This is a genomic window from Streptomyces sp. NEAU-W12, from assembly GCF_026242095.1.
Classification (GTDB): Bacteria; Actinomycetota; Actinomycetes; order Streptomycetales; family Streptomycetaceae; genus Streptomyces.
Genome location: NZ_JAPJDM010000013.1, coordinates 101,410 through 215,415, shown reverse-complemented (window position 1 = coordinate 215,415; position 114,006 = coordinate 101,410). Strand labels below are relative to the sequence as shown.

Here is a 114,006-nt window from a genome sequence, read left to right as displayed (position 1 = left end):
GGACCGAACCGTTCGCTTGGTTCCCACTTCACTGTCGAAGCAGGCGGCACTGGAGGAAAGTCAATCGAAGCCCGCCGGCCTCTTGAGGGGGAGCTTAGCCGTAGCCTCTTTCGGCACATTTTCGCGAGGATTCCCCAGCAGAAATCGCGGAAAAATGTAGTTAAAAATTGGGTGAGGTACGGTTTGACCAGAACGAACGAAGCAGCTTACGAGGGGGATCTCAAGAATGCGTAAGAACAGAGCTTTCTTCGCGGCGGCCATCGGTGCGGCCTGCCTGAACGTCGTGCTCTTCGCCGGTACGGCGAACGCAGGTACGGACGACGACCTGCCCTGGACCAAGGCGGGCTCGACGCTCACCACGACTGTCGGCACGGACGACGACCTGCCCTGGACCGGCCCCACCCCGTCCCCGCTCCCCGCCGCGGCCACCATCACCGCGGACGCACCGTCCGGCGACACCGACCCGGACACGGGCGGGGCGAACCCGGACCTGCCCTGGACGCGCTGACAAAGCAGGCAACACAAAGCGTGCAGCACAGCACCACCACACAAGGCGCAGGCCGAGAAGGCATCCAGGGGGGTTCCTCGTGACGACCCGGGTCAGGCAGTGGTGCACCGTCAAATGCGCCCAAACCTCTTACCGGACAAGGGCGGGTCGCCAGAACGCAGGACTGCGGCCGGTCCGCGCCGGAACGTCTTGATCTGCCGAAACGCTGACTCCGCCTCCCACCTTTCCCGGTACAGAGCAGCCAGCTCCACCGCCGGAAACGTCAACGGGTCCAGCAGGTCGGTCAGCAACCTGACCGCCTCACCGCCGTCGATTCGGTACTCGATCACCCGGACCAGCACACCGCCCGGGTGCGCGCCCTTCTGCCCCGCCAGGTTCATCCTCGCCAAGTAGGTGCCGTCAGCGAGATGCTCGACCGGACGGTGAGCCACCGGTGAACGGGCCCGGAGCAGGAGATGCGACCCGGCTTCCAGATACGCCTTCCACAAAGCAAACCCGGGAAAGTTGCGGTCCATGACCACGAGCATCCCGCGGCACTGAACATACCGGAGATAGGAGTGAGCACCCCCCTCCCCTCCGGCCCACCCGGGCTCACAGCACGGATCAGGGACGCGACCGCCACCGGCGTCTCCAGTGCGACCAGCACCTCGGCTACAGGGCGACATCACCAGGGACCGCAGCCGCATCGGCAAAGGCTCAGTTGGCCAGGCACTTGAGCCACAGTCCTCCCCGACCCAGCCGGGGCCACTTACTCGTCCGCTCCACAACCGCCCAACCGTCAACCGGTCATGATTGACCGTCATCCAGCGCGAGGCTGCCGCTCCTGGCATGCTTTGACCAGAAGCCTGGCGCGCAGAGGAAGTCGCCATCGGTGCTGGTCCATACACATCTGAAGGGAGCCGCATCTCCGATGGCCTTGAGGAACCTCCAGTATCAAGAGGACTATCGCTCTGGCTACAACAACCTCGTGGAGGAGTTCTTTCGCCCGTCCCTGCGCGAGGCGAGCACGTATTGGCGGGCAGCCGGCTACTTCTCGAGCACTGCGCTGGAGTCCTTCGGGTCCCCCCTAGGTGAGCTCGTACTCAACAGCGGAAGGATCCGCCTGGTAACGAGCGTTGAACTCACTGAGGCCGATCTCAATGCAATAGCCAACGGTAGCTCCAAGGAGACGATCTGCGCCGAACGACTGGAACAGATTGTCTCTGATGAGTTCGCAGACGGTGTAGGCGATGGTGTAGCAAGGCTCAGCCGCCTACTGGAGTTGGACCGCCTGGAGATTCGGATCGCGGTTCCTAAGACCTGTCCCGTAACTGCTGGTCAGGGGTGAGATGATCTTGCTGTGTCTGGTGTGATCACGGCGTCGCAGCCCTCCTGGATAGGTCCGTTCAGCGGGTTGAGCCCGCGTCAGTTCGGCAAGTTGATCACTGCGCTTCGGCGGGAAGGTGCGGATCCGGTGCGCAAGGGCCGGCCGTGGAGCCTGCCGCTGGAGGACCGCGTCCTGTTGGTCGCCGCCTACTGGCGGACGAACCTGACCCTGCGGCAGCTGGCGCCGCTCTTTGGGGTGTCGAAGTCCGCGGCCGATCGCATCATCGACCATCTCGGGCCGTCGCTCGCGCTCCAGCAACGCAAGAGGTTCCGCAAGGACACCGTGCTGATCGTGGACGGCACCCTGGTCCCCACCCGCGACCACAGCATCGCCGAGCAGTCCAAGAACTACCGGTACTCCACCAACCACCAGGTCGTCATCGACGCGGACACCCGGCTGGTCGTCGCGGTCGGCCGCCCGTTGCCCGGCAACCGCAACGACTACAAGGCGTGGGAGCTGTCCGGCGCGAAGGCCGCCGTCGGCAGGACCACGGTCATCGCGGACGGCGGCTACCGGGGCACCGGCCTGGTCATCCCGCACCGCCGCGAACCCGGCCAGAGCGAACTGGAGCCATGGAAAGAAGAGCACAACGCATCGCACCGCAAGGTCCGCGCCCGCGTCGAGCACGCCTTCGCCCGGATGAAGACCTGGAAGATCCTCCGCGACTGCCGCCTCAAAGGTGACGGCGTCCACCACGCGATGCTCGGCATCGCCCGCCTGCACAACCTCACCCTCGCCGGGTGACGAAGGAACAAGCAGGTCAGCGAGCACGCCGTAGATCATTTACGGGACAACGCTTAAGCACGGATCCGGCATCTACCACGAGAAGATCGGCGTCTTCGAGGACACGGGCGGCTCTTCGGCGCATACGCCCGGCGCTTCGTGCTGGCAGGGTGGAGGGGGCCAGGCCTCCCGTGCTGAAGGTCGAGAATCCACAGACTGATGTGATCTCGGGTGAGCCTGCTCCCCCGGTCCGAGACTGACAGCTCGCCGAACCACGGGATCATGTGGTTATCGATGAACCTGGTGTAGTTAGTTCTGGTGTGCTCGGATATGTCCGTTAGCAGCCCCACATAGGCATGCGCGTAGACAGAGAACTTCTCCGAGTCGGGCATCTCAGGCTCGCCCGGCTTGACGAAACCCTCGCCCTTGACCCACTCCGGCGGCCATTGCTGTCCGTGACCATTCACCAGGTCGCGGAAGCGTTTCGCCGCCCCTTCGTCGTCGAAGGTCTCGCGCTGGGTCTGCCCCGTTCGGGAGCCACCAGTCCGCCACATCACGGTGTAGGAGGGGTCGCCGCTCAGGCGTTCATTGGTCCTGACGTAAGCCATAAGAAGGAGCCTACGGTGGGTCGGTGCAGCGTTCGTGCAGCGAACGGCAGGGCCCGACTAAGGTCGAGACGGCGTTTCCGCAGGTCACGACGTTTCTGCTGTGGTGGGGCGGGTGGGACTCGAACCCACGGCCGACGGATTATGAGTCCGCTGCTCTAACCGGCTGAGCTACCGCCCCAAGCGGCGTGTCGCGCACAGGTGTGCGTGCCGTCTGCCGCAGCATAGCCGCTCATACGATCTCCTGCCTCGATGATCGACCAGGCACAGGCCCCCCTCGCGACCCCGAGGGCTGCCTCAGGGCCCGCACGGCCGCTCCGGGCGGTGGACCAGGACGCGAACCGGGCATGAAAAAGGACCCCCACGGGGTCCTCGTTCAGCATGCTCCCCCGACTGGACTCGAACCAGTAACCTGCCGGTTAACAGCCGGCTGCTCTGCCAATTGAGCTACGGAGGACCGAGCTCCCCCGACTGGACTCGAACCAGTAACCTGCCGGTTAACAGCCGGCTGCTCTGCCAATTGAGCTACGGAGGAATGCCTCGTCTGCATCGAACGCACCTACCTGGGTATTCGCCAGAGGGCGCGCGCTCGCTGCGACACATACATTAGCGCAAGCAGGGGGGTGCTTCGCCAATCGGTGCTCCCCGGCGCCGTCGCCGCACCGCAGAACCGTGCAGACCTGCACGCAGTCCTACACAAGGAAAGGGTGGCCGCCATGCGTTACCGGCTCACGTTCGTCACCGGAGTCGTCCTGGGTTACGTGCTGGGCACGAGGGCCGGACGCGAGCGCTACGAGCAACTGAAGAAGTCAGCGCAGCGGTTCGCGCAGAACCCCGCCGTGCGCAACACCGCGGAGACCGCGGCCCAGCAGGGCCGGGACATCGCGGGCCGGGCGTACCACGTGGTGAGTGACAGGATGGGCGACCGGATGCCCGAGTCGGTCTCGCAGCGGGTGCGCGCCCTGCGCGAGCGCAGCGCGCAGGGCGCCGGCGAGGACGACTGGGGCACGAGCAACACCTGACCGGGCCCCGGTGACACCCGGCGGGGAGCCCGCGGCGGACCGGCCCGGCGTCGCGACGCCGCCGGGTACGGCAGAATTTTGGCCATGGGGATAGTCGCCGGGTTGGACAGTGCGCCCGATTTCACTCGCATCGTCGTCTGTGACGCGGACAGCGGGACCGTGCTCAAACAGGGGTATGCACCACATCCGGTGGACAACCCCCAGGGCACGGGCCGCCCGTCCGACGTCGACCCGCAGAGCTGGCTGTACTCGCTGGGCGAGGCGGCGGGCGGCGGTCTGCTCGAGGGCGTCCAGGCCATCGGGGTGTCCGCGCAGGCGAACGCGCTGGTGCCACTGGACTCCCAGGGCAACACCGTGCGGCCCGCCGTGGTCGGTGCCGACAAGCGGGCCCAGGTCGCCGCGGCCGATCTGATCGACGCGCTCGGCGGCCGTGCGGCGTGGGCGCAGGCGGTGGGCAGCGTGCCGCAGGCCGCGCACCCGGTGACGAAGCTGCGCTGGCTGGCCCGTACGGAGCCCGAGAACGCGGCGCGCACCGCCGTGCTGCTGCAGGCGCACGACTGGCTGGTGTGGCAGCTCCTGGGCCGTCCGGTGCGCCGGACCACCGACCGGGGCGGCGCGTCCGGCACCGGCTACTGGGCGGCGGCGACCGGGAACTACCGGGCCGATCTGGTGGAGCTGGCGCTCGGGCACCAGACCATGCTGCCGGAGGTGATCGGCCCCGCCGAGGCCGCCGGGGCCACCCCGGAGGGGCTGCTGATCTCGGCGGGCACCGGGGAGACGATGGCGGCGGCGTTCGGGCTCGGGATCGGTCTGGGCGACGCGGTGGTGTCGCTGGGCGCGTCCGGCTCGGTCATGGCCGTCCACCCCGAGGCGCTCTACGACCCGAACGGCATGATCACCGCGCTGGCGGACGCCACCGGGATGCACCTGCCCGTCGTCACCACGCTGAACGCGGTACGGACCCTGCGCGGGACCGCGGAGCTGCTCGGGCTGCCCGATCTGGAGAGCCTGTCCGAGCTGGCGATGAAGTCGACGCCGGGCTCGCACGGGCTGGTGCTGCTCCCCTATCTGGAGGGTGAGCGGACGCCGAACCTGCCGCACACCGCCGGGACCCTGTCGGGGCTGCGGCGCGAGTCCATGAAGCCGGAGCACCTGGCCCGGGCCGCGTTCGAGGGGATGCTGTGCGGGCTCGCGGACGCGCTGGACGTGATGCGCGGCCGGGGCGTGGAGGTCCGGCGGGTGTTCCTGCTGGGACAGGCCGCGGAGCTGCCCGCCGTGCAGGCGGCGGCGCCCTCGCTGTTCGGGGCGCAGGTGATGGTGCCGCAGCCCGCGGACTACGCGGCGATCGGCGCGGCCCGGCAGGCCGCGTGGGCGCTCGGAACGTCCCAGGGCACCCTCGACCCGCGGACACCGCCCGTCTGGCAGGGCGCGGCGGCGCAGGTGCTGGAGCCGGGCGAGGACCTGGCGGTGGGACAGGCGGTGCGCCAGCAGTTCGTGTCGGTGCGCGAGCAGACCCACCCGGGGGCGTTCCGGATGTGACCGGACAGGCTGCAGAGGGGGCACCGACGGCGCGCGGAACCGGATTCAATCGGTTGGGGTAACGCGGGTGGAGTGCCCGACGATAGGGGCCAGGGGCAACCACTGGCCCCCGCCGACCACCCGAGAGATCCAGCGTGCTGATACGACTACTGCGGACTTACCTGCGGCCGTACAAAAGACCCATCGTCCTTCTGGTGCTGCTGCAGTTCCTGCAGACCTGCGCCACGCTCTACCTGCCCACCCTCAACGCCGGCATCATCGACGACGGTGTCGTCAAGGGGGACACCGGCTACATCCTGTCCTACGGCGCCCTGATGATCGGCATCTCGCTGGCACAGGTCGTGTGCAACGTCGCGGCCGTGTACTACGGCGCCCGGACCGCTGCGGCGCTCGGGCGGGACGTGCGCGGGGCCGTCTTCGACCGGGTGCAGTCGTTCTCCGCGCGGGAGGTCGGCCACTTCGGCGCGCCCTCGCTGATCACCCGTACGACGAACGACGTCCAGCAGATCCAGATGCTGGCCCTGATGACGTTCACCCTGATGGTGTCGGCACCGATCATGTGTCTGGGCGGCATCGTGATGGCGCTCGGTCTGGACGTCCCGCTGTCCGGGGTGCTGGTCGCGGTGGTGCCGGTGCTGGGCGTCTCGGTGACGCTGATCGTGCGGCGGCTGCGTCCGCTGTTCCGGACCATGCAGGAGCGGCTCGACACGGTGAACCGGGTGCTGCGCGAGCAGATCACCGGCAACCGGGTGATCCGGGCGTTCGTCCGGGACGCGTACGAGCAGCGGCGGTTCGGGAGGGCCAACGCCGAGCTGACCGAGGTGTCGCTCGGCACCGGCAATCTGCTGGCGCTGATGCACCCCGTGGTGATGACGGTGGTGAACCTGTCGTCGGTCGCGGTGGTGTGGTTCGGTGCGCACCGGATCGACAGCGGGGGCATGCAGATCGGTGACCTGACCGCGTTCCTCGCCTACCTGATGCAGATCGTCATGGCCGTGATGATGGCCACCTTCATGTTCATGATGGTGCCGCGGGCCGAGGTGTGCGCCGAGCGTGTCCGGGAGGTGCTGGACACCTCCTCCAGCGTCGTACCGCCCTCGTCGCCCGTCACCGAGCTGCCCCGGCACGGTCATCTGGAGATCCGGGGCGGTGGCTTCCGCTTCCCGGGTGCCGAGGAGCCGGTGCTGAAGTCGGTGGACCTGGTGGCCCGGCCGGGCGAGGTGACCGCCGTCATCGGCTCGACCGGCAGCGGCAAGTCGACGCTGCTCGGGCTGGTCCCCCGGCTGTTCGACGCGACCGACGGCGAGGTCCTGGTGGACGGCGTGCCCGTCGCGGACCTCGATCCGGCGCTGCTCGCGAGGACGGTCGGGATGGTGCCGCAGAAGCCGTACCTGTTCGCGGGGACGGTGGCGACGAATCTGCGGTACGGCCGTCCGGACGCCACGGACGCCGAGTTGTGGCACGCGCTGGAGGTGGCGCAGGCCAGGGAGTTCGTGGAGCGGCTGGAGGGCGGGCTCGACGCGCCGGTCGCGCAGGGCGGGACGAACGTCTCCGGCGGCCAGCGCCAGCGGCTCGCGATCGCGCGGACGCTGGTGCAGCGTCCCGAGATCTATCTGTTCGACGACTCCTTCTCCGCGCTCGACTACGCGACCGACGCGGCGCTGCGGGCGGCGCTGGCCGAGGAGACCGCCGAGGCGACGGTGGTGATCGTGGCCCAGCGGGTGGCGACCATCCGGGACGCCGACCGGATCGTGGTCCTGGACGAGGGCCGGGTCGCCGGCACCGGCCGGCACCACGACCTGATGGCGGACAACGAGACCTACCGGGAGATCGTGCTCTCCCAGCTGACGGAAGCGGAGGCCGCCTGATGGCCGGGGTCATGGCGCGGGCCGGGGCCGGGACGGGCCCCGACCACCAGTCGCTGCGTTTCAAGGAGTCGGGCACACGGCTCGTCAGGCGGTTCGGGCCGGAGCGCCTGGCCCTCTACGGGCTGCTGGCCTGCGTGGTGCTGAGCGTGGGGCTCAGCGTGATCGGGCCGAAGATCCTCGGCCGGGCGACCGACCTGGTCTTCGCGGGCATCGTCGGACGGGACATGCCGGCCGGGGCCACCAAGGAACAGGTACTGGAGTCGATGCGGGAGCGCGGCGAGGGCGGTGTCGCGGACATGCTCCGCAGCACCGACTTCACGCCGGGCGAGGGCATCGACTTCACGGCCGTGGGCAACGTGCTGCTGTTCGCGCTGGCGGTGTTCGTGGTCGCCGGCCTGCTGATGGCGGTGGCGACGCGGCTGGTCAACGGCGCCGTGAACCGCACCATGTACCGGATGCGCGAGGACGTGCAGACGAAGCTGTCGCGGCTGCCGCTGTCGTACTTCGACAAGCGGCAGCGCGGTGAGGTGCTGAGCCGGGCGACCAACGACATCGACAACCTGGGGCAGACGCTCCAGCAGACGATGGGCCAGCTGATCAACTCGCTGCTGACCGTCATCGGGGTGCTGGCGATGATGTTCTACGTGTCGTGGATCCTCGCGCTGGTCGCGCTGGTGACCGTGCCGCTGTCGTTCGTGGTCGCCACCCGCGTGGGCAAGCGGTCGCAGCCGCACTTCGTGGGGCAGTGGCGCACGACGGGCAAGCTCAACGCGCACATCGAGGAGATGTACACCGGGCACACCCTGGTGAAGGTGTTCGGGCGCCAGGAGGAGTCGGCGAAGCGGTTCGCCGAGGAGAACGAGGCGCTGTACGAGGCCGGTTTCAAGGCGCAGTTCAACAGCGGCATCATGCAGCCGCTGATGTTCTTCGTGTCGAACCTCAACTACGTGCTGGTGGCGGTCGTCGGCGGGCTGCGGGTCGCGTCGGGCGCGCTGTCCATCGGCGACGTGCAGGCGTTCATCCAGTACTCGCGGCAGTTCTCGATGCCGCTGACGCAGATCGCCTCGATGGCGAACCTGGTGCAGTCGGGTGTGGCGTCGGCGGAGCGGGTCTTCGAACTGCTCGACGCCGAGGAGCAGCGGGCCGACCTCTCGCCGGCCGAGAAGCCGGCCGAGCTGCGCGGGCGGGTGGCGCTGGAGCACGTCTCGTTCCGGTACGAGCCGGAGAAACCGCTGATCGAGGACCTGTCGCTCACGGTGGAGCCGGGGCAGACGGTCGCGATCGTCGGCCCGACCGGTGCGGGCAAGACGACGCTGGTGAACCTGCTGATGCGGTTCTACGAGGTGTCCGGCGGGCGCATCACGCTCGACGGCGTCGACATGGCGCGCATGTCCCGGGCCGAGCTGCGGGCCGGGATCGGCATGGTGCTCCAGGACACCTGGCTGTTCGGCGGCACCATCGCGGAGAACATCGCGTACGGCGCCTCGCGGAAGGTGACCCGCGAGGAGATCGAGGAGGCGGCGCGGGCGGCCCACGCCGACCGGTTCGTCCGCACGCTGCCGGACGGGTACGACACGGTGGTCGACGACGAGGGCAGCGGGGTCAGCGCCGGTGAGAAGCAGCTCATCACCATCGCGCGGGCGTTCCTGTCCGATCCGGTGATCCTGGTGCTGGACGAGGCGACGAGTTCCGTGGACACCCGGACCGAGCTGCTGATCCAGAAGGGGATGGCCGAACTGGCCCACGGGCGGACGTCGTTCGTCATCGCCCACCGGCTCTCCACGATCCGGGACGCGGACACGATCCTCGTCATGGAGAACGGCTCGATCGTCGAACAGGGCGCCCACGAGAAGCTGCTGGCGGCCGGCGGAGCCTACGCCCGGTTGTACCGGGCGCAGTTCGCGCAGGCGGTGGCCGAGGTGGACTGAGGGGCTCGTGCCCGGCCGGCGGTACGGCGTCACGGCGCCGTACCGCCGCCGCCGGGCTCAGCCCGTCCCGGCCGCCTCCGTCAGCTTCTTCAGCTGGACGCCGATCACCTCGTCCGGTACGGCGCCCGCGTTCTTGTGCGCGGCCAGGCCCTGCCAGCCGAAGACCGCGACGCGGGAGCCGCTGCGCACCACCCGGTACCAGAACGCGGTGCCCGACGACTCCCGCTTGAAGGCGACCGCCTCGTCGCCCGGACCGGGGTCGGGATCGGGGAGGGCGGTGACGGTCGGGTGCAGGCCCAGGTCGTCCTCGTATCCGGTACAGGATCGCGTCGCCTCGCGGACGCCGGTGAGGAGTTCCTCGGCGCCGGCGGCGTCGGCGTAGGCGTACAGCTCGATCGTGGTGGCCTTCGTGTCCGTCTTCGGGCGGACGGAGCGGGCCGCCGCGGCGGCCGGCTCCGGTTCGGGGGAGCGCAGCCGGATGTCCTCCATGGGCTGGCAGACCGCCGGGTCGGCCGGTTCGCCCTTGCTGCCGAGGACGGTGCCCTGCTTGAAGACGGTGAAGGTGTAGTCGGGCAGGTCCGCTTCCGCGACCGCCGCGCTCTCCAGACCGGCCGCGTCCAGCGGGCCGCCCGCCGTCCCCCGGGTCCCCTTCGCCGAGCCCTCGGCCGCGGCACCGGCCCCGCCGTCCCCGGCCCCCTCGTCGCCGCCACCGCAGCCGGCCAGCAGTGCCGCCGTCGCCAGCACCGCCACGACCGCCGGAACCCGCCGCAGTCCGTCCACTCGCATCCCCACTCCTCAGAGACCTGTCCCCGGCACATCGGTACCGAGGTCACACGGGGAAAGACGGTGGCAGAGCGCGGCCGGTTCGGCGTCAGTGGAAATACGTATTCCCCCTACGCCCGTGGTGCGTGGTTCCCGTGGACCCGGGCCACGGGCCGGCGATCACCGCCAGGGCCGCGGCCTCAGTCCAGATAGCCCCGCAGCTGGTCGGCGAAGGCGTGGTCGCGGAGTTTGCTGAGGGTCTTGGACTCGATCTGGCGTATGCGTTCGCGGGTGACGCCGAAGAGGCGGCCTATCTCCTCCAGGGTGCGGGGCCGGCCGTCGACCAGGCCGTAGCGGAGCTGGACGACCTTGCGCTCGCGCTCCCCCAGCGTCGACAGGACCGCCTCCAGGTGTTCCCTCAGCAGCAGGAACGCGGCCGACTCGACGGGGCTCGCGGCGTCGCCGTCCTCGATGAGGTCGCCGAGGGCGACCTCGTCCTCCTCCCCCACGGGGGCGTGCAGGGAGACGGGTTCCTGGGCCAGCCGCAGCACCTCGCCGACCCGCTCGGGAGTCAGGCCGAGGTCGGCGGCGACCTCGTCCGCGGTCGGTTCGCAGCCGCGCTCCTGGAGCATGCGGCGCTGGACGCGGACGACGCGGTTGATGAGTTCGACGACGTGCACGGGGACGCGGATGGTGCGGGCCTGGTCGGCGAGCGCGCGGGACATGGCCTGACGGATCCACCAGGTGGCGTAGGTGGAGAACTTGTAGCCGCGTGCGTAGTCGAACTTCTCCACGGCCCGGATCAGGCCGAGGTTGCCCTCCTGCACCAGGTCCAGCATGGTCAGCCCGCGGCCCACGTACCGCTTGGCGACGGAGACGACGAGCCGCAGGTTGGCCTCGATCAGCCGCCGTTTGGCCATCCGGCCCATGACGACGAGCCGGTCCAGGTCGTGGGCGAGTCTGCTGTCCAGGTCGGAGGCGAGCCGCAGCTTCTCCTCGGCGAACAGTCCGGCCTCGACACGGCAGGCGAGTTCGACCTCCTCGGCCGCGGTGAGCAGCGGGATGCGGCCGATCTCCCGCAGGTACTGGCGGAACAGGTCCGAGGAGGGGCTGCCGGACTCGGTACGCACCGGCGGCGGGACCACCTCCACCGGTTCCACCACGTCCACCGGTTCCACCACGTCCGCGGGGTCCGCGGGATCCGCGGGGTTCCCCGGTTCGGGGGCCCCGGACGGGGGTTCGCTCTCCGTCTCGGGGTGGTGTGCGGCCCGCCTCCGCGCGGGCACCGCCACCAGGACGTCCGCGTCGGGCCGCGCACCGGCCGTACGCGCGGCGGACTGGGCGAGGGTCTGGATCTGGGTCTGCACCGGGGCGACCTCCAGGAGGATCGCTGCCGAGGGGGGCGGCAGCGGTACTTCGGGGACGGATCCGGCGGCCTCGCCGCTGTCCGTCCCGTACGCGATGAGCGGGGCCACGGGGGTCCGGGACCCGCCGGGGGGACGGGTCGGCCACGCTCCGAGGACTCAGGCACCGCACCCAGTGTGGGGTACGACACATCGTCCCCACGAGGGGCGTGCGTGGACTTTCTGCTTCCGTGCGGTGACCCGGCGGTCACGGACTGCCTACAGTGCCGCCGCTCCGTGTTCGCGCAGGGCCTGGTCGTACTGCTGGAGGACCCACAGTTCGTTCTGCACGGAGGCCAGTTCGGCCGGGTCGCCCTGGGAGGCCACGCGGGTCAGCCGGCCGGTGATCTCGCGGATGCGCCGCTCGACGGCGCGGCGGCGGACGGTGACCAGCTGGGCGCCCGCGTACGTCTCGTCGACCTCCTTGACGCCCCGGTGCAGCATGATCGCCTCGACGGCGAGTTCGGTGACCATGGCGCGGACGGTGTCGTCGGGGGCGGCCTCGCGGACGCGGACCAGATAGTCCTGGGAATCGGGGACGCCGGACTCGGCGCCGCCCGCCTCCAGGACGGCCTGGCGCACCGCCGCGTACACCGGGGCGGTGAACTCGTCGAGGCCGTACGCGTCGAAGGCCGGGGAGACCAGCTCGGGGCGCTGGAGGGCGAGCTTGAGCAGTTCGCGTTCGGTGGCGAAGACGGGGTTGCGCAGGTTGAGCGCGGGGCCGCGCGGGAAGGCCGGCGCCGGGGCGGAGCCGTACTGCTGCGGGCCACCGCCGCCGCCCCCTCCGCGCTGCTGCCGGTCGGGGGCGGGGCCCTTGCCGCCGCGGTCGCGGGCCCAGCGGGCGAGCTGCGCCACCCGCTTGACCACGAACTGGGTGTCGAGGATGCCGAGCATGCCGGCGAGCTGGACGGCGACCTCGTGCTGGGCGCCGCTGTTCTTGATGCGGGCGACGACGGGGGCGGCCTCGTCGAGGGCGGCGGCGCGGCCGGCCGGGGTGTCCAGGTCGTAGCGGCCCACGATGTGGCGCAGCGCGAACTCGAAGAGCGGGGTGCGCGGTTCGGCGAGGTCGGCGACCGCGTCGTCGCCCTTGGCGAGGCGCAGGTCGCAGGGGTCCATACCGTCGGGCGCGACGGCGATGTAGGTCTCGGCGGCGAACTTCTGGTCGTCCTCGAAGGCACGCAGGGCCGCCTTCTGGCCGGCCGAGTCACCGTCGAAGGTGAAGATCACCCGGGCCGAGCCGTTGTCCATCAGCAGCCGGCGCAGGATCTTGATGTGGTCGGTGCCGAACGCGGTGCCGCAGGTCGCGATGGCGATGGTGACGCCGGCGAGGTGGCAGGCCATGACGTCGGTGTAGCCCTCGACGACGACCGCGCGGGACGACTTCGCGATGTCCTTCTTCGCCAGGTCGATGCCGTAGAGGACGTGGGACTTCTTGTAGATCGCCGTCTCGGGGGTGTTGAGGTACTTCGGCCCGTTGTCCGACTCGTACAGCTTGCGGGCGCCGAAGCCGACGACGTCGCCGCCGATGTCGCGGATGGGCCACATCAGGCGGCCGCGGAAGCGGTCGATGGGACCGCGGCGGCCGTCCTGGGAGAGGCCGGAGAGGACCAGCTCCTTGTCGGTGAAGCCCTTGCCGCGCAGGAAGCGGGTGAGGTGGTCCCAGCCCTGGGGGCTGTAGCCGACGGAGAAGTGCTGGGCGGCGCCCTGGTCGAAGCCGCGCTCGGCGAGGAAGGTGCGGCCGGTGTCCGCCTCGGCGGAGGTCGCGAGCTGCTCCATGTACCACTCGGCGGCGATCTGGTGGGCCTCGACCAGGCGGATGCGTTCGCCGCGCTGGTGGGCGGGGTTGTACCCGCCCTCCTCGTAGCGCAGGGTGATGCCGGCCTGGGCGGCGAGGCGCTCGACCGCCTCGGAGAAGGAGAGGTGGTCGATCTTCATCACGAACGTGATGGTGTCGCCGCCCTCCTGGCAGCCGAAGCAGTGGAAGAACCCCTTGCTCGGGCTCACCTGGAAGGAGGGCGACTTCTCGTCGTGGAACGGGCACAGGCCCTTGAGGTTGCCGCCGCCCGCGTTCTTGAGCTGGAGGTACTCGGACACCACGGCGTCGATCGGGACCGCGTCCCGTACCGCCTTCACGTCCTCGTCGTTGATCCGTCCAGCCACGCGTGAAGTCTACGGCGGTCCGCCGACAGCCGGATCCAGGGCGCCCGCCCCGCCGGTGTGCGGTTCCCCGCCGACGGGAGTGCCGGCGCCTCGGGCGGCGGACGGGGAACGGGCGCCTCGACTGCCGGTGCAGGTGCCGGCGGCCCGCCGGCTGCCGACCCGGCCGCGGGTGCCTCGGACGGCCGGCGGAAGCAGCGATGTCCCCGCCCGACCGCAGGAGCGCGGGCGTTCCGGCCGGCCGACGGGGCGCGGGCGTTCCGGCCGGCCGACGGGGCGCGGGTGTCCGCCGGGGGCACGGCACACGGTCCGGCCGGACGTCGGCCACGCGGCCGGGGCCGAGCGCCTGAGCGCCGGTGTCCCGGTCCTCCGGGGCGCGGCCTCCGCCGGCCGTCAGGCGGCGAGGCTCTCCAGTGGGACGCGTGGGTTCGCCAGGGAGTCCGTGTCGACCAGGGTCCGGGAGGTGATCAGCCGCTGGATCGGGGCGGTGACGTCCCACACGTTGACGTTCATCCCGGCCAGCACCCTGCCCTCCTTCACCCAGAAGGCGACGAACTCCCGCTTGCCCGCGTCGCCCCGGATCACCACCTGGTCGTAGGAGCCCGGCGGGGCCCAGCCGGAGTACTCCATGCCCAGGTCGTACTGGTCGCTGAAGAAGTACGGGACCCGGTCGTAGGTGACCTCCCGGCCGAGCATCGCGCGGGCCGCGGCCGGACCGCCGTTGAGGGCGTTGGCCCAGTGCTCGACGCGCAGCCGGGTGCCGAAGAGGGCGTGCGGGAAGGAGGCGACGTCACCGGCGGCGTGGATGTCGGGGTCGGAGGTGCGCAGCCGCTCGTCGACCCGGATGCCGCCGCCGTCCGCGGGGTCGGCGAGGTCCAGGCCCGCCGCCCGGGCGAGGCCGGTGCGCGGGGCGGCGCCGATCGCCGCGAGGACCGCGTGCGCCGGGTGCTCCTCGCCGTCGTCGGTGCGGGCGGCGAGGACGACGCCGTCCTGGCCGGTGATCCCGGTGAGGGTGGCACCGAAGTGGAAGCGGACGCCGTGCTCGCTGTGCAGGTCGGCGAAGAGCTGGCCGAGCTCGGGGCCCAGGACGGAGTGCAGCGGGGTGGGCCCTCGGTGCACGACGGTGACCTCCGCGCCGTACTCGCGGGCCGCCGCGGCGACCTCCAGGCCGATCCAGCCGGCGCCGGCGATCACCAGGTGGCCGTTGTCCCGGCCGAGGGAGGCCAGGACGCCCTTGAGGCGCTCGGCGTGTGCGAGGCGGCGCAGGTGGTGGACGCCGGCGAGGTCCGTGCCCGGGATGTCCAGGCGGCGGGGCTCTGAGCCGTTGGCCAGCAGCAGTTTGTCGTAGTGGACGGTGGTGCCGTCCTCGCCGAAGCGGACGGTCTTCGCGGCGCGGTCGACGGCGTCGACGGTCTGCCCGAGGTGCAGTTCGACGGCGTGGCGCGCGTACCAGGCGGGCTCGTGCACGAAGACGCCGTCGCGCTCCTCCTTGCCGAGCAGGAAGCCCTTGGACAGCGGCGGCCGTTCGTACGGGTGGTCCCGTTCGTCGCAGATCAGCAGGACCCGGCCGGTGAATCCCTCCGTCCGCAGCGTCTCGGCCGCCTTCGCGCCGGCCAGGCCGCCTCCGACGATGACGAATGTCTGATCCGCGTCGACCACGTGATGCCTCCTCTTGAGTGCCGCCATGTGCGAGCGTCCCGCACACAGGGTGATGCCGGAAGGGGGAGTGACCCGATCAGGCCACGGAGGGTCACCTTCGGGTGGGCACCCGTCTCCGGTGCCCCACCGGTCCCCTCCGCTCCGTGCTCCCTCGTTCCTCTCTCATGCCCGCCGTGCCTGTCTCATGCCCGCCTCACGCCCGGCCGGTGAGGCGGGCGTGGAGCGAGCGGGCCGAGGCGTCGGTGAGGGACGCGATCTGGTCGACGATCACCCGCTTGCGGGCGCGGTCGTCCGGGGCCTGCGCGAACAGGGTGCGGAACTGCGGGTCCAGGCCTTCGGGGGCGCGGGCGGTGAGCGCCTCGGCCAGTTCGAGGACGACGATCCGCTGGTCGGCGCGGAGCTGCTCCTGCTCGGCGCGCTGCATGACGTACCGGTCGGCGACCGCCTTGAGGACGGCGCACTCCATACGGGCGCCCCTGGGGACGACCAGCTCGGCCGCGTAGCGGGTGAGACGGCCACTGCCGAACTCCTCCCGGGTGGCGCCTTCGGCGGCCAGGCAGAAGCGGCCGATGAGCTGGCTGGTGGCGTCCTTCAGGCGGGCCTGGGCGAGTGCCGTGCCGTCGTAGCCGTGCGGCCACCACTCCTGGGCGAGGAGGCGGTCGAGTGCCTCGGCGAGTTCCGCCGGGTCGGTGTCCGCGCCGACGTACCGGCCGACGGCGACGGCGAAGATCTCCCGCCGCTCGGGCTCGGCGTGCAGGCAGTTGGGGTCGATGTGGCCGGCGTGCAGGCCGTCCTCCACGTCGTGCACCGAGTAGGCGACGTCGTCGGCCCAGTCCATGACCTGGGCCTCGAAGCAGATACGGCCGTCGGGGGCGCCCTCGCGGACCCAGTCGAAGACGGGGCGGTCGTCCTCGTAGACACCGAACTTCGGGGAGGCCGGGTCGGTGGGGTGGGCGCCTCGCGCCCAGGGGTACTTGGTGGCGGCGTCGAGGGCGGCGCGGGTGAGGTTGAGGCCGACGCTGGTGACGTCGCCGCTCTCCGGGTCGGTGAGGAACCGCTTGGGTTCGATGCGGGTGAGCAGGCGCAGCGACTGGGCGTTGCCCTCGAAGCCGCCGCAGTCCCCGGCGAACTGGTTCAGCGCCTGTTCGCCGTTGTGGCCGAAGGCCGGGTGGCCCAGGTCGTGGGAGAGACAGGCGGCCTCCACGAGGTCCGGGTCGCAGCCGAGGGCGGCACCGAGCTCCCGGCCCACCTGGGCGCATTCGAGGGAGTGGGTGAGGCGGGTGCGGGGGCTGGCGTCCCAGACCGGGCTGGCCGCTCCGGGGGTGACGACCTGCGTCTTGCCGGCCAGGCGGCGCAGGGCCGAGGAGTGCAGCACGCGCGCGCGGTCGCGCTGGAAGGCGGTACGCCCGGGACGCTTGTCGGGCTCGGCGGCCCAGCGGGCGGCCGACGCCGGGTCGTAGCCGGGGAGCGGGGCGGGGTGCTGCCGGGGGTGTGCCTGCGCCTGAACCGGGGGGCCGGTGGGGGCGGGGGTGCTGGTGCCTGCCATGCCTCGACACTACGGGTACGCGGTGACAGTGGCGGGGGCGCCGAGGGGTGCCCCCGCTGCGGTGGCCTGCCGGGTGGTCCGGCGGATCGTCCAAAGACGCGGGCTACCGCACGCCCGCCCCGTCCCCGGCAGCGTCCGCCCGTCTCGTTCCCGCGGCGCCCGGGTGCGGCCCGGGTGCGGGGCGGGTGTCCGAGGGGCCGTCGGCGGGTGTCCGAGGGGCCGGCACCGCCGGCGCGGACGCCCCGCCGCCGTCCCCGCCGCCGTCCGCGCCGGTGCCGGTGCCCCCTCAGGCGGACGTCAGGTGGTGCGCGGACGCCGGAGCGAGGGCCGTGCGGGCCCGGGTGTAGCGGTGGAGGAGGAGGTGGGCCAGGGCGGGGTGGGTGCCGAGGGGGGCCGCGGTGATCCAGGGGGAGGCCGCCGCGCACTCCGTGGCGAAGCGGCCGGGGGCGGTGAAGCAGGAGGCGACGGCCACCCGGTGGCGGCCCTCGGCCGCGAGGGCGCGCAGGGCCCCGGAGACGGTGGGGGCGGCCGTGGAGGCGTAGGCGGGGACGACGGGGACGCCCAGGCGCTGGGCGAGCCGGCCGGCGGTGCGGGCGGTGTCGGCCCGCGACTCGGGGTCGCGCGAGCCGGCGGCGGCCAGCACGACCGCGCTCGCCCGGCGGGTCGCCTCGTCGGCCGGGGTCCGCCAGCCGGCCTCCGTCAGGCGGGCGTGCAGCGCGTCGACGAGCAGCGGGTGCGAGCCGAGCGGGGCGGCCACGCGCGTGGGCAGCGGTGAGGCGGCGGCCATCTCGGGGATGTCCTGCTTGACGTGGTAGCCGCGGCCGAACAGCAGCGGCACCAGTACCGCGGAGCCGGTCCCCCGCGCGTGCAGATCGGCGAGGGTGTCGGTCAGGAGCGGCTCGTTCAGCTCGATGTGCCCGAGGTGCACCGGCAGACCGGGGCGGAGCGCGCGGACACGGTCCAGGAGCGCCCGTACGGTGCTCGACGCGCGCGGATCACGGCTGCCGTGGGCCACCACCACGAGGGCCGGGGGCGGGAGCGGGTGGCGCCGGCCGTCCCCGCCGGGCGCCCCGTGCCCGGGCGGCCGGCTGCTGAGGGGGGTCGGGGGCGGGGTCGTGAGGTGCACCGTCATGTCTCCGATCGTCGCCGGGGGACGTTGCCTGCCCGTTGCACGGGCGTGACGGGTGTTTTCCGGCGGTTCACGGCACGGCCCCCGCCCGGTGTGAGCCCGTTCGAGCTGCGGCTTCGCTCCCCGGGTACCCCCGTACCGTGCCGCTGCTCACAGGAAACGGCTGAACCGCGGGACGCGCGGGGGCGTCTTCGACGGCGAGGACCGACCGGGGAGGGTGCCCGTCCCATGCTTGACCTGTTGCGCCGTGTGAGGGCGGGCGTGGCCCGTCGGCTCCGCCGACCGCGTCCGCCCCGCCTGCCGCGTACCCGGGCCGGCCGGCGGCGGCTGGTGCAGGCGGGGGCGGCGGCCTGCGTACTGGCACTGCTGCCGGCGACGTGGCTGCGTCTGGCGGCGGAGGGCCGGCTGCACACCACCGCCGACGTGCCCCGCACCGACGTCGCCGTGGTCTTCGGCGCGGGCCTGTGGGACGGGGAGCCGTCGCCGTACCTCGCACACCGGCTGGACGCGGCGGCCGAGCTGTACCGGGCGGGCCGGATCGAGGTGGTCCTGGTCACCGGCGACAACAGCCGCGAGGAGTACGACGAGCCGGACGCGATGCGCGCCTATCTGACCCGGCACGGCGTGCCCGACGCGCGGATCGTCAGCGACTACGCGGGCTTCGACACCTGGGACTCGTGCGTGCGCGCGAAGGAGATCTTCGGTGTGGAGCGGGCCGTACTGATCAGCCAGGGCTTCCACATCCGGCGCGCGGTCACCCTGTGCCGGGCGGCCGGCGTCTCCTCGTACGGCGTGGGCGTCGACGACCGGCACGACGCCACCTGGTACTACGGCGGCGTCCGCGAGATCCTCGCGGCGGGCAAGGCGGCCCTGGACGCGGCCTTCCGCCCGGACCCGCACTTCCTCGGGCCGAGGGAGACGGGGGTGCAGCGGGCGCTCGAGGGCATCGGTGCCCGGTCGGCCACACGGTGACCGCAGCGCGCATACCGCGGTGTGCTCCCACCGTGGCGGACACCACACGCGTCACGGTCGCCCTCCCGGCCGAGCAGGTCGCCGAGCTGAGAAAGCTCACCGACAACGTCTCCGGCTACGTCGCCGAAGCAGTGGGCCCGTCGGCTGCGGCACCGGTTGCCCGGCGCCGGCCTGATGCGTTACCAGGAAGAAGAGGGAGCCTTCACCGAGGAAGAGCCGGCCGAGGCACGGTCCCGGATCTCCGAGACCCCGGGCGACGCCGACGGGTCGGCGACAGCGGCGTGAAAGGTCGGCTCAGGGCTGTCGTGCCGGACTCCCGGGGGCCCTCCGCCCGGATTGCGCAGGATCGCAGGATCCTCGCGCTGCTCCACGAGTTCCGTGCCCTGGGGACCGATGCCGTCGTCGGGGCCGACACCGTCGTGGAGGCCGGTCACGCGCGAGTGACCCTGCCTCGGGTTCGGTGGGTACTGTCCCCGCGTGAGGGTGGAGCCGGTGACCGGGGCGGCAGCGCGAAGGGCTGCAGAACGGATCGAGGCGGCAGCACGAAGGGCTACAGAACGGATCGAGGCGGCAGCACGAAGGGCTGCAGAACGGATCGGGGCGGCAGGCCTGCACGGCCACAAGTACGCGACCGACGCGACCGTCGCGGAGATGGCGCTGCGCCGACCCGGGCCGGTGGCCATACCGACCGTCCGACCTCGACGAGATGTCCCGCCCGTGCGGCGACCGTGTCCTCCTCGTGGGCGTCTGAGCGGAGGAGGCCCCCGTACGCCCGCGCCCTCACCGCGCTCCCCCGCCCCCGGGGAGGTGGCCGTACCGGGCGTGTAACAGGGGCCGGTGCGGTGTGTAACACGTGCCGCGCACGCTGGGCGGCATGCAGAACACCGTGACGCCCACGCACTGCCCGTACTGCGCCCTGCAGTGCGGGATGAATCTGACGCCCGCGCCGGACGGGACCGTCCGGGTGGGCGAGCGCGCGGACTTCCCGGTGAACCGGGGTGCGCTGTGCGGCAAGGGGCGGACGGCGCCGGCGGTGCTGTCCTCCGCCGTGCGGCTGACCTCGCCGTTGGTGCGGTCGCCGGAGAGCGGCGAGCTGGTGCCCGCCGGCTGGGACGAGGCGCTGGACCGGATCGCCGAAGGGCTGGGCCGTACCCGCGGCGAGCACGGGCCGGACGCGGTCGGGGTGTTCGGCGGCGGCGGGCTGACGAACGAGAAGGCGTACGCGCTGGGCAAGTTCGCGCGGGTGGTGCTGGGCACCTCCCAGATCGACTACAACGGCCGCTTCTGCATGTCGTCCGCGGCGGCCGCCGGCATCAAGGCGTTCGGGCTGGACCGGGGGCTGCCGTTCCCGCTGGAGGACATCCCGAGGACCGGCTGCGTGATCCTCGTCGGCTCGAACCCGGCGGAGACCATGCCGCCCGCGCTGCGCTACTTCGCCGAGCTGAAGGAGAACGGCGGCACGCTGATCGTCGTCGACCCGCGCCGTACGAAGACCGCCGAGCTGGCCGATCTGCACCTGGCGCCCCGCCCCGGCACCGACCTCGCGCTGGCGCTGGGTCTGCTGCACCTGGTCGTCGCCGAGGGCCGCAGCGACGAGGCGTACATCCGGGAACGCACCGCCGGCTGGGAGGAGACCCGGGCCGTGGCGATGGCGCACTGGCCGGAGTACGTGGAGCGGATCACCGGCGTGCCGGTGCCCCGGCTGCGGGAAGCCGTACGGCTGTTCTGCGAGCCACAGGCGGCGATGGTGCTCACCGCCCGCGGGCCCGAGCAGCAGGCCAAGGGCACCGACACGGTGGGCGCCTGGATCAACCTGTGCCTGGCGACCGGCCGGGCGGGCCGCCCGCTGTCCGGGTACGGCTGCCTGACCGGGCAGGGCAACGGGCAGGGCGGGCGCGAGCACGGTCAGAAAGCCGACCAGTTGCCCGGTTACCGCAAGCTGACCGACCCGGCGGCGCGCGCGCACGTCGCCGGTGTCTGGGGCGTGGACCCCGACTCGCTGCCCGGCCCGGGCCGCAGCGCGTACGAGCTGCTGGACGCGCTGGGCGGGGACATCCGCTCGCTGCTGCTGATGGGCTCCAACCCGGTGGTGTCGGCGCCCCGCGCCGCGCACGTCGAGGAGCGCATCCGGTCGCTGGACTTCCTGGCGGTGTGCGACGTCGTGCTGTCGGAGACGGCCGCGCTCGCCGACGTCGTCCTGCCGGTGACGCAGTGGGCGGAGGAGACGGGCACGACGACCAACCTGGAGGGCAGGGTGTTGCTGCGGCGGCGCGCGCTGCCCGCGCCGGACGGCGTGCGCAGCGACCTCGAGGTGCTGCACGAGCTGGCCGCCCGGCTCGGCGCCGGGCCGGGTCCGCAGAAGAGGTTCCCGACCGATCCCGAGGAGGTCTTCGAGGAGCTGCGCCGCGCGAGCGCGGGCGGGCCCGCGGACTACTCCGGGATCAGTTACCGGCGGCTCGCGGAGGAGAACGGCGTGTTCTGGCCGTGTCCGGCCCCCGGACCCGCGCCTGCGGAGGCACCTGCGCCGGCGGACGGTGCGGTGCACCCCGGTACCCCCCGGCTGTTCCTCGACCGGTTCGCCACCGGGGACGGGCGGGCCCGGTTCGTGCCCGTCACGCACCGCGCGAACGCCGAGGAGCCCGACGACGAGTACCCCGTCCTGCTGACCACCGGCCGGGTCGTGGCGCAGTACCAGTCCGGCGCGCAGACCCGGCGCGTCGACGAGCTGAACGCGGCCGCGCCCGGCCCGTTCGTGCAGCTGCACCCGCGGCTCGCGGAGCGGCTCGGCGCGGCCGAGGGCGATCCGCTGGCCGTGGTGTCCCGGCGGGGCCGGGCGGTGGCACCGGCCCGGATCACCACCGCGATCCGCCCCGACACCGTGTTCATGCCGTTCCACTGGGCGGGCGAGGGCCGCGCGAACACCCTCACCAACCCCGCCCTGGACCCGACGTCGCGAATGCCGGAGTTCAAGGTGTGCGCGGTACGGGTGGAAGTGGACACGGCGCGGTCCTGAGCTCCGGCCGCTGCGCTCGTGGGCCGCTGCCTCACCCGTTCACCGGCGCGCGGCGCACCCTTCGGGTCGTTTCCCCCGGCCGGGCCCGCGGCACTGCGGTGACCTGCCGGAACGGGGGCGGTCGGGGCGCCGGCGGGGGCGGTCCGCCACCCGTTCACCTCGTTTCTGACGCTCTCTCAGGAAGCGGGCCGCGCCCGCCGGCCTTTACCTCGGACTAGCGGGACGCGACCGACGGCGGCACATGGGGGTGCCGCGGGGGCGGCCCCTCCGTGAGCCCGAGGGAGCATCGATGCGAGGTACCGCCCGGCGGCTGACCCACTTGACCGGACCCGCGCTCGCCGTGGCCGCCGCGGGACTGCTCGCGGCGCCCGCCGCACCCGCCGCGTACGCCGAGGAGTCCGCCGTCTCCACGGGCCCCCCCTACGGCAACGGCAGGACCGCCGGGAAACCGGCCGGGAGTCTGGAGCTGCACCCGTCCGTGGTCGTGGCGGGTGCGCAGGTGACGGTGGACACCGCGGCGTGCGGCGACGGCGACACGGTCGCGGGCGACGCCACCGCCGTGGGCGCCGGCCGTTTCACGCTGGCACCGCGCGACGACGGTCCCGGCGCGGCCGGACGGGACTCGACCGGACGGTTCCGGGTGCCGCCGGGCGCGCAGCCGGGGACGTACGAGATCGCCGCGACGTGCGAGGCGGGCGGGCAGCGGGTGACCGGCGACCTGGTGGTCAGGCTGACGCCCGCGGCGCAGCAGGTGTACCCCCGGGGCAGTATGAGGACGGGGGTCGGTGGCGCTCTGGGCCCCGATCCCGCGCAGACCGCGGCCGGCGTGACGGCTCTCGCCGTGGCCGCCGCGGGCGGTACCTGGCTCCTGCACCGCCGGGCGAGAGGCGACGGGATCTGACGGGCGTCCTCCGCCGCCCGTCCGCAGGTACCGCATGTCCCCTCCCCTCCGGGTCCGACGCCCCTGGCGGCCCGGAGGGGGCACGGGGCCGACGCTGGAGAGGTCGGTGAGCGATGCGCCGTGTACGCCGTGTACGCCGTGTACGCCACGGGTCCGGCCGGGGGGCCGGGCGGCCGGGCGACACGGTCATAGCGTCGGTGAGCACGCTCGCCCTGTGCTGCGGCCTGTGGCTGCTGCACGCCGGAACCGGCACGAGCGCCCCGCCGCAGCCGTCGGCCGCCCAGGCCCACTCCGCGGGCCCGGGGCACGGCGGCGGGCAGGTACCGGCGTCCGCCGAGCTGCCGCCCTCCCCGCCCGACCGGATCCGCATCCCCTCGATCGGTGTGGACGCGCCCCTGACGGGCCTCGGTCTGACGGACACCGGCAGCCTCGACGTACCGCCGCCCGAGCGGCCGGACCTGGCCGGCTGGTACGAGGCCGGCACCACGCCCGGCGAGAGCGGCACCGCGGTCGTCGCGGGCCATGTCGACAACGCCGAGGGCCCCGCCGTCTTCTACTCCCTGGGCGCCCTGCGCAAGGGCGGCACCGTCGAGGTGGACCGGCGCGACGGCGGCACCGCCGTGTTCACCGTGCACGCCGTCGAGGTGTACGACGCCCGGGACTTCCCCGACGAGAAGGTGTACGGCGCGGCGGTCCGCCCGGAGCTGCGGATCATCACCTGTGGCGGAGGCTACTCACGCACCACCGGCTACCAGGGCAACGTCGTCGTCTACGCCCACCTCACCGGCAGCCGCTGAACCCCGGAGCGGCTCCAGCACGTGCGTCCTGCCCCACGCGCCCGGCGGTTTCGGCGCCCCGTTGAGCGCCGTGCCCCTCGGTGTCGGGAAGTACTCGACGCGCGGCGGAGTCCCGTCGTACTCCTCGCGGTGCACGGCGCCGGTCGGACTCCGGCTCCCGCGGGTGTGCGGCGAGCACCTTCCCGGCGGTCCCGGGCAGCTCCCGGCGCAGGGCACCGAAGCGGTACGGCCGCTCGTGCGGCGCCCGGAGGATCAGCACCTTCCGCTTGCCTCCGACCACGTCCGTCGCCGCGTCGATCCCGCACGGACACACCCCCGGCCGCCGTGCCGTCCCCCTGCCCGTCACCCCCGTCCGCTTCCGCCGCCTGCGCCGCCTGTGCCGCTGATCACCGGATGGGCCGCTCGCACCGGAGGGGGCGCTCAGGCCAGCCACTGCTCGTACGCCATGTTCGTCACCAGGGCGAAGACGACCACCAGCAGGACGATGCGGACGAAGCCGCTGCCCTTCTTCAGGGCCGTGTGGGCGCCGAGGGTGCCGCCCGCCAGGTTGAACACGGCCATCAGGCCCGCCAGCTGCCACAGCACCGCGCCCTGCCAGGCGAACATCGCCAGCGCGCCGGCGTTGGTGCAGCAGTTGACGATCTTCGCGGTGGCCGACGCGGTGACGAGGTCGAGGTGGAGCAGGGCGGTGAGGGCCAGGACGAGGAACGTACCGGTGCCGGGGCCGATGAGTCCGTCGTAGAAGCCGATGCCCAGGCCGCCGAAGCCGATCGCGGCGAGGACGCGGCGGCGGGAGACCGGGCCGGGCCGCGGCGCGGCGCCGAAGCCCGGCCGGAGGATGACGAAGGCGGCCACGGCGAGCAGCACCACCATGATCACCGGCTTGAGGACCTCGGTGCTCATCCCCGCGGCGAGGAAGGCCCCGCCCGACGATCCGGCGAGGGCGGCGAGACCGATGCGTACGGCGGTCCGCACGTCGACGGGTGCCTTGCGGGCGAAGGTCACCGCCGCGCCGGTGGTGCCGACGATGGCGACCGCCTTGTTGGTGCCGAGCGCGTGCGCGGCGGGCGTGCCGGCGGGCAGCCCGAGCAGCAGCGCGGGCAGGAGCAGGAGCCCGCCGCCGCCGACCACGGCGTCGATCCAGCCGGCGGCGAGCGCCGCGAGACAGAGGAGAACGACCGCGGTCAGCGAGATGTCGGGCATGAGCGTGACCCTAGGGAGCGGGTAGTTGTGCCGTCCATCAAGATGAGCTTTTCCTGAGGTTGAGCGTCGTCACAGTGCCGCCCCCGCACACCTCCGCGTCACCCCCCGCCTCCCCGTCGGCGTCTCCTCACCGCCGCCCCGGCCCGGCGCTCCGAACCCTCACACCCACCCCCCGCCCCCGCTGAGGGCAGCGTTCCGCGCGGGAAACAGACGTGATGCCGCCGGGTAACACCCGCACCGCACGCTCAGGGACATGACCTCGAACGAGCGTGTGGTGGTGATCGGCACCGGCCTGGCGGGCGTGACACTCGCCCGGCGGCTCGGCGGGCTCGGCACACCGGTGACGCTGGTCGGCGAGGAGGAGCACCGCCCGTACAACAGGGTGCTGCTCGCCGAGGTGCTGGCCGGACGCTACAGCCCCGAGCTGATCGCCCTCCCCGCCCCGGCGGCGCCGACGGTACTGACCCGCGGCCGGGTCACCGGCATCGACCGCGCGGCACGCACCGTCGTCTGCGCGGACGGCACCGGGATCGGTTACGACCGGCTCGTCCTGGCCACCGGCTCCAACCCGGTGCTGCCGCCGCTGCGCGGGCTGTTCACCGAGGACCACGCGCTGCCCGAGGGCGTGCACGCGTTCCGCACCATGGACGACTGCCTGGGCCTGGCCAAGGCGGTACGTCCGGGGGCGCGGGCCGTCGTCATCGGCGGCGGACTGCTCGGCGTGTCCGCGGCCCGCGCGCTCGCCGTGCGCGGCGCGCAGGTCGTCCTCGCCCAGCAGTCCGAGCGGCTCATGGAACGCCAGCTCGACCCGGCGGCCTCCCGGCTCGTCCGGCGGCACCTGACGGACCTCGGCGTGGAGGTGCACACCGAGTGCCGGGTGCGGGACGTGCGCTGCGTCGCCGGCGCGGTCCGCTCGGTCGAGATGGCCGACGGGTACGCGCTCGACGCCGACCTGGTCGTCCTGGCCTGCGGGGTGCACCCGCGGGTGGGGCTCGCCCAGGCGGCCGGCCTGGAGGTCCGCAAGGGCATCGTCGTCGACGACGAGCTGCGCACCAGTGACCCCCGCATCCACGCCGTCGGCGACTGCGTCCAGCACGCCGGCACGGTGTACGGACTGGCCGCCCCGGCGCTGGAGCAGGCCGAGGCACTGGCCGCCCTGCTCGCCGGGGACGCGGGCGCCCGCTACACCGGCACCCGTTCCCTGACCCGGCTCACCCTCACGGGGCCCGACAGCCCGTTCGACCTCGCCGCGTTCGGCGAGACCGAGGCGCTGCCCGGCGACGACGTCGTCCAGCTCACCGACGCCACCCGGGGCACCTACCGCAAGGTCGTCGTCCGTGACGACCGGCTGATCGGCGGGGTCCTGGTCGGCGAACTCGGCACGGTCGGCGCGCTCGCCCGCGCGTGGGAGGGAGCAGAGCCGCTCCCCTCCGACGGCGGCCCCCTGCTCCACCTGCTCACCAACGACGGAGGCTCCTGATGACCGCCACCCCGGGGCCCACCCCCACGATCGTGCTCGTCGGCCACGGCATGGTCGGCCAGCGTTTCCTGGAGGCGCTCGCCGAGCGCGGCCTGACCGCCACGCACCGCGTGGTCGTGCTGTGCGAGGAACCGCGTCCGGCGTACGACCGCGTCCAGCTCACCTCGTACTTCTCGGGGCGTACCGCCGAGGACCTGTCCGTGACGGACCTGGCGTTCATCGAGGAACACGGCATCGAGCTGCACATCGGCGACCCGGCCGAGACGGTCGACCGCGAGGCCCGCAGGGTCACCGCCCGCTCGGGGCTGGCCGTCGACTACGACGTCCTGGTGCTGGCCACCGGCTCCTACCCGTTCGTGCCGCCGGTGCCGAACAAGGACGCGGCCGGCTGCTTCGTCTACCGCACCATCGAGGACCTGCTCGCGATCGAGGAGTACGCGAAGAGCAGGGCCACCGTGGGCGCGGTGGTCGGCGGCGGGCTGCTCGGCCTGGAAGCGGCGGGCGCCCTCAAGGGACTCGGGCTGACCACGCACATCGTGGAGTTCGCGCCGCGCCTGATGCCGGTGCAGGTCGACGACGGCGGCGGCAGCGCGCTGCTGCGCACCATCGAGAACATGGGCCTGGCCGTGCACACCGGCACCGGCACGCAGGAGATCGTGGTCGGCCGGGACGGCGCGGTCACCGGCATGAAGCTGTCCGACGGCTCCGAACTCGCCACCGACATGGTGGTGTTCTCCGCCGGTGTCCGCCCCCGCGACCAGCTCGCCCGCGCATCGGGGCTGGAGGTCGGCGAGCGCGGCGGCATCGCCGTGGACGAGCAGTGCCGCACGCTCACCGACCCGCACGTCTTCGCGATCGGCGAGTGCGCGCTGGCCGCCGACGGCCGGGTGTACGGCCTGGTCGCCCCCGGCTACGAGCAGGCGCAGACCGCCGCCGCGACGATCGCCGCCGACGAGGCGTCGTTCACCGGCGCCGACCTGTCCACCAAGCTGAAGCTGCTCGGCGTGGACGTGGCGTCCTTCGGCGACGCGCACGGCGCCACCGCCGACTGCCTGGACGTCGTCTACTCCGACTCCCGCGCCGGCCTGTACAAGAAGCTGGTCATCGGCAGCGACGGCACGCTGCTCGGCGGCATCCTGGTCGGCGACGCGGAGGCGTACGGCACGCTGAAGGCCTTCACCGGCTCGGTTCCGCCCGTCTCCCCCGAGTCCCTGGTCCTGCCCGCCGGGGCCGGCGCCCCCGCCCAGCTCGGCCCGTCCGCGCTGCCGGACGAGGCGGTCATCTGCTCCTGCCACAACGTCACCAAGGGCACCATCCGCAACGCGGTCACCGAGCACAGCTGCACCACCGTGCCCGAGGTGAAGAAGTGCACCAAGGCCGGTACCGGCTGCGGCAGTTGCGTGAAGGTGCTGGGCCAGCTGGTCAACGCCGAGCTGGAGGCGGGCGGCATCGAGGTCGACAAGGGCCTGTGCGGCTGCTTCTCGCAGACCCGCGAGGAGCTGTACGAGATCGTCCACGCCCTGCGCGTCACCTCCCACCGGGACCTGCTGGACCGGCACGGCCGCGAGGAGGTCCGGGGCGGCGACGGCTGCGAGATCTGCAAGCCGACGGTCGGCTCGATCATCGCCTCGCTGGCCCCGACGATCGGCGCGAGCGGCTACGTGCTGGACGGCGAACAGGCCGCCCTCCAGGACACCAACGACCACTTCCTCGCCAACCTGCAGAAGAACGGATCGTATTCGGTCGTCCCCCGCATCCCCGGCGGCGAGATCGCCCCGGAGAAGCTGATCGTGATCGGCGAGATCGCCCGCGACTTCGGCCTCTACACGAAGATCACCGGCGGTCAGCGCATCGACATGTTCGGTGCCCGCGTCGAGCAGCTCCCGGTCATCTGGGCCCGCCTGGTGGACGCCGGCTTCGAGTCCGGCCACGCGTACGGCAAGTCGCTGCGCACGGTGAAGTCCTGCGTCGGGCAGACCTGGTGCCGCTACGGCGTGCAGGACTCGGTGCGCATGGCGATCGACCTGGAGCTGCGCTACCGGGGCCTGCGCTCCCCCCACAAGCTGAAGTCGGCGGTCTCCGGCTGCCAGCGCGAGTGCGCCGAGGCCCAGTCGAAGGACTTCGGCGTCATCGCCACCGTGGGCGGCTGGAACCTGTACGTCGGCGGCAACGGCGGCGCCACCCCGCGCCACGCCGACCTGCTCGCCCAGGACCTCTCGGACGCCGAACTGGTGCGCCTGATCGACCGGTTCCTGATGTTCTACATCCGCACCGCCGACCGCCTGGAGCGCACCTCGACCTGGCTGGACCGGATCCCGGGCGGCCTGGACCACGTGCGGGACGTCGTCGTGCACGACTCGCTCGGCATCTGCGACGAGCTGGAGTCCCTGATGTCCGCCCACGTCGCGTACTACCGCGACGAGTGGGCCGAGACCATCAACGACCCCGAGAAGCTCTCCCGGTTCGTGTCCTTCGTCAACGCCCCCGACACCCCGGACCCGGTGGTCGGCTTCGTCCCCGAACGCGACCAGATGAAGCCCGACCTGCCCCTGCTGAACATCGGCATGCGACCCGCACAGTCCAAGGAAGCCGCCCTGGAAGGGAGCGCCCAGCGATGACCCTGGCCCTCGAGACCACCGACCTGAAGGTCCGACTCCAGCTGACCGACGCCTGGTTCACGGTCTGCGACCTGAGCGCACTGGTCCCGGGCCGCGGCGTGGCGGCCCTGCTGCCGGACGGCCGGCAGGTCGCCGTCTTCACCGACCGCAACGGCGGCCTGTACGCCGTCGACAACCGCGACCCCTTCACCGGCGCGGCGGTCCTCTCCCGCGGCCTGACCGGCACCCACCGGGGCCGCCCGTTCGTCGCCTCCCCGCTGCTCAAGCAGCGCTTCGACCTGGAGACGGGCCAGTGCCTGGACGACGACACGGTCCGCCTGACGACGTACGAGGTCGAGGCGGCGTGAGCCGGTAAGGGGCGGGCGGACGGGCGGGCGGCCACCCGCCCGTCCTTCCTTCCACCCTGTCCGCCCTTCCGGCCGTCCGCCTGTCCACATCCTGTCGGATCCGCGTGTTTCCGTTCGGTGGGCGGGGTTCCCGGAGTTTCATCGACTCCGGGAACCCCGCCCCTTCGTCTCGCCCACTCCCCACCCGCCGCGGAGGGTCGTCACCGTGTTCCACCTCGACGCCGGCGCGACGACGGCGGCCCTGCGCCGTTCGATCACCGACCCGCGCTTCGACGTCCCGGCCACCGCGGCCCGCCACCCCTACCGCCTGTACCTGGTCAACGCCCGCTTCACCAGCCCGCAGACACCCGGGACGACGTTCACGGCGGTGGGCGTACCGCTGCAGGGCGCCTGCCGGGACGGCGCCCGGGATGGTCACCGTCCGGTCCGCCCATAGTCATGATGTGTCCATGCCTCCCCCGTAGGTTCCGTGACCGCACGCCCCCGTCACCGGCCGGTGGCGGGACGGTTCACGGCACCTCTAGGAGCGGCAGTGGAACGTCGTACCTTCCTTCGCGCGAGCGCCATGGGCGGCACCGGCGCGGTCCTCGGCGGCGCGCTCTGGCACAGCGCCGCGTACGCGGCGCCCGCCCGGCCCGGCACGGGCCCCTACGGCGCGCTCGGCGCGGCGGACGCCAACGGGATCAGGCTGCCGGCCGGGTTCACCAGCAGGGTGATCGCCCGTTCCGGCCGGCAGGTCCCGGGCACGTCGTACACCTGGCACAACGCCCCCGACGGCGGCGCCTGTTACGCGGACGGCAGCGGCTGGATCTACGTCTCCAACTCGGAGATCAACCCGTCCGGCGGCGCGGGTGCGGTGCGCTTCTCGGCCACCGGCGCCGTCACGGGCGCGTACCGCATCCTGTCCGGCACCCGGCAGAACTGCGCGGGCGGCAGCACACCGTGGAACACCTGGCTGTCCTGCGAGGAGGTGGACCGCGGCTACGTCTACGAGACCGACCCGTGGGGGACGAAGGCGGCGGTACGCCGGGACGCGATGGGCCGCTTCAAGCACGAGGCGGCGGCCGCCGACCCGGTCCGCAGGGTGATCTACCTGACCGAGGACGTCTCGGACAGCTGCTTCTACCGCTTCCGGCCGACGACGTGGGGCGACCTGTCCTCCGGCACGCTGGAGGTACTGGTGGCGGGCAGCGGCACGAGCGGCCCGGTGAGCTGGGCGAGGGTCCCGGACCCGTCCGGGGCCACCGCGACCCGCAACCAGGTCTCCGGCGCCAAGCGCTTCAACGGCGGCGAGGGCTGCCACTACGCGAACGACACCTGCTGGTTCACGACCAAGGGCGACAACCGCGTCTGGCAGTACAACGCCGCCGCCCAGACCATCGAACTCGCCTACGACGACTCCCTGGTGACGGGCGGCTCCGCTCCCCTGACCGGCGTGGACAACGTCACCGGCTCCTCCTCGGGCGACCTCTTCGTGGCCGAGGACGGCGGAAACATGGAGATCTGCGTCATCACACCCGACGACGTCGTGGCCCCCTTCCTCCGGGTGGGCGGCCAGTCCGGCTCCGAGATCACCGGCCCGGCCTTCTCCCCGGACGGCACCCGCCTGTACTTCTCCAGCCAGCGCGGCACGAGCGGGAGTTCGTCGGGTGGCATCACGTACGAGGTGAAGGGCCCGTTCCGCAGGTAACCGCTCCTGGCCGCCGACTCATGCCGGTGCACGGAACGCACCGGCATGAGCGGAGAGCTACCGTCCGGTCACGTCACGTTCGCATCACAGGTCGACGAAACCTCCACACCCTTCCCCGGTCCCTCCCCTACCGTCGGCAGCTCACACCCGGCAGAGCACCCCGGACAGGGGCACGCTGCCGGATATCCGCATATACCTGGGGGACACCCTGTGAACCTGTCCTGCAAGTCCGCCGCCGTGACCGTCGCCGCGCTCGCACTGGCCACGCTGCCCGTCACCACCGCCACCGCCACCGCCCACGAGGGCGTGTTCAAGAACTGCCCCGAGGCGTACGCCGCCGGGTACGCCAACATCCCGGCGAGCAGCGAGCACTACGGCAAGCACCTGGACCGCGACGGCGACGGCATCGGCTGCGACAACCCGCCGGCGGGCTTCGTCCCCGCCGACGACGAGGACGAGAACGAGGACACCGGCTCGGACACCGGCACCGACACGGAGTCCGGTGCGGAGAACACCGGTTCCGACACCACCGAACAGGGCGGCACCGACCTCGCCGAGACCGGCGGCGACAGCGCCACCCCGTACGTCGCGGCGGGCGGCGCGGCCGTCGTCCTGGCGGGTGGCGGGGTGCTGTTCGCGGCACGCCGGCGCCGCAGCACCGACTGAGGCACTCCGAAACGACGGAGTGGCGGCGCCGCCCGCGGGAGGCGCCGCCACTCCACCTGGTCGACTCCCCGAGCCCGGACCCCCTCGCCGGCTGCCGGTTTCGTCTGGCGAACTGCCTGGCGAGCTGCTTCGACGTAGCGCGGAGCGGACTTCCCCTCGCCTGCCTCGGGAACGTCGTACGGGGACTGCCGGTGGTCCGGTACGAAGCTGTCGCCGTCCTCAGGACAGGAATGGCGGGAGGCGCACCACTAGGTCCGCCGGCCATGGGCCACAGCGCGGGTTCCGTCGATCGCCTCGTCCAGCGGGCCGTCACACCGGCACCAGTGGTGGGAATCCGCCGCCCCGCGCCCCGGACGGGCCACCCGGAGGTCGGCAGCGGCCGGGTCCGGGGCGAGAGCCACCCGTCAGGCGCCCACGAGACCGGGCGGGACAAGCCGCCACCCGCCCGGTCCGAGAAGCTCAAGCCGCTCGGTCTCGAACAGGCGCATCTCCCTGGCCCGGAGCGAGCCGGTCACCGTGCGGTCACCGGTCGCCAGGTCGACGCGGACGGCACCGATACCGACCGGCGTGCACGAAGGGTCACCGGTCTCAAGGTGACGGCGGTCCTGGAAGCCGAAACAGGCGGCATCGTCCAGGTCCACGAGGACAGAGGTGCGAAGGAGCGCTTGCAGGCGTTTCCTCGTCACTCGTCCGACGGCACGGGAGACGGCGGCACCCCCGCACGGGTGCCGCCGCTCTCCTTGTGATCCGGAGCCGTTGCCGATCGGTGAGGGTGGTCGGGTGACAGGCAACGGCTCCGGGGCTTGTGGGTCGGGTCCGCTCCGCCCCGGAGGGCTCAGCGGTGGTCGCTGCCCTTCGAGGTGACCGCCGCGCGGCCGGCCTCCAGGCGGGCGACCGGGATGCGGAACGGGGAGCAGGAGACGTAGTCCAGGCCCACCTCGTGGAAGAAGTGGACGGACTCCGGGTCGCCGCCGTGCTCGCCGCAGACGCCGAGCTTGAGGTCGGGGCGGGTGGCGCGGCCGGCCTCGGCGGCGAGCTTCACCAGGGAGCCGACGCCGTCCCGGTCGATGGTCTCGAACGGGGAGACGCCGAAGATGCCCTTCTCCAGGTAGGCCGTGAAGAAGCTGGCCTCCACGTCGTCCCGGCTGAAGCCCCACACCGTCTGGGTGAGGTCGTTCGTGCCGAAGGAGAAGAACTCGGCGGCCTCCGCGATCTGGCCGGCGGTCAGCGCGGCGCGCGGCAGCTCGATCATCGTGCCGATGGCGAGCTTCAGCCTGGTGCCGGTGGCCTCCTCGACCTCCGCGACGACCTGGTCGGCCTCCTCGCGGACGATCTCCAGCTCCTGGACCGTGCCGACCAGCGGGATCATGATCTCGGCGCGCGGGTCGCCCTTGGCCGCCCGGCGCTCGGCCGCCGCCTCGGCGATGGCCCGTACCTGCATGGTGAACAGGCCGGGGATGACCAGGCCGAGCCGCACGCCGCGCAGGCCCAGCATCGGGTTCTGCTCGTGCAGCCGGTGCACGGCCTGCAGCAGGCGCAGTTCGTTCTCGTGCGGCTCCTGGCGGGACTCGGCGAGGGCCACGCGGACCGACAGTTCGGTGATGTCGGGCAGGAACTCGTGCAGCGGCGGGTCGAGGAGGCGGACGGTGACCGGGAGGCCGTCCATGCCCTCGAACAGTTCGACGAAGTCCTTCTTCTGCAGCGGCAGCAGCGCCTTGAGGGACTCCTCGCGCTCCTCCTGGGTGTCGGCCAGGATCAGCCGCTCCACCAGCTCGCGCCGGTCACCGAGGAACATGTGCTCGGTGCGGCACAGGCCGATGCCCTGGGCGCCGAAGCGGCGGGCGCGCAGCGCGTCCTCGGCGTTGTCGGCGTTGGCGCGCACGCGCAGCCGGCGCTTGCGGTCGGCGAAGGCCATCATCCGGTGGACGGCCTCGACGAGCTCGTCGGCGTCGTCGGCGCCCGGGTGCATGCGGCCCTCGAAGTACTCCACGACCGGCGACGGCACGACCGGGACCTCACCGAGGTAGACCTTGCCGGTCGAGCCGTCGATGGAGATCAGGTCGCCCTCCTCGACGACGTGCCCGCCGGGGACGGTCATCCGGCGGCGCTTGGTGTCGACCTCGAGCTCCTCGGCGCCGCAGACACAGGTCTTGCCCATGCCGCGCGCGACGACGGCGGCGTGCGAGGTCTTGCCGCCGCGGGAGGTGAGGATGCCCTCGGCGGCGATCATGCCGTCCAGGTCGTCGGGGTTGGTCTCGCGGCGGACCAGGATGACCTTCTCGCCGGAGCGGGACCACTTGACGGCGGTGTACGAGTCGAAGACCGCCTTGCCGACCGCGGCGCCCGGCGAGGCCGCGATGCCGCGTCCGACCTTCTCGACCTTCGTGTCCTCGTCGAAGCGCGGGAACATCAGCTGGGCGAGCTGCGCGCCGGTGACGCGGGTGAGCGCCTCGGCCTCGTCGATCAGCCCCTGGTCGACGAGCTGGGTGGCGATGCGGAAGGCCGCGCCCGCGGTGCGCTTGCCGACGCGGGTCTGGAGCATCCACAGCTGGCCGCGCTCGATGGTGAACTCGATGTCGCAGAGGTCCTTGTAGTGGTTCTCCAGCGTCTCCATGATCCGCATCAGCCGGTCGTACGACTTCTTGTCGATCCGCTCCAGCTCCGCGAGCGGCACGGTGTTGCGGATGCCCGCGACCACGTCCTCGCCCTGGGCGTTCTGCAGGTAGTCGCCGTAGACGCCCTGGTGGCCGGAGGCGGGGTCGCGGGTGAAGGCGACGCCGGTGCCCGAGTCGGGGCCGAGGTTGCCGAAGACCATGGAGCAGACGTTGACGGCGGTGCCCAGGTCGTGCGGGATGCGCTCCTGGCGGCGGTAGAGCTTGGCCCGGTCGGTGTTCCAGGAGTCGAAGACCGCGTGGATGGCGAGGTCCATCTGCTCGCGCGGGTCCTGCGGGAAGTCCCGGCCGGCCTCGGTCCTGACGATCTTCTTGAACCTGGTGACCAGCTTCTTGAGGTCGGCGGCCTCCAGCTCGGTGTCGACCTCGACCTGCTTGGCGGCCTTCGCCGCCTCCAGCGCGTCCTCGAACAGCTCCCCGTCGACGCCGAGGACGGTCTTGCCGAACATCTGGATGAGGCGCCGGTAGGAGTCCCAGGCGAAGCGGTCGTCACCGGACTGCCGGGCGAGCCCCTGCACGGACTTGTCGGACAGGCCGATGTTCAGGACGGTGTCCATCATGCCCGGCATGGAGAACTTGGCTCCGGAGCGGACCGACACGAGGAGGGGGTCGTCGCTCTGGCCGAGCTTCTTGCCCATCGCCGCTTCGAGGGCGTCGAGGTGCGCGCTCACCTCGTCACGCAGTGCCGCCGGCTCCACGCCGCTCTCCAGGTAGACCTTGCAGGCCTCCGTGGTGATGGTGAAGCCGGGAGGGACGGGAAGCCCCAGATTGGTCATCTCGGCGAGGTTCGCCCCCTTGCCGCCGAGAAGGTCCTTGAGGTCCCTGTTGCCCTCGGTGAAGTCGTAGACGAACTTCACGCCCTCAACGCCGTGACCCTGCTGGCCTGCGTGGGGATCTTTGTTTTCCGACACGGGTCTCGACTCCTCGAGGACGCGGTGGCTGCCCTGACGGGCAGGAACATACCCAGATCAAAGGCATCTGGGTACGTCCACACGTGCGTCATGCGCCTGCGACCACTCCGCCGCCACGGGATCGAAAGTCAAGGCGTGGCAAGCCCTCGCGGCCGCATGCGTTCACCTCTTGAACGCGTCGACTCCGAATGAGACGATCCAGTCGCTCATGTGAGCGACAATCAGCACGTCTGATTTCGCTCGATGAACGATCAAAGGGTGGCACCGAGTGCCACCCTTTGAGAAGTGCAGTCACCCGCAATTCGCTCATCTGAGCGCAACCCTTATCAAGGGTGGCGAGAATCACGCTGCCTCAGCCGCCGGGATTTCACCGTGCGGACGCACCCCGTGCGCCTCCCCCGGTGGCCGCCGGGCGGCCGCGCAGGCGCCTCACCGGGACTCCACGGACGGGCATTGCCCGGCCTTCGCCCCTCCTGTGTGCCGAACGTACCTCCCGCCGCGCTGAACACGCCGGCCGGTGCGCCCGTACGGAACTACGGCGGATCCGGACCCCCACGCCGGGTCCGCCACCCCACCGGGTTTTGCACGGAAGGACCTCCGGGTGCCTGTCTTCACACGCCTGCGCCGACCGACACGGACGACCGAGGAGAACCGACAGGAGGAAGAGCGCCCGCACCCGGCGGTAGAGACAGCGGAGGCAGAAGAGGCAGAAGAGACGGGGGGCCCGGAAGACGCGGCGGAACAGCGGGGGGAAGCGCCCTCGAAGAAGCTCACCCGCCGCACCCCGCACGCCCTGCACGCCCTCCGCTCCCGCTGCGCCCGCCTGCGCGCGCGGCACCCCCGTGCCGCGCGCGCCGCCCGCTGGGCCCTGCACGGACTCGCCGCCGCGCTGATCGTCGGCGCGCTCCTGCTGCCGAACACCGCCGGTGCCCTGCGGCCCAGCCGGTTCACCCGGATTCCGGCCGAGGCGATCGTCGGGGCCGTCCTGCTCCTCGCCCTGCCGCGCCGGCCGCGGATCGTCGCGGCCGCGCTGTACGGGGCCGGCATCGCCGTGCTGACCGTGCTGAACCTGCTGGACATCGGGTTCAACGAGTACCTGGGCCGGAGCTTCAACGTGGTGCTCGACTGGGGGCTGCTGGACGACGCGGAGCACTACGTGGAGGACTCGATGGGCGGTGCCGCCGCCACGGCCGCCGCCGTCGGCGCGGTCGTCCTGGTCCTGCTCCTGGTGGTCGTGATGGCGCTCGCCGCGGTCCGGCTGAGCGGCCTGCTGGCCCGGCACCGTACGCGGGCCACCCGGGGCGCGCTGGTCGCGGGCACGGTGTGGATCACCTGTACCGCCCTCGGCCTGCAGGTGTCCGGTGTGCCGGTCGCCTCCGACCGGGCCGCGGCCGCGCTGAAGGTTCAGGGCAAGCGGGTGCGGGACACGCTGCGCGACGAGGCGGCGTTCGAGAAGGTGGCACGCTCGGACCCGTTCGCGGGCACGCCCGCCGACCAGCTCCTGCCCGACCTGCGCGGCAAGGACGTCGTCATCGCGTTCATCGAGAGCTACGGCCGGACCGCCCTGGAGGACCCGGTGATCGCCCCCGGCGTCACCGGCACCCTGGACGCCGGCACCGAGTCGCTCACCGGGGCGGGGTTCGAGGCGCGCAGCGGCTGGCTGACGTCGTCGACGTTCGGCGGCAGCAGCTGGCTGGGCCACTCGACGGCACTGTCCGGCCTGTGGATCGACAACCAGCAGCGCTACCGCACCGCCACCGCGAGCGACCGCCTCACCCTCACCAAGGCGTTCGGCAGGTCCGGCGCCTGGGACACCGTCGGCATCGTGCCGGGCGTGCAGAAGGGCTGGCCCGAGGCGAAGTGGTTCGGCCTCGACAAGGTCTACAACGCCTTCCGGCTGGGCTACCGGGGCCCGAAGTTCAGCTGGTCGACGATGCCCGACCAGTACACGCTCGAGGCGTTCCAGCGCCTGGAGCACGGCAGGGAGCGCGAGGAGGGCAAGAACCTGATGGCGGAGGTCATCCTGACCTCCAGCCATCAGCCCTGGGCGCCCCTGCCCGAGATGGTCGGCTGGGACGAACTCGGCGACGGCTCCGTCTTCGGGCCCGTCCAGAAGGCGGGGAAGGACCCCGGCAGCCTCATGTCGGACGCCACCAAGTCCCGTCGGGAGTACGGCAGGTCGGTCGAGTACTCGGTGACCGCCCTCATTCAGTGGCTGGAGCGCTACGGCACCGAGGACACCGTCCTCGTCTTCCTCGGCGACCACCAGCCCATCGCCCGGGTCAGCGGTCCGAGGGCGAGCCGGGACGTGCCGGTGACGATCGTCGCCAAGGACCCGAAGGCGCTGGACGAGATCGCCGACTGGAACTGGACCGAGGGGCTGAGGCCGGACCAGGACGCACCCGTGTGGCGGATGGACGCGTTCCGCGACCGCTTCCTGGAGGCCTACGGCTCCGTCCCGCACCCCGCCGGAGGCTGAAACCCGGGGACGGGCCCGCTCAGCCGCCCGACGTGTCCAGTTCGGCGTCCTCGCCGACGCCCGCGCACGCGTACGGGTCCTTCAGCCAGCCGTCCGGCAGCGCCACCCGGTTGTTGCCGGACGTACGGCCGCGGGGGCCGTCCGCACCGGCCGGCCAGGGCTGGTCCAGGTCCAGCTCGTCCAGCCCGGCCCGCAGGGTCTCCAGGGAGGACGTGATGGCGAGCCGTTTGCGCATCTCGGAGCCGACCGCGAAGCCCTTCAGGTACCAGGCGACGTGCTTGCGGAAGTCGATCACGCCGCGGGCCTCGTCGCCGATCCACTCACCGAGCAGGGCGGCGTGCCGGACCATGACGTCGGCGACCTCGCGCAGTGTGGGCCGGTACAGGTCGCGGCGGCCCTCGAAGGACGCGACCAGGTCGGCGAACAGCCACGGCCGCCCCAGGCAGCCGCGTCCCACCACGACCCCGTCGCAGCCGGTCTCCCGGACCATCCGCAGGGCGTCGTCGGCGGACCAGATGTCGCCGTTGCCGAGCACGGGGATCTCCGGCACGTGCTCCTTGAGCCGGGCGACGGCGTCCCAGTCGGCGGTGCCGCCGTAGTGCTGGGCGGTGGTGCGGCCGTGCAGGGCGACGGCGCTCACCCCCTCCTCGACGGCGATGCGGCCGGCGTCCAGGTAGGTCAGGTGGTCGTCGTCGATGCCCTTGCGCATCTTGATCGTGACCGGCAGGTCCCCGGCGCCGGCGACCGCCTCGCGCAGGATGGAGCGCAGCAGGTTCCGCTTGTAGGGCAGGGCCGAGCCGCCGCCCTTGCGGGTCACCTTCGGTACCGGGCAGCCGAAGTTGAGGTCGATGTGGTCGGCGAGGTCCTCCTCGACGATCATGCGGACGGCCTTGCCGACGGTCACCGGGTCGACGCCGTACAGCTGGATCGAGCGCGGCGTCTCGCTCGCGTCGAACGTGATCAGCTGCATGGTCTTCTCGTTGCGTTCGACCAGCGCCCGGGTGGTGATCATCTCGCTGACGAACAGCCCCTTGCCGCCACTGAATTCCCTGCAGAGGGTGCGGAAGGGCGCGTTGGTGATCCCGGCCATGGGGGCCAGCACGACGGGCGGCCGGACCGCGTACGGGCCGATCGCCAGGTCGCGGCCCGTCGCCTGGTCGCGCGCGCCCGGGGCCGGGTTCGGGGTGGAGGGGGGCGTGGACATTCCCCCATTGTCCCGCATGCCGAGCACTGCCCGGGGTGCCGCCCGGGGAGCCCCGGGCGGCATCATGTAACGACCATTAGTTAACCGTACTATCGAACCGCGCGTACGATAGTGGCCATGTCCGAGCTCACTCCGCGCCGACGTCTGCTCGTGCTCGCGATCTGCTGCATGAGCCTGCTCCTCGTGAGCCTGGACAACACCGTCCTGAACGTCGCCCTGCCGTCGCTCCAGAGGGACCTGGACGCCAGCACCCCGGGCCTGCAGTGGACCATCGACGCGTACACGCTCGTCCTGGCGTCCCTGCTGATGCTCGCCGGCTCCACGGCGGACCGGATCGGCCGCAGGCGGGTCTTCACGGCCGGCCTGGTCGTCTTCACCCTCGGCTCGCTGCTGTGCTCGCTCGCCCCGGACCTGGACGCGCTGGTCGTCTTCCGCATGGTGCAGGCGGTGGGCGGTTCGATGCTCAACCCGGTCGCCATGTCGATCATCACCCACACCTTCGCCGACCCGCGCGAACGCGCCCGCGCGATCGGCGCGTGGGGCGCGGTCGTCGGCCTCTCGATGGCGGCGGGGCCGTTGATCGGGGGTCTGCTGGTGGACTCCGTCGGCTGGCGCTCCATCTTCTGGATCAACCTGCCCGTGGGCCTCGCCGCCCTGGTGCTCACCCTGCGCTTCGTCCCGGAGTCGCGGGCGCCGAAGGCCCGCCGCGCCGACCCGGTGGGCCAGCTGCTGGTCATCGCCCTGTTCGGCTCGCTGACGTACGCGATCATCGAGGCGCCGCACGCGCCGCTCTCCGCCACGGCACCCTTCGCCGCCGTCGCGCTCGCGTCCCTGACGGCCCTGCTGGTGTACGAGTCACGGCGCCACGAACCCCTCATCGACCTGCGTTTCTTCCGCTCGGCGCCGTTCAGCGGGGCCACGGTGATCGCGGTGAGCGCGTTCGCCGCGCTCGGCGGGTTCCTGTTCCTGTCGACGCTCCACCTGCAGAACGTACGGGGGCTGAGCGCCCTGGAGGCCGGGCTGTGGATGCTCCCCATGGCTCTCCCGACGTTCCTGTGCGCCCCGCTCTCCGGCCGGCTGGTCGGCAGCCGGGGGCCACGGCTGCCGCTGCTGGTCGCGGGCGGCGCGATGACGGCGGCCGGGCTCCTCTTCGCCCTCTTCGGGGCCGAGACGTCCGACGCCACGCTGGCCGCCGGGTACGTCCTGTTCGGCGTCGGCTTCGGCTTCGTCAACGCGCCCATCACCAACACCGCCGTCTCCGGCATGCCCCGCGCCCAGGCCGGGGTGGCCTCGGCGGTGGCCTCCACCAGCCGGCAGCTGGGCCAGACGCTCGGCGTCGCGGTGGTCGGCGCGGTGCTGGCGGCCGGGGTGGGCTCCTCGTCGTACGCGGAGAGTTTCGTGGCGGCCTCGCGGCCCGCCTGGTGGATCCTCACCGCGTGCGGACTCGCGGTGCTGGTGGTGGGCGCGGCGACCTCGGGCCCCTGGGCACGGGCGACCGCGCGGCGGACGGCCGAGCGGCTGGAGTCGGGGGAGATCCACGAGACGGCCGGAGCGGGCGCGTAGCCACGCGTGGCGTTCGCGCACGGCGCCGGGGGTCGGACCGCCACCGAATTCCCCTGCGTCGAGCCCCCGTTGATGTTGCTCTTGCTGCACACTCTGCGTCATGCCCCAGATCGACACGAGCAAAGTCAGCCGCTGGGACCAGCACGGGCGGGAACACGTCGTACGGGTCCGGCGCACCGGTGTGCGGCGCACCCTCAGGTGCGGGACCTGTGACTGGCGCGTACGCGCCCGGTTCCTGCCCTGGCTGAAGGCGCAGGAGCACCTGGCCCGGGCCCACCAGGCGACGGTGGACCCCGCGGGGACGTAGAACCGCCCCGGGCGGCGCGGGAAGCGCTGCCCGGGGCGGTTCGGGGGAGTCCGGCGGCGCCGGGCCCCGTCGGTCGTCAGCAGCCGACCAGGCGGCTCGCCAGGTAGCCCTCGATCTGGTCGAGGGAGATCCGCTCCTGCTTCATGGTGTCGCGCTCGCGCACCGTCACCGCGTTGTCCTCGAGCGTGTCGAAGTCGACCGTGACGCAGAACGGCGTACCGATCTCGTCCTGGCGGCGGTAGCGGCGGCCGATGGCGCCGGCGTCGTCGAACTCGATGTTCCAGTTCTGCCGCAGCGCCTGGGCGAGGCCCTTGGCCTTCGGCGACAGCTCCGGGTTGCGGGAGAGCGGGAGCACCGCGACCTTCACCGGGGCCAGGCGCGGGTCGAGGCGCAGCACGGTGCGCTTCTCCAGCTTGCCCTTGGCGTTGGGCGCCTCGTCCTCGATGTACGCGTCGAGCAGGAAGGCGAGCATCGCCCGGCCGACACCGGCCGCCGGCTCGATGACGTACGGGGTCCAGCGCTCGCCGGCCTCCTGGTCGAAGTAGGAGAGGTCCTGGCCGGAGGCCTTGGAGTGGGCGCCGAGGTCGTAGTCGGTGCGGTTGGCGACGCCCTCGAGCTCACCCCACTCGCTGCCGCCGAACTGGAAGCGGTACTCGATGTCGGCGGTGCGCTTGGAGTAGTGGGAGAGCTTCTCCTTCGGGTGCTCGTACCACCGCATGTTCTCCTCGCGCATGCCGAGGCCGGTGTACCAGTTCCAGCGCTGCTGCATCCAGTACTCCTGCCACGTCTCGTCCTCGCCCGGCTTGACGAAGAACTCCATCTCCATCTGCTCGAACTCGCGGGTCCGGAAGATGAAGTTGCCGGGCGTGATCTCGTTGCGGAAGGACTTGCCCATCTGGGCGATCCCGAAGGGCGGCTTGCGGCGCGAAGTGGTCTGCACCTGGCCGAAGTTGGTGAAGATGCCCTGGGCGGTCTCGGGGCGCAGGTAGGCGACGGAGCCGGAGTCCTGCGTGGGGCCGAGGTGGGTGGAGAGCAGGCCCGAGAACTGCTTGGGCTCGGTGAACTGGCCCTTGTTGCCGCAGTTGGGGCAGTTGATGTCGGCGAGGCCGTTCTCCGGGGCGCGGCCCTTCTTCTCCTCGTACGCCTCTTCCAGGTGGTCCGCGCGGAACCGCTTGTGGCAGGCGGTGCATTCGGTGAGCGGGTCCGAGAAGGTGGCGACGTGACCGGAGGCGACCCACACCTCGGGGGCCAGGATCACCGACGAGTCGATACCCACGACGTCCTCACGCGACGTCACCATGTAGCGCCACCACTGGCGCTTGAGGTTCTCCTTGAGCTCGACACCCAACGGCCCGTAGTCCCAGGCGGCACGCTGGCCGCCGTAGATCTCACTGCAGGGGAATACGAAGCCTCGGCGCTTGCTCAGGCTGACGATGGTGTCGATCTTGTCGGCGGCCACGGTGCTCTCTTCATTACGACGACGGGCGACGAAGCGAGATTGCTTCCAGCGAAGGGCTCAGGCTACCGGCGGGGCCTGCCCCCCGACCAATTCGGGGCCCCGCCCGCTGTGCCCGGCGTCTCTCGTCCAGTTTGTTGACAACGGTTTCCATATTTGTTGAAAATGGGAGTCATGAACGTACGACGACGCCTCATACCCGCCGCAGCGGTGACCGCGGTCACCGCACTCGCCATGGGCACGCTGTCCGCCTGCTCCTCCGACAGCGCCGCCGCGGGCGACACCGGGAAGTTCGACGTCGTCGCCTCCTTCTACCCGATGGCGTTCCTCGCCGAGCAGATCGGCGGCGACCATGTGAACGTCACCAGCCTGACCCAGCCCGGCCAGGAACCGCACGACCTGGAGATCAGCGCCAAGCAGACCGCGCAGCTCGAGGAGACCGACGCGGCGCTCTACCTCAAGGGCCTGCAGCCCACCGTCGACGAGGCCGTCGCCCAGTCCGGTGTGAAGACGAAGATCGACGCGGCCACCCTGACCACCCTGGAGACGCACGGCACCGAGGCCGGCGCCCACGAGGACGAGCACGGCCACGAGGACGAACACGCCGACGAACACAGTCACGAGGACGAGCACGGCCACGAGGACGAACACGGCGACGAGCACGCGGGCGAGGAAGAAGGCCACAGCCACGCGACCGAGGGCGGCGAGGACCCCCACGTCTGGCTCGACCCGGTCAAGTACGCCGAGGTCGCCGAGGGCGTCGGCAAGGCCTTCGAGAAGGCCGACCCCGACCACGCCGCCGACTACAAGAAGAACACCGAGGCCCTGGTCGGCAGGCTGAACGAGCTGGACACCACGTTCGAGACGGGCCTGAAGGGCCGCACGTCCGACGTCTTCATCACCACCCACTCGGCCTTCGGCTACCTCGCCGAGCGCTACGGCCTGACCCAGGAGGCCATCAACGGTCTCAGCCCCGAGGCCGAGCCCAGCGCCGCCCGCGTGAAGGAGCTCGCCGAGACGGCCAAGGCCGACGGCGTGACCACCGTGTTCTACGAGACACTGGTGAGCGACGACACCGCGAAGACGGTCGCGGCCGACGCCGGGCTGAAGACGGACGTCCTCGACCCGCTCGAGGGCATCACCGACACCTCCCGCGGCGACGACTACTTCGAGGTCATGGAGTCCAACCTGAAGGCCCTGCGGACGGCTCTGGGAGCCGCGTGACCGGCCGCCCGGCCGACCACCGACCGACGACCCACCGGAGGGCGGCAGCATGACGACGAAGAGCGACCCCGTCATATCCCTGCGGGGCGTCCACGCCGAGCTGGGCTCGCGCCCCGTCCTCCGCGGCATCGACCTCACCGCGCACCGCGGTGAGGTCGTCGCCCTGCTCGGCGCGAACGGCTCCGGCAAGTCGACGGCCGTGCGCAGCGTCATCGGCCAGGTGCCGGTCACCGCCGGCACGATCGAGCTGTTCGGCACCCCGCGGCGCCGCTTCCGCGACTGGGCGCGGGTGGGGTACGTCCCGCAGCGCACCACGGCCGCGGGCGGCGTGCCCGCCACGCTGACCGAAGTGGTCTCCTCCGGCCGGCTCTCCCGTACCCGCTTCGGCGTGTTCCGCAGGACCGACCGCGAGGCCGTACGGCACGCGCTGGAGCTGGTCGGCATGGCGGACCGGGCGAAGGACTCCGTGGACGCGCTCTCCGGCGGCCAGCACCAGCGGGTGCTGATCGCCCGCGCGCTCGCCGCCGAACCCGAGCTGCTGATCCTGGACGAGCCGATGGCGGGCGTCGACCTGGCCAGCCAGGAGGTGCTCGCGACGATCCTGCGCCACCAGGTCGCCCAGGGTGCCACCGTCCTGCTGGTCCTGCACGAGCTGGGTCCGCTGGAACCCCTGATCGACCGGGCGGTCGTCCTGCGCGACGGCTGCGTGACGCACGACGGCCCGCCCCCGGAGGCGGTCGGCCAGCACGCCCTGCCCGGCCACGACCACGTACACCCGCACGCACCGGCGGGCGTCGAACCGATCCGCACGGGACTGCTGAGCTGATTGCTGATGGACCTCCTGAACTACGCCTTCATGCAGCGGGCGCTGCTGGCGGCCGTCCTGGTCGGCATCACCGCCCCCGCGGTCGGCATCTACCTCGTCCAGCGCCGCCAGGCCCTCATGGGCGACGGCATCGGGCACGTCGCGATGACCGGCGTCGGCCTCGGCTTCCTGCTCTCCTGGTCGCCGGTGTGGATGGCGACCCTGGTGTCCGTCGTCGGCGCCGTCCTGATGGAGCTGATCCGCTGGTACGGCAAGGCCCGCGGCGACATCGCCCTCGCGATGCTGTTCTACGGCGGTATGGCGGGCGGCGTGATGTTCATCAACCTCGCCCCGACCGGTTCCAACGCGAACCTCACCTCGTACCTGTTCGGCTCCCTGTCGACGGTCTCCGAGTCCGACGTGACGGCGATCTGCCTCCTGGCCGCGTTCGTGGTGCTGGTCACCGTCGGTCTGCGCCGCCAGTTGTTCGCGGTCAGCCAGGACGAGGAGTTCGCGCGGGTCACGGGCCTGCCGGTGCGGTGGTTGAACCTGCTCACCGCGATCACGGCGGCGGTCACCGTCACCGTCGCGATGCGCGTGGTCGGCCTGCTCCTGGTGAGCGCGCTCATGGTGGTGCCCGTCGCCGCCGCCCAGGCGCTCAGCCGCAGTTTCGCCGCCACCTTCGCCATCGCCGTCGCGATCGGCGTGAGCGTGACCATCGGCGGCACGGTCACCTCGTACTACCAGGACGTGCCGCCCGGGGCGACGATCGTGCTGCTGACGATCGCCGCGTTCATCGTGCTGACCGTGCTGGCCGCACCGCTGGCCCGCCGCCGCGCCCGTGCCCTGGCCGCCGCTCGGCCCACCCCGGACCCCGCGGAGTGCGCCGTTCCGGCCGGCCGGAAGCCGCCCGGCGACGTCGGCGTCTGACCCGTCTCCGCCCGGCCTGGCACAATGGCCGCGGCAGGGCAGAGGCAGACGTGTGAGGAGGACACCGGTGACCACCGCTGGACCGCCCGTGAAGGGCCGCGCCACCAGGCAGCGGGCCGCTGTGGCGGCTGCGCTCCAGGACGTCGACGAGTTCCGCAGCGCGCAGGAGCTGCACGACATGCTCAAGCACAAGGGCGACTCGGTCGGGCTCACCACGGTCTACCGCACCCTGCAGTCCCTCGCCGACGCCGGCGAGGTGGACGTCCTGCGCACCGCCGACGGCGAGTCCGTCTACCGCCGCTGCTCCACCGGCGACCATCACCACCACCTGGTCTGCCGCAGCTGCGGCAAGGCGGTCGAGGTCGAGGGCCCGGCCGTGGAGACCTGGGCGGAGGCCATCGCCGCCGAGCACGGCTACGTCAACGTGGCCCACACCGTGGAGATCTTCGGCACCTGCGCGGAGTGCGCGGCGGCGGCGGACGGCACCTGAGAACCCGGACACGGGAAGGGGCGCGGAGGTGATCTCCGCGCCCCTTCGCCGTACCCACGCCTTCCCCTACTGTTCCTGCCTGCCCTCCATGGCGAGCAGTTCCTCGTTCGGGATCGCCCCGCCGAAGCGGCGGTCGCGGGAGGCGAACTCCAGGCACGCGCGCCACAGGTCCCGGCGGTCGAAGTCCGGCCACAGGACGTCCTGGAAGACCATCTCGGCGTAGGCGCTCTGCCACAGCAGGTAGTTGGACGTGCGCTGCTCGCCGCTGGGCCGCAGGAACAGGTCCACGTCCGGCATGTCCGGGTAGTACATGTAGTGCTGCAGTGTCTTCTCGTTGATCTTCGACGGGTCGAGACGCCCCGCCTTCACGTCCTCGGCCAGCGCCTGCGCCGCGTCGGCGATCTCCGCCCGCCCGCCGTAGTTCATGCAGAAGTACAGCGTCAGCCGGTCGTTGTCCTTGGTCTGCTCCTGGGCGATCTGGAGTTCCTTGGCGACCGACTTCCACAGCTTGGGCATCCGGCCCACCCAGCGCACCCGCACGCCCAGCTCGTCGAGCTCGTCACGGGACTTGCGGATGAAGTCGCGGTTGAAGTTCATCAGGAAGCGCACCTCGTCCGGTGAGCGCTTCCAGTTCTCGGTGGAGAAGGCGTACAGCGAGATGGCGCCGACGCCCATCTCGATCCCGCCCTGGAGCACGTCCAGCACCCGCTCGGCGCCGACCTTGTGCCCCTCGGTGCGCGGCAGGCCCCGCTCCTTGGCCCAGCGTCCGTTGCCGTCCATCACGATCGCCACGTGCTTGGGGACCAGCTCGCCCGGGAACTTCGGGGGCCGCGCGCCGGAGGGGTGCGGTACCGGCGTCCTGTACTCCCGGCGCTGACGCCCCAGGAACCCGCGTACGGCCATGTGCTTCTCGTCTCCTCGTACCGACGTGTCGTGCTTATTTCTCGACGTACCGCAGGGAGCGCAGCCCGCGCTCCAGGTGCCAGTGCAGGTATGCGGACACCAGCCCGCTGCCCTCCCGGACGTACCGCGCCTCGGACGCGTCCGCCGCCTCCCAGTCTCCCGTGAGCAGCGCACCGAGGTGGTCCAGGGCCTGCGGCGAGGGTACGACGCTGCCGGGCACCCGGCAGTCGGCGCAGACGGTCCCGCCGGAGGCGACCGAGAAGAACCGGTTCGGTCCGGGCATCCCGCACTTCGCGCAGTCGCCGAAGCTCGGGGCGTAGCCGTTGACGGCGAGGGAGCGCAGCAGGAACGCGTCGAGGACGAGGTGCGGTGTGTGCTCGCCGCGGGCGAGGGTCCGCAGGGCGCCGACGAGCAGCAGGTACTGCTGGACGGCCGGCTCGCCCTCGTGGTCGGTGAACCGCTCGGCGGTCTCCAGCATGGCCGTTCCGGCGGTGTAGCGGGCGTAGTCGGTGACGATCCCGCCGCCGTACGGCGCGATCGTCTCGCTCTGTGTGCACAGCGGGAGGCCGCGCCCGATCAACTCGCTGTTCTTGGAGAAGAACTGCACGTCCACATGGGAGAACGGTTCGAGGCGTGCGCCGAACTTGGACTTCGTGCGGCGCACGCCCCTCGCCACGGCGCGTACGCGCCCGTGACCGCGGGTGAGCAGCGTGATGATCCGGTCCGCTTCCCCCAGCTTCTGGGTGCGCAGCACGATGCCGTCGTCGCGGAACAGGCTCATGCGCCCATTCTCGCGTACGCGCGAAGCCGGCGGGCCCCGGGTCCGGCGTCAGGTCAGCTCCCCCCGGCTGCGCGCGTTGGCGTACGCGGTCGCCGCGCGCTGCCGCTCGGCGGGGGTCGCCTGCCGCACCGCGACCGGCTCGGCGTCCCACTCCCGGCCCCCGCCGTACGGTCTCAGCTGGATGTAGGGCCCCTCGTGTCCCATCACGATGCCGATCCGCTCGGTCCGGGTGTCCACGGCGCATACACCGACCGGCGGCTTCATCGCGCCGCCACGGCCGTCACGACCGCGAGCCGCCGCGCGGTCCCCACGGAGCACCGCCCCCGCTCGGCGAGCGGGCGGGGCGCCTCCCGCGCAAGACCCACCGGGTCCGGCCCCGGTGACGGCAGAACAATTCCGGTTTTCGCGAGTAACGCCCGCAATTCTTTCACCACGCCCTCCGCTTCTTCGACGCAGAGCGCCGAGTGCCGTTCCTTCACCCTGCTCCCCTCCTTTTCGGCTTTCACGCTCACGCTCCTTGAGGTGCCTGCCGGAACCTACACTCGGAAGAGGTTTTCGCTCCACAAGGAAAGGGCCGCGCAAAGGGGCGGGGAAAGGGATCGACAATGGCCAACGGTTCACGCCTGACGGCACGGGATTCCTCCGGAGCGGAACCGGAGTGACGCCGGGAGGAGCAGGGGTTCACACAGGTGGAGCCGGGGACGGGGGTGTTCGTGCCGGGCGGCCGCATCGGGCAATTCGAACAGGCAGTTCGCAAACCCCCGCGGGACGTGGCCCAGCGGATCGACAGCACGCTGCGAACCGACGGCATTCCCGAGCGGATGCGGCGCAAGCCCGTCGAGGACCAGACGCACACGGAGTACTTTTCACCCGCAGCCGGACCGGAGCGACCGGCGAGGGGAAACCGCGAGTACGCACCGGCGGTGTTCCCTGACTCCTGCAAACGCGGGAGTCCGCGCGGGCGATGTTCCCGGCAGGCAACCCGTCGGCCGCCGACGGGTGCATCGGGGAACCGACCAAGGGACGCCCGGACCGGACCCAGGTCCTCGAGGACGCCACAGGACCCGCGTACGGGGTGGCACCGCACGAGACGGTGCCGCGCGCTTCCGCGGGCGGGCCGGCGGTCACGGCCCGCCGGCCCGGCCACACCGCGGCCGTGACGCGGCGGCGCACGGTGCTGTCGCAGATGCCGCCCCTCCCTGCGGGGGCGCGCCCCGTCCTGGTCGTCGGGGCGGCGGCCTGCACGGACTTCGTCCGTGTGGTGCGGGTGTACAACCCGTGCGGACGCCGGGTGGTTGTACGGTTGCGTGAGGTTTCACGCCTTGGTGGGTAGACGGAGGGAAGCGTGCGAATACGCGGCTCCCTCCTGCGCCGGGTTCCTCTCAACTCCCGCTTTAATGCTAGGCGGTTGGTCCGATCGGAGGATGACCCGGCGATGACGCCGTTGGCATGACGCTTCGGCGGGGCTACAGCTGTGGCGGGCTCCGGGACGGTCTCCTGTGAGGTAGGACCGCGATTCTTTGGAGACCGACGTGACCGCCACCTCGTACGAGTACGCCCCCCACCACACCTACGTCGACCCGTACGCCTTCGACGGGAGCGCCTACGGCGACTTCCCGATCGCGCCGCCGCACCCGCCGGCTCGGCTGGACGTCGCCATCGACCCGCAGGACCGGCGGCGGCTGGAGCTCCACGCGGCCCTGACCGCCGCCGGTATCCCGCCGCTGCCCGAGGACCGCGAGGCCATCGACCGGCTCAGCGCCCTGCCCGGCAACATCAACAGCACGATCCAGCGCTGGCTGCAGCACGCCCTCTGACGCGAGGTGGGCCAAGGCGCGCGGGAGTGCGCGGCACCCGCCCCGTACGGCGGTTCAGGTGCGGTCGACCATCCAGGTGCCGTCCTCCTCGTCGTCGACCCGCACCTCCAGTTCGCGGATGCTCATCCCCGCCTCCCAGAGCTTCCAGAAACGCTTCATCTGGTCCTGGACATGGTCGGGGTGGGCGATGAGCCGGGTCCTGACGTTGACGTCGCGCAGGTCCTGCTCGATCTCGAAGGACACTTCCTCGTCGTAGACGATGAAGTCGTTGGCGTGGCCGCGCTGGATGTGCGGCGGCAGTTCGGGCAGCACCGCCACACGCACCTCGATGCGCAGTGCCTCCTGCTCGTCGCACAGCCGCAGCAGCCGGTCGTCGAGTTCGCGGGCGCTCTCCAGCAGGAACAGGCGCCGTACGGGCACCCCGTGCTCCTCGATCGCCTGCTTCTGCGCGTCGAGGTAGCGGCCGGCCGGTTCGCTGTTCCAGAACTCCCGGTCGACGGACGTACTGATGGCGCAGATGGACTGCTCCGCGACGTGGGTGAGGGTGAGCATCCAGTCGTGGTTCTCCCCGTGGCTCTCCACGCTCAGCCGGGTGAGCGCCGACATGTGCCCGATCACCCGCTGCATCTCCAGCCGGACGAACGAGTAGAGGAGCGGGGATCCGGGCGCCAGGACGTCGGCGAAGCGCTGGGCCAGTTCGGGCAGGCCGTCCATACGGACCCGGTCCAGCGGCGGGTAGGGCTGCGGGGGCCGGTCCAGTTGGGCGAAACGGCTCTCGACCAGGTGCTTCATGTCCTCGCTGTGCCGGGCGAGACCGGTCCGCAGGTCCTCCGCGTGCCGGGCGAGACCGGTCCGCAGGTCGTCGTCGTACCGCTGGAGGCCGTCTCGCACGGTGTGGCGCACGGTGGTGGCGGTCTCGGCCAGTGCGCGCTCCGCCCGCCGGTTTTGCTCCCCCGCCCCGCGGGGCGGGGCGAGGAGGTACTGGAGGGCCGCGGCACCGCCGGCGCAGAGTGCGGCGGCGGCGAGCTGCCTGGCCGCACCGGCGTCCGGGGCCAGCAGCGCGGCGACGCCCCAGACGAGGAGGCCGAGGACCGGCGCCGCCCACAGCCGACGCGTCCACGGGTCCGGATCGGGGGGCTCGTCCGGCACGCTCGCCACGTCCGGTGCGGCGGCCGGAGGGGGTGACGCCGTGCCGCCCGGTTCGCCCGGCGGGCCCGCCTGTGCGGGGACCGGCGGGCCGGGGTCGGGCCGGGTGCCCTCGGACTCGGGTGATGGTGCCGTGCTCATCTCGCTCTCCCCCCGTTGGGATACACGTCGGATCGGGGTGCGCACATGTGCGTGGGGCGGGGTCCGGCGGTTGACCGGTGCCCGGTCAGGGCCCCATGGCCCCCTCCCGGTGGGGGGAGGGGATCGCGTGCAGGGTCAGCTGGTCACGGACGCGCTGCACGAGGTTGTGCCACTGCCGGGAGAAGCCGGGCCGTTCCTCCAGCGCGTCCCAGAGCGGGGCCAGGTCCTGCGCGACCCGGGCCCGGGGCATCCACAGATGCAGCAGATGGTCGACGGCCGGCCGCAGCGCCCGGACCACGGCGGGATGCTCCTCTCCCGTTCCCGGCCGCTGCAGCCGCCGGGCGGGCGGCGCCCCGCCGGCGCCCGCGCCCAGCCGGATGCCGTCGAGGATGCGGACCACGGTGGTGAGCAGCCAGTCGTGCAGGGCGAGGTCGTCGCAGAGCCCGGCGATCCTGTCGCCGGGGGTGCCCTCGGGCACCCGGAGCCGGACGGTGCGCAGCTCGTCCTCGGCGAGGGTGAACCGTTCGATCGAGGGGCCGGCGCCCGGGTCCGCGGGCAGGGCCACCCAGCGGAGCCGGGTGGGGCGGGACCTCAGGGGCGGCCGGTGGTCGAGCAGGGGATGGCGCAGCAGCCGGGTGTGCAGCCCGTCCGCGATCAGGCCGACGTCCAGATCGCCGTGCCGCCCTCCGTTGAGCACGCCCTCGGCCACCGCCCCGCGGGGCAGCTTCCCGAACGGCTCGACCACCCCGGGCCGTACCAGGTACTGGCCCCACGGCCGCCGGTGGTCGGGACCGCCGGCGGGCACCCTGAAGTACGCGGAGGCCTGCAGCAGGCGCCCCTCGGTGAGGACGGCCCGTGCGACGACCGTGCCGACGGCGCGGACCCGGGCGCCGTCGGCGCTGGGCAGGGGGCAGTCGACGCCGGTCAGGATGTCGGGCGAGCGCCCGTAGAGGTTGGGGCGTTCGGAGAGCAGGACGCGTTCGTCGGCGCGCAGTGCGAGGAACTGGGCGGCGGCCCGGCTGTCGAGGGCCTGCAGGACCGGCAGCAGTGAGGTGCGGACCTCGCCGCAGGCGAGCACGACACGCGGGGCGGTCGTCGCCGGCCCCATGTCACGGCCCCGCGTAGAAGACGTAGGAGACGCGGTCGGCGACCGGGTCGGGGACGGTCACCTTCTCGCCGGCGGACCGGCGGGCGACCTGGCTCAGGGCCTCGGGGTCCACCTCGGTCTGGTCGAGGACGACGCGGACGGCGTGCTCGACGGGCAGGAACCGGTTGGGCACCACCGAGCAGGTGCGGTAGGCGGCGAACGGGTCCGCCCGGGGGTTGAGCCGGATCAGCGGGGGCAGTTCGTCCCAGTCCTCGGGGAACCCGTCGGCGGTGTGCGGCCGGGGCGTCAGGACGGCCTCGCCCCCGGTGCGCAGCAGGCCGAGGCGGGCGAGCTGCCACACCGCGGCGAGGAAGGGGCAGGACCAGGTGCGCTGTCCGTCGGGTGCCTCGCTCCAGAGTTCGACGTCGAGGAAGACGGAGTGGCGGCGGGCCGCGGTCTCCTTGGGCGGCTGCCAGGCGGCGGCCCTCTTCATCGCCTGCGGGGCACGCGCGGCGGGGCTGCGCCCGCCGTTGGCCAGCCAGCCGGTCTGTGCGGCCGGCGGGCGCAGGCCGTAGCTGCCGGGCGGTGGCTCCTCGACGAGGCGGTCGGCCACCGCCTCCGCGACCGGTGTCTTGCCGGCGACGGCGCAGCCCGACTCGCGGGCCAGGTAGTCGACGGCCAGCCCGGCCCGGTCCGCCTCCGCCAGCAGCAGCGGGACGAGTTCGGCGGGGCTGGAGAACCGGGTGAAGTAGTCGTCGACGAGGAAGCAGGTGCTGATCCGGGGGCGTTTGCCGCCCGTCTGCGCGGCCGCCGCGGCCCGCGCCGCGTCCGCCCAGGGCCGTACCTGCGCGAAGTGCCGCCGCAGGTGCCGCGGACCGGCCTCGAAGTCCTCCATGTAGAGGTGGCCCAGCTCCAGGGAGAGGTGGGACAGCGGCACCGCCTGGGTGCGCGGTTCGGCGGTGGTCTCGCGGAACACCGCGTCCGTCATGGCCGCCCCCAGCAGGAGTCGTCGGTCAGGCGTCGCGCGATCTCCTCCAGCGCCTCGAGCGTCTCCTTGTTGGCGATCTGGGTGGAGAACACGTCCTCTTCGGTGATCAGCTGCTCGCGCCACTGCAGGACGGGTTCCAGCGGTACGGCGCCGAGGACCACGCTGTCGCCGACGAGGTGGTCCGAGGCCAGCCGGCGCAGGGCCTCGTCGCAGGAATCCATCCAGGCGATCTGGGCGAGAGACCTCTGGGCCCACATCGGCGAGTCGGGGTCGGGCACGGCGGCCCGTACGAACCGGACGGCGCCCCGCAGGGCCTCCTCGTCGTGCCCGCGGTCGACGCCGCCCCTGATGATGCCGTGTTCCTTGTGGACCAGCCCGGCGGCGGCGATCACGTGCTGCCGGGTCCAGCGGTGGAAGACGAGCCAGCGGAAGGGCACGTACCGCATCCGGGGGTGGGCGGTGGCCGCCAGGACCATGTCCACGGCGTAGCTGCGGCCGGCGCTGAGGTCCACCACGGTCAGGTCGAACTCGCCGTTCAGCCGGAGCAGGAGGTCGACGCACCGGTCGAGGGTCTCCTCGCCGGTGACGAACTCGCCGCCGCCGGCGTCGCCGGGGAACAGGGCCAGGCGGCCGGACTGGTTCGGCCGGGCGTGCAGCAGGGGGTGCTCGGTCTGCCGCCAGACGTCGATCCTGGCCGGTTCCGCGACCTCGCCCTCCAGGTAGGAGTGCAGGCCCCGTTCCGCGACGCCGCGCATCGCGCCCGGTACGTCGAAGACGGCGGCGGCCGTGGGCGAGCCGAAGTCGAAGTCCACGTACGCCACGTGGTCACCGGTGAGGGCGCGCTGATAGGCCAGGTTGGCGCTGGTGACCGAGCGGCCCGTGCCTCCCTTGTCGGAGGCGGCGAAGACGAGCACGGCTCACATCTCCTCTGCGGCGGCACCGCGGGCCTGGGCCAGGGTGTCGAGCTCCCGGAGCACCGGCAGGGCGAGCGCGAACGCGGTGGCGGGCCGCTCGTCGACCAGGTCGCGGGCGTGGTCCAGACGGTTCTCGATGCTCCGCATGGCCCGGCCCCGGCCGCCGTCGACGGTGGCGGAGGCCTCCAGCTGCTCCTTGCCGAACAGGTGGGTGGCCTCGCTGAGCAGTTCGCGGGCCAGCTCGGCGAGTTCGGGGCTGCGGATGGGCTCCTGCTCGTACAGGCCGCGGGCGGCGACCAGGCACTCGGTGATGCGCTCGGTGATGCTCCAGGAGAGGCGCCGGCCGACGGCCGCGCCCGGGAAGACGGCTGCCGCGTTGTCCCAGAGGCCGGCTCCGTCGCCGTCCTCGATCCGCCGGTTCCACAGGTGCTCGAACGCCTGCTCGCCCAGGCGGATCAGACGGTCCTGCGCCTCGATGTTCCGGGAGAGTGCCGCGAGCTGGATGATCCGTTTGAGCAGCTGCGCGGAGAAGTCCGTCATCCGCCACTCCAGCGGTGCACCGGACCGCTCGGACCCGGCGAGCGGCATGGTGACCCCCGGGTGGTGCAGCCCGACGGCGGGGTCGTCCCTGGTCATCCGGCTGGTGACGCGGCCTCGGTCGGCGAGGCGTTCCATGATGGCGACGGTGCGGGTGAGGTCGTCGTCGGTCGCCCTGCGGCGGATCAGGTCGTGGACGAGGATGGCCGCCACGGTGAGGGAGAAGTACTCCGACTCCAGCCGCAGCCCGGTGGTCTGCCAGGGGAGGTCCTCCAGGGGCCAGCGCTCGGTGCCGAAGCGGGCGATGGCCGACCAGTACTGCTGGCTGAGTTCCCAGCGCAGGCGTAACGCCTCGGCGAGCTTCTGCTGGTCGGCGTCGAGCAGTCCCAGGGTGAGGGTGCGCTCGGAGAACAGGTCCTGGATGCCGTCCAGGGCGACGACGGTGAAGTACACGTAGGGCAGCCGGTCGGCGATGCCGTCGGGCTGGCCGTTGACCGGGACGTCCAGGTCGACGACGGCCGGCGCGTCCTTCACCACGCCCCAGGCCCAGCCGCACTCGAAGAGCTGGCTCTCGTCCCTGATGCTCTCGTCGACCTCGATACCGCGGCTGAGGCTTTCGATGATCGTGGCGCGCAGCGGGCGGAACCGGCGGGAGAACTGCTGGAGCACGGCCCGGTCGGACTGTTTGTTCTGTCCGATGACCTGGATCAGACGCCGGCCCTGCTCGGACTCGGCGTCGAAGACGTTCACGGTGAAGGAGCGCAGCAGGCTGACCATCGCCGCGGTCAGCCTGGCGTTGGTGGCGTCCCTCAGCTCACCGAGCGACCTGCGCACCTCGGGCCGGGTGGTGTTCTCCTCGTAGACCTTGAGGAATCCCAGGGTGGCCAGGCACAGCGTGACGGACATGGAATAGGCGTCGACGACGCCCAGCTGGGCTTGTTCGTGCGTGAGTTCCTGCTTCGGATCGGCCGGCCTGAAGTAGTGCCCGCCGGAGAAGGTGGGGCTGTCGTCCGGTCCGGTGTGGGTGCGCATGAACTGGGACAGGACGGTGATCAGGTTGGGCGGGATCTCCAGCCTGCTGCCGACCCGCTCCAGGGCGCGCAGGACGTCCCGCTCGGTGGTGTCCGGTTGGTCGAGGCGGAACGCGGGGACCTCGGTGGCGGGATACAGCAGGCAGAGCAGCCGCTCGGCGTCCGCGACGGAGCTCAGCCCGTCGGTGTCCCCCCAGACGAGCTTTCCGGCGTCGAACGAATGGCGGGCCGCGGCCTGCCAGATGTCCAGCAGATGCTGCCGTGGCTTGATCTGCATCCCCGCACCCCTCGTACAGATCTGGTTGCCCTGTGTGGAGACATGGTCCCCGCTCCTAGGGGACGGCAATCTCCGAATTGCGCCGTCCCAGGGCCAGAATGATTCCCTCGTGGCCCGCCCGCACCATGTGGTGCAGATCGTGAATCACCAGCTCGGAGGTGAAGGGCTCCAGGCTCTCCCGGACCCGGTCCTCGTTCACCCGGTAGGCCGGATAACGGTGTTCACCGACCTGGTAGCCGACCGACTCCTTCATGAACGCGGCGGCGAAGGGGGCTCCTTCGGTCAGCGCGTCCATGAAGCACCGTACGCCCCGCCGGAATTCGTCGGGGCACTCGGACATCGAGTCCGCGACGAAGAACATCGTGCCGATGTCCCAGCGCCGCTGCCCGTCGAGGTCGAGCAGGTTGGCCCGCTCCACGCGGACGATCTCGCCGAACCGGCCCTTCGGTTCGACGGCGGCGTACGCGGGAGCCTCGCTCAGCTCGTTCCAGAACGCGTCCCAGGCCTCGTCGTAGCCCTTGGGGGACGTCTGCCGCTCCAGGTACTCGACGTTCGGCTGCGCGTACTCGAGCAGGACGATCTTCTCGCACCACGGGAGCATGGCCAGGCCCGGATAGAGGTTCGCGCCCGCGCCGACGTCGACACCCCGCATCGGGTCCGGGACCCCGCCGGCGAAGCACCTGCCGAAGTAATCGCGCATCAACCGCACGATCAGCAGATCGACTTCGAGCGGAGTGCGGTAGTTGAGGTCGACGTAGACCTCGGGATCGAACTGCGCCCACGGCGCGTCGGCGTTGCGATCCATCATCACCCTGTCGTGTTCCCTGTCCCGTCGGTGCCGGACAAAACCCTGCACTTCGCACGCCTGTCCTCGCGGACGTCGGCAGGTGGAGCAGAGTCTGCCGGTACTCGCACGGTAAACCGGTGCAGAACACCAGGAGAGCCGGGAATCCGGCCAGCCCCGGACGAAGAGGCGCACGGCAGGCGCACGTCAGCACTTCGCCGGCAAAAAGCAACTCACCCTTGCTCGTAGCCAGTTGGGCGCTCACTGTAACGAGTTGAAGTAACCGGCCGCCACCGGGGCCCTCACTCTCAGGGGTGAGCCTCCGCAGGGCTGCCGGTGTTGACGGCTGCGCGTTCGCCTGCCGTCCGCATGTCCACGCGTCCGAACGTTCCGCACGTCCCGACTGGGGGTGGCATGACCGCCGAACCGCTGGAGCACGCCCTGGACCGCCGCCGGTTCCTGGGAGAACCCGGCCCGTTCCCCGATCCGCGGCCTCTGGTCCTGCGGACGGCACAGGAATCCGACCTGCCCGAGCTCCGGCGGCTCGACGAGGCGGTCTTCCAGGAGGTCGCGTACCCCGCGTTCCTGTTCCGCCAGCTCTACGACATGTACGCCGAGCATCTCCTGGTCCTCGACGAGGGCGGGGGACGCCTGCGCGGCTACGTCCTGGCCGCGACCACGGCGCTCAACCGGGAGAGCTGGGTCCTCGGCCTGTGCGTGGCCGAGGAGCGCCGCCGTCACGGACTGGGCCGGGAGCTGATGATGGAGGTCCTGGCGCGGCTGCGCGGGAGCGGCATCGAACAGGTCCGGCTGACGGTGGAACCCGCCAACCGCGCGGCCATCCTGCTCTACCGGTCCCTGGGTTTTCGCCTCGAGCACCCCGACGCCGGGCTGCGCCGGGACTACTTCGGCCCCGGTCAGGACCGCCTGGTCATGCACCTCGGGCTCACCGGCCTCCACTGAGCCGGGCCCGGCCAGGGCGGTCGGGGCGCGGTCAGGACGGCGTCCGGGCCACCGTCAGCAGGCGGGTCACGTCCGTCGCGCAGATGGTGAGGGCGGCGCCGACGGTGGCCAGGGTGTCGCGCTCGGCGGGGGTGTAGGGGCCGTCGGCGAGGGCGATGCGGGCACCCTGGAGGAAGATCGACTCACGGCCGGGGGCGGCGAGGTGCGGGGCCAGCGGGTCGAGGGCCTCGTGCAGTTCGATGGCGAGGCCCGCCGCGCAGGGCTCGCCGGTGAAGCGGCCGGTGTCGGCGGCCAGCGCCTCGACGAGGGCCGCCAGCCGGTCCTGGGTGCAGTCGTCGACGCCGGCCGCGCGGACGACGGTCACGGCGGTCTCCAGGGAGGCGCGCGCGCGGGTGCCGCCCGCGGCCAGGACCGCGAGGGCGACGGTGTGCACGGCGTCGCGGAGCATCGCGGAGAAGCGGGTGGTGGTGGGGTGGTCCAGGACGTCGGTGCCGAAGTGGCGGCGGCAGGCGGCGCATTCGACGACCGGGCCGGTCGTGCCGCGGGGCACTACGGGCACGCCGAGGAGGGCGAAGCGGCGCTGTCCTGTCAGCCGCTGGTAGTTGCGGTCGCCGCCGCAGCCGGGGCAGAAGAACTCGCCGTCGCCCACGGCCGTCCACGCGGTCCGGGTACCCAGCAGGCGCGAAAGTCTGGCCACAGCGGCACGGCCGTCGGGTCCCCGTCCTGGCAGCACGTCGCACCTCCACATCGCCCCGGCCTCATCGCCGCGCCCCCGTGATGTTAGCCACATCGGTGAGGCCGAGTCAGCACCCCGGGCGAGACCTTTCCGTGATCTCCACGGGATTTGGCCGGTAAACGACGGGCCCCGCCCGCCGGAAGTGGCGGGCGGGGCCGTCGGGACCCTCGAAGCGGCTGTTCAGCGGGCCGCCCGGTTGACGGCCGAGACGACCGCCTTCAGCGAGGCGCGGGTGGTGTTGGCGTCGATTCCGATGCCCCACAGCACCTTGTCGCCGACGGCGCACTCGATGTACGAGGCGGCCTGCGCCAGGGCGCCCTCGCTCATCGTGTGCTCCTGGTAGTCGAGCAGGCGTACGTCGATGCCGAGGGACTGCAGCGCCTCGAAGAACGCCGAGATCGGGCCGTTGCCCGTGCCGGTCAGCACGGTGTCGACGCCGTCGACGGCGGCCTCGACGGTGAGCGTGTCGACGCCGTCCCGGTCGGTGGTGGACTGGCCGTTCTTGACCTGGACGCGGCCCCAGGGGTTCTCCGGGTTGGGCAGGTACTCGTCCTGGAACACCGACCAGATGTCGGCCGGTGTGACCTCGCCGCCCTCCGCGTCCGTCTTCGCCTGGATGATCTTCGAGAACTCGATCTGCATCCGGCGGGGCAGGTCCAGCTTGTGGTCGTTCTTCAGGACGTAGGCGATGCCGCCCTTGCCGGACTGCGAGTTGACGCGGATGACGGCCTCGTAGGAACGGCCGACGTCCTTGGGGTCGATGGGCAGGTACGGCACCGCCCACTCGATGTCGTCGACGGTGACGCCCCTGGCCTTCGCGTCGGCCTCCATGGCGTCGAAGCCCTTCTTGATGGCGTCCTGGTGGGAGCCGGAGAAGGACGTGTAGACCAGGTCGCCCACGTACGGGTGGCGCGGGTGGACCTCCATCTGGTTGCAGTACTCCCACGTACGACGGATCTCGTCGATGTCGGAGAAGTCGATCTGCGGGTCGACGCCCTGGGAGAACAGGTTCATGCCCAGGGTGACCAGGTCGACGTTGCCGGTGCGCTCGCCCTGCCCGAACAGACAGCCCTCGACGCGGTCGGCGCCGGCCATCAGGGACAGCTCGGCGGCGGCCACGGCCGTACCGCGGTCGTTGTGCGGGTGGATGGAGAGGCAGACGTACTCGCGGCGGGACAGGTTGCGGCCCATCCACTCGAAGCGGTCGGCGTGCGTGGACGGCGTGGAACGCTCCACCGTCGCGGGCAGGTTGAGGATGATCTCGCGGCCCGGACCCGGCTGGTGGACGTCCATCACCGCCTCGCAGACCTCCAGCGCGAAGTCCAGCTCGGTGTCGGTGAAGATCTCGGGGCTGTACTGGTAGCCGAAGTGCGTCTCGGGGCCCAGCAGCTTCTCCGCGTACTCCACGACCAGCCGGGTGCCGTCGACGGCGATCTGCTTGATCTCGTCCCTGGAGCCGCGGAAGACGACCCGGCGGAAGACCGGCGCGGTCGCGTTGTACAGGTGCACGGTGGCGCGGTGGGCGCCCTTCAGGGACTCGACCGTCCGCTCGATCAGGTCCTCACGGGCCTGGGTCAGGACGGAGATCGTCACGTCCTCGGGGATGGCGTCCGGGTCCTCGATGATGGAGCGCACGAAGTCGAAGTCGGTCTGGCCGGAGGCCGGGAAGCCGACCTCGATCTCCTTGTAGCCCATCGCGACCAGCAGGTCGAACATCGCGCGCTTGCGGGCGGGCGACATGGGGTCGATCAGGGACTGGTTGCCGTCGCGCAGGTCGGTGGAGAGCCAGCGGGGGGCAGTGGTGATCCGCTTCTCGGGCCAGGTGCGGTCGGGGAGGTCGACCTGCTCGTAACGGCCGTACTTGTGGATCGGCATGGGGCTGGGCTGCTGGCGGTTCGCCATGGTGCGTGGGCTCCTCGATGGTCCGCGGTCGTCCGGTGGGATCCCGGAAGGGGCGGCCGACGGCGCAACGCCGAACTCCGCGGGGAGGGGGTCGGCCTCGACTACAGGCCCTCGCCGCGGCAGCTAAGGAGAAGCAGCCCGAAACGCATGATGCTCCGCAGCTTAACCGAGACGCACTCCCGCGCGAGGTTCCGTATCAGTATGCGGGACCAGAGGGAGGAAGGGGACAAAAAGCGTCGTATACCACTCGGAGATGCCCCGGGCGGGGATTGGCGGCACATTCCCCCCGTCCCGGTTGGGAACACGGTCGCCGATAGTGACATCACCGTGACGCAGTGCAAGGGTGCGGGGCATGACGACCAACGGGGGCTTCGAGCCCGTCTTCTGCACCATCGTCCCGCCGCACGTCCTGGACCGGCTCGCGCGGGCCGACGACCCGGCGCTGGCCGGCCCCGCCCGCCGCACCCTCCAGCGCGACGCCTACGAGCGCACCCGGCGCCGCCTGACCACGGTGGTGGGCGCCGCGGCCGTGGCGCCCCCCGCCGGGGCCGAGCCGGGCAAGCCGCACCGGACGGTCCACGACGCCCGGCACCGCACCGCGCTGCCGGGGACGAAGGTCCGCGAGGAGGGCGACGAGCCCGGCAAGGACGCCACCGTCAACCGCGCCTACGCGGGCCTCGGCGCCACCTTCGAGCTGTTCCTCAAGGCCTTCTCCCGCGACTCGATCGACGGCTCCGGCCTGCCGCTGGTCGCGACCGTGCACTACGACCGCGACTACGGCAACGCGTTCTGGAACGGCGACCAGATGGTGTTCGGCGACGGGGACGGGGAGATCTTCCTCGACTTCACGATCCCCGTCGACGTCATCGGCCACGAACTCGCGCACGGCGTCACGCAGCACACCGCCAACCTCGACTACTTCGGCCAGTCCGGCGCGCTCAACGAGTCGGTGTCCGACGTCTTCGGCGCCCTCGTCAAGCAGTACACGCTGGGCCAGACCGCCACCGAGGCCGACTGGCTGATCGGCGCCGGGCTGCTCGCCCAGCGGGTGACGGGGGTGGCGCTGCGTTCGATGAAGGCGCCGGGCACGGCGTACGACGACGACGTCCTCGGCAGGGACCCGCAGCCCGCGACGATGGACGACTACGTGCGCACCGGCCGGGACAACGGCGGCGTCCACATCAACTCCGGCATCCCCAACCACGCCTTCTACCAAGCGGCCACCGCCCTCGGGGGCAACGCGTGGGAGCGGGCGGGGCAGGTCTGGTACGACGTGCTGACCGGCGGCGAGCTGGAGCAGGACGCGCAGTTCACGGACTTCGCGGCGCTCACGGTGAAGGCGGCGCGGGAGCGGTTCGGCGAGGGCGAGGAACTGCTGGCGGTGTCGAAGGCGTGGGAGCGGGTGGGGGTGCCGACGCGGTAGCGGCGGTGGCAGCGGTGTGGGCGTCACGCCCGTTCTCGTACTAGACAGGGACCCATGCGTATTCAGGTGCGGCGTGCGGGCGGGTTCGCGGGGATCGAGCGGCGGGCCGAGGTGGACACCTCGGCCCGGGCCGACGCCGCCGACTGGCACGCCCTGGCCGAGCGGGCCCTGGCCGCCGGCCGGGGCACCCCCCCGGCCGGGGTCCCGGACGGCTTCAGCTACCGGATCACGGTGGACGGGCGGTCGGTGTACTGCGCCGACCCCGGGCTGACCGAGGAACAGCGCGCGCTGGTCAGCAGAGTGCTCAAGGAGGGAGCGTGATCGAAGCTCTGCGCAACCTCCTCCGACTGCAAGGGCGTTGACTTCCCTCGTGGCCGGTGCGGATGATCCACCCCATGGCGACGACGAATCCGGTCCCCCGCTTCCCGGACGGCTTCCTGTGGGGTGCGTCGACCTCGGCGCACCAGATCGAGGGCGCGGTGGACGCGCGCGAACCGTCCGTGTGGGACGTGTTCACCTCCGAGCCGGGTCGGGTGCGGGACGGTTCCACGGCGGCGGTGGCCTGCGACCACGTGCACCGGCACCGCGAGGACGTGGCGCTGCTGTCCGGCCTGGGCGTGGACGCGTACCGCTTCTCCGTCTCCTGGCCCCGGGTGCGTGCACGGGGCGGCCTGGACTTCTACGACCGTCTGGTCGACGACCTGTGTGCCGCGGGCGTACGGCCCGTGCCGACGCTGTTCCACTGGGACCTGCCGGCCGGTCTGGACTGGCTGGATCGGAACACCGCGGAGCGGTTCGCGGAGTACGTGTCCGAGGTCGCCGGGCGCCTCGGCGACCGTGTGAAGCGCTGGATCACCCTCAACGAACCCGCCGAACACACCCTGCTCGGGCATGCGCTGGGCGTCCACGCACCCGGACGGAAGCTGCTCTTCGACGCGTTGCCGGTGGCGCACCACCAGCTCCTCGCGCACGGACTGGCGGTACGGGCCCTGCGCGCGGCCGGCGCCGGTGACATCGGCATCGCCAACTCCCACGGCCCGACCTGGCCGGCCTCCCCCGAACCGGCGGACGTGGCGGCGGCGGACTTCTACGACACGCTCCTGAACCGCCTGTTCGCCGACCCCGTGCTGCTCGGCCGCTACCCGGACGGCATCGGCGACCTGATGCCCGGCGGCGTCGAGGCGGACCTGCGGATCATCGCCGAGCCGGTCGACTGGTACGGCGTCAACTACTACGCGCCGAGCCGGGTGGGCGCCCCGCAGGGCACGGAGACCGACTTCGGCGGGGTCCGAATGCCGGCCGAACTCCCCTTCTCCGTACGGGAGATCGAGGGTCGTCCGGTGACGGATTCCGGCTGGCCGGTGGTTCCCGGGGCCCTGACCGAGCTCCTCACCGGCTTCCGCGACCGCTACGGCGACCGGCTCCCCCCGGTCGTCATCACCGAGAACGGCTGCTCCTACGAGGGCATCGACGACCAGGCCCGCATCACCTACCTCGACGGCCACCTCCGCGCCCTGCACCGGGCACTGGAAGCGGGCGTGGACGTACGCGGCTACTTCGTGTGGTCCCTGATGGACAACTTCGAGTGGGCGGAGGGCTACGCCCGCCGCTTCGGTCTGGTCCACGTGGACTTCGAGACCCAGCGGCGCACACCGAAGGCGTCGTACGGCTGGCTGCGCGAGGTGCTGCGCGAGCAGCGGCGGGGCCGGCCGGCCGGCACCTGAGGGACCTGCGGTGCCGAAGGCGCCCGGGTTCGCGTCAGAAACCCAGACGGCGCAGCTGCTTCGGGTCACGCTGCCAGTCCTCGGCCACCGCGACATGCAGGTCCGGACCGCATCGACATGCGGCTCCCGCCACCCGGCAGGAGCCCCGGCACCACCCCGCGTCAGAAGCCCAGACGGCGCAGCTGCTTCGGGTCACGCTGCCAGTCCTTGGCCACCTTGACGTGCAGGTCCAGGAAGACGGGGGTGCCGAGCAGTGCCTCGATCTGCTGGCGGGACTTGATGCCGACGTCCTTCAGGCGCTTGCCCTTGGGGCCGATGACGATGCCCTTCTGGCTGGTGCGCTCGATGTAGAGGTTGGCGTGGATGTCGAGGAGGGGCTTGTCGGCGGGGCGGTCCTCGCGGGGCAGCATCTCCTCCACGACCACGGCGATGGAGTGGGGCAGCTCGTCACGGACGCCTTCCAGGGCGGCCTCGCGGATCAGCTCGGCCACCATGACCATCTCGGGCTCGTCGGTCAGGTCGCCCTCGGGGTAGAGGGCGGGGCCCTCGGGCATCAGCGGGACGAGGAGGTCGGCCAGCAGGTCGACCTGCTGGTTCGCGGTCGCCGACACCGGGACGATCTCCGCCCATTCGATCCCCAGTTCCTTGCCGAGCTGGTCGACGGCGATCAGCTGCTCGGCCAGCGCCTTGCCGTCCACCAGGTCGGTCTTGGTGACGATGGCGATCTTCGGGGTCTTCCTGATCCCGGCCAGTTCCTTGGCGATGAAGCGGTCGCCGGGGCCGAGCTTCTGGTCCGCGGGAATGCAGAAGCCGATCGCGTCGACCTCGGCCCAGGTGGTGCGGACCACATCGTTCAGCCGCTCGCCGAGCAGCGTGCGCGGCTTGTGCAGGCCGGGGGTGTCGACGAGGATGAGCTGCGCGTCGGGGCGGTGGACGATGCCGCGCACGGTGTGCCGGGTGGTCTGCGGCCGGTTGGAGGTGATCGCCACCTTCTGCCCGACCAGAGCGTTCGTGAGGGTGGACTTGCCCGCGTTGGGGCGGCCCACGAAGCAGGCGAAGCCGGCCCGGTGGACTGCTTCGGCGGGCTGCTCGGATGACTGGGTACGAACGCTCATGCCGCCCATTCTCCCTGATCCCCGGAGCCCCGCCGTACCACCCGCCCGCGGCGGACCCCGGAGGGCCGGGCACCCCGTGAGATGTCCGGCCCGGGAAACAGGGGGAGCAGACAGCGGTGGAGCAGCGGTCGAGTGGGGCTCGACCGGGACCGGTCGAAGGATCAGTCGAAGACGAACGGGCCCGGTGACTGCGGCCCCTCCGCCGTGCAGGTGATGGTGATGAAGCCGAACACGGTCATCCGCAGCGAGCCCCCGTACGCCTCCAGGCTGTCGCCGGAGGCCACGGTGCCGTCGAGCGGGCCGACGGAGAGGGGGTCGCCGGTCGCCATGGCCGGGTTCTTCGTGCCGGCGAACCTCACGGTCCCCCCGTTGTCGTTCACCAGCGTGAGGGTGGAGTTGATGGAGTCCCGGCCGAGGGCGAGGGGTGCGGTGAACGCGGAGGTGCTGAGGGTGAGGGTGGCGGCCGAGCCGTTCTGGGTCGCCGTGAGGGTGGCCTCGCCGCCGCCGAAGCTTCCGCAGTCGGCGGTGATCGTCGCGGTCCCGGGGGCGACCGCGGCGGCGGACGGGGCGAAGGCGAGCCCGCAGACCGCGAGCGCCCCCGCGACCAGCGACGCGCCTGTTCCGATTCGTGTGCCTCTCATGGAATCCGGTTCCCTTTCCGTGGGGGGAAACGCCCGGCAGGTGAGAGCGGTCGTCACGCTGCGCGGGCCGGGGGAACCGACGGACCGCGCCTGACGGGCCGTCGGGACAACGGTTCCATTGACGCGTGGGAGGCAGGGCACGGCAAGGTTGGATTCCGGCCCATTTACCGCTGGTAACACCCGAGGGGGGCAGGGACGCTCCAGAGGCCCCGGATCAGGTCAGCCCGCGGTCGACGCCCCCCGGACCGTCCCGTCCGGGCCGGCCAGGAGCACCGGGGTCCCGGGGCCGCCGAGGTCGCGTACCGCCGCGCGGTCCGCCTCCGGCACCGAACCGGCATCCGTCACCACGGCCGCCGCCTCCAGCGACTTCGCCCCGGACGCCACCGCCATCGCCACCGCCGTCTGCAGGGCGGTCAGCTTCAGGGAGTCCAGGTCCACGGTCCCGGCGACATAGGTCCGGCCGTTCTCGTCCCGTACGGCGGCCCCCTCGGGCACACCGTTGCGGGCCCGCGCGGAACGGGCCAGGGTGACGATCTTGAGGTCCTCGGGGTCGAGCGCGCTGCTGTCGGTCATGGCCCCGAGCATACGGAGCGCGGCCCCGGGGGCGTGCCCCGGGGCCGCTTGCGACGCGGTGTCACGGGACCGCCGGGGCTCCCCTGTCGCGGGGCCGCGCCCCGGCTCCTCACGCGCGGTCGAGGCGGAGGCGTTCGGCGCGTGGGAGGCCGGCGACGACCAGGTCGTAGGAGTCCTCCACCAGTTCCCGGACCAGCCGGTCCGGGAGGCCGCCGTCGACGGTCACCGTGTTCCAGTGCCTCTTGTTCATGTGCCAGCCGGGGACGATCAGCCCGGGGTACTCGGCGCGGAGCCGGACCGCGTCGTCCGGGTCGCACTTGAGGTTGGCCGTCAGGGGCCGCGCGTCCAGGTTCGTCAGGGCGAAGAGCTTGCCCCCGACCTTGAAGACCGAGGTCTCCGGGTTGAACGGGAAGTCCTCCACGGCCGCACCGAAGGAGAGGCACAGGGCGCGCAGCCGTACCGGAGTCATGCCGACGGCTCCCCCGCCCGCTCGTCCCTCCTGCCCCGCTCCTGCGCCTCCTGCGCCTCGTCCCGGGACGGGTCGGCCGGCTCCCCCGGGTCTCCGGGGGCGACCGGCTCCACCAGCACGGTGACGATCTTGTTCCGGCGGCCGGCCGCGGCCTCCGCCGTCAGCCGCAGCCGGCGCTCGTCGGGGAGTTCGACCACGGCGGACGCGCCCGCGATCGGTACCCGGCCGAGCATCTTGGCGAGCAGTCCGCCGACGGTCTCCACGTCCTCGTCGTCGTACTCCTCCAGTCCGTACAGCTCGCCGAGGTCGGTGATGTCGAGGCGGGCGGTGACCCGGTGGCGCTCCTCGCCCAGTTCCTCGACCGGCGCGATCTCACGGTCGTACTCGTCGGTGATCTCTCCGACGATCTCCTCGAGGATGTCCTCGATGGTGACGATGCCGGCGGTGCCGCCGTACTCGTCGATGACGACGGCGACGTGGTTGCGTTCCTTCTGCATCTCGCGCAGCAGGTCACCGGCGTTCTTGGTGTCGGGCACGAAGTACGCGGGCCGCATCGCCGTGGACACCAGCTCGCTCTCCGCGTCCCGGCTGATGTGCGTCTTGCGTGCCAGGTCCTTGAGGTACACGACGCCGACGATGTCGTCCTCGCTCTCGCCGGTCACCGGCATCCGGGAGAAACCGGAGCGCAGGGCGAGGGTGAGGGCCTGCCGGATGGTCTTGTAGCGCTCGATCATCACCAGGTCGGTGCGCGGGACCATGACCTCGCGGACCAGGGTGTCGCCCAGCTCGAAGACGGAGTGCACCATGCGGCGCTCCTCGTCCTCGATCAGCGACTCCTGCTCGGCGAGGTCGACCAGCGCGCGCAGCTCCGCCTCGGAGGCGAAGGGGCCGCGCCTGAAGCCCTTGCCGGGGGTGAACGCGTTGCCGATGAGGATCAGCAGGTTCGGGACCGGGCCCATGATCCTGGCCAGCGGCAGCAGGACGTACGCCGCCGCCGTGGCCGTGTTCAGGGGGTGCTGGCGGCCGATGGTGCGCGGGGAGACGCCGACGGCGACGTAGGAGACGAGGACCATGACCGCGATGGCGATCAGCAGGGCCTCGGCGGTGCCGTCGAACTCGCGCAGGCAGGCGTAGGTGACCAGCGCGGCGGCGGCCATCTCGCAGCCGACACGGACCAGCAGGGCCACGTTGAGGTAGCGGGTCGGGTCGGCGGCGAGCCTCGCGAGCCGGGCGCTGCCCCGGCGGCCGGAGCGCGCGGCCTCCTCGGCGCGGAAGGTGGAGACCCGGGCGATGCCCGCCTCCGCGCAGGCGAACAGCCAGGCGACGACGATCAGGGCGATCGCGCCCAGCACGAGGTGCGGGCTCATGACACGGTCGGGGCGGGGGACGGGCCGGTGATGCCCTTCTCCGCGCGCCAGCCGTCGACGATGGCGGCCTGCAGGCCGAACATCTCGGCCTTCTCGTCGGGCTCCTCGTGGTCGTAGCCCAGCAGGTGCAGCACACCGTGGACGGTGAGCAGCTGGAGCTCCTCGTCCATGGTGTGCCGCGTCGGCGCCTCGGCGCCCTGCCTGGCGGCGACCTCGGGGCACAGCACGATGTCGCCGAGCAGCCCCTGCGGCGGCTCGGCCTCGTCCTTCGCGGGCGGCCGCAGCTCGTCCATCGGGAACGACATGACGTCCGTCGGTCCCGGCAGGTCCATCCACTGGATGTGGAGCTCTTCCATCGCGGCGGCGTCCACCACGATCACCGAGAGTTCGGAGAGCGGGTGGATGCGCATCCGCGCGAGCGCGTAGCGGGCGATGTCGAGGACCGCCTGCTCGTCGACCTCGGTTCCGGACTCGTTGTTGACGTCGATCGACATCTGCTGCTCGGTCTACTTCCCCTTGTGCCCGGACCTGTCCCGGCCGCTCTCCCGCGTGCCGTTCTCGGTGCCGTGCTCGCTGTCGTACTGCTCGTACGCGTCGACGATACGGCCCACCAGCCGGTGCCGGACGACGTCGTGCGACGACAGCCGGGAGAAGTGGACGTCCTCGACGCCCTCCAGGATGTCCTGCACCTGCCGCAGCCCGGACCTGGTGCCGCTCGGCAGGTCGACCTGGGTGACGTCACCCGTGATGACGATCTTCGAGTCGAACCCGAGCCGGGTGAGGAACATCTTCATCTGCTCGGCGCTGGTGTTCTGCGCCTCGTCCAGGATGATGAAGGCGTCGTTGAGCGTCCGGCCCCGCATGTACGCCAGCGGCGCGACCTCGATGGTCCCGGCCGCCATCAGGCGGGGGATGGAGTCGGGGTCGAGCATGTCGTGCAGGGCGTCGTAGAGCGGACGCAGGTACGGGTCGATCTTCTCGTAGAGGGTGCCGGGCAGGAAGCCCAGGCGCTCTCCGGCCTCGACCGCGGGGCGGGTCAGGATGATGCGGTTGACCTGCTTGGACTGCAGGGCCTGCACCGCCTTGGCCATGGCGAGATAGGTCTTGCCGGTACCGGCGGGGCCTATGCCGAAGACGATGGTGTGCTGGTCGATCGCGTCCACGTAGCGCTTCTGGTTGAGCGTCTTGGGACGGATCGTGCGGCCGCGCGAGGACAGGATGTTCTGTGTGAGCACCTGGGCCGGGGTCTCCCGGCCGTCGCCCTCCCCGTCCTCGGTGGTCCTCAGCATCGCGATCGAGCGTTCCACCGCGTCCTCCGTCATCGGCTGTCCGGTGCGGAGCACCAGCATCATCTCGTCGAACAGGCGCGAGACGAGGGCGACCTCCGTGGCGTCGCCGACCGCGCTGATCTCATTGCCCCGGACGTGGATGTCGGCCCCCGGGAAGGCCTTCTCGATCACGCGGAGGAGGGAGTCGCCGGATCCCAGCACGGTCACCATGGGGTGCTTGGCCGGGACGGTGAGCTGTACTCTCGCCTGCTCCTGCGCGGGGGTGTGATCTGTGGGTGTCTGAGTCATGGGCCGGCTCTGAAGGCCTGCGGTTCCTCCTCGTCAGGGCCGCGCAACTGAGGGCGGCCTCGCGACTCCCAGGGTACGACGCGGGGATGACAACCCCGTAGGTCTTTTCACAACGGGGTGGTGGCGGGCGGGGACGGGGTGACGCCCCGCCCGCACCGACGGGCCGGGGAGGGGCGGCGGGCGGGTCAGGACGACCGGCCGAAGCCGATGGTCGGGACCGCCCGGCGCAGGGGCCAGGGGCGGATCAGGCCGTCGGGGACCAGGTCCGCCAGGAACGCGTAACGCCTCAGCGCGGCCGGGTCCTGGGCCCGTACGGACTGGACCTCGCGCCACCAGGCGGCGATCTCCGACCAGCCGGGCGCCGACAGGGAGCCGCCGAACTCCTGGACGGAGAGGGCCGCGGTCAGGCCGGCGAAGGCGAGACGGTCGGCGAGCGGCCAGCCGGCCAGGCTGCCGGTGACGAAGCCCGCGACGAAGACGTCCCCGGCACCGGTCGGGTCGAGGGCCTCGACGGCGATGGCCGGCACCTCGGCGCTCTCCCCGGTCCGCCGGTCCACCGCGTACGCCCCGTCCGCGCCGAGGGTGACGACGGCGACCGGCACCTGGTCGGTGAGGGCGTGCGCGGCGGCGCGGGGGCAGTCGGTGCCGGTGTAGCGCATGGCCTCCTGCGCGTTCGGCAGGAAGGCCTCGCAGTGCCGCAGGTCGGGCAGCGCGGCCAGGTCCCAGGCACCGGTGTCGTCCCAGCCGACGTCCCCGAAGACACGAGTGCCCCGCGCCGCGGCGCGGGCGATCCAGGAGTGGCTGCGGCCCGGGGTGAGGGAGGCGACGGCGGCCCGCGCGCGGGGCGGGCAGGGCGGCAGGTCCGCGCCGGGCGGGAGCCGCTTGCGGGCGGCGGGGCCGGAGGGGCGGGAGGGCTGCTCCGGGGGCGGCTCGTGACCGTGGGAGACCATCGTGCGCTCCCCCTCGTACGCCATGGAGACCGTGACCGGGGAGTGCCAGCCGGGCACGGTGCGCGACGGGGAGAGGTCGATGGCCTCGCCCTTCTCCAGGGCGTCCCAGCAGTAGTCCCCGTAGTGGTCGTCGCCGAAGGCGGCCGCGAGGGAGGTGCGCAGGCCGAGACGGGCCAGGGCGGTGGCCATGTTGGCGACGCCGCCGGGGCTCGACCCCATCCCGCGCGCCCAGGACTCGGTCCCGCGCACCGGGGCGGAGTCGAGCCCGGTGAAGATGATGTCGAGGAAGACGGTGCCGGTGAGGTAGACGTCCCAGGGCGGGTCGCCGGGCGCGCGCAGCGCGGCGAGCGGGTCGACATGGGGCGTGCAGGACGACCCCGAGCGGACGGCGGCCCGGGGCGCGCCGTCCGGGGCACCCCGGTCGGCACCCCCGGTGTTGCCCCCGGTGGTTCCCTCTCCGGCTGACGCGGCCGGCGTGGTGGACGCCCTCACGTTGCGCTCCCTGGCCTGGTGCGGTTCTGGCCAGTGTGCACCACGCCGCCGACAACGCGCCGTCCGTCACGCCGAAGCCGCCCCCCGCCCGGGGATCCGGCGTGCCGCCGGGCCTCTCACCAGCGGGGCACCGCCGGGGGGAGCCGGCCGGGGTCGGCGATCCGCACGGCCGCCGCGTCGTCGCGGTCGCGGAGCGCGCCGTCGTCCTCCAGCCACCGCCGGTGCAGTGCGGCGAGCCGGCCGTGGTCGAGGGTGACGCCGAGGCCGGGCGCGTCAAAGACCCGCACGGCGCCGTCCTCGAAGGTGAGGCGCTCGGTGAGGACGTCCTCGGACTGCCGCGGGGAGTGGCGGTCGCAGGCGTGGTGCAGGCCGGGGACGGCGGACGCGACGTGGGTCATCGCGCTGCGCCCCGTGTGCACAGGGAGGCCGGCGCCACCACCGGTCCGTGCGCCGGACGCACCGGACGGCTGACGGCTGACGGCTCTACGGCGAGGACCGCGTGGGGCCTACGGGAAGACGTACGCCTCCACCTCGGCGAGGTACCCGCTCCGCCGGTCCTCCTCGTCGTCCAGGAAGGCGGCGAGGAAGGAGTTGCGGGCCAGCTCGCGCAGCCGCTCCGGGCCGAGGCCGAGCGTGTCGCGCACCGCGTCGAAGGTGTCGCCCGCGTAGCCGCCGAAGTAGGCCGGGTCGTCGGAGTTCACCGTGCACAGCAGGCCGGCGTCGAGCATCGCGGGCAGCGGATGGTCGGCGAGGGTGTCCACGGCGCGCAGCCGGACGTTCGACAGCGGACACAGGGTCAGCGGGATCCGGTCCCGCACCAGCCGTGCCACCAGCGCCGGGTCCTCCACGCAGCGCAGCCCGTGGTCGATCCGTTCGACACCGAGGACGTCCAGCGCCTCGGTGATGTACGCCGGCGGCCCCTCCTCACCGGCGTGCGCCACGCGCCGCAGCCCGAGCGCGGCGGCCGCCTCGTACACCGCACGGAACGTCGCGGGCGGGTGGCCGACCTCGGCCGAGTCCAGGCCTACACCGGTGATCCGGTCCAGGTGGGGCCTGGCCGCGTCCAGCGTCGCCAGGGCCGACTCGGCGGGCTCGTCCCGCAGGAAGCACATGATCAGCCGGGTCGAGACACCGTGCCTCTCCTGACTGCGCCCGAGTGCCCGCCACAGCCCCTCGACCACGGTGTCCATGCCGACGCCACGCGCCATGTGGGCCTGCGGGTCGAAGAAGATCTCCGCGTGCCGCACGCCCTGCGCCGCGGCGCGGGCCAGGTAGGCGTCGGCGAGGTCCTCGAAGTCCCGCTCGGTGCGCAGCACGGTCATGAGTGCGTAGTACAGGTTCAGGAACGACTGGAGGTCCTGGAAGCGGTACGCCTCGCGCAGGGCGTCGGTGTCGGCCCAGGGCAGGTCGACGCCGTTGCGGGCGGCCAGGGCGAAGGCGAGCTCGGGTTCGAGGGTGCCTTCGATGTGAAGGTGCAGTTCGGCTTTGGGTACGGGCATCGGAGCATCGTACGGGCGGCCTCAGCGGCGCTTGGGGAGCGGCACCCGCAGCAGATCGCGGGCCACGGTCAGCTCGCCCTCGTACCCGGCGGCCCGCGCCTGCCGCTCGAACTCCTCCGGGTCGCTGTAGCGCTGGCTGAAGTGGGTGAGCACCAGATGCCGCACACCTGCGTCCCGGGCCGTGCGGGCCGCCTGGCCGGCCGTCAGGTGACCGTGCTCGACGGCGAGTTCCTCGTCCTCGTCGAGGAACGTGGACTCGATGACGAGCAGGTCGCAGCCCTCGGCGAGCGCGTGCACCCCCTCACAGAGCCGGGTGTCCATGACGAAGGCGAACCGCTGGCCGCGCCGCACCTCGCTGACGTCCTCCAGCGCGATCCCGTCGAGCGTGCCCTCGCGCTGGATGCGGCCGACGTCCGGGCCCTTGATGCCGTGCGCGGCGAGCCGGTCGGGCAGCATCCGGCGGCCGTCGGGTTCGACCAGCCGGTAGCCGTACGACTCGACGGGGTGCGACAGCTTCCGTGCCTCCAGGGTGTATCCGGCGGTGCGGGTGAGCGGGCCGTCGGCGGCGACGGGTTCCTCGGTGATGCCGACGGTCTCGCGGTAGGCGGTGGCGTACCGCAGCCGGTCGAAGAAACGCTGCCCGGAGCCCGGGTAGTGGGCGGTGACGGGGTGCGGGACCCGGTCGAGGTTGATGCGCTGGATCACTCCGGCGAGGCCGAGCGAGTGGTCGCCGTGGAAGTGGGTGACGCAGATCCGGTTCAGGTCGTGCGCGGCGACCCCGGCGCGCAGCATCTGGCGCTGGGTGCCCTCGCCGGGGTCGAACAGGATGCCCTCGCCGTCCCAGCGCAGCAGATAGCCGTTGTGGTTGCGGTGGCGGGTGGGCACCTGGCTGGCGGTGCCGAGCACCACCAGTTCGCGTACGGACAAGGAAGCCGCCGCCTATCCGGGGGGCCAGTGGAGACCACGGCCGCCCAGGACGTGGGCGTGCGCGTGCCAGACGGTCTGGCCGGCGGCGCCGCCGGTGTTGAAGACGATGCGGTAGCTCTCCAGCTGCTCCTGGTCCGCGACGGCCTGCGTCTCGCGCAGGACGTCCGCCGCGGTCCCGGGGGCGGCCGCGGCGAGGGCCGCCGCGTCCTTGTGGTGCGCCTTCGGGATCACCAGGATGTGCGTGGGCGCCTGCGGGTTGATGTCGCGGAACGCGACGGTGGTGTCCGTCTCCCGGACGATCGTCGCCGGGGTCTGCCCTGCGGCGATCTTGCAGAACAGGCAGTCGTCCTGCGGTTCCCCTGCCATGGCAGGCCCTCCTCGGTGCGTGGTGATCGCGTACGGGGGCATCGTAGTCGCCCCCCGCCGCGGCGGGCGGACTTCCGGGGACGGGCCCGGACACCGGGCAGGCGGATGCGCCGTACGCGGGGACATGGGCGACGCCGACACGGGGGCAGGCCCTCACCCCGGGACGCAAGCGGACACGGGGACACGGGACGCGGGATGACGCGGATACGCGGGCACCCGAGACCCCGGGCACACGGGCACACGGGCACACGGGCACACGGGCACACGGGCACACGGGCACACGGGCACACGGGCACACGGAAACGCAGGCGGGCCCCGGGACGCAAGCGGACGCGGGACGACGCGGATACGCGGGCACACGAGACCTCGGGGACACGGGGACACGGGGACACGGGCAACGCCGAAACGCGGGCGGACGCCCGGGCGCGGGTGGGCGTGGGAAGCCGGCGTCCGCCCGGTCGTGCCGCGGCGCCGGACCGTCTACTCCAGCGTCGGCGGCGTCTTCGCCGGGGTCTCCTCGAGCGCGGCCAGCGCCAGCCGTACCGCCTCGTCCAGCTGGACGTCCCGGCCCGCCGCGTGGTCCTGCGGACGCTGGACGACCTCCACGTCCGGGTCCACGCCGTGGTTCTCCACGCCCCAGCCGTAACCCTCCAGCCAGAAGGCGTACTTGGGCTGGGTGACGAGGGTGTTGTCGACCAGCCGGTAGCGGCTGTCGATACCGACGACGCCGCCCCAGGTGCGGGTGCCGACGACCGGGCCGATGCCGAGCGCCTTGATCGCCGCGTTGACGATGTCGCCGTCGGAGCCGGAGAACTCGTTGGCGACGGCGACGACCGGACCGCGTGGCGCGTCCTGCGGGTAGCTCTCCGGGCGCATGCCGCGCGGCAGGTCCCAGCCGACGATCCGCCGGGCCAGCTTCTCCACGACGAGCTGGGAGGTGTGGCCGCCGCGGTTCTCCCGGACGTCCACGATCAGCCCCTCCCGGACCACCTCGACCCGCAGGTCCCGGTGGATCTGGGCCCAGCCGGGAGCCTGCATGTCGGGGACGTGGAGGTAGCCGAGCCGGCCTGCGGACAGCTCGTGGACGTACGCCCGCCGGTCGGCGACCCACGCGTGGTAGCGCAGCGGCTCCTCGTCGGCGACGGGGACGACGACCGCGTGCCGCGCCTCGCCGCCGCCGGCCGGGGAGACGGTCAGCTCGACGGGCTTGCCCGCGGTGCCGACCAGCAGCGGGGCCGGCCCGCCCACCGGGTCGACGGGCTGCCCGGCCACGGCGACGATCGCGTCACCGGTGCGGATCGCGACGCCGGGCGCGGCCAGCGGGGAACGGCCCTGGGGGTCGGACGTCTCCGCGGGCAGGATGCGGTCGACGCGCCAGCTGCCGTCCTCGTGGCGGGAGACGTCCGCGCCGAGCAGGCCCTGCCGGGCGCCGCCGCCGAAGCCGCCGCGCGGGGTGACGTAGGCGTGCGAGGTGCCGAGTTCGCCCTGCACCTCCCACAGGAGGTCGACCAGGTCGTCGTGGGTGGCGAGCCGGTCGAGGACGGGCCGGTAGCGGTCGAGGACGGCGTCCCAGTCGACGCCGTTCATGTCCGGCCGCCAGTAGTTGTCCCGCATGATGCGGCCGGCCTCGTCGAACATCTGCCGCCACTCGGCGGCCGGGTCGATGAACTGGCGGACCCGGTCGAGGTCGACGGTGATGTTGCTGTCGCTGTCGTCGTCACCCGACGCGCGCCGGTCGCTGGGGACGACCTTGAGCCGGCCGTCGGTCCACAGCAGCACCCGCTTGCCGTCGCCGCTGACCTCGAAGTGGTCGGCGTCCGAGGCCAGGTGCTCGATGCGTGACTGGGCGAGGTCGTAGCGCTCCAGCTCGGTCTTCGGGTCGGGGTCGTCGGGGGTGGCCCGGGAGGCGCCGAGCACACCGCGCACCGGGTGCCGCAGCCACAGCACCCCGTCCTTGGCGGCGCGCAGGTTGGAGTAGCGGGCGGCCTCGACCGGGAACGGCACGATCCGGTCGGCGAGCCCCTCCAGGTCGATCCGGGTGGTCGGGGCGCCCTCGCTGTCAGGGGTCTCGTCCCGGTCCGGCGTCTCGAAGGGGCGGCCGTGCCGCTGCGGGCCGAACGGTGACGGGGTCGTCGCGGCGAGGGTGATCAGGTGCGGCCGGGCGCCCTCGACGAAGGCGAGGTCGAAGACGTGCTCGTCGTAGACCGGGTCGAAGGAGCGGGTGGACAGGAACGCGAGGTGCTTGCCGTCGAGGGTGAAGGCGGGCGCGTAGTCCTGGAAGCGCAGCGGGGTCGCCTCGGTGACCTGGAGGTCGGTGGTACTGGCGATCCTCAGCTGGCTCAGCGGGCGGGGGCCGGGGTGGGTCCAGGCGAGCCAGGCGGAGTCGGGTGAGAAGGTCAGCCCGCAGACGTCGCCGTCGGCGCTGCGGTCGGCCTCGCGGACCTCGCCGGTCTCCCGCTCGACGAGCAGGAGGCGGCCGTCGTGCGAGGCGACCGCGGCGCGGCTGCCGTCCGGCGACATCGCGAGTTCCAGGACCCGGCCGAGCTGTCCGGCGGCGATCCGGCGCGGGGCCGCGCCGGGGGCGAGGCCGGTGGCCGGGGCGAACTCCAGGGCGTCGTCGCCTTCGGCGTCGGTCACCCACACCACCCACTCCTCGCCGTCGACGCGGAAGGTGTGCGGGCGCCGGGCGCGGACGCCGGGGGTGGCGGCGAGGGCGCGGGCGGGTCCCGACCGGTGGGTGACCCAGTGGACGGTGCCGCGCACGCAGACGGCGCTGCCGCGCGCGGTGTGGTCGGGGGAGGCGGAGCCGAACCAGCGGGCGGCGTTCACCGGGAACGGCGTCAGGTCGACGCGCTGGCCGCCGAGCCGGATGTCGAGCGGGCGGGGCTCGGCCCCGTCCAGGTCGTCGAGGATCCACAGCCGGCCGGCGCTGGAGTAGACGACGCGGGTGCCGTCGGTGGCGGCGTGCCGGGCGTAGAACCCGCCGAGCGGGGTGTGCCGGCGCAGGTCGGACCCGTCGGCGAGGGAGGAGTACAGCGCGCCGGTGCCCTCGTGGTCGCTGAGGAAGGCGATCCTGGTTCCCACCCAGATCGGGTACTCGATGTTCCCGTCGAGGTCGGCGTGCAGGCGTACGAACTCGACGGGGCCGTCGGCTGTGTTCGCCGTGCCGTCTCCGTCCCCGGACTCCTGCTCGATCCACAACTTGCCCGCCGTGCCGCCCCGGTAGCGCTTCCAGGCGGCGGCCTCGCGGCCCATCGTCGCGGAGAGCAGGACGGTGCGCGGCCCGTGGGCGACGTCGCCGACGGGGCCGTGCGGCAGCGTGGTGGCGGGGCCGCCGTCGAGGGGGACCGCACGGGCCCAGGTGCGGCGCAGGCTGGCCTGGCCGTGGGTGCTGAGCGCCAGGACCTTCCCGTCCGGGGTCCAGCCGCGCACCTGGGTCCTGGAGCTGCCCCAGTACGTCAGGCGGCGGCCGGGTCCGCCCTCGACGGGGGCGATGTGCACTTCGGGGGCGCCGTCACGGGTGGAGGTCCAGGCGACGGTGGTGCCGTCGGGCGAGATGCGGGGCATCGTCACCGGCACGTTGTCCGCGCTGGCCCGCCAGGCGCGGCCGCCGTCGAGCGGGGCGAGCCACACGTCGTCCTCGGCGGTGAAGGCGACCAACTCGCCGTGCGGGTGCGGGAACCGGAGATACGCGGCGGAGGCGACCGAAGCAGAGTGCGTCACCCGGTCACCCTATGCAGGCCCGGTCGGCGTGGACAGGGGTTTGGATCACTTGCCCTCGACAGGGCGGCAGGACGGGTACTGGTCGCACCACACGGTCGTCGTGACCGTCACCGTGACGGTGGGCTGCGGGCCGCGGCCCGTGGGCTCGCCCACCGGAGGCGGGCTGGTGGCGTCGCAGTCGCCCAGGCCGTCGACCCGGAACACCTGCTTGCCGTCCACCTTCGCGGTGATGTCCCCGCGCACACAGGCGCCGTTGACGGCGTGGGTGATCTTCCCGGTGACGGTGATCTCCTTGCCGTCCTCGGTCTCCCCGTCGCAGTCCACGGTGGCCACCGTGTTCTCGCCCGCGCTCGCGGACCCCGACGACGCGCTCGCGTCGTCCCCGTAGGAGGCGGTGCAGCTGAGCCACCGCACGCCGGCCTTTTGCCGGTTGAGCTCCCGGGTGACCGTCTCGTCGGTCGTGAGCGCCACCGCGGCCGAGCCGACCGAGCCCGGCTCGCACGCCACGGCCCCGCCCACGGCGACCACGGCGAATCCCACGGCCAGTACCGGCCGCCGCCACCGTGGCCCGCGCCGGGCCCTCGGCCAGGACCTCGGCCAACTCCTCGTCAGTGCCCCCTTGGACGCCATGGACGGCAGCCTGCCACCGTCGCGGACGTGACGGTAGAGCGCATACGGCCACCGCAGGCGCCCCCGCCCCGCCCTCGCTGCCGGGCCTGGTCGGCGCCCCGGTGCGCCGGCATCCCGGCACCTCGGTGGTCCCGGATCAGGACCAGCGGCCCGTACGGGTCAGGAGCACGGCCGTCGCCGCGGTGCCGGCGGTGGAGGTGCGCAGGACGCTGCGGCCCAGGCGGTAGGGCTTGGCGCCGGCCTGCGCGAAGAGCTCCAGCTCCTCCGGCGAGACCCCGCCTTCGGGGCCGACGACCAGCACGATGCTGCCGGAGGAGGGGAGTTCGGCGGTCGCGAGGGGTTCGGTGCCGCTCTCGTGGAGGACGGCGGCGAAGTCGGCTTCGGCGAGAAGTGACGCAACCTGCCGGGTTGTGGCCGCGTCCGCGACCTCCGGGAAGCGCGTCCGGCGGGACTGCTTGCCCGCCTCGCGGGCCGTCGCCCGCCATTTGCCGAGGGACTTCAGCCCGCGCTCGCCCCGCCACTGGGTGACACAGCGCGCCGCCGACCACGGCACGACCGCGTCGACGCCGACCTCGGTCATCGTCTCCACGGCCAGCTCGCCCCTGTCCCCCTTGGGCAGGGCCTGGACGACGGTGAGCCGGGGCGACTCCACGGGCTCCTCGACGACGTCGCCGAGGAGCACGACCAACCGGTCCTTGCCCTCGGTTGCGGTCACCTCGCCCTCGGCCCGGCGGCCGGCGCCGTCGGTGAGGACGACCTTCTCCCCGGCCCGCAGCCGCTTCACGGAGACGGCGTGCCGTCCCTCGGGTCCGTCGAGCACGTGGTGGCCGGAGCCGTCCGTGCCGAAGTCGTCCACGACGAAGACCGGGGCGGTCATCGGGCACCTCCCGCCGACAGCGCGGTCCGGGTGGCGGTGAGTTCGGCGGCCAGCACCTCCACCAGCTGCCCGGCGGGCAGCTCGCGGGCCATCCGGTGGCCCTGTCCCGCCCACAGCGCCATGCCCTGGGGGTCCCCGGCGGTGGCGGCGGCCTTGCGCAGCGGGGCGGTCAGATGGTGGACGTCCGGATAGGCGGCGGGGGCGTACCGGCCGTGCTCGCGCAGGAAGCGGTTGACCAGGGCGCGGGCCGGGCGTCCGGAGAAGGCGCGGGTCGGCTCGGTGCGGGTGTACAGGGGGTTGGTCAGCGCCTGCTTGTGCAGGACGTGCGCACCGGACTCGTGCGTGGCGAGGAACGCCGTGCCGAGCTGGGCCGCCGAGGCGCCGACCGCCAGGACGGCGGCGATCTGGCTGCCGTGCATGATGCCGCCGGCCGCGACGATCGGGATGTCCACGGCCTCCCGCACCTGGCTGACCAGGGGCAGCAGCCCGATGCCGGAGCAGTCCGTCTCCGGGCAGTCCCGGTGGGTGCCCTGGTGGCCGCCGGCCTCGGCGCCCTGCGCTATCACCGCGTCGGCGCCCGCGTCCTGAACGGCCCGCGCCTCGCCGGGGGTGGTGGCGGTGGCCAGCGTGAACGTGCCGGCGCGGCGCAGGGCGTCCAGGACGTCCCGGGCGGGCACGCCGAAGTGGAACGACACCACCGGCACCGGGTTGTCGAGCAGGACGGCGAGTTTGGCGTCGTAGCCGTCGTCGCGGCCGTCGTCGGGGTCGCCCAGCCCGGTGGAGTACCAGGAGGCCTCACCGGCCAGCTGATGGGCGTAGACGCCGACGGCGGCGGGGTCGGGGGTCTCGGGCTGGGGCATGAAGACGTTGACGCCGAAGGGGAACCCGGTCAGCCCGCGCAGCTGTTTGATCTCCTGGTACATCCCGTCCGCGGTCTTGTACCCGGCGGCCAGGAACCCGAGCCCGCCCGCCTCGGACACGGCCGCGGCGAGCTGCGGCACGGCGACTCCGCCCGCCATCGGGGCCTGCACCACGGGGTGCCGGAGGAGGTCGGTGAGGGCCAAGGACATGACGGCATGTTGCCACGTCCTTCGGGCATCTCCGAATTCGATCGGGGACGGACCACCACCGGATCGGGAGCGGGTCGCGAGTGGGTCCGAAACGGCTCCGGAGCCGATCGCGCCCCTGGCGCGGCCCGCTTCCGGGGGCACCGCGGGGACCTCGTCCGGTCCCCGCGGGAAAGCGCCCGTCAGCGCCCGTTGAAGGCGTCCTTCAGCCGGGAGAACAGGCCCTGCTGGCCCGGCTGGAACTGGCCCAGCGGGCGCTCCTCGCCGCGGAGCTTGGCGAGTTCGCGCAGCAGGCGCTCCTGTTCGGGGTCGAGCTTGCCCGGGGTCTGCACCTCGACGTGCACGATGAGGTCGCCCCGGCCGCCGCCCCGCAGGTGCGTGACGCCCCGGCCGTGCAGCGGGATCGACTGGCCGGACTGGGTGCCGGGCCGGATGTCGACCTCCTCCATGCCGTCCAGCGTCTCCAGCGGCACCTTGGTGCCGAGGGCGGCCGCCGTCATCGGGAGGGTGACCGTGCAGTGCAGGTCGTCGCCGCGCCGCTGGAACATGGCGTGCGGCAGCTCGTGGATCTCGACGTACAGGTCGCCGGCGGGACCGCCGCCGGGGCCGACCTCGCCCTCGCCCGCCAGCTGGATCCGGGTCCCGTTGTCCACACCGGCCGGGATCTTCACCGTCAGGGTGCGGCGGGAGCGGATCCGGCCGTCGCCCGCGCACTCGGGGCACGGGTTCGGGACGACGGTGCCGAAGCCCTGGCACTGCGGGCAGGGGCGCGAGGTCATGACCTGGCCCAGGAAGGACCGGGTGACCTGCGAGACCTCGCCCCGGCCGCGGCACATGTCACAGGTCTGCGCCGTGGTGCCCGGCGCCGCGCCCTCACCGCTGCACGTGGTGCAGACGACCGCCGTGTCGACCTGGATGTCCTTGGTGGTGCCGAACGCGGCCTCGTCCAGCTCGACCTCGAGGCGGATCATCGCGTCCTGGCCGCGGCGGGTGCGCGAGCGCGGACCGCGCTGCGACGCCGTGCCGAAGAACGCGTCCATGATGTCGGAGAAGTTCCCGAAGCCGCCCGCCCCGAAGCCGCCCGCGCCGCCGCCTGCTCCGGCCTGTTGGAGCGGGTCGCCGCCGAGGTCGTAGACCTGCTTCTTCTGCGGATCCGACAGGACCTCGTAGGCGGCGTTGATCTCCTTGAACCGCTCCTGGGTCTTCGGATCCGGGTTGACGTCCGGATGCAGCTCGCGGGCGAGTCGCCGGAAGGCCTTCTTGATCTCTTCCTGCGACGCGTCCCGGCGCACGCCGAGTACGGCGTAATAGTCGGTGGCCACTTACGACTCCGCCAGGATCTGTCCGACGTACCGTGCCACTGCGCGTACCGCTCCCATCGTTCCCGGGTAATCCATGCGGGTCGGTCCGACCACGCCGAGCTTGGCAACCGCCTCGCCGCCCGAACCGTAGCCCACCGACACGACGGACGTGGAGTTGAGTCCCTCATGGGCGTTCTCATGACCGATACGGACGGTCACGCCCGGATCCTTCGCCTCTCCGAGCAGCTTGAGAAGCACGACCTGCTCCTCGAGCGCCTCCAGGACAGGCCGGATCACCAAGGGGAAATCGTGCCCGAAGCGGGTCAGATTGGCGGTGCCGCCGATCATCAACCGCTCCTCGTTCTCCTCGACCAGCGTCTCCAGGAGGGTGGAGAGCACGGTCGAGACCGTACCGCGTTCCTCGGGGTCGAAGGCCTCCGGGAGGTCCTCGACGAGGGACGGTACATCGGTGAAACGGCGGCCCGCGACACGGCTGTTGAGCCGGGCCCGCAGATCCGCCAGGGACGCCTCGCCGACCGGCGCCGGGCAGTCGACCATGCGCTGCTCGACCCGTCCGGTGTCCGTGATCAGCACCAGCATGGCGCGCGCGGGCGCCAGCGGGAGCAGTTCCACGTGCCGCACGGTCGAGCGGGTCAGCGACGGGTACTGCACGACGGCGACCTGCCGGGTGAGCTGCGCGAGCAGCCGCACCGTGCGGGCCACGACGTCGTCCAGGTCGACGGCGCCCTCGAGGAAGTTCTGGATGGCGCGCCGCTCGGGCGCGGTCATCGGTTTGACGCCGGCGAGCTTGTCCACGAAGAGCCGGTAGCCCTTGTCGGTGGGGATGCGCCCGGCGCTGGTGTGCGGCTGGGCGATGAAGCCCTCGTCCTCCAGGGCCGCCATGTCGTTGCGCACGGTGGCCGGGGAGACGCCCAGGTTGTGCCGCTCGGTGAGGGCCTTGGAGCCGACGGGCTCCTCGGTGCCGACGTAGTCCTGGACGATGGCGCGCAGCACCTGGAGCCTGCGTTCACTGAGCATCACGCACACCTCCAAAAGCCGTCCGCCCGGTCCGTTTCCCGGATGCCCTGGCACTCTTCGCACGCGAGTGCCAGACTCCCCGCCCAGTGTACGACCGGGGGGTACTCCCCGGGCAAGGCCGGTCCCGCGCGGACGCGCCGCGAAAGCCGTGGGCCGTTAGCGTCGCGGTATGACGGTGGCGTGGGAAGAGGCGGGATGGGAAGGGCTGGCGCCGGGGGTGGGGCGGTGCCGGCTCCCGGTGTGGGACTGCACGGTGGGCCTCGTCGTCGGCGCGGACGCGGTGCTGCTCGTGGACGCCGGTTCGTCCCTGCGCGAGGGCGCGCGGCTGCGGGCCGGGGCGCAGTCGCTCGCCGGGCGGCGTGTGACGCATCTCGCGCTCACCCACCCCCACTTCGACCACGTGCTGGGGGCGGCGGTGTTCGCGGGCGCGGAGGTGTTCGGCGCGGTGGGGCTGGACACGGTGCTGGCGCGGGGGCGCGAGGAACTGCTCACGGACGCGGAGCGCCACGGTCTGGACGCGCGGGAGGCCGGGGAGGCGGTGGACGCGCTGGTCCGTCCCCGGCACACGGTGTCCGGCGAGTGGACGCTCGGCCTGGGCGGCGGACGGCGGGCGCTGCTCGCGAACGTGGGACCGGGGCACACGGCGCACGATCTCGCGGTGCTGGTCACCGGCGAACCACGGGTGGTGTTCTGCGGCGACCTGGTGGAGGAGTCCGGCGAACCGCAGGCGGGCCCCGACGCCGTCCCGTCGCAGTGGCCGGGCGCCCTGGACCGGCTGCTGGCCCTGGGCGGCGAGGACGCGGTGTACGTTCCCGGCCACGGCGCGGCGGTGGACGCGGCGTTCGTACGGGCCCAGCGCGACGCTCTCGCGGTCCGCTTCGGCGTGTCGTGCTGAATCCTCGGCCGAACGGGGGCCGGCTTCTCCTATCGTCATCAGAATGCGCCAGTACTCTCCTGACCTGACCCCCGGGTGGAAGAAGTCCCGGCCCGTCCCCGAGGTGCCGGCCGGGCCCGGTCTGGTGGTGGAGGAGCCCGGCAGCGGATTCTGCGGCGCGGTGATCCGCTGCGAGGCGGGCACGGTGACCCTGGAGGACCGCTTCGGCAAGCACCGGGTGTTCCCGCTGGAGCCGCGCGGGTTCCTCCTGGAGGGACGCGTGGTGACGCTGGTGCGGCCGGCCGCCGGTCCGCCGCGTCCGACCCGTACGGCGTCCGGTTCGGTGGCCGTCCCGGGCGCACGCGCGCGCGTGGCACGCGCCGGGCGCATCTACGTCGAGGGGCGCCACGACGCCGAACTGGTCGAGCGGGTGTGGGGCGACGACCTGCGCGTCGAGGGCGTGGTCGTGGAGTACCTGGAGGGCGTCGACGACCTCCCGGCGATCGTCGAGGAGTTCGGTCCGGGCCCGGACGCGCGGCTGGGGGTCCTGGTGGACCACCTGGTGCCGGGTTCGAAGGAGTCGCGCATCGCCGAGGCGGTCACCAGTGAGCACGCCCTGGTGGTGGGCCACCCCTACATCGACATCTGGGAGGCGGTGAAGCCGTCGTCCCTGGGTATCGGGGCGTGGCCCCGCGTCCCGCGCGGCCAGGACTGGAAGACGGGGGTGTGCCGGGCGCTGGGCTGGCCGGAGAACACGGGGGTGGCCTGGCAGCACGTTCTGGGACGGGTGCGGTCCTACAGGGATCTGGAGCCGGAGCTCCTGGGCAGGGTCGAGGAGCTGATCGACTTCGTCACGGAAAGCGGTGGGGCCTGACGCCCTGGAAGCTGCCGAGTTCACTGGTGTCCAGGCCGATGCCCGGCATGTCGAGCGGCAGCCGACCACCGAAGTCCAGCTTCATCCGTGCCTTGTGGTCAGCTGCGCCTTGTGGTCAGCTGCGTCGCCCTCCCCGACCGGCATCGTGAGCAGGACGCGGTGCTCCGTGACCGGGTCGGTGACGAGGTACGCGGGAACCCTGCCGGCGGCGTGGATCGACCGCTCGACGAGGTGATCCCGCACGACACCGGTCGTGGAGACGACTTCGGCCACCCGTGTGATCAGCTCGGACGGCAGCAGACGTCCCGCCTCGGGCGTGGCATCGCGCCCGAGGACCACCGGATCCGGCACGGGCCCGCCGGCCCCGTCGATGATGTCGACGTCCCGGGCCCGGAGACGCGCCCACCGCTTGCGCGGGATCTGGTCCAGGACGCCTTCCACGATCATGTTGTGCACAAGATCGGGACCGGCCGTCATCACGGTGTCCCCCCCCGGAGGAGCTCGACCCTGGCCCCCTCGGGAGGCTCGAACCCCTCGAAGAACCTGGTCGTCCCGCACTCGTCCACAGCGGTCGTCTCCGTGGCCCTCCACATCCGCCGCGTCCTTTCAAGCGGCAGCCCACGAACCAGGGGGGACCGAACCCGCGTTCCGCGGTGCTTCACTCCGCCCAGTGGTCAGTCCACCAGATCCCTGACCACGGCATCCGCCAGCAACCGCCCGCGGAGCCTCAGCACCGCACGCCCCTCCTCGTACGGCTTCCGCTCCAGCAGCCCGTCCGCCAGCGCCCGCCGCGACGCCGCCAGCCCCTCCTCCTTCAGCAGTGACAGCGGCACGCCCTCCCGCAGCCTCAGCTCCAGCAGGATCCGCTCCACCCGCCGGTCCTCGTCCGACAGCAGCTCCCGGCCCGCGCCCGGCGACCGGCCCGACGCCAGCGCCGCCGCGTACGCGCCCGGGTGCTTGACGTTCCACCAGCGCACCCCGCCCACGTGCGAGTGCGCCCCCGGGCCGGCCCCCCACCAGTCGGCACCCCGCCAGTACAGCTCGTTGTGCAGGCAGCGGCCGGCGTCGGAGGTGGCCCAGTTGGACACCTCGTACCAGTCGAATCCGGCCGCCGACAGGGTCTCCTCGGCGATCAGGTACCGGTCGGCGTGGACGTCGTCGTCGGTCATCGGGACCTCGCCGCGCCGGATGCGCCGGGCCAGTCGGGTGCCCTCCTCGACGATCAGCGCGTACGCCGAGACGTGGTCCGGCCCGGCACCGGTCGCCGCGTCGAGCGAGGCCCGCCAGTCGTCGTCGGACTCTCCGGGGGTGCCGTAGATCAGGTCGAGGTTGACGTGCTCGAAGCCCGCCGCGCGCGCCTCGGCGACGCAGGCCTCCGGGCGGCCGGGGGTGTGCGTGCGGTCGAGGACCTTCAGCACGTGCTGCCGGGTGCTCTGCATGCCGAAGGAGATCCGGTTGAAGCCGCCCGCGCGGAGGGCCTCCAGGTAGGCCGGGTCGACCGACTCCGGGTTCGCCTCCGTCGTCACCTCGGCGTCCGCCGCGAGCCCGAACTCGTCACGGATCGCGCCCAGCATCCGTACGAGGTCGTCGGCGGCCAGCAGGGTGGGCGTGCCGCCGCCGACGAAGACGGTGCGGACCTCGCGCGGGTCGTCGCCGAGCACCTTGCGGGCCAGGCGGACCTCGTCGGTCAGGGTCTCGGCGTAGTGGTCGCGGGAGGCCAGCACGCCCCCGCTGCCGCGCAGCTCGGTGGCGGTGTAGGTGTTGAAGTCGCAGTAGCCGCAGCGGGTCGCGCAGTACGGCACGTGCAGGTAGAACCCGAGGGGGCGGTCCGTGGCACCGGCGAGTGCGGACGCGGGCAGCGCGCCGTCGGCGGGGACGGGCTCGCCGTCGGGGAGAGCGGAAGGCATGTGCTCCATTGTCCCGCACGCGCTCCGGTCCCTTCCCGCGTCGTCGGCGCCCCCGGGTTCACTCCGCCTGGAGCACGAGCAGCGCGAGGTCGTCGGCCGGCGGCCGCGCCCCGAACTCGTGGACGAGCCGGTTGATCCTTTCCGCCGTCAGTCCGGCGTCCAGTCCCGCGCAGCCGGCCAGCGCCGTGGCGAGCCCGTCCCCGTCGTCGAACTGGCGGGAGCCGGAGCGCCGCTCGGTGACGCCGTCGGTGACGCAGAGCAGGGTGTCGCCGGGGCGCAGCTCGAAGGTCTCACTGGTGTAGGTGGCGTCCTCGACGACCCCGAGCAGGGTCTGCGGCTGGGCGACGGTACGGACCGTGCCGTCGGGGGCGAGCAGCAGCGGCAGGGGGTGCCCGGCGGAGCCGAGGGTGACGCGGGCGCCGCCGTCGCCCTCGTCGCGGAGGGTGAGCTCGCCGTAGAGCAGGGACAGGAAACGGGTCTGGGGGCCGTCGCCCGGGGCGGAGGGGCGGGCCCCGGCGGCGACGAGGGCGCGGGCGGCGGCGTCGGCGGCCTCGGTGGCGTCGTCGAGGAGCAGCCGGTTGAGGCGGTCGAGGACGTCGGCGACGCGGTAGCCCTCGCGGGCGAGCAGCCGCAGCCAGGGCCGGGCGAGACCGATGACGACGGCCGCCTCGGGCCCTTTGCCCTGGACGTCGCCGACGGCGAAGCACCAGCGGCCCTCGCCCGCCTGGAACAGGTCGTAGAAGTCGCCGCTCGGCCCGCCCTTGTCGAGGGGCTCGTGGACGAACGCGGAGCGCACACCGGGGATCTCGGCGACGGCGCCGGGCAGCAGTCCGCGCTGGAGCACGGCGGCGATGGTGGCCTGGCGGGCGTACTGCCGGGCGGCGCCGATGGCGAGCGCCACGCGCCGCCCGAGATCCTCCACCAGCCCGGTGATCTCGTCCGGGAACCGCCCGATCCCGGCCCGCCCGATCACCAGCGTCCCGAGCGGCCGCCCGCCGACGACGAGCCGGTAGGCGAGGGCCGCACCGGGCGCGGGAACGGAGACCGGAGGGGGGAGGGGGACGGGGGCGGAAACGGAGACGGCGCAGTCGTACGCCGGTCCGCCCTCCGGGGCCCCGGGCATGCCGAGGCTTCCCGGCATGCGGAAGCCCTCCGGCCCGCCGAGAGCGGCCTCCGACCCGCCGAGAGCGGCCTCCGGCAGACCGAGAACAGCCCCCGGCAGGCCGAGAACAGCCCCCGGCAGGTCCAGGTCGGCCTCCGGCAGGTCCAGGTCGGCTTCCGGCATCCGGAACGCCTTCTCGGGCCAGGGGTAGTCGAGCGGGCCGGGGGACAGCGGGTCGGAGGGCGGTGGCGGATTCTGCTCGAGCACCCGGCTCAGTTCCTCGACGCGGCTCTCGTCGGCGTGCCAGACCCGGGCGAGACGGGACCCGCCGGCCGGCACGCCCTCGCCCCAGCCGCCGTGACCGCTGCTCTCGTCCTCCAGCCACACGGCGCACCAGTCCGCGAGCCGCGGAACGATCAGCTGCCCGGTGAGCGCGGCGACGAGATCCTCGTCGAGCTGCCCGGCGAGCAGGTCGGAGGCCTCGGCCAGGAACGACAGCGCCCCGCGGCCCAGCCAGGCCCCGTCCCGCCGGTACGGCCGCGCGGCACGCCACGCCTCCCGGCCCCCACCGGGCCACGGGACCGCGTACGCCCCGTCCGGCTCCGACTCTCCCGCGTACGCGCCCGCGTCGTCGCCCCAGGCGCCCCCGCCGGCCGGACCACCCACGCCGCCCGTCACGTCGTCCGGGTCGTCCGCCGCGAGGCCCCTGGCGGGGACACGGGCCCAGACCGTCTTCGTGTGGGCGCCGGGCCGGTAGGTGATCCCCCAGGCCTCGGAGAGCGCGGCGACGAGCCGCAGCCCCCGCCCGTACTCGTGGCCCTCGGGACTCCCGGAGGGCACCGCGTCCGGCCCGCCGTCGCGCGGGGTGCGGGAGGGGTGCCGGTCGGCGACCTCGATGACGAGCGCGCCGGTGTCCTCCTCCAGCGCGCAGGTGAGCCGTACCTCGGTCCCGGCGTGGACGACGGCGTTGGTGACCAGCTCGCTGGCGATCAGCATGGCGTCGTCGACGGCGCGGGTGGTGAGGTGCTCGACGCCGGGCAGGGCGCGTTCCGTCCACTCGGCGAGCGCCGCCCGCACCAGGGCGCGTGCGGACCCCGGGGCGAGGGAACCGCCGGGCAGGGTCGCGTCCGCCCGCGCACACGCCCGCGCGAACGTCTCGGACGCGGCAGGGGAGGTCTCCCGTTGCGTCGGAATGGCCCCCATGGGCAGCTCCCCGGGCAGTTCGTACGAATACACCTCGATCAATGCCGACAGAGTGACAGACCGACCCCACCCGTAAGCAACGGGTTACCGAAGTGGACCACCGAAAGCAGGAACAGCACTCCACATCCGGTCAGGAGAGGGCCGAAAACCGGCCAGTTCCGCGCAACATCGGAAAGAGAGGGGCGCCGGCCCCGGCCCTGCTCGGACCGGCCGCACGCATCACGGCGGTGCGGGCCCTCACCACCGTGGACGGCGCGTCAGGAACTCCTGACGGGATGCGGGGCGCTCTTCCCCTCGGCCCCGGAGGGGTGCGGCGCGAGATGCCTCGCAACGATCACGCGCATCTCGTCGACGTCCGCTCCCCCGCGCAGTCCACGCTTCGGCAGGAGGGCCATTCCACCGACCGTGTCATCGATGACCAGCACGAAAAGGTTCGCCGTCTCGATGTAGTGGCGGAACGACGACCAGAGGATCCGGCTCTCCACAAGAGCCGTGGTGGCGCGGACGCCGTCGTCGTCCACCCGCATGACGTATTCGCCCTGCGCACGTGCGTACCCGGTCATCCGCCGAACTCCGTGGAGCCGGCTCACCCACCCGCCCACGAGGCCGCCCAGCGCCGCCAGGGAGCCTGTGGTGGCCGCCACCACGAGCACACCTTCGGGCACCTCGAGCAGCTGGAGAACGGCGACAACAGCCACCGTGCCCGCCACGGCAGCCGCCGGCAGACGCCAGAGCACGGCCGGAGGGGTACGGGCGTGGAGCGCCTCGGCCATGTCGGACCGGGTCGGTAGATACGCCAGCTCCGCACCGGCCGGCCCTGGCGCGGTCTCCCGCTTCTCGTCCTCCATGGAACGGAATCGTAGTGGCGCCCGGACGGCCGGGTCCGGAGCGGGGGCTTCCCAGCGCCGGACGTCGATGTGACCGGCTCCCCGACTGGACCGCGGGCAGGCCGAACCCCTCTCCGGAACGAGAACCCGGGCTCTGCGGAGCCCTACGAGCGCTGAGCGCCATCGGCGACTTCTCTGGCGCGAGAGCGGTTACGGCGGCAACGAGGGCGACGAGTGTGTCGAAACAGCCGCCGCTCCGGGAACCGTCCGCGTCGCGGCTCCAAGGACGTGAGCCGGTCGCGCCTCTCCGTCCACGCGGCCGGCCGGGCCGCGTTCGTGGACCTCGCGACGGGCCGCCGAGCCTCCTCGGGGCGTGTCCGGGAGGCGTCCGGCTGGATCGCTGTCCGTGGTGGGCGAAAAGCTGCGGGTCGTCCAGCCCCGCGTCAGAGGTGTGAGCACGTCGGTCACCCCTGTCCACATGCCGCTCGTTCGGGTGCGCACGTGCCATTGGGCTGCCGGCTGCTCACGCTCTCAGCGTGACGTCTGCTTCCGGCCCCGCGGTTCCGGGATCGCGAGTCCGCGCCAGAAGGGGGGGGGGGGGGGGGGCCGGGGGGGGGGGGGGCCCCCCCCCGCCGCCCGCCCGCCGGCGCGGGGCCGGGGGGCCGCCCCGGGTGGGGCCGCCCCCCCCCGCCCCTGTGTCCACGCCCTGCGGAGTCACGCCCTGCGCGTCACACCTCCCGGGCGCCCGCGTACATCTCGTCGATCAGGTGCTTGTACTGGCGCTCCACCACCGGGCGCTTCAGCTTCAGGCTCGGGGTGATCTCGCCGTGCTCGATGTCGAGGTCGCGGGGCAGGACGCGGAACTTCTTGATGGTCTGCCAGCGCTGGAGGCCCTCGTTGAGCTGCTTGACGTAGCCGTCGACCATCTCGACCGTGGCGGGCGCGGCGACGATCTCCGCGTACGGCTTGCCCCCCAGCCCGTTCTCCTGCGCCCAGGCCGCGAGGGCCGCCTCGTCGAGGGCGATGAGGGCGGTGCAGTAGTTCCGGTCGGCGCCGTGCACCAGGATGTTGGAGACGTACGGGCACACCGCCTTGAACTGGCCCTCGACCTCGGCGGGCGCGATGTACTTGCCGCTGGAGGTCTTGATGAGGTCCTTCTTGCGGTCGGTGATCCGCAGGTAGCCGTCGGGCGACAGCTCGCCGATGTCACCGGTGTGGAACCAGCCGTCGGACTCCAGGACCTCGGCGGTCTTCTCGGGCAGCCCGTGGTAGCCCTCCATGATGCCGGGGCCGCGCAGCAGGATCTCGCCGTCGTCGGCGACACGTACCTCGGTGCCGGGCAGCGGCTTGCCGACGGTGCCGGTGCGGTAGGCCTCGCCGGGGTTGACGAAGGAGGCCGCGGAGGACTCGGTGAGTCCGTAGCCCTCCAGGATGTGGATGCCGGCGCCGGCGAAGAAGTGGCCGATGTCGGGTGCGAGGGCCGCCGAGCCGGAGATGCAGGCGCGCAGGTTGCCGCCGAACGCGTCGCGGATCTTGGCGTAGACCAGCTTGTCGGCGACGGTGTGCTTCGCGGTGAGGCCGAAGGGGGCACTGGCGGTGCCGGTGCGGCGGAAGTTGTCCTGGGTGACCTTGGCGTACTCGCGGGCCACGCCCGCGGCCCACTGGAAGATCTTGTACTTGGCACCGCCGCCGGCCCGCGCCTTGGCGGCGACCCCGTTGTAGACCTTCTCGAAGATGCGCGGGACGGCCGCCATGTAGGTCGGCTGCACCACCGGCAGGTTCTCGATGATCTTGTCGACGCGGCCGTCCACGGCGGTGACGTGACCGACCTCGATCTGGCCCGAGGTGAGGACCTTGCCGAAGACGTGCGCAAGCGGCAGCCACAGGTACTGCACGTCGTCCGGGTGGACGAGGCCCGTCGCGGCGATCGCCTTCGCCATGTACGCCCAGTTGTCGTGCGGCAGGCGGACGCCCTTGGGGCGGCCGGTGGTGCCCGAGGTGTAGATGAGGGTGGCCAGCTGGTCCTTGGTGATCGCGGCGACCCGCTCCTTGACCAGCCCGGCGTCCTTCTCCAGCCGGGCCGTGCCGCGGCGCTCCAGCTCGGCGAGGCTGATCACCCAGTCGTCCGTCTCGACGCCGGCCGCGTCGATGACCACGACGTGGCCGAGGTGGGGCAGCTCGGCGCGCTTCGCCGCGACCTTGTCGACCTGCTCGGCGTTCTCCGCGATCAGCACCCGGCTGTCGGAGTCCGACAGGATGTACGCGGACTCCTCGATGTTCGTCTGCGGGTAGACCGTGGTGGTGGCGGCGCCCGCGCACATGATGCCGAGGTCGGCGAGGACCCATTCGACCCGGGTGGCGGACGCGAGCGCCACCCGCTCCTCCGGGTCCACGCCCAGCTCGATCAGGCCGGCCGCGATGGCGTTGACCCGTTCGGCGGCCTGGGCCCAGGTGAGGGACCTCCAGTCGTCGGGGCCCTCGCCCGAGGCGGTCGGGACGGGGTAGCGGTACGCCTCGGCGTCCGGTGTGGCGGCGACACGCTCCAGGAAGAGGGTCGCCACGCTCGGCGGCCGGTTCTCGATCAAAGTCTGTGTGTCGCTCAAGACATCCTCCGGGACCCGCGACGGTGCGGCTGGCTCAGATGCGGCTGGTGTACGGCTGACATGCGGGTGGTGTTCGGTCGGTTACGCTGTCGTACCCTTGTTTAACTCGTGAGTAACCGCCGGGCAGGGACAGAGTAAAGGCCCACCGGCGGCTGCGTAAGGGGCCACGGCCTGTCACTTCGTACGGGTAATCCCCCGACGGGCGCACGACGAACCCGCCGGGGAGCCGCTGCGGAACCGGCTCGGACGCGCCGAGGCCCGTCGTGCGCGCGCACGACGGGCCTCGCTCCGCTCCGGGTCTTCGGCGGGCTCTCCCCCGGCAGCCTCCGGCGACCCGCGGTTACTTCTTGGCCTTGCCCGACCCCGCGTTGTCGTCGCTGGAGAGGACGGCGATGAAGGCCTCCTGCGGGACCTCCACGGAGCCCACCATCTTCATCCGCTTCTTGCCCTCCTTCTGCTTCTCCAGCAGCTTGCGCTTGCGCGAGATGTCACCGCCGTAGCACTTGGCGAGGACGTCCTTGCGGATGGCGCGGATGGTCTCGCGGGCGATCACCCGGGAGCCGATGGCGGCCTGCACCGGCACCTCGAAGGCCTGCCGCGGGATCAGCTCCTTGAGCCTGGCGACGAGCCGCACGCCGTAGGCGTACGCCTGGTCCTTGTGGGTGATCGCGGAGAACGCGTCCACCTTGTCGCCGTGCAGCAGGATGTCGACCTTCACCAGGCTGGAGGTCTGCTCGCCGGTGGGCTCGTAGTCGAGGGAGGCGTAGCCGCGGGTCTTGGACTTCAGCTGGTCGAAGAAGTCGAAGACGATCTCGGCGAGCGGGAGGGTGTAGCGGATCTCCACCCGGTCCTCGGAGAGGTAGTCCATACCGAGCAGGACACCGCGCCGGGTCTGGCACAGCTCCATGATCGAGCCGATGAACTCGCTGGGCGCCAGGAGGGTGGCGCGCACGACCGGCTCGTACACCTCTGCGATCTTCCCCTCGGGGAACTCGCTCGGGTTGGTGACGATGTGCTCGGTGCCGTCCTCCATGTCCACGCGGTAGACGACGTTCGGCGCGGTGGCGATCAGGTCGAGCCCGAACTCGCGCTCGAGGCGCTCGCGGATCACGTCGAGGTGCAGCAGGCCGAGGAAGCCGACGCGGAAGCCGAAGCCGAGGGCGGCGGAGGTCTCCGGCTCGTAGACCAGGGCGGCGTCGTTGAGCTGGAGCTTGTCCAGCGCCTCGCGCAGCTCGGGGTAGTCGGAGCCGTCCAGCGGGTACAGGCCCGAGAACACCATGGGCTTGGGGTCCTTGTAGCCGCCGAGCGCCTCCTCGGCCCCCTTGTGCTGGCTGGTGACGGTGTCACCGACCTTCGACTGGCGGACGTCCTTCACCCCGGTGATGAGGTAGCCCACCTCGCCGACGCCGAGGCCGTCGGCGGGCAGCATCTCCGGCGAGTTGGTGCCGATCTCCAGCAGCTCGTGCGTCGCGCCCGTGGACATCATCCGGATGCGCTCACGCTTGTTGAGCTGGCCGTCGATGACCCTGACGTACGTCACGACACCGCGGTACGAGTCGTACACCGAATCGAAGATCATCGCGCGGGCCGGGGCGTCCTTGACGCCGACCGGGGCGGGGACGTCGGCGACCACCCTGTCCAGCAGCGCCTCGACACCGAGACCGGTCTTCGCGGACACCTTCAGCACGTCGTCGGGGTCGCAGCCGACCAGGTTGGCGAGCTCCTCGGCGAACTTCTCGGGCTGCGCGGCCGGCAGGTCGATCTTGTTGAGCACCGGGATGATCGTGAGGTCGTTCTCCATCGCCAGGTACAGGTTGGCGAGGGTCTGGGCCTCGATTCCCTGCGCGGCGTCCACCAGGAGGACCGTGCCCTCGCAGGCGGCGAGCGACCGCGACACCTCGTAGGTGAAGTCGACGTGCCCCGGCGTGTCGATCATGTTGAGGATGCGCGTGCTGCCCTTGTCGTCCGTGGGCGCCCACGGCAGCCTCACCGCCTGGGACTTGATCGTGATGCCGCGTTCACGCTCGATGTCCATGCGGTCGAGGTACTGGGCGCGCATCTGCCGCTGATCGACCACACCGGTCAGCTGGAGCATCCGGTCGGCGAGCGTGGACTTGCCGTGGTCGATGTGCGCGATGATGCAGAAGTTGCGGATCAGAGCCGGGTCGGTACGGCTCGGCTCGGGCACGTGGCTGGGGGTCGCGGGCACGCAGGGTCCTGATTCTTGAGGCGTCCGCAGTGTCTGCGGTCTCGGGTCGGATCGGATCGATACGTAGCTTCCATGGTCCCACGGGCGGGGTGCGTGGTGCCCCGGGTGGGGACCGGAGGTCCGGCAGGGGCCGGACCGGGGCCTGTACCGGCGCCCGGCCGGGGACGGGTTTGGGCCGTCCGTCGGGCCGCTGGTACCGTGAGGGGCTGTGTCTCTATGCCCTCCGGGCGCGGGGCACGTCTCAAGAAATTCACCGGTACGGGACCCGTGCGGCCCCGGACCAGAACCTGTAGAGGCTCATTCGTGGCGAACATCAAGTCCCAGATCAAGCGGAACAAGACCAACGAGAAGGCCCGGCTGCGCAACAAGGCCGTCAAGTCCTCTCTGAAGACCGCGATCCGCAAGGCTCGCGAGGCCGCCGCCGCGGGCGACGCCGAGAAGGCCACCGAGTACCAGCGCGCTGCCGCGCGTCAGCTCGACAAGGCCGTCTCCAAGGGCGTCATCCACAAGAACCAGGCCGCCAACAAGAAGTCGGCGCTGGCTCTGAAGGTCGCGGCCCTCAAGGGCTGAACCACTCGCTGATCTGACCGGATCTGATCCGACCGCCGGAAGGACCCGGGCGGGCCCTCTCTCTCCGCCCCCGACCGGCACCCCGAGCCTGTACGCGGCCTGCGTTCGCCACGCGGGTACGGGCTCCGAGCGTCACCGAGGACCCCGCTCCACCGCCCTTCCCCGGGCGGTGGAGCGGGGTCCTCGGCTTGTCACGGTGCGGGACGGCCGAAGACGACGGCGGGATCTACGCCCTGCCCCTCGACCTGGCCGCGCGTGCGATGGTGACGACCGCCTTCTCCAGGACGTACCCCGGGTCCTCCCCGCCGCCCTTGACGCCGGCGTCCGCCTCGGCCACCGCCCGCAGGGCGACGGACACGCCGTCGGGGGTCCAGCCCCGCATCTGCTGGCGCACCCGGTCGATCTTCCACGGCGGCATGCCCAGCTCCCGCGCCAGGTCGGCCGGTCTGCCGCCGCGCGCCGACGACAGCTTCCCGATCGCCCGTACGCCCTGGGCCAGCGCGCTCGTGATCAGCACCGGCGCCACCCCCGTCGACAGCGACCAGCGCAGCGCCTCCAGCGCCTCCGCCGCCCGGCCCTCGACCGCGCGGTCGGCGACCGTGAAGCTCGACGCCTCGGCCCGCCCGGTGTAGTACCGGCCGACGACCGCCTCGTCGACCGTGCCCTCGATGTCCGCCGCCAGCTGGGACACCGCCGCCGCCAGCTCCCGCAGGTCGCTGCCGATGGCGTCGACCAGCGCCTGGCACGCCTCCGGTGTGGCCGACCTCCCGGTGGCCCGGAACTCGCTCCGTACGAAGGCCAGCCGGTCCGCCGGCTTCGTCATCTTCGGGCAGGCCACCTCCCGCGCCCCGGCCTTGCGCGCCGCGTCGAGCAGGCCCTTGCCCTTGGCGCCGCCCGCGTGCAGCAGGACGAGCGTGATCTCCTCGGCGGGTGCCCCGAGGTACGCCTTCACGTCCTTGACGGTGTCGGCCGACAGGTCCTGCGCGTTGCGTACGACCACGACCTTGCGCTCGGCGAAGAGCGAGGGACTGGTCAGTTCGGCGAGGGTGCCGGGCTGGAGCTGGTCCGGGGTGAGGTCGCGCACGTCCGTGTCGGCGTCGGAGGCCTTCGCCGCGGCCACCACCTCCTGCACGGCGCGGTCGAGCAGGAGGTCCTCCTGGCCCACGGCGAGCGTCACCGGGGCGAGAGGGTCGTCTTGAGCTGTCTTCCTGGCCATCGCGACAAGCATCGCACGCACCACTGACGGCAGTGGTTCCTCACGTCACGGTGCCGACCCCGTCCCACAGCGCCGGCCCGGCCTCACGGTGCCGGCTCAGGGTTCTTCCCGCCAGCCCTCCCACTCCGCCGCGAACTCGTCCAGTGCGCCGGGGTCCAGCCGTCGCCTCTCGTCGCGCAGGACGACGAGCCACTGGGCGTCCTCCGCGTCGTCCTCGCCGGCCAGGGCGTCCCGTACGAGCCGCGGCTCCTCGTCGTCGACGCCGAAGCGCTCGCCGAGCTCCTCCGCCACCGCTTCCGCGGCCTCGCGGTCGGGCAGCACCAGCACATGTCTCACATCGCTCACGTCGGCCATTAAAAACCCTGCCGGCTGCGATCAGCCGACCCGGTGGGGTTTCCTCACCGCCGGCACCTGGGCGAGGCGGATCCCGAACCGGTCCCGGTAGAACGCGAGCACCTCCTCGTCCGTCTTCAACTCCCGCTCCTCACGCGTGCCGTTCGCCGCCGTCGCGGTGACCCGGCGGCCGCTGAGCGTGATCCTCCCCCCGTGCCCGGTGACCCGTGAGCAGACGAGTGACCGGGTGAAATGCGACTGCGGCGAGGTGCTGTGCCACCACGCCCCGGCCACGAAGTCGCCGAGCGCCCTCGGGCGCCGCTCCAGCCGGTACACCCGCTTCCCGTCCCGCAGCACGTCCAGGTCCGCGACCGGGGCGGGGTCATGACCTCCGCGCGCCCCGGCCGCGTCCGGCGCCGCCTCGACGATCCGGAACGTACCCCCGGGGTCCTCCTGGTCCCCCCGCTCCCCGAACGCCTGCGGCAGCAGGAAGTGCGACCCGAACCCGACATCGGCGAGCAGGTCGCCGCCGTCCTGGGTCCGTACCCGCAGGGCGAGATGGTCGTACGGGATGCCGAGCCGTCCTCCGTCGCCGTACACCCGCGCGGCAAGCAGGGTGACCTCGTACCCGAGGGCGGTGAGCAAGGTGCCGAAAGCTCCGTTCAGTTCGTAGCAGAAGCCGCCCCGGCGGCCGCTCACCACCTTGTCCAGCAGTCGTCCCCCGTCGAGCACGATCTCCTCACCGAGGTGGACCGAGAGGTTCTCGAAGGGCACGGTCCGCAGGTGGCGCAGGTGCAGCTCGCGCAGCGCGTCGACGGTGGGCCGGGCCGGCCGCCCGACGCCCAGCCGCCGCAGGTAGGCGTCGACCGCCGTCGCGTCCGGACCGGCGCCGGTGGCCGCTCGCGTGCCCGCGTCCGGGTGCGCTCCCTCGCCCGCTCCCTTGTCCGTGTCCACGTCCGTGCCCACATCCGTGTGCTCGTGCGTGTCGTCGTGCGCGGCTTCCCTCATGCCCTCAGTGTCGCGCCACCCGCAGTTCTCCGTCCCCGGCCTCCCCACCGAGCACGGCGATCGACCCGCCCCGGTCCGTCCGCAGCACCGCGGCCCCGGCGTCCCGCAGCGCGGCGAGCGTGCCCGGGGCCGGATGTCCGTACGAGTTGTCGCGCCCCGCGGAGATCAGCGCCAGCCGGGGCGCCGACCGGCGTACGAGGCCCGGATCCTGATACGCCGAGCCGTGGTGGGCGACCTTGAGGACGTCGACGTCCGCCAGTCGGCCCGCCACAGGCGACCTCGCCAGGGCCCGCTGGGCCGGTGGTTCCAGGTCCCCGAGCAGCAGCAGGCGCAGCCCCGCCGTCCGGACGAGCAGGGCCACACTGGCGTCGTTCGGCCCCTCCGGGGCCGGGGCCGGGCTCGGGGACGGGGACGGCCAAGTGCCGGCCGGGTGCCCGGTGTTCGGCGGTGGCCACACCACCTCCCAGGACAGCTCCCCCGTGCGCCGCCGCTCCCCCGCGACGGCCCGCGTCACCGGCAGGTGCCGGTCCGCCGCGAGTCTGCGGACGAAACGGGCCTGGTCGGCGGGTTCCTCCAGTCCCGTGGCCGCGATGCCGCCCACCGACCGTCCGCGCAGGACGCCGGGCAGGCCCGCCACGTGGTCGGCGTGGAAGTGGGTCAGCACGACCAGCGGGACCCGGGTGATGCCCAGGGAGCGCAGACAGCGGTCCACCGGGGCCGGGTCCGGACCGGCGTCCACGACCACCCCGGTGTCCTCGCCCGCCGCCAGCACCATCGCGTCGCCCTGTCCCACGTCGCACATCACCATCCGCCAGTCCGGTGGCGGCCAGCCCGTGACCGCACGGGTCAGCGGTGGCGGCTGCACCACCAGCAGCACCAGGAGCAGGGCGCAGGCCCCGCACCACCAGGGGTGCCGCAGCAGTCTCCGGCCGACCGGCAGGAGTGCCGGGGTGAGCGCCCCGAGCAGCGCCGCCCCGGTCCAGCCGCCCGGCCAGTCGACCCCGGCACCGGGCAGCGCCGCCCCCGTCCGGGCGATCTGCGCGATCCACTCCACGGGCCAGCTCGCGCACCAGGCGAGCGCCTTCGCCACCGGCAGCGCCGGCAGGGCGGTGGCCAGGGCCAGGAAGCCCAGCACGGTGGCCGGCGCGAGCGCGAACTCGGCGAGGAGGTTGCACGGCACCGCCACCAGGCTCACCCGCGCCGACAGCACGACGACCACCGGCGCGCACACCGCCTGCGCGGCGCCCGCCGCGGCCAGCGCCTCCGCGAGCCGTGGGGGCGTCCCGCGCCGTCGCAGCCCGGCGCTCCAGCGCGGCGCGAGCGTGAGCAGGGCGCCGGTGGCCAGCACGGAGAGCAGGAAGCCGTACCTGCGGGCCAGCCACGGGTCGTAGAGCACCAGCAGCAGGACGGCGGTCGCCAGTGCCGGGATCAGGGACCTGCGGCGGCCGGTGGCGAGCGCGAGCAGGGCGACGGATCCGCAGACGGCGGCCCGCAGCACGCTCGGATCGGGCCGGCACACGACGACGAAGGCGAGCGAGACCGCCCCGCCGAGCAGCGCGGTCGTGCGCAGCGAGAGGCCGAGGCGGGACGCGAGACCGCGGCGTTCGGCGTACTGCGCCAGCCCCGGCGGGCCGAGGAGCAGGGCGAGGAGGATCGTGAAGTTCGCACCGGAGACCGCCAAGGTGTGCGTCAGGTCGGTCTCCTCGAACGCCTCCTCCAGTTCCGGGGGGACGCGGGAGGTGTCGCCCACGACCAGCCCCGGCAGCAGGGCTCGCGCGTCCGCCGGCAGGCCGTCGGTCGCCGCCCGCAGCCCGGCGCGCAGCCGTCCGGCCAGCCGCTGCGGCGTTGAGGGCTCCCCCACCGTCCGCGGCCCGGCCTCGTCCCTGACCCGCAGCACGGCCGCGAACCGGTCACCGCCCGCCGTCGCCGGAGCGAGCCGGCCCTCGACCCGCAGCCGGGTGGACGGCAGCAGCCCGAGCCACGGCGTGTGCTCCCGTGCACCCCCTGCCCGCGCCTGTCCGTCGTCCTGCGGGCCCGGCCCGGCCGAACGCGTGTCGACCATCATCAGCACCGGGACCCGGGTGACGGCCGCCGCACCGCCCCCCTCCGGTTCCACCCGCCGCACGTCTGCCTCGACGAGCACCGCTGCCGGAGCCGGGTGGCTGCCGCCGGCCCGGGGCCGGGTGAGCCGGGGATCGGCGGTGACCTCGACCTCGGCCGTGACCGGGGCGTGCTCCCGCGCCAGCTCCGGCACCGGGCCCCGCCGCAGATCGGCGCCGTGCAGGCCCGCCGCTCCGGCGGCAGCGGCGACGCAGAGCAGCACCGCGGCTCCGGACACCCGCGCCCCTCCCTGTCCGCGTGCGTGCCCGGGTCCCGCACGTGCCTGCCCCGCAGGTTCCCCCGCACCTTCCCGCCCCGCAGGCCGGGGCTCCGCCCGGCGGTTTCGCGGCGTCAGAAGGACTGCGGCCAGGAGCAGGGAGGCGATCACCGTGCCCGTGACCAGGCCGGGCGGGGCGTGCAGCATCACCGCCGCCGTGGCCCAGGCCGCCAGCGCGGGTGGTACGAGCCGCAGGTCGGCCGGCCCCTCCTGCCGGGGGTGGGACGCCCCGAGCCTCTTTCCCGAGGCGGCGTGCACGGACAGCCGGGCGGGCGGGTCCGTGGAAGCGGGGTGCGCCGTATCCGTCCGCCCGGGGTCCGCCGGGTCCGTCCGGCTGCTCATGGCCGTACGAGATTTCGCAGGTCCGCGAAGCGGCGGTCGCCGATGCCGTTCACTTCCCGCAGTTCGTCCACCGAGCGGAAGCCGCCGTTGCGGGTGCGGTGGTCGAGGATGTGCCGGGCCAGTACGGGGCCGACCCCCGGGAGGCTGTCCAGTTGCTCCAGCGTCGCGGTGTTGAGGGACACCGGCGTCGTGGGCCCGGCGCCCGGTGCCGGTGCCGCACCGGCCCCCGCCGCCGGCGCGGGACCGCCGACGACCACCTGCTCCCCGTCCACGAGGAACCGGGCCCGGTTGAGGTTGTCGGTCCTGGTCCCGGGCCGTACCCCGCCCGCCGCCCGCAGGGCGTCCGCGACCCGTGAGCCGGCCGGGAGGCGGTGGACGCCCGGGTCACGGACCTCTCCGCCGACGTCGACCACGATCTCGGGCAGCGCCGTGCCCGCCGCACCCGCGCCGGATCCCGCACTCGTGCCGGCGGCCCCCGTCGGGGCGACCGGCGTGCTTCCCGCTCCGTCCCCGGCCTCGGGCACGGCCGCTGCCACCACCTCCGGGGCCCGCACGGGCTGGGTGCGTCCGGTCCAGAAGTGCCACCCGGCGAACCCCACCGCCAGTACGAGCACCACCGACAGCGCGACCACGCTCCGCCGCTCCAGCCCGCACCGCGTCCGCACCCACAACGGCAACCGCTCCCGCAGCGCGAGCGCCGTGCCCCCGACCGGCCGGCGCTCCCCCGGCGTCACCGGGTCCGGGTCCGGGCCCGGGGCGGCCGGCCCGGGGACCTCCTCCCACGTCCCCGCCTCCCCGACGTCCACATCGCCGCGGGCTGAGGCCGGGCCCCTCCCGGGCCGCACCACCGGCTCGCCCTCACCGCCCACGGCCCAGCTCGGCACACGCCGGGCCCGCCCGGCGCCTCCGGCGCCCCGGGTGCCTCGCCCGGATCCCTCCCCGAACAGCACCTCCGCCCGGCGCCGGAGCTCCTCCGCCGAGGCACCCCGGTCCCGGCCGCCCCGGATCCGGTGCCCCCGCCGGGCCTCCCGCCCACCGGGCCTCGGCCCCGGCCCCGTGCTCCTTGCGGTACCGGCAGTGGCCGGCCGGCGGTGCCGGGCACGTCCGTCGGACGCGGGTGCGCGACCCGGGCCGCTGGTCGCCCCGGCCGAACGTGAAGGTGAAGGCGAATGTGAACGTGATCGAAGTGCCATGCCAGGAGGATCGGGCACGGTGCCGCATTCGCGACGATCTTGCCCGATTCCCGTGGATCACTTCCCGATTGTGGACAACTCCGTCACCTGTACGGCCCCGGTACGGCTCCGGCGCCGCCCCGCCACCGCCTCATCGGGCCGAGACCACGACCCCCAGCAGGCCCGGCCCCGTGTGTGCCCCGATCACCGCGCCGACCTCGCTGACGTGCAGTTCGGTCAGTCCGGGCACCCGCGCCTTCAGCCGGTCCGCGAGAGCCGAGGCCCGCTCCGGGGCGGCGAGATGGTGGACGGCGATGTCGACCACGGCGTCGCCCGCCCGCTCGGCTGCGATCTCCTCCAGGCGGGCGATGGCCTTCGACGCCGTACGCACCTTCTCCAGGGGTTCGATGCGGCCGTCGGCCAGCTGGAGCAGCGGCTTCACGGCGAGTGCCGACCCCAGCAGGGCCTGCGCGGCCCCGATGCGTCCGCCCCGGCGCAGGTAGTCCAGGGTGTCGACGTAGAAGTAGGCGGCGGTACCCGCCGCCCGTTTCTCCGCGGCCGTGACGGCGTCGTCCACGGTGCCGCCCGCCTCCGCGGCCCCGGCCGCCGCGAGCGCGCAGAATCCGAGCGCCATGGCGATCATGCCGGTGTCCACCACCCGTACCGGCACCGGCGCCTCGCGGGCCGCGACGACCGCCGCGTCGTAGGTGCCGGAGAGTTCGGCGGAAAGGTGGAGGGAGACGATCCCGGCGGCGCCGGCCTCGGCGGCCCGGCGGTAGGCGGCGGCGAAGACCTCGGGGCCGGGCCGGGACGTCGTCACCGGCCGCCGCTTCTGGAGCGCCTGGGCGAGGGAGCGGGTGGAGATCTCGGTGCCCTCTTCGAGCGCGCGGTCGCCGAGGACCACGGTCAGGGGGACCGCCGTGATGCCGTGCCGCTCCATCGTCCGGGCCGGGAGGTAGGCCGTTGAATCGGTGACGATGGCGACATGGCGGGACATGAGCTGGAGGTTACCTGGCGGACCGCCCCCCGGGCAGCTCGGCCCGGCGAGGCGGACGCGGCCGTGGCCGGATCAGCGCGTCGGGACGGCGCGCCCGGTCACGTGGTGCTCTCGGGCCGGGGCTTCTTCTGCCAGGGATACGTGGGACGGGGCGCGGCCGGTGCGATCGAGGGCTGCGCCGGCTCGGACGCGGGCTCCCGCACGGCCTCGGACCGCGACGGCTCCGGCCCGGTCCGGTCGGCCGCCGGGGCACCGTGAGAGGGCCCGGCGGCGGGCGCGGACCGCGGGTCGGTGGTCGTCCAGTGCCGCAGGGCGCCGGTCTCCATGTCGATCTGGGTGCCGAGCGCGTCGAGGTCGTCCTCCGCGAAGTGGCGGGCGCGGTCACGGGCCGCCCAGCGCAGGGAGTCCGCCGACCGCACGATGCGGTGGGTCCGCTCGCGCAGCTCGGGCAGCCGCCCGGCGAGGGTGCTGCGGTCCGGTTCGGACTCCAGGCGCCTCAGCTCGGCGTCCAGTTCGTGCCCGTGTGCGCTGAGCCGCTCGAAGAGGCCGAGGGACTCCTTGAGGGACTGGTCCTCCGACGCGCCGGACTGCAGCGCGTCCTGAGTGGCGCGCATGGACGTCCGCAGCTTCAGTCTGAGCTGGGCGATCTCGCCGGCCGGGCCGGTCTGGGCGAAGGACTTGACCTTCAGGGTGTGGTCCTCGACCGTGCGGCGGGCCTGGGTGATGTGGCGGTCCGCGCTGCGCCTGGCGGCGCCGACGGCCTTCACCGTGGCGTACACGCCCAGCGTGACGAAGAGCACGAAGAGCAGGGCCAGTACTGCGATCACTGCTTCCACGAGACTCCTCCTCCAGGCCCTGGGGCCGCCCGTCACACGCACACCACGCCGTTCTTCAACGGTAAACGCAACGGGCGGGTCCGGAGTTCCGGAAGAACCCCGAACCTGCCCGTAGGGGACTACCCCGAACCAGCGGCCCCCAGTCCGCGGCCCGACCGGCGCCGGCCCTGCGCCGTCACGCCGTCACGCCGTCACGCCGTCACGATGTTCACCAGCTTCGGCGCCCGCACGATCACCTTGCGGATCCCGGCCCCGCCCAGCGCGGCGACGACCTTCTCGTCGGCCAGCGCGGCCTTCTCCAGTTCCGCCTCGGAGATGGACGGCGAGACCTCCAGCCGGGCCTTCACCTTGCCCTTGATCTGGACCACGCAGGTGACGGTCTCGTCGACGACGTACGCCGGATCGGCGACCGGGAAGTCCCGGTGGACGACCGAGTCGGTGTGGCCCAGCGTGCGCCACAGCTCCTCGGCGATGTGCGGGGCCAGCGGCGCCACCAGCAGCACCAGACGCTCGGCGACCGAGCGCGGGACCAGGCCCCCCGCCTTCGTCAGGTGGTTGTTCAGCTCGGTGACCTTGGCGATGGCGGTGTTGAAGCGCATCCCCTCCAGGTCCTGGCGCACCCCGTCGATCGCCTTGTGCAGGGCCCGCAGGGTGGCCACGTCGATGTCGGCGTCCGGGGTGTCGACGACGGTCACCTCGCCGGTGTTCTCGTCGACGATGTTGCGCCACAGCCGCTGCAGCAGCCGGAACTGGCCGACCACCGCGCGGGTGTCCCACGGCCGCGACACGTCCAGGGGGCCCATCGCCATCTCGTACAGGCGCAGCGTGTCGGCCCCGTACTCGGCGCAGATCTCGTCCGGAGTGACCGCGTTCTTCAGGGACTTGCCCATCTTGCCCAGCAGCCGGGAGACCTTCTCGCCCTGGTAGTGGTAGGCGCCCTCGTGCTCCTCCACCTCGGCGGCCGGTACCGCGATGCCGCGGCTGTCACGGTAGACGTAGGCCTGGATCATGCCCTGGTTGAACAGCTTGTGGAACGGCTCCGCCGACGACACGTGCCCCAGGTCGTACAGCACCTTGGACCAGAAGCGCGCGTACAGCAGGTGCAGCACGGCGTGCTCGGCGCCGCCCACGTAGAGGTCGACGCCGCCGTGCGGCATGCCCTCGCGCGGGCCCATCCAGTACTGCTCGATCTGCGGGTCGACCAGCTTCTCGCTGTTGTGCGGGTCCAGGTAGCGCAGCTCGTACCAGCAGGAGCCGGCCCAGTTGGGCATGGTGTTGGTCTCGCGCCGGTAGGCGCGCGGTCCGCGGCCGTCGCCCAGGTCCAGGGTGACGTTGACCCAGTCCTCGTTGCGCGACAGCGGCGTCTCGGGCCGGGTGTCGGCGTCGTCCGGGTCGAAGGTGCGCGGGGAGTAGTCGTCGACCTCGGGCAGTTCCAGCGGCAGCATCGACTCGGGCAGGGCGTGGGCGGTGCCGTCCTCGTCGTAGACGATCGGGAAGGGCTCGCCCCAGTAGCGCTGCCGGCTGAACAGCCAGTCGCGCAGCCGGAAGTTGACGGTGCCCTCGCCGATGCCCCGGCGCTCCAGCCACTCGGTGATGCGCGCCTTGGCCTCGGCGACGCCCAGGCCGTCCAGGTTCACCTCGTCGTTCGACGAGTTGATGATCCTCGCCTCGTGGGAGGAGAAGGCGTCCTCCCAGGTGGAGGTGTCGGTGCCGCGGCCGTCGGTCGGCTCGACGATGCAGTGGATCGGCAGTTCGAAGGCGCGCGCGAACTCGAAGTCGCGCTGGTCGCCGGCCGGTACGGCCATGATCGCGCCGGTGCCGTAGCCCATCAGGACGTAGTCGGCGATGAAGACGGGCACCTGCTCGCCGTTGACCGGGTTGGTCGCGTACGCGCCGATGAAGACGCCGGTCTTGTCCTTGGCCTCGGCCTGCCGCTCCACGTCGGACTTGGACGCGGCCTGCGCGCGGTACGCGGCGACGGCCCCGGCCGGGGTGGCGTGACCGCCGGTCCACACGCTGTGGGTGCCCTCGGGCCAGGCGGCCGGGGTGAACTTCTCGACCAGCGGGTGCTCGGGCGCCAGCACCATGTAGGTCGCGCCGAACAGGGTGTCGGGGCGGGTGGTGAAGACCGTGATGTTCTCGCCGTCCACGGGGAAGTCGACGCGGGCGCCCTCGGAGCGGCCGATCCAGTTGCGCTGCTGCAGCTTGATGGCCTCGGGCCAGTCCAGGGCGTCCAGGTCCGACAGCAGCCGGTCGGCGTAGGCGGTGATGCGCATGTTCCACTGGCGCAGCTTCGCCTTGAAGACCGGGAAGTTGCCGCGTTCGGAGCGGCCGTCGGCGGTGACCTCCTCGTTGGCCAGTACGGTGCCCAGCCCGGGGCACCAGTTGACCGGCGCGTCGGAGGCGTAGGCCAGCCGGAAGCCGCCCAGGACGTCGGCGCGCTCGGGCCCGCTCAGCTCGCTCCACGCGCGCGTGTGGCCCGGTACGGGGCGCTCACCGGACTCGAACCCGGCGATCAGCTCGGCGATGGGCCGGGCCCGGCCGGCCTCGTCGTCGTACCAGGAGTTGAAGATCTGCAGGAAGATCCACTGGGTCCACTTGTAGTAGTCCGGGTCGATCGTGGCGAACGACCGGCGCCGGTCGTGGCCCAGGCCCAGCCGGCGCAGCTGGGCCTTCATGTTCTCGATGTTGGCCTCGGTGGACACGCGCGGGTGCGTGCCGGTCTGCACGGCGTACTGTTCGGCGGGCAGGCCGAAGGCGTCGAAGCCCAGGGTGTGCAGGACGTTGTGGCCGGTCATGCGCTGGAACCGGGCGGAGACGTCGGTGGCGATGTACCCCAGGGGGTGGCCGACGTGCAGTCCCGCACCCGACGGGTAGGGGAACATGTCCATGATGAACTTCTTGGGCCGGGCCACCGTCTCCGGGTTGCCCGCCAGGTCGCCGCTCGGATTGGGTGCGTCGTACGTGCCCTCGGCGTCCCAGAAGTCCTGCCAGCGTGCCTCGATCTCGGCCGCCAGGGCGGCCGTGTAGCGGTGCGGCGCGGCCACTTCGGGGGTGGCCGCGGGGTTCGTCTCGCTCATGGTCCTCAAAGCTCCATCGATCGTCTGCGCCCACGGCTGCTGCGACATTCGGAAATGAAAAATCCCCTCGCACAGGAGGGGACGCCGCGCCGGTTCCGGCCACTCGGTTCACTCTTCGACCGTGGCCGGGACTGATCAGCGCGGCTCGCTCAGCAGAAGGCGTACGGCACGCATGGCGCCAGGGTACCGCAGGCCCGGAGCGCGCCGCGACGCACTGCGCCCCGCCGCGGCGGGCCACCCTCCCTGAATTCCGGTCAAGGGTTACTTCGCGTAACGACCCCTAAGGGGCATCACGGCAGCCCGATCGTCTTTTGATAACAGCGCAATAACTCAAACCTCGTATCTCCCCGGTACGGCGAGGTTTAGAGTGCGGCGCGGGACCGCTTCTCCCGAACGTTCGGAGTTCCCCCATGACCCCTCGTCCAGACAGCAGCCCGCCTCCCGCTCAGGGTCGGTCGGCTGCCGGTCGGCCGTACCCGCATTCCGTCGTGCTCCTTCCCGCGCTCTCCGTCCTGACACGGGGAGGCAGGGCGTGAGGCCGGACGACAGCACGGCGGACGACTGGTTCGCCGAGTTCCTCAACTTCGGCGTGGGCGTCCTGTCGCTCGTCTGCCTGAGCTGCTCGGTGATCTGGGGACTCGTGGCCCAGGACCGGGTCCTGCTGGGTCCGCGCCAGCGCATCCTGGCGCAGGCGGTGCACCGGACGACCGCGGTCGCCTCGATCGCCTTCCTGCTGGTGCACATCGGCATCAAGTTGGCCCTGGACCACACCACCTGGATCGCCGCGGTGATCCCGTTCGGTCTGGCCCTCACCGACGACGAGGCCGCCCTCGGCAGGTCCTTCCTGATCGGCCTGGGCACCCTCGCCGGAATACTGATGATCTTCGTCGGCGTCACCGGCGTCCTGCGCAACCGCTTCGCCTCACCGGCCCCCGTCGCGGCCCGCTGGCGCGCCATGCACATGCTGGCCTACCCGGCCTGGTGCGCGGCGCTCGTGCACGGGCTCTACGCGGGTCGAGCGGCGAAGCCGGTCTTCCTGGTCCTCTACGGCCTGTCCCTGCTCGGCGTCATGGCGGCCCTCGCCCTGCGCGCCTCCCCGCCGCGGGTCAAGCGCAAGGTCGCCGACCGGGTCACCGCCCTGCTCGGCACCGCCGAGCAGCAGGGCCGCGACAGGCTGGACGAGAGCCGGGCCCGCGCCGCCGAGGTGTCGCGTCCCGGGTACGAGGGCGGCGGCGGACGGGGCTCCCGGTCCCGTTCCGAGGGTGGCGGCCGGGACTCCCGGCCCCGTTCCGAGCGTCCCGAACCGGCCTTCGGGCCGCTGTACGAGACCGCCGAACGCCTCGCACCGCCGGCCCCGGACCCGGCGAACGGCTTCGCGGCCGCCTACCGCGCGGTCTCCGCCCCGTCACAGCCGCAGCAGCCCCTCCGGGCCGACCAAACCGCCCGCATCGAACTGCCCCTGGACATGCAGCCCACCCAGGCGGTCCCCACCGTGGACGGCCCCTCCAGCACCTCGGGCAGTTGGCCCGTCCCCTCCCCGCCACCGGTCGGCGAGGCCCCGCCGTCGGCCTACGACCCGCTCCAGGACACCGGATACAACATCCCGACCTACGACAATTCGGCCGCCTCCGGGTACGGCTCGAGTGATGTGTACGACACCGGTGAGTCGAACAGCCTCTACACCACGTACAACCCGAGTGACACGTACAACAGCGGTCCCGCCACTGATCCATCTCCCGGTGCGTCGTACGACTTCGACGCACCGGGATCGGGCGAACCTTGGAACACGCCTTCCGGAGGCTTCAAGTGAACGAGGCTCTGCCCGACGTACCCGAAGTCCGCGTCGTCGGGCTTCCCCAGCTCACGTCGGGCTTCGACCTTGTCGAGCGGCTCGATCTGCCCATGCACCTCAAGGTGCACGGGCCGCTCGAGCCCATGGGCGGCGAACAGCTCGCCCGACTCGCTGAACGCATCAACCTCAGGGGACGCGGCGGCGCCGGCTTCCCCTTCCACAAGAAGCTGCGTTCGGTCGCCGAGACGGCGATCAAACGCGGCGTCCGGCCGGTCGTCGTCGTCAACGGCAGCGAGGACGAACCGGCCTGCCGCAAGGACACGGTGATGATCAACCGTGCCCCGCACCTCATCCTGGACGGCGCGCTGCTGTGCGCCGAGGCCATGGGGGCCCGCACGCTCGTGGTGGGGGTCACCCGGGAGTCCACCAAGCGCTCCATGGAGGCCGCGCTCGCCGAACGCGGCCTGAACAACGGGCGCCGGTCCGCGCTGCGCGCCCGCGTGCAGCTCAACCCGGTGCGCATGGTCACGGGCGCCGCGGCCTCGCTGATCCGCTCCATCGACGGTGGCCCCGCGGTCCCGCCGGGCCGCAAGGTCAGCGCCTCGAAGAGCGGCGTGGGCGGCGCACCCACCCTGCTCTCCAACGCCGAGACCTTCGCGCAGCTCGCCATCGCCGCCCGCATCGGCCCGGAGCGCTACTGCAACACCGGTCTGTACGACGAGCCGGGCACCGTCCTGCTCACGGTCTCCGGGGCGGTCGCCCGCCCCATGGTGATCGAGGTCCCGACGGGTGTGCCGCTGCGCTACGTCCTGCAGCTCGCCGGTGCTCCGCCGATGCCGCAGGGCGTGCTCACCGGCGGCTACCACGGCAAGTGGATCGACGCGGCGACCGTCAACGAGGCGATCGTCTCCCGCAACTCCCTGGACGCGGTGGGCGGCGCGCTCGGCGCGGGCGCGATCCTGCCGATCGGTCAGGACACCTGTCCGCTGGGTGAGTCCCTGATGGTGGCGAAGTGGCTGGCCGAGGAGAGCGCCGGCCAGTGCGGCCCCTGCTACCTGGGGCTGCCGGCCGCCGCACGCGGCCTGGAGGACATCCTCAACGGGGGTGGCCCGGCCGCTCTGGAGGCGGTCAAGCAGGTCGCCAGGAACGTGAAGCGGCGGGGCGCGTGTTCGCACCCGGACGGCTCCGCGATGTTTCTGGAATCGACCGTCAAGGCGTTCGCCGACGACCTCGCCGCCCATGTCCTGGGCAACGGCTGCGGGCGCCCCGTGGAAGGCGTGCTGCCGCTCTTCGAGGGAGGCAGGGCCCCTACCGGCATCCCGGGCGGCGGCGGGGAGGAGAACGGCCCCAGCCGCCAGAAGATCTTCGTCGACTGGACGCTGTGCCGGGGACACGGCCTGTGCGCGGACATCCTTCCGGAGGTCTTCCAGCTCGGCGCGGACGGCTTCCCGACCGTCGCCCAGGCCCAGGTGCCGCGCCACGCGGAGGCCAAGGCGATGCGCGCGGTGCGCCGCTGCCCGGCGCTGGCCCTGCGCGTCGAGGAGGGGGCGCAGTCCAAGGCGCCCTCCCGCAATCTGCCGGTCCTCTCCCAGGGCCGCGGCCGGCGCGCGCTGGGCCGCTGACACCGCTTCGTGCGGGCCGCCCTCCGGGTGGCCCGCACGAACCACGCAGCCGCACGCCCGACCACACGCAGAGGGCGGACCATCCGATCGGATGATCCGCCCTCTACTGCTGTGGAGCTAAGGAGAATTGAACTCCTGACCTCCTGCATGCCATGCAGGCGCTCTACCAACTGAGCTATAGCCCCAGGTCACATCCCGCCCGGTTGCCCCGGCGGCGACGCCAACATTACACGGTCCTCCGGGCCTCACACCACATCGATTCCGTTCCGCCCGGTTCTGCCCGCATTGTCACGCGGTGACGAACGAATAGAAACGCTTGAGCGTGCAGTGTTCCTCGAGGAGCCGGCCGTAGATCGGTTCGCCTTCGAGCTCGCGGTACGTCTCGATCGGGTCGCCTTTTATGATCAGCGCCTGCGCGCACTCCGCGCACCAGTACTGGTAGTCGGGATTGACCGGCTCCATGTCCCGCACGATCGGAGTCCCGCTGCCGCACCAGTCGCACCTTCGCCTGTGTGCACCCATCACTCAGCTCCGGCTGCGGCCGCGGGCCGTACACGCGGAGCAACGGAAGCGGGCAGAGGTCCGTCGTGTCAACACCCCGCCGAAGAGGCGGTCGACCTCCCCGTGGATGCTCGCAGGCATCAACAACTCCCTCCCGTCGGGCCGCGCCCCCTTCCGGTCGTTTGATTCTGCCACGACCGGACCAGTACGGTCAGCGACGCCGGGGTACCGTTCGGGACACGGCCTGGCCGCCTCGTGGAGGTATACGTCCGCCGGCCGCCTCCTGCTCAACCGGGAACAACGAAAAACCCGCCCTCGCGGTGAGGACGGGATCTTCGTCATGTGACGTGTGGAGCTAAGGAGAATTGAACTCCTGACCTCCTGCATGCCATGCAGGCGCTCTACCAACTGAGCTATAGCCCCGAGTGTTCTTCCCGCTCGGCGGGCGAACAAGAAGAACTTTAGCCTGCGGCCTGCCGGAAAGTGAAATCCGGCCCCGGACCGGGCCCCGGGCCGCGACCGGGGGTCAGTCGTCGTCGCCGAGCACCGGTTCCGGCAGGGTGCCGGCGTTGTGCTCGAGCAGCCGCCAGCCACGGGCGCCCTCGCCGAGGACGGACCAGCAGCAGTTGGTGAGCCCTCCGAGGCTCTCCCAGCTGCGCGGGTCGAGCCCGATCAGCCGGCCGATGGTGGTGCGGATCGTGCCGCCGTGGCTGACCACCACGAGTGTGCCGTCGTCCGGGAGTTTGTCGAGGTGCCGGAGCACCACCGGAGCGGCGCGGTCGGCGACCTCGGTCTCCAGTTCGCCCCCGCCCCTGCGCACCGGCTCACCGCGCTTCCAGGCGGTGTACTCGTCACCGTACCTGGCGATGATCTCGTCGTGCGTCAGGCCCTGCCAGACGCCCGCGTAGGTCTCCCGCAGGGCCTCGTCGTGGACCGGCTCCAGACCGGTGAGCGCGGCGAGTTCCGCGGCGGTGTGCGCGGCCCGCTTCAGGTCGGAGGCGATGATCGCGTCGGGCTTGAGGCCGGCCAGGAGGCGGGCGGCCCGGCGGGCCTGGGCGACGCCGATACCGGTCAGTTCCACGTCGGTGCTGCCCTGGAAGCGGCGCTCCACGTTCCAGGAGGTCTGGCCGTGCCGCCACAGGATGACGCGGCGGCCCCGGCCTCCGCCGGGACCGGACACCTCACCGGTGGGGCTCACCGCCACCCACCACCCGGCTCCGCGGCCTCTTCGGCCTCCTTCTGCCGGGCGTGCTCGGCGGCCTTGCCGCGGGTGGCCACGGCGTCCTCGGGCAGCTCCAGCTCGGGGCAGTCCTTCCACAGCCGCTCGAGGGCGTAGAAGACGCGCTCCTCGCTGTGCTGGACGTGGACGACGATGTCGACGTAGTCGAGCAGCACCCAGCGGGCCTCGCGGTCGCCCTCGCGGCGGACCGGCTTGGCGTCGAGCTCCTTGCTGAGCCGCTCCTCGATCTCGTCGACGATCGACTTGACCTGACGGTCGTTGGGCGCGGAGGCCAGCAGGAAGGCGTCGGTGATGGACAGCACGTCACTGACGTCGTAGGCGACGATGTCGTGCGCGAGCTTGTCGGCCGCGGCCTGGGCGGCGGCCTGGACGAGCTCGATGGAACGGTCGGTTGCGGTCACTACAAGGCTTTCGCTCGGCGGTCGTTTGCCTTCAAGGGTCTCACGGACCGCCGGGCGCGCCCCACGCCTTCCGGAGCGCCCCCGGCCGGGGCGCCCCGTGCGGGGTGTCCCGGCCGGTGTTGCGCCGCGGTCCGGTCAGGTGCCCGGCTCGTAGTCCTGGCCCAGGACCACCGACACCCTGGCGTTCCCGGAGACCTCGCCCCGGGTGACGGATCCGGGGGGCAGTCCGAGGGTCTTGGCGACCTCGGAGGCGTTCTCCTTGTCGGCGTCGTCCGCGTAGACCACCTCGGAGGACGCCGCCGCAGTGGCCGTACCGCCCTTCAGGAAGGTGAAGCCGCCGTTGAGGAGGACCACCCGGGCCTTCTCGGTGTTGTCCTCGACGCCGGTGGCGTTGCGCACCGAGACGCTGACGGCGGCGTCCTTGTCGGGGCTCTTCGCGGTGCCGCCGAGCACCTCCCCGACCACGCTGTCGCCCGTCTCCGGCGTGAGTGTGCCGTCCTCCTCGACCGGCAGCAGCGCGGTGCTGTGGTCCCCGCCCTTGGCCAGGTCGGCGAGCCGGGCGAGGAAGGAGCCGAGGTCCTTGTCGGTCAGGGGCGGCTCGATGATCTGCCCCAGGGTCTGGATGGTGGTCGTCGCGGCGCCCGCGTCGGACGTCATCTTCCGCAGTACGCCCTGCATGACCTGTCCGAACCGCTCCAGCTGGGCGTTCTGCGCCTCGCCGGAGGCGCGGTGGGTGGCGTAGGCGACGGCCATCTTCCCGGTGAGGGTCTGGCTCTTCCCCTTCTTGACGAGGGGGGCCTCGCCCTTCTTCCCGGCGTCCGGGTCGGGCACGTCGGCGTCGGTGTCGATGTCGATGTTGCCGACCAGGTCGACGAGGTTCTGCAGGTAGGGCGTGTCCAGCCGCCAGGTGCCCTCGATGTCGGTGCCGAGGAGCGTCTCGAGGGCGCTCCGGGTACCGCCGGAGCCGTCGTCCTCGACCGACTTGGCGAGCGTGGTGGTGGTGCCGTCGTCGGCGGAGAGGGCGAGGGAGTTGGGCAGCAGGACGGTGCTGCCCTGCTTGGTGGTGGTGTTGTCGACGAGCAGGGCGGTGGCGGTGCCGCCCTCCTTGGTGTCGTGCAGGTGGACGACGATGACGTCCCGCTTCTGGGCGCCCGCGGCCGTCGTGGTGCCCGTGCCGGCGCCGGAGCCGGACAGGCCGGGGAGCTTCCCGGCGTACCAGAGGTAGCCGACGCCGCCGCCGGCGACCAGGGCGAGGACCACGACCAGGGCGACGATCCGGCTGCGGGCGCGGCGCTTGGCCTCCTCGCGGCGCTCGGTGCGGTTCTCGGTGAACTGCAGCCAGTCGATGACGTCCTCGGAGTCGTCGTCCGGTTCCTCGACGAAGGCGAACTGCTCGGTGCGGTAATCCCGTTCGGGCGCCTCGGAGTCGGTGGCCGGGTGGTCCTCGCGGTCGTCGTGGCCGTGGGGGCCGGTCGTGCCGTCGGCCGGGCCGGGCTGCTGCGGGATGTGCGCGGTCTGCCCGGCGGCCCGGGGCTGCTGCCCGGTGCCGCCCTGCGCGGTCTGCCCGTGGGAGTCGCCGGGGGAGGCGCCGTACGAGTCGCCGTGGGAGTCGTACGGGGTGGCCGTCCCGGCGCCCCGGGAGGTGTCGTAGCCGCCCTGGGGCCCGTAGGGGTCGTAGGAGGGCGTCTGCGGCTGCTGTCCGGTACCCGTCCCGGCCCCGTAGGGGTCGTACGGCTGCGGGACCTGCTGCGGGCCGCCGGTGGCGTACGGGTCGTAGCCGTAACCGCCGCCGTAGCCCTGCTGCTGCCCGTAGCCCTGCCCGTACTGGTCCTGCCCGTACTGGTCCTGCTGACGGTACGGGTCGTACGGCTGCTGCGGGGCCTCCTGCGTGGGCCGGCCCGGTGCCTGGGTGCCGGCCTGGCGGTAGACGGGCCGGCCGTACTCGTCGTAGCCCACGAGCCCGTACGGGTCGTCCCCTGCGTCGCCGTGTCCCGCGTCGTATCGGTCGTTCACCGGTGCCCCTCTTCGCTCACTCGCCGCGGTACAGCTCGCGCTTGGCGATGTAGCGCACGACCCCGTCCGGCACCAGGTACCAGACGGGATCTCCCTTGGCGACTCTCGCACGGCAGTCCGTCGAGGAAATGGCCAGGGCGGGAACCTCGACGAGCGAGACGCCCCCCTCGGGCAGGCCCGCGTCGGTCAGATGATGGCCGGGCCTGGTGACGCCCACGAAGTGCGCCAGGGAGAACAGTTCCTCGCTGTCCCGCCAGGTGAGGATCTGCGCGAGGGCGTCGGCGCCGGTGATGAAGAACAGGTCCGTGTCGGGGTTGAGCGCGCGCAGGTCGCGCAGGGTGTCCACGGTGTAGGTGGGCCCACCGCGGTCGATGTCGATCCGGCTCACCGAGAACTGCGGGTTCTCGACGGTCGCGACGACCGTCATCAGGTAGCGGTCCTCGGCCGCGGAGACCACCCGGTGGCTCTTCTGCCACGGCTGCCCGGTGGGGACGAAGACCACCTCGTCGAGGTGGAACCGCGCGGCGACCTCGCTGGCCGCCACCAGGTGCCCGTGGTGGATCGGGTCGAAGGTGCCGCCCATGACGCCGAGGCGCCGCTTGCCCGGCCACGGCAGGACGCCGCCCGGTCCGTCGGCCCGGCCCGGCACCGGACGGCGCTCGGGGCTGCTCGTCGGCCGTCCGGCCGTGTCCTCGACTCCGGCCCCGGCCGTGGCCGCGGCCGGCTCCCCGGCCGCGCCCCTCGCCGGACCGGTAGGCATGTCCTGCTCTCCCATGCGAGCAGACCCTACCGGCCCTTTCTGAACGGTCCGGCCGCCAGGTACACCTCCGGCCACACCCCCAACAGGCCCCGGGGGTCTACCGGTCGCGGTTGAAGCGGGTCGTGACCCACAGCAGGAGGAGCAGGGCGGCCAGGACGCAGGCGCCCACGAAGTAGGGGTTGAGGCTCTCGTGGTTGCCACTGTGCTCTCCGCCCTCGGCGGCGAGGGTGACCAACTGGGCAGCGGTGCTGGGGAAGCTCATCTTCGGCAGTACCTATCGCGTGTGGGCGGGACAAAGACGTCGGCTCATCGTATGCGGGCGCCTTCCCCCCGATCACTCCGACTCCGCCGTCGCGGGTCCCGGCCCCGTCCGCCCCGGCCGCCCCGGGCGCCGGGGGCCGGCCGGCGCGGGCACCCACCCGCGGGGCGGGGGGGGCA

At 72.5% G+C, this 114,006-nt stretch carries 94 protein-coding genes, 5 tRNA genes and 6 pseudogenes; 37 read left to right on the top strand and 68 right to left on the bottom strand.

Features of this window, described 5'->3' with window-relative positions; translation table 11 throughout:
* The first annotated feature begins 226 nt into the window (after window positions 1-226).
* Window positions 227-508, top strand: a complete 282-nt coding sequence (locus ORI94_RS18710) for a hypothetical protein (protein WP_221361098.1) — start codon at window positions 227-229, stop codon at window positions 506-508.
* A gap of 110 nt (window positions 509-618) precedes the next feature.
* Here ORI94_RS18710 and ORI94_RS18705 read toward each other — a convergent pair whose 3' ends face one another.
* Window positions 619-1,035: a transposase gene (locus tag ORI94_RS18705; protein ID WP_323056070.1), complete on the bottom strand. Its 417-nt coding sequence runs from the start codon at window positions 1,033-1,035 to the stop codon at window positions 619-621.
* Between the two features lie 383 nt (window positions 1,036-1,418).
* Here ORI94_RS18705 and ORI94_RS18700 point away from each other — a divergent pair, with 383 nt between their 5' ends.
* Together ORI94_RS18700 and ORI94_RS18695 are read left to right on the top strand one after the other, a co-directional pair.
* Entirely contained in the window at window positions 1,419-1,835 is a 417-nt protein-coding gene (locus ORI94_RS18700) for a hypothetical protein (RefSeq protein ID WP_266076925.1), read from the top strand.
* Window positions 1,836-1,847: 12 nt separating this feature from the next.
* The gene (locus ORI94_RS18695) at window positions 1,848-2,618 is read left to right on the top strand and encodes a transposase (RefSeq protein ID WP_266076922.1); all 771 of its coding nucleotides are present in this window, start codon (window positions 1,848-1,850) and stop codon (window positions 2,616-2,618) included.
* 688 nt (window positions 2,619-3,306) lie between these two features.
* On the opposite strand, the gene ORI94_RS18690 is transcribed toward ORI94_RS18695, so the two are convergent.
* The 3 genes from ORI94_RS18690 to ORI94_RS18680 all read right to left on the bottom strand — a co-directional run bounded on the left by ORI94_RS18690 (window position 3,307) and on the right by ORI94_RS18680 (window position 3,737).
* Window positions 3,307-3,383 (bottom strand) — tRNA-Ile (locus ORI94_RS18690).
* Between the two features lie 203 nt (window positions 3,384-3,586).
* Window positions 3,587-3,659: transfer RNA gene (locus ORI94_RS18685), tRNA-Asn, on the bottom strand.
* Window positions 3,660-3,664: 5 nt separating this feature from the next.
* Window positions 3,665-3,737: transfer RNA gene (locus ORI94_RS18680), tRNA-Asn, on the bottom strand.
* A gap of 181 nt (window positions 3,738-3,918) precedes the next feature.
* Between ORI94_RS18680 and ORI94_RS18675 the strand changes: the two genes are divergently transcribed.
* The 4 genes from ORI94_RS18675 to ORI94_RS18660 all read left to right on the top strand — a co-directional run bounded on the left by ORI94_RS18675 (window position 3,919) and on the right by ORI94_RS18660 (window position 9,559).
* A complete protein-coding gene (locus ORI94_RS18675; protein ID WP_266076996.1) occupies window positions 3,919-4,224 on the top strand; it encodes a YtxH domain-containing protein in 306 nt (101 codons plus the stop codon).
* 84 nt (window positions 4,225-4,308) lie between these two features.
* A complete protein-coding gene (locus ORI94_RS18670; RefSeq protein ID WP_266076919.1) occupies window positions 4,309-5,763 on the top strand; it encodes a xylulokinase in 1,455 nt (484 codons plus the stop codon).
* 134 nt (window positions 5,764-5,897) lie between these two features.
* On the top strand, window positions 5,898-7,631 hold the full coding sequence (locus ORI94_RS18665) for an ABC transporter ATP-binding protein (RefSeq protein ID WP_266076916.1): 1,734 nt from the start codon (window positions 5,898-5,900) through the stop codon (window positions 7,629-7,631).
* Window positions 7,631-9,559: an ABC transporter ATP-binding protein gene (locus ORI94_RS18660; RefSeq protein WP_266076913.1), complete on the top strand. Its 1,929-nt coding sequence runs from the start codon at window positions 7,631-7,633 to the stop codon at window positions 9,557-9,559. The genes ORI94_RS18665 and ORI94_RS18660 overlap by 1 nt, the downstream gene beginning before the upstream one ends.
* Before the next feature lie 57 nt (window positions 9,560-9,616).
* On the opposite strand, the gene ORI94_RS18655 is transcribed toward ORI94_RS18660, so the two are convergent.
* The 6 genes and pseudogenes from ORI94_RS18655 to ORI94_RS18630 all read right to left on the bottom strand — a co-directional run bounded on the left by ORI94_RS18655 (window position 9,617) and on the right by ORI94_RS18630 (window position 18,218).
* Window positions 9,617-10,345 (bottom strand): hypothetical protein, encoded by a 729-nt coding sequence (locus tag ORI94_RS18655; protein ID WP_266076910.1) that lies wholly within the window; start codon window positions 10,343-10,345, stop codon window positions 9,617-9,619.
* Between the two features lie 176 nt (window positions 10,346-10,521).
* Window positions 10,522-11,852 (bottom strand): annotated as a pseudogene (locus ORI94_RS18650) (sigma-70 family RNA polymerase sigma factor).
* A gap of 91 nt (window positions 11,853-11,943) precedes the next feature.
* Window positions 11,944-13,884: a DNA primase gene (gene dnaG / locus ORI94_RS18645; RefSeq protein ID WP_266076904.1), complete on the bottom strand. Its 1,941-nt coding sequence runs from the start codon at window positions 13,882-13,884 to the stop codon at window positions 11,944-11,946.
* Window positions 13,885-14,274: 390 nt separating this feature from the next.
* Window positions 14,275-15,540 carry an NAD(P)/FAD-dependent oxidoreductase gene (locus tag ORI94_RS18640; protein ID WP_266076902.1) on the bottom strand — a complete coding sequence of 422 codons (1,266 nt, stop codon included), beginning with the start codon at window positions 15,538-15,540 and terminating at the stop codon, window positions 14,275-14,277.
* Window positions 15,541-15,733: 193 nt separating this feature from the next.
* A complete protein-coding gene (locus ORI94_RS18635; RefSeq protein WP_266076898.1) occupies window positions 15,734-17,086 on the bottom strand; it encodes a deoxyguanosinetriphosphate triphosphohydrolase in 1,353 nt (450 codons plus the stop codon).
* A 286-nt stretch (window positions 17,087-17,372) separates the two neighbouring features.
* Window positions 17,373-18,218 (bottom strand): sirohydrochlorin chelatase, encoded by an 846-nt coding sequence (locus ORI94_RS18630; RefSeq protein ID WP_266076894.1) that lies wholly within the window; start codon window positions 18,216-18,218, stop codon window positions 17,373-17,375.
* Between the two features lie 225 nt (window positions 18,219-18,443).
* On the opposite strand from ORI94_RS18630, the gene ORI94_RS18625 reads away from it, so the two are divergent.
* The 6 genes and pseudogenes from ORI94_RS18625 to ORI94_RS18600 all read left to right on the top strand — a co-directional run bounded on the left by ORI94_RS18625 (window position 18,444) and on the right by ORI94_RS18600 (window position 23,898).
* Entirely contained in the window at window positions 18,444-19,187 is a 744-nt protein-coding gene (locus tag ORI94_RS18625; protein WP_266076891.1) for a SanA/YdcF family protein, read from the top strand.
* Window positions 19,188-19,219: 32 nt separating this feature from the next.
* Window positions 19,220-19,472, top strand: a pseudogene (locus ORI94_RS18620) (hypothetical protein).
* Window positions 19,469-19,938: pseudogene (locus ORI94_RS18615) on the top strand (DNA-binding protein). Before ORI94_RS18620 ends, ORI94_RS18615 begins: the two co-directional pseudogenes overlap by 4 nt.
* 123 nt (window positions 19,939-20,061) lie before the next feature.
* A complete protein-coding gene (locus ORI94_RS18610; protein WP_266076889.1) occupies window positions 20,062-22,200 on the top strand; it encodes a molybdopterin oxidoreductase family protein in 2,139 nt (712 codons plus the stop codon).
* Between the two features lie 289 nt (window positions 22,201-22,489).
* The gene (locus tag ORI94_RS18605) at window positions 22,490-23,101 is read left to right on the top strand and encodes a hypothetical protein (RefSeq protein ID WP_266076886.1); all 612 of its coding nucleotides are present in this window, start codon (window positions 22,490-22,492) and stop codon (window positions 23,099-23,101) included.
* Window positions 23,102-23,214: 113 nt separating this feature from the next.
* Complete coding sequence (locus tag ORI94_RS18600; RefSeq protein WP_266076883.1) at window positions 23,215-23,898, top strand: class F sortase; 684 nt, start codon at window positions 23,215-23,217, stop codon at window positions 23,896-23,898.
* Here the strand turns inward: ORI94_RS18600 and ORI94_RS18595 are convergent.
* Together ORI94_RS18595 and ORI94_RS18590 are read right to left on the bottom strand one after the other, a co-directional pair.
* Window positions 23,836-24,211, bottom strand: a pseudogene (locus tag ORI94_RS18595) (winged helix-turn-helix transcriptional regulator). The gene ORI94_RS18600 and the pseudogene ORI94_RS18595 sit on opposite strands and share 63 nt — an antisense overlap.
* A 107-nt stretch (window positions 24,212-24,318) precedes the next feature.
* Entirely contained in the window at window positions 24,319-25,101 is a 783-nt protein-coding gene (locus tag ORI94_RS18590) for a sulfite exporter TauE/SafE family protein (RefSeq protein WP_266076881.1), read from the bottom strand.
* A gap of 253 nt (window positions 25,102-25,354) precedes the next feature.
* On the opposite strand from ORI94_RS18590, the gene ORI94_RS18585 reads away from it, so the two are divergent.
* The 6 genes and pseudogenes from ORI94_RS18585 (at window position 25,355) to ORI94_RS18560 (ending at window position 31,902) form a co-directional block, all read left to right on the top strand.
* Window positions 25,355-26,581 (top strand): NAD(P)/FAD-dependent oxidoreductase, encoded by a 1,227-nt coding sequence (locus ORI94_RS18585; RefSeq protein WP_266076877.1) that lies wholly within the window; start codon window positions 25,355-25,357, stop codon window positions 26,579-26,581.
* Window positions 26,581-29,199, top strand: coding sequence for a nitrite reductase large subunit NirB (gene nirB, locus ORI94_RS18580; RefSeq protein ID WP_266076874.1), 2,619 nt, complete (start codon window positions 26,581-26,583; stop codon window positions 29,197-29,199). The genes ORI94_RS18585 and nirB overlap by 1 nt, the downstream gene beginning before the upstream one ends.
* Entirely contained in the window at window positions 29,196-29,546 is a 351-nt protein-coding gene (nirD, locus tag ORI94_RS18575) for a nitrite reductase small subunit NirD (protein ID WP_266076871.1), read from the top strand. The genes nirB and nirD overlap by 4 nt, the downstream gene beginning before the upstream one ends.
* Window positions 29,547-29,742: 196 nt before the next feature.
* Window positions 29,743-29,982 (top strand): annotated as a pseudogene (locus ORI94_RS18570) (hypothetical protein); the annotation flags it as partial.
* Window positions 29,983-30,078: 96 nt separating this feature from the next.
* A complete protein-coding gene (locus ORI94_RS18565; RefSeq protein ID WP_266076869.1) occupies window positions 30,079-31,236 on the top strand; it encodes an alkaline phosphatase PhoX in 1,158 nt (385 codons plus the stop codon).
* A gap of 210 nt (window positions 31,237-31,446) precedes the next feature.
* Window positions 31,447-31,902: an excalibur calcium-binding domain-containing protein gene (locus ORI94_RS18560; RefSeq protein WP_266076866.1), complete on the top strand. Its 456-nt coding sequence runs from the start codon at window positions 31,447-31,449 to the stop codon at window positions 31,900-31,902.
* 404 nt (window positions 31,903-32,306) lie between these two features.
* On the opposite strand, the gene ORI94_RS18555 is transcribed toward ORI94_RS18560, so the two are convergent.
* Window positions 32,307-32,543, bottom strand: coding sequence for a hypothetical protein (locus ORI94_RS18555; RefSeq protein WP_266076863.1), 237 nt, complete (start codon window positions 32,541-32,543; stop codon window positions 32,307-32,309).
* 194 nt (window positions 32,544-32,737) lie between these two features.
* Window positions 32,738-35,485, bottom strand: coding sequence for a pyruvate, phosphate dikinase (gene ppdK, locus ORI94_RS18550; RefSeq protein ID WP_416237842.1), 2,748 nt, complete (start codon window positions 35,483-35,485; stop codon window positions 32,738-32,740).
* Between the two features lie 601 nt (window positions 35,486-36,086).
* On the opposite strand from ppdK, the gene ORI94_RS18545 reads away from it, so the two are divergent.
* Window positions 36,087-37,964, top strand: coding sequence for a CDP-alcohol phosphatidyltransferase (locus ORI94_RS18545; RefSeq protein WP_416237841.1), 1,878 nt, complete (start codon window positions 36,087-36,089; stop codon window positions 37,962-37,964).
* A gap of 19 nt (window positions 37,965-37,983) precedes the next feature.
* On the opposite strand, the gene dusB is transcribed toward ORI94_RS18545, so the two are convergent.
* Entirely contained in the window at window positions 37,984-39,186 is a 1,203-nt protein-coding gene (gene dusB / locus ORI94_RS18540; RefSeq protein WP_266076861.1) for a tRNA dihydrouridine synthase DusB, read from the bottom strand.
* A gap of 99 nt (window positions 39,187-39,285) precedes the next feature.
* Here dusB and ORI94_RS18535 point away from each other — a divergent pair, with 99 nt between their 5' ends.
* On the top strand, window positions 39,286-40,731 hold the full coding sequence (locus tag ORI94_RS18535) for an MFS transporter (RefSeq protein WP_266076859.1): 1,446 nt from the start codon (window positions 39,286-39,288) through the stop codon (window positions 40,729-40,731).
* Window positions 40,732-40,831: 100 nt separating this feature from the next.
* A complete protein-coding gene (locus tag ORI94_RS18530) occupies window positions 40,832-41,038 on the top strand; it encodes a hypothetical protein (RefSeq protein WP_266076857.1) in 207 nt (68 codons plus the stop codon).
* A 76-nt stretch (window positions 41,039-41,114) separates the two neighbouring features.
* Here ORI94_RS18530 and ORI94_RS18525 read toward each other — a convergent pair whose 3' ends face one another.
* A complete protein-coding gene (locus ORI94_RS18525; protein WP_042172135.1) occupies window positions 41,115-42,497 on the bottom strand; it encodes a glycine--tRNA ligase in 1,383 nt (460 codons plus the stop codon).
* 171 nt (window positions 42,498-42,668) lie between these two features.
* Between ORI94_RS18525 and ORI94_RS18520 the strand changes: the two genes are divergently transcribed.
* The 4 genes from ORI94_RS18520 (at window position 42,669) to ORI94_RS18505 (ending at window position 45,943) form a co-directional block, all read left to right on the top strand.
* Window positions 42,669-43,718: a metal ABC transporter substrate-binding protein gene (locus ORI94_RS18520; protein ID WP_266076853.1), complete on the top strand. Its 1,050-nt coding sequence runs from the start codon at window positions 42,669-42,671 to the stop codon at window positions 43,716-43,718.
* Window positions 43,719-43,767: 49 nt separating this feature from the next.
* A complete protein-coding gene (locus ORI94_RS18515) occupies window positions 43,768-44,544 on the top strand; it encodes a metal ABC transporter ATP-binding protein (protein WP_266076850.1) in 777 nt (258 codons plus the stop codon).
* A gap of 6 nt (window positions 44,545-44,550) precedes the next feature.
* Window positions 44,551-45,453, top strand: a complete 903-nt coding sequence (locus ORI94_RS18510) for a metal ABC transporter permease (RefSeq protein ID WP_266076847.1) — start codon at window positions 44,551-44,553, stop codon at window positions 45,451-45,453.
* 67 nt (window positions 45,454-45,520) lie between these two features.
* Window positions 45,521-45,943 carry a Fur family transcriptional regulator gene (locus tag ORI94_RS18505; protein WP_266076845.1) on the top strand — a complete coding sequence of 141 codons (423 nt, stop codon included), beginning with the start codon at window positions 45,521-45,523 and terminating at the stop codon, window positions 45,941-45,943.
* Between the two features lie 66 nt (window positions 45,944-46,009).
* Here the strand turns inward: ORI94_RS18505 and ORI94_RS18500 are convergent, their stop codons facing one another.
* Genes ORI94_RS18500 through ORI94_RS18485 form a run of 4 tightly spaced genes read right to left on the bottom strand, consistent with a single transcriptional unit; the run spans window position 46,010 to window position 48,139 of the window.
* Window positions 46,010-46,846: an isoprenyl transferase gene (locus tag ORI94_RS18500; protein WP_266076842.1), complete on the bottom strand. Its 837-nt coding sequence runs from the start codon at window positions 46,844-46,846 to the stop codon at window positions 46,010-46,012.
* 34 nt (window positions 46,847-46,880) lie between these two features.
* A complete protein-coding gene (gene recO / locus ORI94_RS18495; protein WP_266076840.1) occupies window positions 46,881-47,627 on the bottom strand; it encodes a DNA repair protein RecO in 747 nt (248 codons plus the stop codon).
* A gap of 48 nt (window positions 47,628-47,675) precedes the next feature.
* Entirely contained in the window at window positions 47,676-47,891 is a 216-nt protein-coding gene (locus tag ORI94_RS18490) for a hypothetical protein (protein WP_266076837.1), read from the bottom strand.
* Window positions 47,888-48,139: a hypothetical protein gene (locus tag ORI94_RS18485; RefSeq protein ID WP_416237840.1), complete on the bottom strand. Its 252-nt coding sequence runs from the start codon at window positions 48,137-48,139 to the stop codon at window positions 47,888-47,890. The genes ORI94_RS18490 and ORI94_RS18485 overlap by 4 nt, the downstream gene beginning before the upstream one ends.
* A gap of 425 nt (window positions 48,140-48,564) precedes the next feature.
* On the opposite strand from ORI94_RS18485, the gene ORI94_RS35560 reads away from it, so the two are divergent.
* Together ORI94_RS35560 and ORI94_RS18480 are read left to right on the top strand one after the other, a co-directional pair.
* Window positions 48,565-48,960 (top strand): Scr1 family TA system antitoxin-like transcriptional regulator, encoded by a 396-nt coding sequence (locus ORI94_RS35560; RefSeq protein ID WP_416237846.1) that lies wholly within the window; start codon window positions 48,565-48,567, stop codon window positions 48,958-48,960.
* Window positions 48,961-49,159: 199 nt separating this feature from the next.
* Complete coding sequence (locus ORI94_RS18480) at window positions 49,160-49,444, top strand: hypothetical protein (RefSeq protein ID WP_266076835.1); 285 nt, start codon at window positions 49,160-49,162, stop codon at window positions 49,442-49,444.
* A gap of 54 nt (window positions 49,445-49,498) precedes the next feature.
* Here the strand turns inward: ORI94_RS18480 and ORI94_RS18475 are convergent, their stop codons facing one another.
* From ORI94_RS18475 to ORI94_RS18450, 6 genes are all read right to left on the bottom strand, one after another.
* Complete coding sequence (locus ORI94_RS18475) at window positions 49,499-50,731, bottom strand: hypothetical protein (RefSeq protein WP_266076832.1); 1,233 nt, start codon at window positions 50,729-50,731, stop codon at window positions 49,499-49,501.
* An 85-nt stretch (window positions 50,732-50,816) separates the two neighbouring features.
* Window positions 50,817-51,839 (bottom strand): SCO2521 family protein, encoded by a 1,023-nt coding sequence (locus ORI94_RS18470; RefSeq protein WP_266076830.1) that lies wholly within the window; start codon window positions 51,837-51,839, stop codon window positions 50,817-50,819.
* A 1-nt stretch (window position 51,840) separates the two neighbouring features.
* Entirely contained in the window at window positions 51,841-52,806 is a 966-nt protein-coding gene (locus ORI94_RS18465; RefSeq protein ID WP_266076827.1) for an SCO2522 family protein, read from the bottom strand.
* Window positions 52,803-53,720 (bottom strand): SCO2523 family variant P-loop protein, encoded by a 918-nt coding sequence (locus ORI94_RS18460; RefSeq protein ID WP_266076824.1) that lies wholly within the window; start codon window positions 53,718-53,720, stop codon window positions 52,803-52,805. The genes ORI94_RS18465 and ORI94_RS18460 overlap by 4 nt, the downstream gene beginning before the upstream one ends.
* 3 nt (window positions 53,721-53,723) lie before the next feature.
* Window positions 53,724-55,565: an SCO2524 family protein gene (locus ORI94_RS18455; protein WP_266076820.1), complete on the bottom strand. Its 1,842-nt coding sequence runs from the start codon at window positions 55,563-55,565 to the stop codon at window positions 53,724-53,726.
* A gap of 55 nt (window positions 55,566-55,620) precedes the next feature.
* Window positions 55,621-56,373 carry an SCO2525 family SAM-dependent methyltransferase gene (locus ORI94_RS18450; RefSeq protein WP_266076818.1) on the bottom strand — a complete coding sequence of 251 codons (753 nt, stop codon included), beginning with the start codon at window positions 56,371-56,373 and terminating at the stop codon, window positions 55,621-55,623.
* Window positions 56,374-56,763: 390 nt separating this feature from the next.
* Between ORI94_RS18450 and ORI94_RS18445 the strand changes: the two genes are divergently transcribed.
* A complete protein-coding gene (locus ORI94_RS18445; protein WP_266076816.1) occupies window positions 56,764-57,312 on the top strand; it encodes a GNAT family N-acetyltransferase in 549 nt (182 codons plus the stop codon).
* A gap of 31 nt (window positions 57,313-57,343) precedes the next feature.
* Here ORI94_RS18445 and ORI94_RS18440 read toward each other — a convergent pair whose 3' ends face one another.
* Both ORI94_RS18440 and leuA read right to left on the bottom strand, forming a co-directional pair.
* Window positions 57,344-58,045, bottom strand: a complete 702-nt coding sequence (locus ORI94_RS18440) for a TerB family tellurite resistance protein (protein ID WP_266076812.1) — start codon at window positions 58,043-58,045, stop codon at window positions 57,344-57,346.
* Window positions 58,046-58,228: 183 nt separating this feature from the next.
* Window positions 58,229-59,950 (bottom strand): 2-isopropylmalate synthase, encoded by a 1,722-nt coding sequence (gene leuA / locus ORI94_RS18435; protein ID WP_266076809.1) that lies wholly within the window; start codon window positions 59,948-59,950, stop codon window positions 58,229-58,231.
* Window positions 59,951-60,302: 352 nt separating this feature from the next.
* On the opposite strand from leuA, the gene ORI94_RS18430 reads away from it, so the two are divergent.
* The 3 genes from ORI94_RS18430 to ORI94_RS18420 all read left to right on the top strand — a co-directional run bounded on the left by ORI94_RS18430 (window position 60,303) and on the right by ORI94_RS18420 (window position 63,097).
* Complete coding sequence (locus ORI94_RS18430; protein ID WP_266076806.1) at window positions 60,303-61,373, top strand: M4 family metallopeptidase; 1,071 nt, start codon at window positions 60,303-60,305, stop codon at window positions 61,371-61,373.
* A gap of 54 nt (window positions 61,374-61,427) precedes the next feature.
* Window positions 61,428-61,694 (top strand): protealysin inhibitor emfourin, encoded by a 267-nt coding sequence (locus tag ORI94_RS18425; protein ID WP_266076804.1) that lies wholly within the window; start codon window positions 61,428-61,430, stop codon window positions 61,692-61,694.
* A gap of 74 nt (window positions 61,695-61,768) precedes the next feature.
* On the top strand, window positions 61,769-63,097 hold the full coding sequence (locus ORI94_RS18420; RefSeq protein WP_266076802.1) for a GH1 family beta-glucosidase: 1,329 nt from the start codon (window positions 61,769-61,771) through the stop codon (window positions 63,095-63,097).
* A 161-nt stretch (window positions 63,098-63,258) separates the two neighbouring features.
* Here the strand turns inward: ORI94_RS18420 and era are convergent, their stop codons facing one another.
* From era to hrcA, 18 genes and pseudogenes are all read right to left on the bottom strand, one after another.
* The gene (gene era / locus ORI94_RS18415) at window positions 63,259-64,212 is read right to left on the bottom strand and encodes a GTPase Era (RefSeq protein ID WP_266076799.1); all 954 of its coding nucleotides are present in this window, start codon (window positions 64,210-64,212) and stop codon (window positions 63,259-63,261) included.
* A gap of 161 nt (window positions 64,213-64,373) precedes the next feature.
* Entirely contained in the window at window positions 64,374-64,853 is a 480-nt protein-coding gene (locus ORI94_RS18410) for a hypothetical protein (RefSeq protein WP_266076796.1), read from the bottom strand.
* Between the two features lie 219 nt (window positions 64,854-65,072).
* Window positions 65,073-65,426, bottom strand: a complete 354-nt coding sequence (locus ORI94_RS18405; protein ID WP_266076793.1) for a cytidine deaminase — start codon at window positions 65,424-65,426, stop codon at window positions 65,073-65,075.
* Window positions 65,427-65,535: 109 nt separating this feature from the next.
* Entirely contained in the window at window positions 65,536-65,895 is a 360-nt protein-coding gene (locus ORI94_RS18400; protein WP_266076790.1) for an MmcQ/YjbR family DNA-binding protein, read from the bottom strand.
* A complete protein-coding gene (locus tag ORI94_RS18395) occupies window positions 65,892-67,262 on the bottom strand; it encodes a hemolysin family protein (protein ID WP_266076787.1) in 1,371 nt (456 codons plus the stop codon). Before ORI94_RS18395 ends, ORI94_RS18400 begins: the two co-directional genes overlap by 4 nt.
* Entirely contained in the window at window positions 67,259-67,756 is a 498-nt protein-coding gene (ybeY, locus tag ORI94_RS18390) for an rRNA maturation RNase YbeY (RefSeq protein ID WP_257849162.1), read from the bottom strand. The genes ORI94_RS18395 and ybeY overlap by 4 nt, the downstream gene beginning before the upstream one ends.
* Before the next feature lie 12 nt (window positions 67,757-67,768).
* Window positions 67,769-68,839: a PhoH family protein gene (locus ORI94_RS18385; protein WP_266076781.1), complete on the bottom strand. Its 1,071-nt coding sequence runs from the start codon at window positions 68,837-68,839 to the stop codon at window positions 67,769-67,771.
* 185 nt (window positions 68,840-69,024) lie between these two features.
* Window positions 69,025-70,281, bottom strand: coding sequence for a carbohydrate kinase family protein (locus tag ORI94_RS18380; protein ID WP_266076778.1), 1,257 nt, complete (start codon window positions 70,279-70,281; stop codon window positions 69,025-69,027).
* A gap of 116 nt (window positions 70,282-70,397) precedes the next feature.
* Window positions 70,398-70,685 (bottom strand): annotated as a pseudogene (locus ORI94_RS18375) (enolase C-terminal domain-like protein); the annotation flags it as partial.
* A 102-nt stretch (window positions 70,686-70,787) separates the two neighbouring features.
* Window positions 70,788-71,780, bottom strand: a complete 993-nt coding sequence (locus ORI94_RS18370) for an adenosine deaminase (RefSeq protein WP_266076775.1) — start codon at window positions 71,778-71,780, stop codon at window positions 70,788-70,790.
* Between the two features lie 21 nt (window positions 71,781-71,801).
* Complete coding sequence (locus ORI94_RS18365; RefSeq protein WP_266076772.1) at window positions 71,802-72,707, bottom strand: ribonuclease Z; 906 nt, start codon at window positions 72,705-72,707, stop codon at window positions 71,802-71,804.
* 12 nt (window positions 72,708-72,719) lie between these two features.
* Window positions 72,720-73,073, bottom strand: coding sequence for an HIT domain-containing protein (locus ORI94_RS18360; protein ID WP_266076769.1), 354 nt, complete (start codon window positions 73,071-73,073; stop codon window positions 72,720-72,722).
* A 480-nt stretch (window positions 73,074-73,553) separates the two neighbouring features.
* Window positions 73,554-76,733 (bottom strand): S41 family peptidase, encoded by a 3,180-nt coding sequence (locus ORI94_RS18355; protein WP_416237845.1) that lies wholly within the window; start codon window positions 76,731-76,733, stop codon window positions 73,554-73,556.
* A gap of 108 nt (window positions 76,734-76,841) precedes the next feature.
* Entirely contained in the window at window positions 76,842-77,426 is a 585-nt protein-coding gene (locus ORI94_RS18350) for a hypothetical protein (protein WP_416237839.1), read from the bottom strand.
* A 136-nt stretch (window positions 77,427-77,562) separates the two neighbouring features.
* Window positions 77,563-78,303 carry a 16S rRNA (uracil(1498)-N(3))-methyltransferase gene (locus ORI94_RS18345; RefSeq protein WP_266076762.1) on the bottom strand — a complete coding sequence of 247 codons (741 nt, stop codon included), beginning with the start codon at window positions 78,301-78,303 and terminating at the stop codon, window positions 77,563-77,565.
* Window positions 78,300-79,373 (bottom strand): nitronate monooxygenase, encoded by a 1,074-nt coding sequence (locus tag ORI94_RS18340; protein WP_266076759.1) that lies wholly within the window; start codon window positions 79,371-79,373, stop codon window positions 78,300-78,302. The genes ORI94_RS18345 and ORI94_RS18340 overlap by 4 nt, the downstream gene beginning before the upstream one ends.
* Window positions 79,374-79,552: 179 nt before the next feature.
* Window positions 79,553-80,692 (bottom strand): molecular chaperone DnaJ, encoded by a 1,140-nt coding sequence (gene dnaJ / locus ORI94_RS18335; RefSeq protein ID WP_266076756.1) that lies wholly within the window; start codon window positions 80,690-80,692, stop codon window positions 79,553-79,555.
* Entirely contained in the window at window positions 80,693-81,709 is a 1,017-nt protein-coding gene (gene hrcA / locus ORI94_RS18330) for a heat-inducible transcriptional repressor HrcA (protein ID WP_042172081.1), read from the bottom strand.
* 169 nt (window positions 81,710-81,878) lie between these two features.
* On the opposite strand from hrcA, the gene ORI94_RS18325 reads away from it, so the two are divergent.
* Together ORI94_RS18325 and ORI94_RS18320 are read left to right on the top strand one after the other, a co-directional pair.
* A complete protein-coding gene (locus ORI94_RS18325; RefSeq protein WP_266076753.1) occupies window positions 81,879-82,604 on the top strand; it encodes an MBL fold metallo-hydrolase in 726 nt (241 codons plus the stop codon).
* A 43-nt stretch (window positions 82,605-82,647) separates the two neighbouring features.
* Complete coding sequence (locus ORI94_RS18320; RefSeq protein WP_266076750.1) at window positions 82,648-83,457, top strand: DUF3097 domain-containing protein; 810 nt, start codon at window positions 82,648-82,650, stop codon at window positions 83,455-83,457.
* A gap of 81 nt (window positions 83,458-83,538) precedes the next feature.
* Here ORI94_RS18320 and ORI94_RS35340 read toward each other — a convergent pair whose 3' ends face one another.
* The 6 genes from ORI94_RS35340 to lepA form a co-directional block, all read right to left on the bottom strand.
* On the bottom strand, window positions 83,539-83,934 hold the full coding sequence (locus tag ORI94_RS35340; RefSeq protein WP_323056069.1) for a hypothetical protein: 396 nt from the start codon (window positions 83,932-83,934) through the stop codon (window positions 83,539-83,541).
* Between the two features lie 197 nt (window positions 83,935-84,131).
* Complete coding sequence (gene hemW, locus ORI94_RS18310; RefSeq protein WP_266076747.1) at window positions 84,132-85,364, bottom strand: radical SAM family heme chaperone HemW; 1,233 nt, start codon at window positions 85,362-85,364, stop codon at window positions 84,132-84,134.
* A 58-nt stretch (window positions 85,365-85,422) separates the two neighbouring features.
* On the bottom strand, window positions 85,423-87,669 hold the full coding sequence (locus tag ORI94_RS18305) for an ATP-binding SpoIIE family protein phosphatase (RefSeq protein WP_266076985.1): 2,247 nt from the start codon (window positions 87,667-87,669) through the stop codon (window positions 85,423-85,425).
* 257 nt (window positions 87,670-87,926) lie between these two features.
* A complete protein-coding gene (locus tag ORI94_RS18300; protein ID WP_266076744.1) occupies window positions 87,927-88,517 on the bottom strand; it encodes a YcxB family protein in 591 nt (196 codons plus the stop codon).
* A gap of 707 nt (window positions 88,518-89,224) precedes the next feature.
* Complete coding sequence (locus tag ORI94_RS18290; RefSeq protein WP_266076742.1) at window positions 89,225-91,099, bottom strand: AMP-dependent synthetase/ligase; 1,875 nt, start codon at window positions 91,097-91,099, stop codon at window positions 89,225-89,227.
* Window positions 91,100-91,439: 340 nt separating this feature from the next.
* Window positions 91,440-93,308, bottom strand: a complete 1,869-nt coding sequence (lepA, locus tag ORI94_RS18285; RefSeq protein ID WP_266076739.1) for a translation elongation factor 4 — start codon at window positions 93,306-93,308, stop codon at window positions 91,440-91,442.
* 303 nt (window positions 93,309-93,611) lie between these two features.
* Here lepA and rpsT point away from each other — a divergent pair, with 303 nt between their 5' ends.
* Window positions 93,612-93,878, top strand: coding sequence for a 30S ribosomal protein S20 (gene rpsT / locus ORI94_RS18280; RefSeq protein ID WP_266076736.1), 267 nt, complete (start codon window positions 93,612-93,614; stop codon window positions 93,876-93,878).
* 226 nt (window positions 93,879-94,104) lie between these two features.
* Here the strand turns inward: rpsT and holA are convergent, their stop codons facing one another.
* From holA to leuS, 8 genes are all read right to left on the bottom strand, one after another.
* Window positions 94,105-95,094 (bottom strand): DNA polymerase III subunit delta, encoded by a 990-nt coding sequence (gene holA / locus ORI94_RS18275; RefSeq protein ID WP_266076734.1) that lies wholly within the window; start codon window positions 95,092-95,094, stop codon window positions 94,105-94,107.
* Window positions 95,095-95,190: 96 nt separating this feature from the next.
* Complete coding sequence (locus tag ORI94_RS18270; RefSeq protein ID WP_078878410.1) at window positions 95,191-95,439, bottom strand: hypothetical protein; 249 nt, start codon at window positions 95,437-95,439, stop codon at window positions 95,191-95,193.
* 30 nt (window positions 95,440-95,469) lie between these two features.
* On the bottom strand, window positions 95,470-96,435 hold the full coding sequence (locus ORI94_RS18265) for an arylamine N-acetyltransferase family protein (protein ID WP_266076731.1): 966 nt from the start codon (window positions 96,433-96,435) through the stop codon (window positions 95,470-95,472).
* A gap of 4 nt (window positions 96,436-96,439) precedes the next feature.
* Window positions 96,440-99,154, bottom strand: a complete 2,715-nt coding sequence (locus ORI94_RS18260; protein ID WP_266076728.1) for a ComEC/Rec2 family competence protein — start codon at window positions 99,152-99,154, stop codon at window positions 96,440-96,442.
* The gene (locus ORI94_RS18255) at window positions 99,151-100,347 is read right to left on the bottom strand and encodes a ComEA family DNA-binding protein (RefSeq protein WP_266076725.1); all 1,197 of its coding nucleotides are present in this window, start codon (window positions 100,345-100,347) and stop codon (window positions 99,151-99,153) included. The genes ORI94_RS18260 and ORI94_RS18255 overlap by 4 nt, the downstream gene beginning before the upstream one ends.
* 130 nt (window positions 100,348-100,477) lie before the next feature.
* On the bottom strand, window positions 100,478-101,323 hold the full coding sequence (locus ORI94_RS18250) for a DegV family protein (RefSeq protein ID WP_266076723.1): 846 nt from the start codon (window positions 101,321-101,323) through the stop codon (window positions 100,478-100,480).
* A 98-nt stretch (window positions 101,324-101,421) separates the two neighbouring features.
* Window positions 101,422-102,159, bottom strand: a complete 738-nt coding sequence (locus tag ORI94_RS18245; protein ID WP_266076720.1) for a hypothetical protein — start codon at window positions 102,157-102,159, stop codon at window positions 101,422-101,424.
* Window positions 102,160-102,350: 191 nt separating this feature from the next.
* Window positions 102,351-105,239 (bottom strand): leucine--tRNA ligase, encoded by a 2,889-nt coding sequence (gene leuS, locus ORI94_RS18240; protein ID WP_266076717.1) that lies wholly within the window; start codon window positions 105,237-105,239, stop codon window positions 102,351-102,353.
* Between the two features lie 532 nt (window positions 105,240-105,771).
* Here leuS and ORI94_RS18235 point away from each other — a divergent pair.
* Together ORI94_RS18235 and ORI94_RS18230 are read left to right on the top strand one after the other, a co-directional pair.
* On the top strand, window positions 105,772-107,049 hold the full coding sequence (locus tag ORI94_RS18235; RefSeq protein WP_266076715.1) for a ferric reductase-like transmembrane domain-containing protein: 1,278 nt from the start codon (window positions 105,772-105,774) through the stop codon (window positions 107,047-107,049).
* Window positions 107,046-108,653 carry an NADH-quinone oxidoreductase subunit NuoF family protein gene (locus ORI94_RS18230; protein ID WP_266076713.1) on the top strand — a complete coding sequence of 536 codons (1,608 nt, stop codon included), beginning with the start codon at window positions 107,046-107,048 and terminating at the stop codon, window positions 108,651-108,653. Before ORI94_RS18235 ends, ORI94_RS18230 begins: the two co-directional genes overlap by 4 nt.
* Window positions 108,654-108,765: 112 nt before the next feature.
* Here ORI94_RS18230 and ORI94_RS18225 read toward each other — a convergent pair.
* The 8 genes from ORI94_RS18225 to ORI94_RS18190 all read right to left on the bottom strand — a co-directional run bounded on the left by ORI94_RS18225 (window position 108,766) and on the right by ORI94_RS18190 (window position 113,830).
* Window positions 108,766-108,838 (bottom strand) — tRNA-Ala (locus ORI94_RS18225).
* A 103-nt stretch (window positions 108,839-108,941) separates the two neighbouring features.
* On the bottom strand, window positions 108,942-109,175 hold the full coding sequence (locus ORI94_RS18220) for a hypothetical protein (RefSeq protein WP_042172034.1): 234 nt from the start codon (window positions 109,173-109,175) through the stop codon (window positions 108,942-108,944).
* 329 nt (window positions 109,176-109,504) lie between these two features.
* Window positions 109,505-109,577, bottom strand: a tRNA-Ala gene (locus ORI94_RS18215).
* Between the two features lie 103 nt (window positions 109,578-109,680).
* Window positions 109,681-110,358 (bottom strand): histidine phosphatase family protein, encoded by a 678-nt coding sequence (locus tag ORI94_RS18210; RefSeq protein ID WP_266076711.1) that lies wholly within the window; start codon window positions 110,356-110,358, stop codon window positions 109,681-109,683.
* Window positions 110,349-110,795, bottom strand: a complete 447-nt coding sequence (gene rsfS / locus ORI94_RS18205) for a ribosome silencing factor (protein ID WP_042172032.1) — start codon at window positions 110,793-110,795, stop codon at window positions 110,349-110,351. The genes ORI94_RS18210 and rsfS overlap by 10 nt, the downstream gene beginning before the upstream one ends.
* 135 nt (window positions 110,796-110,930) lie before the next feature.
* Window positions 110,931-112,808, bottom strand: a complete 1,878-nt coding sequence (locus ORI94_RS18200; protein WP_266076706.1) for an LCP family protein — start codon at window positions 112,806-112,808, stop codon at window positions 110,931-110,933.
* Window positions 112,809-112,824: 16 nt separating this feature from the next.
* Window positions 112,825-113,583: a nicotinate-nucleotide adenylyltransferase gene (gene nadD, locus ORI94_RS18195; RefSeq protein ID WP_266076703.1), complete on the bottom strand. Its 759-nt coding sequence runs from the start codon at window positions 113,581-113,583 to the stop codon at window positions 112,825-112,827.
* A gap of 82 nt (window positions 113,584-113,665) precedes the next feature.
* The gene (locus ORI94_RS18190; RefSeq protein ID WP_266076700.1) at window positions 113,666-113,830 is read right to left on the bottom strand and encodes a hypothetical protein; all 165 of its coding nucleotides are present in this window, start codon (window positions 113,828-113,830) and stop codon (window positions 113,666-113,668) included.
* Between the last annotated feature and the right edge of the window lie 176 nt (window positions 113,831-114,006).

What these genes read in the sequence shown, in the direction of transcription:
- ORI94_RS18520 (WP_266076853.1), top strand. Translation starts at nt 42,669, where the DNA reads ATGAACGTACGACGACGCCTCATACCCGCCGCAGCGGTGACCGCGGTC.
- ORI94_RS35340 (WP_323056069.1), bottom strand. Translation starts at nt 83,934, where the DNA reads ATGACGGCCGGTCCCGATCTTGTGCACAACATGATCGTGGAAGGCGTC.
- ORI94_RS18300 (WP_266076744.1), bottom strand. Translation starts at nt 88,517, where the DNA reads ATGGAGGACGAGAAGCGGGAGACCGCGCCAGGGCCGGCCGGTGCGGAG.
- ORI94_RS18370 (WP_266076775.1), bottom strand. Translation starts at nt 71,780, where the DNA reads ATGCCCGTACCCAAAGCCGAACTGCACCTTCACATCGAAGGCACCCTC.
- ORI94_RS18590 (WP_266076881.1), bottom strand. Translation starts at nt 25,101, where the DNA reads ATGCCCGACATCTCGCTGACCGCGGTCGTTCTCCTCTGTCTCGCGGCG.
- nadD (WP_266076703.1), bottom strand. Translation starts at nt 113,583, where the DNA reads ATGGGAGAGCAGGACATGCCTACCGGTCCGGCGAGGGGCGCGGCCGGG.
- ORI94_RS18450 (WP_266076818.1), bottom strand. Translation starts at nt 56,373, where the DNA reads ATGATGGATCGCAACGCCGACGCGCCGTGGGCGCAGTTCGATCCCGAG.
- ORI94_RS18250 (WP_266076723.1), bottom strand. Translation starts at nt 101,323, where the DNA reads ATGTCCCGCCATGTCGCCATCGTCACCGATTCAACGGCCTACCTCCCG.
- ORI94_RS18260 (WP_266076728.1), bottom strand. Translation starts at nt 99,154, where the DNA reads ATGAGCAGCCGGACGGACCCGGCGGACCCCGGGCGGACGGATACGGCG.
- dusB (WP_266076861.1), bottom strand. Translation starts at nt 39,186, where the DNA reads ATGCGGGACAATGGGGGAATGTCCACGCCCCCCTCCACCCCGAACCCG.
- holA (WP_266076734.1), bottom strand. Translation starts at nt 95,094, where the DNA reads ATGGCCAGGAAGACAGCTCAAGACGACCCTCTCGCCCCGGTGACGCTC.
- ORI94_RS18605 (WP_266076886.1), top strand. Translation starts at nt 22,490, where the DNA reads ATGCGAGGTACCGCCCGGCGGCTGACCCACTTGACCGGACCCGCGCTC.
- ORI94_RS18340 (WP_266076759.1), bottom strand. Translation starts at nt 79,373, where the DNA reads ATGTCCTTGGCCCTCACCGACCTCCTCCGGCACCCCGTGGTGCAGGCC.
- ORI94_RS18345 (WP_266076762.1), bottom strand. Translation starts at nt 78,303, where the DNA reads ATGACCGCCCCGGTCTTCGTCGTGGACGACTTCGGCACGGACGGCTCC.
- ORI94_RS18700 (WP_266076925.1), top strand. Translation starts at nt 1,419, where the DNA reads ATGGCCTTGAGGAACCTCCAGTATCAAGAGGACTATCGCTCTGGCTAC.
- ORI94_RS18515 (WP_266076850.1), top strand. Translation starts at nt 43,768, where the DNA reads ATGACGACGAAGAGCGACCCCGTCATATCCCTGCGGGGCGTCCACGCC.
- ORI94_RS18675 (WP_266076996.1), top strand. Translation starts at nt 3,919, where the DNA reads ATGCGTTACCGGCTCACGTTCGTCACCGGAGTCGTCCTGGGTTACGTG.
- ORI94_RS18475 (WP_266076832.1), bottom strand. Translation starts at nt 50,731, where the DNA reads ATGAGCACGGCACCATCACCCGAGTCCGAGGGCACCCGGCCCGACCCC.
- ORI94_RS18420 (WP_266076802.1), top strand. Translation starts at nt 61,769, where the DNA reads ATGGCGACGACGAATCCGGTCCCCCGCTTCCCGGACGGCTTCCTGTGG.
- ORI94_RS18305 (WP_266076985.1), bottom strand. Translation starts at nt 87,669, where the DNA reads ATGGGGGCCATTCCGACGCAACGGGAGACCTCCCCTGCCGCGTCCGAG.
- ORI94_RS18630 (WP_266076894.1), bottom strand. Translation starts at nt 18,218, where the DNA reads ATGACGGTGCACCTCACGACCCCGCCCCCGACCCCCCTCAGCAGCCGG.
- ybeY (WP_257849162.1), bottom strand. Translation starts at nt 67,756, where the DNA reads ATGTCGATCGACGTCAACAACGAGTCCGGAACCGAGGTCGACGAGCAG.
- ORI94_RS18600 (WP_266076883.1), top strand. Translation starts at nt 23,215, where the DNA reads ATGCGCCGTGTACGCCGTGTACGCCGTGTACGCCACGGGTCCGGCCGG.
- ORI94_RS18465 (WP_266076827.1), bottom strand. Translation starts at nt 52,806, where the DNA reads ATGACGGACGCGGTGTTCCGCGAGACCACCGCCGAACCGCGCACCCAG.
- ORI94_RS18360 (WP_266076769.1), bottom strand. Translation starts at nt 73,073, where the DNA reads ATGGCAGGGGAACCGCAGGACGACTGCCTGTTCTGCAAGATCGCCGCA.
- nirB (WP_266076874.1), top strand. Translation starts at nt 26,581, where the DNA reads ATGACCGCCACCCCGGGGCCCACCCCCACGATCGTGCTCGTCGGCCAC.
- era (WP_266076799.1), bottom strand. Translation starts at nt 64,212, where the DNA reads ATGAGCGTTCGTACCCAGTCATCCGAGCAGCCCGCCGAAGCAGTCCAC.
- leuA (WP_266076809.1), bottom strand. Translation starts at nt 59,950, where the DNA reads ATGGCGAACCGCCAGCAGCCCAGCCCCATGCCGATCCACAAGTACGGC.
- ORI94_RS18265 (WP_266076731.1), bottom strand. Translation starts at nt 96,435, where the DNA reads ATGAGGGAAGCCGCGCACGACGACACGCACGAGCACACGGATGTGGGC.
- ORI94_RS18350 (WP_416237839.1), bottom strand. Translation starts at nt 77,426, where the DNA reads ATGGCGTCCAAGGGGGCACTGACGAGGAGTTGGCCGAGGTCCTGGCCG.
- ORI94_RS18705 (WP_323056070.1), bottom strand. Translation starts at nt 1,035, where the DNA reads ATGCTCGTGGTCATGGACCGCAACTTTCCCGGGTTTGCTTTGTGGAAG.
- ORI94_RS18445 (WP_266076816.1), top strand. Translation starts at nt 56,764, where the DNA reads ATGACCGCCGAACCGCTGGAGCACGCCCTGGACCGCCGCCGGTTCCTG.
- nirD (WP_266076871.1), top strand. Translation starts at nt 29,196, where the DNA reads ATGACCCTGGCCCTCGAGACCACCGACCTGAAGGTCCGACTCCAGCTG.
- ORI94_RS18395 (WP_266076787.1), bottom strand. Translation starts at nt 67,262, where the DNA reads ATGAGCCCGCACCTCGTGCTGGGCGCGATCGCCCTGATCGTCGTCGCC.
- ORI94_RS18220 (WP_042172034.1), bottom strand. Translation starts at nt 109,175, where the DNA reads ATGGGTGCACACAGGCGAAGGTGCGACTGGTGCGGCAGCGGGACTCCG.
- leuS (WP_266076717.1), bottom strand. Translation starts at nt 105,239, where the DNA reads ATGAGCGAGACGAACCCCGCGGCCACCCCCGAAGTGGCCGCGCCGCAC.
- ORI94_RS18610 (WP_266076889.1), top strand. Translation starts at nt 20,062, where the DNA reads ATGCAGAACACCGTGACGCCCACGCACTGCCCGTACTGCGCCCTGCAG.
- ORI94_RS18710 (WP_221361098.1), top strand. Translation starts at nt 227, where the DNA reads ATGCGTAAGAACAGAGCTTTCTTCGCGGCGGCCATCGGTGCGGCCTGC.
- ORI94_RS18425 (WP_266076804.1), top strand. Translation starts at nt 61,428, where the DNA reads ATGCGTATTCAGGTGCGGCGTGCGGGCGGGTTCGCGGGGATCGAGCGG.
- ORI94_RS18510 (WP_266076847.1), top strand. Translation starts at nt 44,551, where the DNA reads ATGGACCTCCTGAACTACGCCTTCATGCAGCGGGCGCTGCTGGCGGCC.
- ORI94_RS18530 (WP_266076857.1), top strand. Translation starts at nt 40,832, where the DNA reads ATGCCCCAGATCGACACGAGCAAAGTCAGCCGCTGGGACCAGCACGGG.
- ORI94_RS18655 (WP_266076910.1), bottom strand. Translation starts at nt 10,345, where the DNA reads ATGCGAGTGGACGGACTGCGGCGGGTTCCGGCGGTCGTGGCGGTGCTG.
- ORI94_RS18490 (WP_266076837.1), bottom strand. Translation starts at nt 47,891, where the DNA reads ATGAAGCCGCCGGTCGGTGTATGCGCCGTGGACACCCGGACCGAGCGG.
- ORI94_RS18325 (WP_266076753.1), top strand. Translation starts at nt 81,879, where the DNA reads ATGACGGTGGCGTGGGAAGAGGCGGGATGGGAAGGGCTGGCGCCGGGG.
- ORI94_RS18405 (WP_266076793.1), bottom strand. Translation starts at nt 65,426, where the DNA reads ATGACCGACAGCAGCGCGCTCGACCCCGAGGACCTCAAGATCGTCACC.
- ORI94_RS18625 (WP_266076891.1), top strand. Translation starts at nt 18,444, where the DNA reads ATGCTTGACCTGTTGCGCCGTGTGAGGGCGGGCGTGGCCCGTCGGCTC.
- ORI94_RS18500 (WP_266076842.1), bottom strand. Translation starts at nt 46,846, where the DNA reads ATGGCCGTACGCGGGTTCCTGGGGCGTCAGCGCCGGGAGTACAGGACG.
- hemW (WP_266076747.1), bottom strand. Translation starts at nt 85,364, where the DNA reads ATGCCTTCCGCTCTCCCCGACGGCGAGCCCGTCCCCGCCGACGGCGCG.
- ORI94_RS18190 (WP_266076700.1), bottom strand. Translation starts at nt 113,830, where the DNA reads ATGAGCTTCCCCAGCACCGCTGCCCAGTTGGTCACCCTCGCCGCCGAG.
- ORI94_RS18255 (WP_266076725.1), bottom strand. Translation starts at nt 100,347, where the DNA reads ATGGCACTTCGATCACGTTCACATTCGCCTTCACCTTCACGTTCGGCC.
- ORI94_RS18660 (WP_266076913.1), top strand. Translation starts at nt 7,631, where the DNA reads ATGGCCGGGGTCATGGCGCGGGCCGGGGCCGGGACGGGCCCCGACCAC.
- ORI94_RS18585 (WP_266076877.1), top strand. Translation starts at nt 25,355, where the DNA reads ATGACCTCGAACGAGCGTGTGGTGGTGATCGGCACCGGCCTGGCGGGC.
- ORI94_RS18430 (WP_266076806.1), top strand. Translation starts at nt 60,303, where the DNA reads ATGACGACCAACGGGGGCTTCGAGCCCGTCTTCTGCACCATCGTCCCG.
- ORI94_RS18635 (WP_266076898.1), bottom strand. Translation starts at nt 17,086, where the DNA reads ATGGCAGGCACCAGCACCCCCGCCCCCACCGGCCCCCCGGTTCAGGCG.
- ORI94_RS18455 (WP_266076820.1), bottom strand. Translation starts at nt 55,565, where the DNA reads ATGCAGATCAAGCCACGGCAGCATCTGCTGGACATCTGGCAGGCCGCG.
- ORI94_RS18410 (WP_266076796.1), bottom strand. Translation starts at nt 64,853, where the DNA reads ATGAGAGGCACACGAATCGGAACAGGCGCGTCGCTGGTCGCGGGGGCG.
- ORI94_RS18385 (WP_266076781.1), bottom strand. Translation starts at nt 68,839, where the DNA reads ATGACTCAGACACCCACAGATCACACCCCCGCGCAGGAGCAGGCGAGA.
- hrcA (WP_042172081.1), bottom strand. Translation starts at nt 81,709, where the DNA reads ATGCTCAGTGAACGCAGGCTCCAGGTGCTGCGCGCCATCGTCCAGGAC.
- recO (WP_266076840.1), bottom strand. Translation starts at nt 47,627, where the DNA reads ATGAGCCTGTTCCGCGACGACGGCATCGTGCTGCGCACCCAGAAGCTG.
- ORI94_RS18470 (WP_266076830.1), bottom strand. Translation starts at nt 51,839, where the DNA reads ATGGGGCCGGCGACGACCGCCCCGCGTGTCGTGCTCGCCTGCGGCGAG.
- ORI94_RS18670 (WP_266076919.1), top strand. Translation starts at nt 4,309, where the DNA reads ATGGGGATAGTCGCCGGGTTGGACAGTGCGCCCGATTTCACTCGCATC.
- ORI94_RS18320 (WP_266076750.1), top strand. Translation starts at nt 82,648, where the DNA reads ATGCGCCAGTACTCTCCTGACCTGACCCCCGGGTGGAAGAAGTCCCGG.
- ORI94_RS18400 (WP_266076790.1), bottom strand. Translation starts at nt 65,895, where the DNA reads ATGACTCCGGTACGGCTGCGCGCCCTGTGCCTCTCCTTCGGTGCGGCC.
- ORI94_RS18535 (WP_266076859.1), top strand. Translation starts at nt 39,286, where the DNA reads ATGTCCGAGCTCACTCCGCGCCGACGTCTGCTCGTGCTCGCGATCTGC.